Raw genomic sequence first — 115,343 nt, 5'->3', positions numbered from 1 at the left:
TAAAATTCACTGAGCAATGACCAAAATTCCGGGCGGTGGTTTACTGACCACTCATGGAGGTGAGGGTAATCTACTAATGTTGTTGTATAGTGCTGATTAACCCTAGTCATAAAGGCAGTCATATTACTGGCTGCTACGCGGGCTTGGCTCGGTTTCCACAGCAGTTTACTCATAGTCATCCCAATGTCGTACATTTAAATTTTTATTGTTACGCAAGCGGTCCATATCATGGTTTTTTCCGCTGAGGATGAAGTGCACGTGCGACTTTGCTTTGATTGGGGCGATTAAGTTGCTGGCAAATCCAGTGACTGACCACTGTAAGCTGTGAAAGGTCAATTTTGGATTGAATCCCTAATCCATTTAGCAGATACACCACATCCTCAGTAGCGACATTGCCGCTGGCTCCCTGGGCGTAGGGACACCCACCCAGCCCGGCGATAGCAGTGTCTACCGTTGCAATTCCTTCCTCCAGCATGGCATAGATATTTGCCAATGCTTGCCCATAGGTATCATGAAAATGAACGGCAAGCTGAGAAAGAGGAACATAGTGTGCCACTGCCGCTAACATCCGCTTACAGGCTAATGGATTGCCCACCCCAATCGTATCACCCAGTGAGATTTCATCACAGCCCATTTCGTTTAACTGTTGGGCAACCCAGGCTACTTGTTGTGGCGTAATATCACCCGTGTAAGGGCATCCCACTGTACAGGAGATATAGCCTCTAACCCTCAGTTTTTGGCCTTTTGCTTTCTCAATCAATGGATTAAAACGCTCAAGGCTTTCGGTAATGGAGCAGTTAATATTGCGTGCGCTAAATTCTTCACTGGCAGCAGCAAATACAGCGATTTCACTGGGCTGACAGCTCAAGGCTCGTTCAAATCCTTTAAGGTTTGGGGTTAGCACGCTGTAGATAACCCCGGATGAGCGTTGAAGCTGATGCATGACTTGCTCGGTATCAGCCATTTGCGGCACCCATTTGGGTGAAACAAAACTACCGGTTTCAATGTGCCGGATGCCCGTTGAGACTAGCTGTTCTATGAGCTGGCACTTAAGCGCAACTGATAATGAAGCCGGCTCGTTTTGTAAGCCATCTCTGGGACCCACTTCCACAATGCGAACATGACTGGGCAAGCTCATGCGGTTACCTCACATGCGGAAGACTCAGTATCTGCACACTCAAAATCCAATAATTCAAAGCCAGCTGTCACCAGTGCACCTGGTTGGCAATTAAAGCGGGTGACTTTTCCAGCAGCGGGTGCTCTGATGGTGTGCTCCATTTTCATCGCTTCTAAGATCAGCAGGGGGGTGTTTTTGGCTACCGCATCGCCTGGCTTGACCAAGAGTGCAACAACACTGCCAGGCATGGGGGCGGTGAGTTCTGAGCCAGTTTCGTCTTCGGCTGCCTGGTGATGACGTTGTTGTTTAAAGTGAAACCATTCACCCGCACACTGCACAGCAATAGATGCTTCCCCTAATTTACCAAGCTGGTAATGAGTAATCAGAGTGTGTCGATGCTGGTCAGCTGTCTGTACTGTAATGACATTATCTTTTCGCCAAAAGTGACATGTTTGAGACTCGTCGGCTAAGGCTATTTCCAGCGTTTGGGCATCAATTTCACGCATGGCAATTGTGAAAGCCTGTTGTTCATGATGAAGGGTTAACGTCAGCAAGTTTGGCTGGTTTAACCGCCAGGCATGGTTGCTACGCCAAGGTGAATAAGGATCTGTTGTCTGATGGTGAGCTGGGGAGCGGGGAGCATCGAGCCAGGTTAAAGCCGCACCAATAAGCGCGATATTCCGGTGTTGTTCAGACGGTTGTTGGATGCCTGAAACCACCCGCTCAACATATTGGGTATCAGTTTGGCCATGACGTACTTCTGGTTGTTGTAATAAACGGTATAGAAATCCTTGATTCGTGGTAACACCCTGTAATTGCAACTTGCTGAGCGCTTGTTGAAGGCGCTGGATAGCGGCAGGACGTGTAGCGCCCCAGCTAATAATTTTGGCTATCAGGGGATCATAGTGAATGGTAATGTCATCGCCCTGTTGAACACCAGAGTCAATACGAAGATGACTTAACTCTGGCCAACTCAAGCGATTAATCGTGCCTGTTGCTGGTAAGAAACCTTGTTGAGGGCTTTCTGCATAAAGACGTAGCTCTATGGCGTGACCATGTATTGCTAACTGTTGTTGGCGACAGGGGAGGTGTTCACCTTGTGCGATACGTAACTGCCATTCCACCAAGTCTTGGTTGGTAATCAGTTCTGTTACAGGATGCTCTACTTGAAGGCGAGTATTCATTTCCATGAAGTAAAACTGTTCATCTTCACTGAGCAAGAACTCTACGGTTCCTGCGCCCACATAGCCAATCGCTTTGGCGGCGCGAAGTGCGGCTTCTCCCATTCGTTCACGTAGTTTTGCTGATAAGCCAGGTGCTGGTGCTTCTTCAACAATTTTTTGGTGACGGCGTTGCAAGGAACAGTCACGCTCGAACAGTGAAACCCCGTGTCCCTGCTGATCCATAAAGATCTGGATTTCAATATGTCGTGGCTGGGCAAGGTATTTTTCCAGAAGTAAGGTATCGTCACCAAAGCTCTTTTTGGCTTCACGCTGGGCTGCTGCCATTTCTGTAGCAAGCTCACTCACTTGATGAACAATACGCATACCTTTTCCGCCACCACCGGCAGCGGCTTTAAGCAGTACTGGGTAACCAATTTCTTGAGCACTCTGTTGAAAGGCTGCAAGTGACTGGTCTTGACCATGGTAGCCAGGCAGCAAAGGCACATCAGCTTGTTGTAAATGTTGTTTGGCAGCCTGTTTACTGCCCATCATGTGGATGGCTTCAGCTGGTGGTCCGACAAAGGTTATGCCTGCTTGCTGGCAGGTTGCTGCAAAGTCTGCATTTTCGGATAAAAAACCATAACCTGGATGTATCGCATCGGCGCCAGCTTGTTTGGCAATAGTCAGTATTTTTTGACTGTTAAGGTAACTTTCAGCTGCGGGTGCAGGTCCGAGTGCATAAGCTTCATCGGCCAGTTGCACATGCAGTGCATGTTGGTCTACCGACGAGTAAACCGCAACACAACGTATTCCCATAGCCTGTGCTGTACGAATAACTCGGCAGGCTATTTCCCCACGATTGGCAATTAGGAGTGTATGCATCATTCAGACTCCGCTGTGTTGTTATTATGGCTTTTAGGTTGGCCTTTTGTTGCTTGTGCGTGAGTAGGGTGCTGCCACTCAGGAGGGCGCTTAGCCAGGAATGCTTGCATGCCTTCCTGGCCTTCTGCAGACGTGCGAAGGTCTGCGATGAGCTGTTGGGTATAGCGCACCAGCTCTGGTGAAATGGGGTGGAAAGCAACATTAGCAATGAGCTGTTTAGCGGCTTGTAACGCATGAGGACCATTATTCAATAGACGCTGAATAAAGCGTTCAGTCGTAGTGACCAGTTCATCGGCTTCACAGACTAAATGAATAAGTCCTAGTTGCTCTGCAATTTCAGCATTAAAACTTTCTGCTGTCAGGAAGTAGCGTCGTGCAGCTCGGGGACCAATGGCCTGAATGACATAAGGGCTAATGACGGCAGGCACTAACCCTAGCTTCACTTCGCTAAGGCAAAAGGAGGCGTTGGTCGTGGCTAAGGCAATATCGCAACAGGCCACCAAACCGACAGCACCGCCATAGGCTGCACCATGAACCTGACCGATAACCGGGTGTGGGAAGTCATTAATGGTTTGTAGCAAGGTTGCCAGCTGGCCAGCATCGGCCATATTCTCTTGATGGGTGGCTGATGCCATGCGTTGCATCCAGGTAAGGTCGGCACCTGCACTAAAATGTTTGCCCTCGCCATTGATCACCAACAATCTGACCTGGGGTTGAGCCGCTAGCACCTGTAGCTGCGCAATCAGTTCAGCAATCATTTCGTCATCAAACGCATTGTGTACTTGTGGCCGGTTTAAGGTGAGGGTAGCGACGCCATCCGCACGGCAAGCGGTTTGTAAATAAGCAGATGAGTAGAGTGCTTCCATGACAACTCCTTACATACGAAATACGCCAAACTGGCTGTGAGGGATAGGGGCATTAAGACAGGCTGATAAGCTTAGCCCGAGTACGGTGCGGGTTTGTGCAGGATCAATGATGCCATCATCCCAGAGCCGCGCGCTGGCATAATAGGCACTGGCTTGGTGCTCGTACTCAGCGACCAGCCCTGTTCGGTAGCTATCACGCTCTGCTTGAGGCCAGCTTTGCTGACGCTTATTCAGGGCAGCTTCTTTGATTTGTACTAATACATCGGCAGCTTGCTCGCCCCCCATGACCGAAATACGGGCGTTGGGCCATAACCATAAAAACCTGGGATCATAGGCGCGGCCACACATACCGTAGTTGCCTGCCCCATAGCTGCCACCGATAATCACCGTAAGCTTAGGGACATTTGCACAGGCTACTGCATTGACCAGTTTGGCTCCATGTTTAGCTATGCCTTCACTTTCATACTGTCGGCCAACCATAAAGCCCGTGATGTTTTGTAAAAACAGCAGTGGAATACCGCGTTGGCAGCACAGTTGAATAAAGTGAGCACCTTTCTGAGCAGACTCTGAAAACAGCACACCATTATTCGCTAAAATGCCAATGGGGTAGCCCCAGAGCCGAGCAAAGCCACAGACTAATGTAGTGCCAAACAGACGCTTGAATTCATCAAAAACTGAGCCATCGACTAAGCGAGTGATGATTTCACGGACATCAAAGGGTTTGCGAGTGTCATCAGGAATAATGCCGTATAACTCGTCGGCAGGGTACAAAGGTGGCTCAACAGGCATCACGTCCAGTGCCGTTTTTGCAGGCCTGTTCAACTGTGCAATGCATTGCCGCGCCAGTTGGAGTGCATGCTCATCATTTTCAGCATAGTAATCTGTTACACCAGACTCCTTACAGTGTGTATCTGCACCACCCAGTTCTTCAGCACTGACGGTTTCCCCGGTGGCAGCTTTCACCAGAGGTGGTCCGGCTAAAAAAATAGTGCCCTGCTGTTTTACGATAATGCTTTCATCAGCCATCGCAGGCACATAGGCACCACCTGCGGTGCAGGACCCCATCACTACCGCGATTTGCGGGATACCCTGGGCTGACATTCGTGCCTGGTTAAAGAAAATTCGACCAAAATGGTCTCGATCAGGGAAGACTTCCGCTTGGCGTGGCAGGTTGGCACCACCTGAGTCAACGAGGTAAATACAAGGCAGGTGGTTGTGTGCGGCAATCTCCTGAGCACGTAAGTGTTTCTTTACTGTTAAAGGGTAATAACTGCCTCCTTTTACGGTGGCATCGTTGGCAATAATCATACACTCAATACCCGCCACCTGGCCGATACCTGCAATTACCCCTGCTGCAGGAACGGCCTCATCGTAAACTTCCCAGGCCGCAAATTGACCCACCTCTAAAAAGGGGCTGCGACTATCCAGTAAGTGGTTGATGCGTTCGCGGGCTGGGAGTTTGCCTCGAGATTGATGCCGTGCCATAGCCTGCGGGCCGCCTCCTTCAGTGATAGCGGCCAGGCGGGTTTTCAGGGTCAGGGTAAGTTGCTGATGGTAATCACTATAACGTCGAAAGGTATCACTTTGAGTATCAAGTTGACTGGTGATAACAGGCATAACCTTTGATGTCCTTACTGTAGAATCCTGTATTACCTGACCTGGCTGCACATCAACGCATTAGTCAGGTAAATACTGCTTTTTATTATTCCTGTAGGTGTTCACCTAGCATGGCTTACTCTGAGTGCTGAAATAACTCACGGCCAATCAGCATACGCCGAATTTCAGACGTGCCTGCGCCAATCTCATACAGTTTGGCATCTCTAAGCAGCCGTCCAGTAGGGTAATCATTGATATAACCATTGCCTCCCAGGATTTGAATGGCCTCAAGTGCCATCTGGGTTGCTTTTTCCGCACAATACAGGATAACGCCTGCTGCATCGGTTCGGGTTGTTTCTCCTCGATCACAGGCTTGAGCAACGGTATACAGGTAGGCTCGGCAGGCATTCAGTGTGGTATACATATCTGCCACTTTGCCCTGAATCAGCTGAAATTCGCCAATGGGCTGACCAAACTGGTGGCGTTGGTGTATGTAGGGGATAACCACATCCAGACAAGCCTGCATGATGCCTACTGGGCCTGCGGCTAAAACGACACGCTCGTAATCCAGGCCACTCATTAACACTTTAACCCCTTCATTTTCTTTGCCAAGAATATTGGCGGCAGGCACCTTGCAGTCCTGAAAAACCAACTCACAGGTATTTGAACCACGCATACCTAACTTATCCAGCTTTTGCGCTTGGCTAAAGCCAGCAAACTCGCGCTCTATGATGAAAGCGGTAATGCCTCGAGGACCTTTTTCTTTATCGGTTTTTGCATAGACCACATAGGTTTGGGCATCTGGGCCATTGGTAATCCACATTTTGGTACCATTGAGCCGGTAGTAGTCACCTTCTCGGGTAGCACTTAACTTCATACTCACAACATCAGAACCGGCATTAGGTTCGCTCATGGCCAGAGCGCCTACATGCTCACCACTGATCAGCTTGGGGAGATAACGCTGTCGTTGCTCGGGTGAGCCATTACGACGAATTTGGTTAACGCAAAGGTTAGAGTGTGCGCCATAACTTAAGCCTACGGAGGCTGATCCACGACTGATTTCTTCCATGGCAATGGCATGGGCTAAATAGCCCATGCCGCTTCCTCCCAAGTTTTCTTCAACGGTAATGCCCAGTAAGCCAAGATCGCCTAACTTGCGCCATAACGCTTTAGGAAAGGCATTGTCACAGTCAATACTGTCTGCCAAGGGGGTGATTTCTTTTTGGGTAAACTGATAAACCTGAGAGCGAAGCAAGTCCATGGTTTCGCCAAGGGCAAAATTAAGGGTGGGGTAACAGGTATGCATAGTAAGGTCCTTGTTATGAGTTGTTGTTTTTTTAATTATTTTGATGTTTCGGCGGTGGCGAGGCTGTGTCTTGCTGCTTGGCTAAAGCGGCTAGGCAACGGGCTTTAGCGGTAGTCAGTTCTTCCTGCATAGCTTTGATGTCCTCAAGCTGATGAATGAGCTGTGCCTGACGCCGATCTATTGCTGCTAGAAAATGCTGGAGTTGTTTACGATTATCGGTTGCAGGATCGTACATACTAATCAGCTCTAAACACTCATCGAGGGAAAATCCTAAACGTTTGCCTCGTAGGATGAGCTTTAAAGTGACTCGGTCCTTATTGTTGTATATGCGTCGACTTCCTTCACGCTTAGGGTTAAGTAGTCCTTTGTCCTCGTAAAATCGAATAGCACGAGGGGTAACGTTGTAGGCTTTAGCTAACTCAGAAATACTATAAGTTACTGATTCTGAATGATTCATTGTTTTTATTCTGATGGCTTATGAGCTGCTTATATACCCAGCTATGCAGGAACTGTTTATGCGAATATTGGGGTGCTGGGAAAATTATGTCAGCAAGAATGACGTATAACCTTTACGTAAACGTAAATCTTAAGGAAGGAAGCTGGCAAGTTTAGAAAGCTTTATGACATTAGTGCAAAGTGTCAACTATTTGTGACAGTGATTGTTCGTCCTACAGCATAGTGCTATTTGCGCTAAGTGCCTGACAAATATTGATAATACAGTCACGCATCCAGTGACTTGCAGCATCAAGCTCAGTGCTTTCATGCCAGTAAAGGTGAACTTCCATGGTGGGGATATCGTTAAAGGGTAAATTGACACAATGCAGGTCAGGATAAGCCCGAGCGAATCGTTCAGGTACCGTCATGGCTAAATTACTTCGCCTGACGACGAGTGGTGCCATTAAATAATGCTGGGCACTTAAGGCAATGTGACGGTTAATGCCCTGGCGGCCAAGTGCTATGTCGATCTCATCTGTGCGACTATCAAAGCGACTGGATATTTGTACATGCTTTAAAGAAAGATACTCTTCATTAGTGATAGAGGCTTTAGCCAGGGGGTGATCACTCCGCATGACACAGACATAATTATCTTCAAATAAAGACACATGTTTAACCTGAGGATCAGTGTTAAGTGGGGCATCAATCACAAAGTCGAGGCGCCCTGAGGCAAGTTCTTTGGCAGCTTCGCGACGTTGAACAGGCATACTGGTGATATTGATACGTGGTGCTATCTCATCGAGTTTGCCAAATAAGCGGGGAAGGATGACCGCTTCAACCAAGTCACCCATGCTGACACGGTATTGGCGCTCTGAGTCGGATGCTACAAACTGATCAGTCTGTTGAACACTCCTTCGAATAAGTTGCAATGCCTGACGTACAGACCCGATGACATTTTGGGCAACAGGGGTGGGAACCATGCCATGGGCTGTTCTCACAAAAAGCTGGTCGTTAAATATTTCTCGTAATCTGGACAAGGCATTACTGACGGCAGGTTGGGTGATACCAATAATATGCCCTGCACGAGTTAGGTTGGCTTCAGTGTATATCGCATCAAAGACGACAAATAAATTGAGATCGATTTTACTAAGGTTCATGACCGGCCTCTTGCATAACAACTGCATTACTTCTGTGCAAGCCCGATGCTGTAAGACAAACAATGTCATCTAACCGCAACACTCCTTATACCAAAAGTAGATGGTTGCGGTATTTTTGCCAACTTTCGTATAAAACTCCTTGTTTATAAAGGCGCTATTTGTGGGTTATTAAGTGAACCTACTACAACTGTCATCATTAGACAAAATGAAGGCAATTGTTGTTTAAATATCAAAGTCAGCTATCACAGGGCAGTGATCAGAGGGTTTTGCCATGGCGCGTGTGTCATAGTCAATATGGCAGTGAGTCAGCTTGGCAAGTAAAGGCGTGGTTGCCAGAATAAGATCAATGCGTAAGCCTCGTTTTGGTTCTCGCTCAAAACCTTTACTGCGGTAATCAAACCAGCTAAACCGATCGTCAGTTTGGGGGTGAAGCTGGCGGTAACAATCAGCAAGGCCCCAGTCCATTAAATGTTGTAACCATTCACGCTCTTCAGGAAGAAAGCAGCATTTGCCTGTGCGTAACCATCGTTTAGCGTTATCAGGGCCAATCCCAATATCCAGATCCAGTGGTGCAACGTTCATATCTCCGACAACTATGAGTAACTCTTGAGGTTGATGTTGTTGTTGGAGTGTTTGCTGTAAAGCTTGGTAAAAAGCACGTTTGTTGGGAAATTTACTGGGGTGATCACGGCTTTCACCCTGTGGGAAATAGCCATTAATCACGCGTAAAGAAAGCCCTGAGGGGGTGTTGAAAGTGGCAGAAATCAGCCGTCGTTCGTCATTTGGTGCTTCTCCAGGAAGGCGAGCCAGTAGAGAATCCGTGAAACCACATTGAATTTGGTGTGCGGCGGCTTTGCTGATCAGGGCAACACCATAGTGACCTTTTTGCCCATAGAAGGCGACCTGGTAGCCTTGATTTTCAATTTCGGCGGTAGGAAATAGTTCGTCTGCGACTTTTATTTCTTGTAGTGCCAATACATCTGGCTGGTAAGTAGAGAGCAGTGAGCTTATTTGGTGGAGTCGGGCACGGATGCCATTACAGTTAAATGAAATTATTCGCACTTTTAGACCATCCCAACATTGAGTGAGTAATACTATAGATCGACAACTGTTTCATTATACCTAATACGAATGGTTTTTAGGTGCGGCCATCGAGTGACGAAGTCCCATGAGCCTATATTAATAGGTAATTGGGGTGGCAGTTAAATGCTCCTCGGCAATTGCTCCTGCATTGCTCTGCTACATGACATCCATGTCATTATGCATAAACTGCATTTCCACCATCCTTGGTGGTCAAGAGTGAAGATAACAAAACCTGGAAATCATTCGTGAAGGGTATAAAAGGCAGGATTTGTAGGGAATAAGGCACATATCCTACACACTGATCATACAGTTGTAGCTGTTTGGCGAGATGATAATAAGTTAGTGTCTAACCCTCAACCTATACTAAATAGATGAATAACAACAAATAACCCCAGTGCTGGTACTTTAAGATTATGGAAGGCTTATAGCAGTGTAGTGCTGGAAACAATAATAATCAGGGAAGTAGGGTTTGGTGAGGTGAATATGTTAACAGCAAGTCAACATGCTGATCAATTGACCATTTTGGAAGTTGGGGCAGAAGTAGAACGCGAAGCCCGATCTTTATTATTTCACTCATACAGTCAGGAACCCGCTTATCAATATTTGCTCAATGCTGAAAAGACAGGTTATGAGCAGCGGGTGAGGGCGGTAATTCGGGAAACGATCAATTTACACTTTTCTGAGCAGCAACCAGTACTGGCACTATACAAAGAGAATAGGGTGATTGGTTTTGCATTTATCTTAACTCCGTTGGTGACGGCTGACCTATATAATCACTTCCGCTGGCGCTGGCGAATGATCTTAACCGCCGGCTTCTCAGCAACTGAGCGCTTTTTGGATTATCGTAAGCAAGTTGAGTCAATCCTGCCAAAGCAACCACTTCATCGCCTGGCTTTTATTGCTGTTCACCCCCAGCAACAGCATCAAGGTTATGGCCTTCAGTTTATGACGAGTATTCATGACTACTGTGCAAAGGATAAAACCTCTGCGGGTATCGTATTGGATACTGGTAATCCTAGATATGTAACATTTTTCGAAAAAATGGGTTATCAGCGTCTTGGTAATGTTCATGTTGGGGATATCACTGAGCATGTGTTTTTTCGACCAGTTACTCAGCATGAAACAGCCTAGCAGTGAGTTGATATCAACTGCTGGCTGTTTATTGGTTAGGGAATTGAATTAGTGTCGGGCGAGACCGGTAAGTAATCCGTCCAACTGCAGATTAAGCAGTTGATCAACCGGGGACCAGGGGATTTGTTTAATGGTCAACACATTGTTGACGATGCCTTGCACACTGCACATTAACATGTGCCCGACCAATTCATGGTTGTCTTCAGTAAACATATTTTGTTGACAGCATGTTTCTACTGCCCTAAATAGCCGCTGAAAGAACCGTGATTCCAAGACAATCTTGCTGGCGTCTTGGTCTTGGTCTGGTGTGGAATTCAAATCTTCAATTGAAAAAATCACCCGGAACCGGTCTGGATGTTCCAGCCAGTAGCTGACATACGCTTGAAGGGAGGCCTTAATGATCTCCTTGGGAGACAGGTTGGATGGAATATGTTCGTCAGCATAATCTGCAAGCTGTGCGAAAATATCTACCCAAATAAAGTGAAGAAGAGAGCGCTTATTTTCAAAGTAGTAATAAAGCGTTCTTGGTGTGCATCCCACTTTAGCTGCAATTTTTCTGACAGAGACTTGCTCGAATCCGTCATTTAAAAACAATTCCTTTGCTACATCAATAATCCGATTACGTATAGCAGCCTGCTCTTCAGGGGACTTTGGGGGCCGACCCTGTTTTCGCTTTGCGACATTATTTGCATTATCCACTGCTAAAAACACCTCTTATTGATAGCAGTTAAGCCAGAAAGCCGATCGTTATTATCGTTTTGGATTATAAATTGGGGAAGCGAGTAGGAATATAACAGAAAACAGTGTGAGTATGAGCTATTTATTAGTAACAATAAGAACAATAAATTTACGGAATCGTAAAGATTGGTTACTTTTTATAATATGTGATGTATTTATTTGGCAAAAACTTAGTACTAATGTAGGTGATTATATAAGTGCTGATTGTACAAATGCCGTTGGTGAAAGTGTGAGTAAAATCAAAGATTGATCTAGTAATACCTGAAATAGCTTAGTGAGAGAAAACACTTCATATAATAAATAACTTAGAGTTTACTTCAAAATAAATAATTAAGTGCTTGAAATATTAGGCAAATTTCAAGCACTTTTCAATAAAGTATCAGTTGCTAACTACTTTAGTATTTCTTCCAGGTCTGCTTGATGACTCTTGCCGGAACTGACAAGGTATTCTTCCATAGAAGGGAAATGTTTAATAATTCGGTTGAGGCGCAACATTGCCATGAGCCCCATAGGCTGTCCATCAGCCCCAATCAGGATGAGTTTTTTGCCTTTTTCCTTTGATTTTTTGTAGAAATGAACCAGTGTCCCAATACCCGTTGAGTCAAGAAAGAGCACCGCACTTAAATCAACTAGCATATCCCCTTCAGCGCGATCAATTAACTTATCAAAGATAGGGCGGATTTTAGCAGCTGTTTTTGCATCAAAGTCACGATTGAGCGCAATGACAATGCTGTCATGGCATTTATAAAGCTTAAATTCCATACCGATTAATCCCTTTCTCGCGGCACTTTACTTTGAGTTTAGTATAGCTGGTGTCATCATCCCTGTGTGGGGAGCAGCAAAAAAATACGGCAGATAATATGTGTTTATAGGTTGCAGCTGCTAGGATGCGATCATAACGACAATAATAATGATGCACAACATTTCAATTTGATGACATTCCTAGTATGTTGCAGTAGCGTGTTAAAACACGTACAACACATATAACATGTTGAGTGTGATTACCAAACAGCTGAAAAAGCTGGAAAATAGTCATAAGCATTTAATAAAAAGGCTTAGTTAATAAGTAGAAGAGAGTGCTATGAAAATAAAAAGTCCATCTGCTTGGTCTACCATTATTTGCCTGGGTGTATTGAGCGTATTACTTTCTGGGTGTGCTTCCTGGGATAGTAAAGGTCAGTACACACCGGATAAAACCTATAAAATCACTTTACTACATACCAATGATCATCACGGTCGTTTTTGGCCAAACCGTCATGGTGAATATGGTATGGCTGCAAGAAAAACGTTAATTGATCAGATTCGTCAAGAAGTAAAAGCTGAAGGCGGGCATGTCCTTTTGCTTTCTGGTGGTGACATTAATACAGGAGTGCCTGAGTCTGACTTGCAGGATGCAGAGCCTGACTTTAAAGGTATGAACCATATTGGTTACGATGCCATGGCCTTAGGTAACCATGAGTTTGATAACCCAATAACCGTACTTCGTCAGCAAGAGGCGTGGGCTAATTTCCCTTTATTGTCAGCCAATATCTACGACAAAGAAGGTAATCGTTTGTTTGATGCCTACCATATGTTTAATTTCGATGGTGTCAAAATTGCGGTAATGGGGCTGACAACGGAAGATACCGCTAAACTCGGTAACCCTGAATATATTTCGGCTTTTGACTTTCGTAATCCAGTAGAAGAAGCCAGTAAACTTGTTCCTGTTTTAAATAAAAAAGCGGACGTTGTAATTGCTGCAACGCACATGGGACATTACCCCAATGCTAAGCATGGTATTAATGCACCAGGTGATGTAACGCTGGCTCGGAAAGTTGATGGCATTGATATCATTGTCGGTGGTCACTCACAAGATCCATTATTTGAACCTGATGTACAGAATGGAACAGCTATTTTACAGGCTTACGAATGGGGTAAATATGTGGGACGTGCTGACCTGGAGTTTAAAAATGGTCAGTTAAAACTTGTCAGCTATCGTTTGATTCCCGTTAATTTGAAACAGAAAGATGAGCAAGGTAACCGCGTTTTCATTGAGCAGGAAATTAAACCTGATGAGCAGATGAAAGCATTTTTGACACCTTACCAAGATAAAGGTCAAGCTCAGCTAGGTCAGGCAATTGCTGAAACGAACGGTAAGTTGGAAGGGGACCGTCATGTGGTTCGATTTAAGCCAACAAATCTTGGCGTGCTGATTGCCCGCTCACAGAAAGAAAAAACCCAAGCTGATTTAGCGGTAATGAACTCAGGTGGGGTGCGTGACAGTATTGAGGGTGGCACCGTTACCTATAAAGATGTACTGATAGTTCAGCCTTTTGGCAATATGGTGGCTTATGTTGATTTAACTGGCAAAGAGTTAATGGATTATCTGAGGGTTGTTGCCAGCAAGCCAGTTGACTCTGGTGCTTTTGCGCAGTTTGACGGCGTCAAGTTACTGATCAAGAAAGGTAAACTGACTTCAGCAACCATTAAAGGAAAAGCCATTGAACCAGGCAAAACCTATCGTTTAGCAATTAACAGCTACATAGCCGCTGGTGGTGATGGTTATCCAAAGATGGATGGACATCCAAACTATGTTAATACTGGTTTTGTTGATGCTGAAGTGTTGAAGGCTTACCTGGAGAGTCGTTCACCGATCAATGTGGCTGACTTTGCACCAGGTGATGCTGTTGTTCGTCAGTAGTTAATGCCCATTGTTCAACATGTTTATCGTGTTATAAAAAGCACCCATTTGGGTGCTTTTTACTAAGAAATAACATAGACCATCCCATCATTTGATAAAGAAGTTATGCAAAATCAGGGCATTAAAGTGCTAAATAATTGGTTTCCAGGGAAAAGTTTTGATTTTAGGGCAGAAGTGAGTGAAAGGAACCGACTAACCCAAAATAATATCTAATTTAACATAATATACATTATGCGAAGTTGGGTGAATAGCTTGAGAGGAGTTCTAAAACCTCTCAGCACTTGATTATTACTCTAGTTTACAATAATAGCCTTGTGTCACCCGTAAACTATCCCAACTCTCTGAGTTATCGGAGCCAGTTATGCTGGGTGCTGGTGAATACGAAGGTCGCCAGGATCTAAAAAACCCTCACTTGTGAAGGAGCCTGAAACGTAAAGTAATGAGTAATTAAAGCAATAATCGCTGTCACTCCCAAACTTTTCGTATAAATCTTGCTTTAAGCTATTCAAAAGCCTTAAAAGTAAACTTGTACACCCTTTATCTGGAGATAATCCTTCCACGCGCCAAATCGACAGAACTCCGGTCAGTCGTTTGCGTCTAGCCTGTAATTTATTTTCAAAAAACTTTATGTAGTCACTGTAATCGAAAGGATTGGACTCAACTAACACTAAATAACCAGAGTTGCCGATAATATCTTGATAAGATTCAGAACTCATAAACTTCACCCCGTCAAATTACGCTAAGTCTCAACTGAAAGGTTAGCTGAATTAGTGAAAAACACCTTCTAGGGCTGGAGGTTTTAAAGTGTGATTTTCGAAGTGAATATCAAGGTGTTCAGGTTGCTAGGTACTCTTGAGTTATGAATTATATGCTGGCTGTAATAGTTCACCAATGGCTTCCGCTAGTGCACTGTCTTTCGCCATCAACTGCTTGAGTTTTTCTCCAGGTAGCCACAGCATATTCACTAAGCTCATTGCCTGGTAGTCGCCAGGACTGACACCACTGAGTAAGGATAATGTCCCTACCAGCTCACCAGGGCCAAGGGTTTTTCTGAATTTTTTACCTAAGTGGTATTCATACGCTTCAATTGAGCCCTTGGCGATGATGCCTAAACCATAGAATGGTTTCCCTTGATGGATAACCCACTCACCACTGCTGTACAGTGTGTGTTCAATGATTTTGATGAGTTGTTGCTGGGTTTCCACGGCTAAGTTTTTACACCAGTTTAACTGGCTGAGTAGCTCTTCCGGTGAAGTGGGCTTGGCAAAGGTAGCGACCCGCTGTAATCGAGCCATACGTTGCTCAATATTTTGTACTAAGCGTTTGGCTTCTGGCTTATCTAAAACCGCTTGATTGAGTAATTGTTTGACTACTGTTCGCTCTCGATTGAGTAAGGTTCGAATAGCTGAGTGGGTTTCGAGGGTGTGTACCAGGTCTGGAAAGGTATTACGTAATTGCTCAATATATTCTTGTGTTTTTAGTTTATTTTGGGCAATGAGCTGCTTAACTGCTACGGCCTCCTCCTCATTGGGGGCTAATGAGGGTATGTAACTTTCTAAGTGATCCTGAGCCTGAATAAAACCCCGTGCTATTTCATAACCAAGGGTAATTCTTGAAAAGCTCAGCGATACGGCAATTTTTTTGATGCCTCGTATATTGCGTAAGAGGTGTAATAAAGGGGGCGTTTGCCAATAACGATAAAGCGTTTCTCGAGGTGCAATTTTTGGTTCACCATCAAGGGCATGTTCAACGGCTTCCACCAGTTTATTTGTCGACTGCTTACCCAGTGTTCCCTTTTCAAATTGGAGCCAGTAATGCTGACGCTCAGTTTCTAGCAGGCGGCGCCTAAATGCGATCGTGAGTTCTTGTGAGGATACCTGGTTGGGTTCGTGGTCTTTGTCTTTAACCTCAATGGGTCTGAGTAATCCTGTATTATGCTTAACCTCATCCCAGTCAGCTCCTTTTAAAAAGCTATTGCCCATTAACTTTGGCAATAATTTTAATAGGTCTTCAGTAATTAATCGTTGGGCTTTGTCAACGGTGGCTTGCTTAGCGGCAGGCAGCTGGTTGAGATGTAAACGGGCAAGTATCCAGCTCATGGTTGAGCCGTTAATGACAATACTTAAAACCACAATGCCTGCACATAAAAACAGGACTTGATCGCCAATTTCTTTTGGTAATAGATTTTCCTGTGCAACGATTAGCGCTAGAGCCAAAGATACAGCACCGCGTAAGCCTCCCCAGGTCAGCACAATAGCTTTTTCGCGGGTGATACCCCCACTAAAGCGCTTTAAAAGTGGGGTCAGGATAAATACAGAGAAGGTACGAATGATTTGAATGCCTATGTATAAAATACCCAGCGTAACCCATGACTCAGGGTTATCCCAATGAACTCGGCTGGCGATGAGAATACCTACCAGTAAAAAGATCAGGGTATTGGCCATATGGGCCATCATGCCCCAGAAATTATGTAAGAACTCCCCTACTTCAGGTGAAATGCGCGTTCGCCCTATTCCGGCAAACATTAAGGCAAGTGCTACAACCGCCACAATGCCAGAGACATGTAGGCTCTCTGCGATGTAATACACCAAATAGGCAGTGGCAATTGATAAGGTTATCTCGATAAGCGGGTCATTAAAGACTTTACCGATCCAGATCATCACTAAACCACCGGCGACTACGCCGACCAGAAGCCCTGCTGTGACCACCCAGGTGAAATTTGCTGTCAGGCTGACTAAGCTTATTTGCTGGCTAGCTTGACTGCTGATAACCCAGCCAAAAAACAGCGTAAATAAGACAATCGCTGTGCCATCATTTAATAGTGATTCTCCTTCCAGTAAGGTTTCCAGTCGCTTACGGGAACTTACTTCTTTCAAAAGCGCTACCACAGCAACAGGGTCTGTCGCACTAATAAGTGCCCCAAACATCAAACATAATGCCCAACTCCAATCCCAGGGGAACATCCATTTAGCCAGGCTAGCGGTAAGGGTGGTGGCAATAACTAAGCCTGGAACGGCTAACAGGGCAATTTGAGCGAATATACGACGAAATAAGTGAACCTCTAAAGAAAAGGCACTTTCAAATACCAATGTGGGTAAAAATAAAAATAAGATGAGGTGGGGGTCAACGCCTGCAACCAGTGCCAGGGTTTTGTCCAAAAGAGGAGCATATTGCTCAGTAATACCAATACGCTCTAAGTATCCCAGGCATAGCCCAATGGTCAATAAACAAACGGTATACGGCAGTTGGATACTTTTAACCAGGCTTCTGACACCCGCACCTATGATCAGCGCAAGACTGACAAATATTAAAATCAGAACACCAGCTTCACTATGCATGTCTCTGGTCCCTGGATCTATGGCGTCAGTGCGTGAGAAGCAATAATCGTTATCTCAATAGCCCACCTGTAGGCTACTAGGACACTTGTGGTACTTTTTCTAGTCGTCGCCAGCCGTCGGCGGTTAAGCGAACATGAGTGATGATACGGTCCTCTGTCATCACAAGCTCAACCAGGTTGTCGTCCTCAAGTAGAAATAGGTATTTTGATAGCTGCTCACCTTCTGCCAGGCTGTAACGGTCAGAGTTGGCCACTTCACTGCGGAGAAAGTCGTACTCAACAAAGGGAGGGGGCTGATCATGAATGAGCTTGAGCAGGTGGTTGATATAATGAAGATCCATTATGCACCTCATGTTGTTTGCCTATAGTTTAGTAGGCCAAGTCAGTCGGACTGACCTGGCATAGGCGCTTATTGCATTATTTTTTCAAATATAAATTATCATAGCAGTAATTGGTTGCTTCGATATAACCTTCAATGCTACCGCAATCAAATCGTTTGCCCTTAAATTTGTAACCCAACACACAGCCACTTTTGGCCTGAGACAGAAGCGCATCGGTAATTTGCACTTCGCCATTTTTGCCTGGGGGTGTGTCGCGGATAATGTCAAAGATATCAGGTGTTAAGATGTATCGGCCAATGATGGCCAAGTTGCTGGGGGCATTTTCAGGTTTAGGTTTTTCAATCATATCCGTAATTCGGAACAAGTCTTCACGAATAATATCACCTGCAATCACACCATATTTATGCGTTTGGTCCTTGGGGACTTCTTGGATAGCCACGATACTGCAGCGAAACTGGTTATAAAGCCTAACCATTTGGGATAAGACACCATCATCTGGGTGAATGCATAGGTCATCCGCTAGAACCACAGCAAAAGGCTCATCACCAATAATGGCACGGCCTGTTAAAATTGCATGCCCTAACCCTTTCATTTCGCGTTGACGTGTGTAGGAAAAGGTGCAGCTTTCAATAAGGTGACGGATGTCTTTAAGTGTTTCTTCTTTGCTGGTGCCTTTAATTTGATGTTCAAGCTCGTAGTTGGTGTCGAAATGGTCGGCCAGTGCCCGCTTGCCTCGACCCGTCACAATGCAAATTTCATTGAGACCTGCATCAAGAGCTTCTTCAACACCATACTCAATCAGGGGTTTATTGACGATGGGCATCATTTCCTTAGGCATTGACTTGGTTGCGGGCAAAAACCGAGTTCCATACCCTGCTGCCGGAAATAAACATTTTTTAATCATTCGTAAAAAATACCTTAACTTAGTCAGTTAATGAGTGAATGAACACTTGGCTTTGTCGTAAGCGTAGTTTTATTGTTGGTCACTCCGGCCATAAACATCGTCAAACCTGACAATATCATCCTCACCTAAATAACTGCCTGACTGAACTTCGATGAGTTCCAGCGGAATTTTGCCTGGGTTTTCGAGACGATGTTTTTCGCCAAGCGGAATATAAGTCGACTCGTTTTCTGAAACAAGGAACGTTTTTTCGCCGCAAGTGACTTTTGCGGTTCCTTTGACGACAATCCAGTGTTCTGCTCGATGAAAATGCTTTTGTAAAGACAGACTAGCACCTGGCTTGACAGTTATCCGCTTCACTTGAAAACGATCTTCTTCATCAATGCCTTCATAAGATCCCCAAGGACGGTAGACCTGTTTATGAAGCTGGTATTCTGTGCGCTGTTGACTGGAGAGCTGATTAACCAGCTGCTTGACGGACTGAACCTGATCTTTATTCGCCACCAGAACGGCATCTTTAGTTTCAACGATGACCAGGTTGGATACGCCAACGGTGGTGACCAGTCGATGCTCTGCGCGAATGTAGCAATCACTGGTATTTTCAACAAGTACATCACCACGCTGAACATTACCATGAGCATCTGGAGGGGTGAGATCTGCCAGTGCGGTCCAAGATCCTACATCACTCCACCCCAGGTCGGTAGGAATCACAACGCTCGCTTGAGTATGCTCCATGACTGCATAATCGATGGAATCTTCTGGGCTGCCTGCAAAAGCCTTTTGATCTAGACGAACAAAGTCCAAATCTTCAATAGCCTGCTCAAAAGCTTGTTGGGTTGCCTGGTGAATTTGTGGAGCAAATTGTTTGAGCTCTTGTAGGTAGCGATCAGCCCTGAACATGAACATGCCACTATTCCAGAAGTGATGGCCTGACTGACAGTATTGCTTGGCAACTTCTGCACTGGGCTTTTCAACAAACTGAGATATATGACGAACCCCTGTACTGACCTCCTCGCCAGCATCAATATAGCCGTAACCCGTTTCTGGGTAGTCAGGTACGATACCAAATGTCACAAGTTTGCCGGCAAGTGCTTGTGCATTGCCCTGTGCGATGACTTGGTGGAAATGGGGTAAGTTGGCAATGGTGTGATCTGCAGGCAGTACCAACAGGACAGCCTCAGCATTAATAGCCATGGCCTGCCAAGCTGAAATAGCAATAGCCGGTGCTGTATTACGGCCAATCGGTTCGAGTAAAATGCGGGTTGCAGGTTTATTAATCGCATGCAGTTGTTCGGCAACCATAAAACGATGGGCTTCATTACACACCACAATAGGGGCTTGTATGTCAGGAGTGGTGGGTAGCCTGAGCACGGTATCTTGCAGCAGACTGGTATCCTGATTGACTAGGTTTAAAAGTTGCTTTGGATAAAGCTCCCGAGACAGTGGCCAAAGTCTTGATCCTGTTCCGCCAGATAAAATTACGGGAATCAGCATGAATATTCCTTACTCAGTAGTTGCATGCATGTCTATATGATGAATAAAAATTGATCATCATGGATTCAAAAAATTTGAGGCTAGTATACAGGGTGATTTGTGCGTTCTTTTTTAAATAACACTGATTTTGGCATTTTTCTCTCAATTATAAACAGCCGCTTTTTGTTGTAGTCATGTTTGGTTGATTTTTAAGGTACTGGAAAATAACAAATACTGACGTGTATTTTAAGAAATCATGCTGTTATGTTTAATTAATAAAGAAAAATCATGACATGTTTATGACCCAACTCAACGGCTTTAGGTGTTGGGCCATAAATATGTTACCAAGGCTTGGTGTTTTAGGGGTGCTGTTTATTTGCGCTGTTTGATGAGGCTGCTTGAGCCTGATGTTTAGGGTGTGCTTCTTCTGCACGGTGCTTCGGTTGTGCGAGCCACTCGTGTCCCTTTAGTAATACATCCCAGTATAGAAAGGGTAAGCCATGTGTTTTTAACTGCCAATAGCTGCGCCTTGCAATCGTTGGGTTAAGTGGCAGCGTCGGTAACAGTTTTCCATCATAACCGAACTCCGCCAGAATGACTTTGCCTCGTTCCACGGTTAAAGGACAGGCACCATAGCCATCATAGTATGCTGTCAGTGAGTGACCTTTTAAAAATGCCAGCAAGTTTTCTGCGACTACGGGGGCTTGTTTTCGGATAGCGGCAGCTGTTTTTGCGTTACTGGTTGAGGTGACATCTCCCAAACTGAAGATATCATCAAACTGGTTGTGGCGAAGTGTGAGTGGGTCAACATCAACCCAGCCTGTAGCATTACTGAGTGGGCTATTACGGATAAAAGCAGGTGCTTGCTGGGGAGGTACTGCGTGTAGAAAATCAAATGACTTGGCGATGATTTCTGTCTGCTCGCTGTCTGCAGCTTGTTGGCTAAAATAAGCTGTCTTTGTACTGACATCTACTTCAACTAAGTTGGAGTTATACGTCAGGTCAATACCATAGCGTTCAATATAACGTTGTAATGCAGGAACAAAGGCTGCGACGCCAAATAAAGCCGCTCCTGCTATATGGAATTCAACATCAATTTGGTCTAAACACTGTTGCTGTCGCCAGTAATCACAGGATAAATAAACGGCTTTTTGTGGTGCACCTGCACACTTGATGGGCATTGCCGGTTGAGTGAAAATGGCTTTACCTTTGCACAGGCTTTTCACTTGTTGCCAAGTATAAGGTGCAAAATCCAGGTGATAGTTGGAGGTAATACCTTGTTGTCCTAGCGCTTCAGGAAGACCTTTAATTCCTTGCCAGTTTAGACAGAGTCCAGGACAAACGACAAGCGTCTGGTAGACTAGTCGTTCATTATTATTGAGTGTGACAAGATGTTGGTATGGATCAATGGCGGTGGCTTCTGCTTTAATCCAGGTCACCTTTTTAGGTAGAGAGTCTGCCATTTTATGGATGGTTTGTGCCTGAGTAAAAACTCCAGCGCCAACTAATGTCCATCCTGGCTGGTAATAATGATGGTCACTAGGTTCGACAATCGCAATACTCAGCTGCTTTGTCCTTTTTAAGAGGCTGCTGGCACAGGCTGTCCCTGCTGCTCCGCCGCCGATAATAACTACGTCATATCGAGCTGGGCGCGGGTTGTGTTCATGGTCAAAAGCCGCTGCTGCAGAGTTAGTCGAAGAATGTGTTGTATTTTGCATAATTTTTACCTTCCTTAGTGTTATTTGAGGTGAGAAACGCTGTAGCAATGATTCCTTTATTGCCACTTTGATGTTTGCTCGGTGAAGACATAGCCTCCATAAAAAGTATACCGATTATGTTGTATCCTCTTTCAGGTATTAAATGCTGTCCAGTGGGATGTGCTGCTCTTGCAGTCTTTTTCTGTTCATTATCGGCAGTTTTATCAAGTAACTTTATAAGTGTATGACATAAGTCTTGCCAACATAATACTTCTATGTATAATACGCCTCGTCGCTGAGGGGAAACAGCCCAGCAAAGCAGCCGACCTTGTTATTAAGCTTAAGTCTGAAGAAAATGTCTGCAAAGATAAATTATTTAGACAGAAAAGTTTGGTAGCGATAGAACGGTTTGATAGCTTTGTCTAAGCTGATTACAAGATTGACAAAATCAGCCTTTCAGTAGATCATTTCTAAGCGTGAAGCCCGGGTGGCGAAATTGGTAGACGCAAGGGACTTAAAATCCCTCGGAGGTTAACTCCGTGCCGGTTCAAGTCCGGCCCCGGGCACCACTTCTTCTTAAGCTTATATTATATTCATGTTTATTTTTTTATGGTTTGAGTATAAATTTTAAGCGGCTGATATTTTTAATCCTGCGTTGCCCTCCTCTTTTTGGTTTTATTATTCTTTAAAAGAAAATTTATATTCGAACTATTAGTGCGATTTTTATCTTATTTTTAATTGCAACTAGAGCTTGGTTTTAGAGTTGCTATGGCGACTGATGCCAATAATAAATTCCAGCACCGACGACAATCACTGCCAAAATCGCCAATGTAATTTTAACCCAGCTGTAAGGGCGCTCTCCTTGAACTTCTCCAGTGCGAGCATTAACCAAAAAGCGGTAAACTTTTTCATGATAGCGATAAGCGCTGAGCCAAACGGGCAATAAAATATGTTTAAAGGATATATTTTTGTAGTGAGTGTTGACGGAGTGAATACGCTGCTCATCACCGCCGATATCCCTTCTAATAGTTTCTCGAATTTCATCATCCATAATATCTTTAGCGAGCTTAAATCCCTTTTTTAAATTGACTTGGTAGCTCTCTGCTTTGAAACCGCTTAAATACTTATCTTGGTAGGGAGCTAAGTTTTTTAAATCCCAGGGTTCAAGCGCTTCTGTGTATTTTCTGGGTAAGGTACGGCTGGCAAGAACCAAAACATCGTTAAAGTCATTAAATACCCTACCCTCTGTTGAATACCAACGGGTACGTCGCTCTCGTTCAGTATAGGTTTCCTGCTCTCCTTCAGCGTTAGTACGTGTTTTTGTTACGGTAACATAATAATACTGCCCACGTTCTCCCGTGTAGTCGCTAGTAGTGATTGAATCGAATGTCCAATAGGGTACAAAAATGCCATTTAATGATGCTTCTAGTCGAGCTTTCTTTTTTAAAGCGTTAGGCGCAAACCATAGGCTGTGTAGCCATGTTTTATAGCTTTCTCGAGCGGTATTTCGAGTGACCTTGAAAGGGAGTAGGGAGCGTGGTTTGATAAGCTTTTTAGAGTGGGCTGTAGAGACAATTTCACTACCGCAAAAGGCACACTCTTGTGATGTGACATTGGCTTCAGAGGTAGACTCTGCCCCACAGGTATTACACTTTATATAAAGCTTTTCCTCTGTAACATCGCCAGCTTCTGCTTTTTTCAAGTATTCATGGTAATCAAGTTCTTCAATAGGTTCCTCGCTGGCTTTTATGACGTTTTTAAAATTACAGTACTGACAAACTAAGGCCTGACTACCAGGCTTAAATGTGAGTTTGGCACCACATTGCTGGCATTTAAAGTCGCTACTGGCTTTGCGAGCAGGTTGTTCATTGTTTCTATTTTCTTGATCTGGAGGCATTGGGGGTGGGCTGCTGGCCATAAGCGTGACTCACTGTAATAGGTGATTAAAAACAGCTTCCGTGCTGTTTTAACGTACTATTGTGGTGGTAAGGGTGGAGGTGTCGCGGCAAATAAGTCATTGAGTGCATCAACCTCTGCGGCTTTTTCCCAATTACTCATACCTTCACACCATACTAAGCTTTCCCTCGTGACCATGCCATTATTGACTAATGCCTGTAATTGACTGATTGGCATAGGGCCTTGCTGTTGGCCATTGATGGCGACATAAAAGGGTTTTTCTTGAGGTAGAGGGGGCGGTACGGGAGTAGATGGCTGATTCGGTGTTTGAGACTCTTGATTATGTTGCATGCTTTGCCCCATTTGATTTGCCATCACAAAGCCCATGCCCATACCCATGCCTCCACCCGCCATACCACCTTCATTTTCAGCCGCTTTTTCAATGGCTGTAGCGGTTTGAAAATGAGTGTACTGTTGCAAGTTCCCCAAAATTCCCATGCTTGTACGTTTATCCAGTATTTCTTCAACTGCAGTGGGTAAGGATATGTTCTCGACCAGCATTTTGGTGATGTCGATACCATACGCTAAAAAGTCACCATGAATCTTCTTAGTGATAAACTCTCCTAGTTCATCATAGTTGGCGGCCATATCCAGAATGGGGATTTTGGTTTCGCCAAGAATATCGGCAAAACGGGAGACAATAAGGTTTCGCAGTTGGCTGGTAATTTCGTCAGTAGTGAAGTGGCCATCAGTACCGACAATTTCTTTAATAAAATCTACGGCGTTGGTAATACGAATAGCATAGGTGCCAAATGCACGGATGCGCATTGGGCCAAACTCAGGATCACGTAAGGTAATAGGGTTTTTAGTTCCCCACTTTAAATCAGTAAAGCGGCGGGTATTGATAAAATAAACTTCTGCTTTGAATGGGCTGTGAAAGCCATGCTTCCAGCCTTGCAGTGTTGAAAGTATGGGTAAGTTATCAGTTTCTAATGTGTAATCACCGGGTTCAAATAAATCAGCGATCTTACCTTTATTGATAAATACAGCTACCTGAGACTCTCGGACAACGAGTCTAGCACCCATTTTGATTTCGTTATTGTATCGCTCAAAGCGATAAACCATGGTGTCGCGGCTATCATCAGTCCATTCAATGATGTCGATAAATTCGCCACGGATTTTATTAAAGAGGTCCATTGCTACATCCTTCTCTGCTAATCCTACTTCAAAGCAAATAGAGGCACATTACTAATAATAGCATTACATAAGGTGTAGCAAATAGCGCAAAATGGGATGACTCACTGTCGGCAGAGCCAGACTGGATAATGAATATGAAAGTATATGCATGCCGCCCGAAATAAAAATGTCAGCGCAATACTAAGGGGGATTAGAGCCGCCAGTTGAATATTGAAGTGATACAGTAAGGCTAAAATGGCTGAGCCTGCCAATAAAGGGGTGGCATAGAGTTCCTGGCTCATGAGTAAGGTGGGTCTTCCCGTCAGGACATCACGAAGAATACCGCCGAAAATAGCTGTAATGAGGCCCATGATAATAGCAACTATCTCGGGATAACCTGCTTGTAAAGTGTTATGGGTTGCTAAAATGGCAAACAGTGAGGCTCCTAATGCATCCAAATACAGTAATAATGCTTGTTTATTTGAAATAATATTGACTGTAAAAAAAGCGATGATAGATGCAAAAATGGCAACCCATAAAAAGTTTAAATCAGCAATCCAAAAAATAGGATAGTTGGCTAGGAGTAAATCACGAATAGTACCCCCGCCTATCGCGGTTACAACGCCTAATAAGACGACAGAAAAAATATCAAGCCCTTTATTTTGTGAAGCAATAACACCTGTGATTGCAAAGACCCCGCCACATAACAGCCCAATATAATAAAGTGTGTCCATCGTCAGATTAACCTACCTCAAATGACATCGATACGTTTGGAACAGCTGAGTACTGCCCTGCTCTTTTTTCTGCTCAGAAAGCAAAGAGGCAAAAATATTCAAAGTATTTAGTAATGGGATGCTTTATCTTAAACAGGTAGAACGTTCTTAGTGTTATTCAGAAATTTTTAAGAGGATAAGTATAAAGGAGGTGTTTAGCAATAGATTGAAATGTTGGGTGGACTATTGCTAAGAAAATGGAGGCTGGGGTCGGAATCGAACCGGCGTACACGGAGTTGCAGTCCGCTGCATGACCACTCTGCCACCCAGCCATTATCTCAAGAATGGAGCGGGAAACGAGACTCGAACTCGCGACCCCAACCTTGGCAAGGTTGTGCTCTACCAACTGAGCTATTCCCGCCTGAGACACGCTGCGTATTTTAGGCATCTCAGCTTTTCTGTCAAGCAGTTATTAATAAAAACCGTCATTATAACTAAAAGCATCTACTACAAATGATCAACCTTCACTCTTTTAAGGGGATCAGGTCTGCCCAGGCTGTCCGTAAATAAACTACCATAGACCAAAGCGTGAGTATTGCTGCAAGATAGAGACAGCTTATACCAATATAAAAGATTGTACTGGGGTATCCAGCAGGTGATGCCAATAGTAAAAATATCGCTAGCATTTGTACGGCAGTTTTTAACTTACCTACAAAGCTAACAGCAACACTGGTTCTTTTACCTATTTCGGCCATCCACTCTCTTAAAGCAGATATCACGATTTCTCGGCCAATAATAATGATGGCAGGAATTGTCAGCCATAGATGAGAGTATTCTTCGACCAGCAATGCCAAGGCAATAGCTACCATGAGTTTATCGGCAACAGGGTCCAGAAAAGCACCAAAAGGCGTTGCCTGATTCAGTCTGCGGGCTAAATAGCCATCGAACCAGTCCGTAATACCTGCCAGGGCAAAAATACAGGCACTGGCCTGATAACTCCACGGTATAGGTAAATAGTAAATAAGCACAATAACAGGAATGAGGACAATGCGGAGTAACGTTAAATAATTCGGAATGTTCATGCGACTTCTGGGCTATTCCTTGGTTGGCATTCTTCTTAGTTCGGCCGCTAGTGTAGAGGCTTCATTCGTGATGTAAAGTATCATATATCTGTTGCGCCAAAGATTTACTAATACCTTTTACTTTTTGCAGCTCACTGACTGTTGCAGCGCTAATACCCTGTATACCACCAAAATATTTCAGTAATGCCTGACGGCGCTTATGTCCAATTCCCGGGACATGCTCAAGAACCGACTGTTGCCGTGCTTTACTGCGTTTATTGCGGTGACCAGCAATGGCAAAGCGATGTGCCTCATCCCTCACTTGTTGTATAAGTAAAAAGCCACCATGGTCAGGTGCTGGATCAACTTGATTATACGACGTGCGTTGCTCGTTTGAGACAAGGAGTGTTTCTAGTCCTGGCTTTCTGGAGGGGCCTTTAGCCACGCCCACCAATGTGATGGATGATAATGAGTAATTAGCTAACACTTGCTGAGCAATAGTCAACTGTCCTTTTCCCCCATCGATAAGTAATACATCAGGTATGTTGCCGCCCTCCGCTGAACCGGCAAAACGTCGCTGGAGTGCTTGCTCCATCGCCGCGTAATCATCACCCGGGGTAATATTTTGGATGTTATAACGACGATAATCCTTTTTTAATGCGCCTTCTTGGCCAAATACCACACACGATGCTACCGTCGCTTCACCTTGAGTGTGGCTGATATCAAAGCACTCAATGCGTTCAGGTAAAAACGTCAGTTGCAGTAAAGCTTGTAGTTGCTGACAGCGTTGCAGCATATGATGTTTATTTGCTAAACGGCCAGCGAGTTGCTGTTTGGCATTTTTTTCTGCCAGCTGAAGCCAACTGAGGCGTTCAGCTCGAACATTATGTTTTAATGTTATGCATTGCCCACAAGTCTGCTGTAGTGCAGTAATAAAAATAGAGGGTTCTGGTATCGCTTGGCAAATAATGACTTCTTTGGGAAAGTCTCGCTGCTTGGCATTGGAAATATAAAACTGCGCCAGAAACTCCTGTAGCTGCTCTTCCTGGCTTAATTCAAGGGCTATATCATGAAAAAAAGTACGCTGGCCTAGTAAGCGCCCTCCCCTAATCATTAACACGACAAAGCAGATTACCCCTTGTTGCTCTATAAAAGAGACACAGTCATGATCACCTTGTCCTGAGCCAACAATGGCCTGTTGCTCCTGAATTTGACGTAAATGATTAATGCGATCTCTAAGGGTGGCGGCATGCTCAAATTCTAACTTATTTGCTGCATTTTCCATTTCTTCAATCAAGTCATACATCAGTTGTTGACTTTTACCCTGTAAAAATAGTCGGGATTGAGCTACATCTTTGGCATACTCCTCCTGATTTACAAGGTCTACACATGGGGCTTTACAGCGTTTAATCTGGTATTGCAGGCAAGGCCGGCTTCGGTTACTAAAAAAGCTGTTTTCACACTGGCGAACCTGAAATATTTTTTGTAACCAGTTTAGGCTTTCTTTTACTGCATAGGCAGAAGGAAAAGGCCCAAAGTATTCTCCAGGTGCACTTCGCAGTCCTCGGTGTAAGCTGAGGCGTGGAAATGTGTCATTGGAAAGATAAATAAAGGGGTAGGATTTATCGTCGCGCAGGAGAATATTATAGGGTGGTTTTAGGGCCTTAATTAAGTTTTGCTCTAGCAGGAGAGCCTCAGTTTCTGAGTTGGTCACCGTGGTTTCTATTCGGGCAATCTTTTTCACCAAGGCACTGGTTTTTGGTGCTAAAGGCTGGCGGCTAAAATAGCTGGCTAGGCGTTGACGTAAACTTTTCGCTTTTCCTACATATAAAATTTTGTCTTGCTGATCATACATTTGATAAACCCCGGGCTGTTTGGGGGTGAGCTGTAAAAAGTGCTTGGCATCAAATGTTTTGGCAGCCGGTTGAGTCATATGTGTAATTGAAAAAGAGTCTGTGATTTAGGGACCAGTCAAAGCGCACTGGGATTTGTTTTATTTACGTGGATTCAAATTATTATTGTAACGCTATCTTGGAGGGGATAAAAATATGGCAAAGGATGGTTAGTCATTAATTGGTAGCAAAATACAGAAACAAGCTATATAAGGCGCACTTATCTGAAAAAGTGCACCCTATCCAGCTCAGGGGGTAACCATTACATAATAGGCTAGTGCCTAGCGAATGGTTTCAGCATCCAGCATACCATGCTTCACGGCTAATAGGGTGAGCTCCACATCACTGGAGATATTCAGTTTGTCGAAGATTCGATAGCGATAGCTGTTAACGGTTTTGGGGCTAAGACATAGCTTGTCAGATATAGCCTGAACCTTATGACAATTAACGATCATCATTGCGATTTGGATTTCCCGCTCAGACAAACTATCAAAAGGAGATTGTTTGCCTTCCTGGTCAAACTGTTTCAAAGCCAGCTGTTGGGCTATGTCTGGGCTAATGTAGCGCTTACCCTGGTGAGCCATGCGAATGGCGGTAACCATCTCATCCAGTATGGCACCTTTGGTGACATAGCCAGAGGCCCCTGCTTGTAATAAGCGGGAAGGAAAAGGTTCATCATCACAGACGGTAACGGCAATAATTTTGACATTAGGATTAGATCGAGTGATTTTACGTGTGGCTTCCAATCCACCAATACCTGGCATTTTGACATCCATCAGCACTACATCGGGTGCTAATCGACGCGCCATATCTACAGCTTCTTCTCCGGATCGCGCTTCACCGACGACTTCCAACTCATTGACATCTTGTAACATACGGGTGATGCCAGTGCGGACGAGGTCATGATCATCGGCAACAAGGATTTTAATCAAATGGAACACTCCTCGGCATAAATCTTACTAGATCAACATTAGCGCCACTGAATAGGGTAGATATTGAATAAAATAGCAAAACCCTGTAGGTAAGAACAGTAACACCAACCGATGAGCGAATCAGCTCGCTACAGTCTACTTCCATAGCAGGCTATTAAACGCTAAAGCCTGTTGCTGCTATGAATATATTCTGGACTTAATTGGTTATTTCGTCCAAGTTAATCCAGTCAGTTTATCCTTAATACTAATGCTTTCACAAGTCATGTTATTAAACTCAGCAAGTAACATAAAAAAGAATGTACGTGTTACCTTTTTGCTGGGCCTTACCGCAAATGTTGTTTAATGGTGCGGTATCATGCTTATTTTGTGCTGCATTGACTGCAAATTATGAGCACATTGATTATCAGAAGATGCCTATAGTTATGTGTATTAAGCTATCAGCATCTTCTGATTTAACCAGCCATTTTAGCTAATGCCTGTATCTCTTTTGAGAATACTGACCAGTTACACAAGGTTTTCCAGCTGGGGAACGACTTCAAAAAGATCAGCTACCAGGCCATAGTCTGCAACCTGAAATATAGGCGCTTCTTCATCTTTATTGATAGCGACAATAACCTTACTGTCTTTCATGCCCGCTAAGTGCTGAATAGCACCCGATATACCAACAGCAATATATAAGTTAGGTGCCACAATTTTACCGGTTTGCCCTACTTGCATATCATTAGGGACAAAACCTGCATCAACTGCAGCACGAGAGGCACCTACTGCTGCATTCAGTTTATCTGCTAACGTATACAGCATTTCAAAGTTTTCGCCGCTTGCCATGCCGCGGCCTCCTGAAATGACAACATCCGCTGCAGTGAGCTCAGGGCGGTCAGACTCTGCAATCTCTTCCTTAATGAAGGTTGCATTTGATGTGCTAAAGGTATCGTCCAATGTTTCGATAGGCGCGTTGCCATTGGTTGCTACCGCATCAAAGTTGGTAGCGCGGATAGTCATGACTTTAATTGCTGCACTGGACTGGACCGTGGCAATAGCATTGCCTGCGTAAATAGGTCTGGCAAAGGTATCTGGGCTATCAATACGGATTACGTCGGATAGCTGGTCCACATCCAGTAATGCGGCAACACGGGGTAATGTATTTTTACCCTGAGTGCCTGCTGGCGCCAAAATATGGGAATAGCTTTTTCCTACTGTAGCGATTAATTTTGCAACGTTTTCAGCTAACTGATGTTCATAGGTCGCATGGTCAGCCAATAATACTTTACGGATTTTAGCGATTTGGGCGGCTTGCTCAGCTACTTTGCCACAATTAGCACCTGCCACCAGGATATCAACGTCATCACCCAGTGCGAGGGCTGCTGTCACGGTATTCAGTGTAGGCTTATGCAGGTCGAGGTTATTATGCTCAGCAATAACTAAAATACTCATCAGATCACCTTCGCCTCATTTTTTAGTTTATCAACTAATTCTTCCACACTGGCGACTTTGATCCCTGCCTGGCGCTCAGCGGGTGGCTCGACTTTTACTGTTTTTAGCGTATTGCTGAGTGTTACTCCTAAGTCTGCTGGTGTTTTGGTGTCCAGAGGCTTTCGCTTCGCTTTCATAATATTAGGTAGTGAAGCGTAACGAGGCTCGTTAAGGCGGAGATCAGCGGTGATGACTGCTGGTAAAGACAGTTTTAGTGTTTGCAAGCCACCATCAATTTCACGGGCTACATTGATATGGTCGCCTTCAACCTCAACACTGGAGGCAAAAGCCCCTTGTGGGTAATCTGTTAAAGCCGCAAGCATTTGGCCCGTTTGGTTGTTATCGGTATCAATGGACTGTTTACCAAGAATGATAAGCTGGGGTTGCTCTTCATCTACAACAGCCTTCAGTAGTTTAGCCACGCCCAGGGATGAAGGCATTTCTTCCGTTTGAATGAGTAGGCCACGGTCAGCACCAAGGGCAAGTGCAGTACGAATTTGCTCCTGAGCTTCTTTAGGGCCAATGGAGACCACGATAATTTCACTAGCGACGCCCTTTTCTTTCAGGCGAACAGCCTCTTCCACGGCAATTTCACAGAAAGGGTTAATTGCCATTTTTACGTTATTCAGGTCGACATCACTGTGGTCAGGTTTGACGCGGACCTTGACGTTATAGTCAATAACTCGCTTAACCGCTACAAGAACTTTCATAGCGTCCTCATTATGATGTTTATTAATGCCACCACCAGTATCCCTGGCGGAATTCTTTCTTTTAAAATACGACAGTAGTACATGTAATCTGCTGTATCTTGAACGTTAACCTACAACAGGTCAAGTCAACACTAACATGGTTTTCATGTCATTTTGATCTGGCTATTTCTCATTATCATTCCATGGCCTTATGCCGTGATGTCAATAACCATGAGAAAGTAGCCTATGCACAGATGAGCTGTACGTTGATCCAAGGTCGTATGCTGATTGCCATAAACTACGCGCTTATTAGACAAAAATCAAACAAGTGTTTAAAATGCGAAAAAAATATACTTTTTCACATCACTGGATTAATTAGCCTTAGATGTTTGGGTAAATGATCGTTTTATGTCAGTTTATACGACACATAAACCTATTCACTAAGACTAAAAACAACAAATTTATAAGTAAAAACGTACTTATAAAAAAGTACTAATAAACATATAAATACAGCGAGTTACTTATAATCGCCTACCTAGAGGAGATAAGCCGTGCAACGAGAATCGATGGAATTCGATGTTGTTATTGTAGGTGCTGGTCCAGCAGGATTATCTTCCGCTTGTCGACTAATGCAATTAGCTCAGCAACAAGAGCGGGAAATCACGGTATGTGTAGTAGAAAAAGGTTCTGAAGTGGGGGCGCATATTCTATCTGGGGCTGTTATTGAAAGCACGGCACTGGATGAGCTGTTTCCTGACTGGGCTCAGCGTGGTGCGCCTCTCAATACAAAAGTCTTGCGGGATGATATTTATGTCCTGCCAAATGAAGAAAAGAGTATAAAAATACCCAACCTGTTAGTACCTCGTCCAATGCACAATGAAGGTAATTACATTGTGAGTCTGGGTAATCTTTGTCGCTGGCTGGCTGAGCAGGCGGAAAACCTGGGTGTAGAAATATTCCCTGGTTTTGCTGCCGCTGAAGTGCTTTATGATGAGCAAGGTAATGTGCAGGGTGTGATTACCGGAGATATGGGAGTTGGCAGTGATGGACAGCCCAAAGATAGTTATATGCCGGGGATGGAGCTAAAGGCAAAATATACGCTGTTTGCTGAAGGCTGCCGGGGGCATTTAGGTAAAGCGTTGATTGCTAAGTATAACCTTGATGCAGATAAAACGCCCCAGCATTATGGTATAGGTATCAAAGAGTTATGGGATATTCCTGCAGAAAAACATGAACCAGGATTAGTAGTACATACGACAGGTTGGCCATTGCGTGAGTCAGGTAGTTTAGGTGGGACTTTTTTATATCATTTAGAAAATAACCAGGTAGCGTTAGGTTTGATTACTGACCTCTGCTACAGCAACCCCTATGTCAGTCCCTTTGATGAATTTCAACGTCATAAATTACATCCAGTCATTCGGCATTATTTAGAAGGTGGCAAGCGCGTCTCTTATGGTGCTCGGGCCATAACCAAGGGCGGTCCCCAAGCGCTGCCTAAAATGGTATTTCCTGGCGGAGTGTTGATTGGATGTGATGCAGGAACACTGAATTATGCGAAGATCAAAGGCACTCATACTGCGATGAAGTCTGGTATGTTGGCAGCAGAAGCAGTATTTACGGCAATTGACCAAGGTCGACAAGGTGATACTCTGGATGACTATGAACGTGCCTTTGCAGCTTCATGGTTACATGATGAGTTGCATGAGCAACGTAACTTTGGGCCAGCAATGCATAAGTTTGGCAATATTGTAGGTGCTGCATTTGCTTTTTTTGATTTAAATATTATGCGTGGCAAATTGCCTTTTACCTTGAAAGATGCCAAGCCGGATCATGCGACCCTTAAGCTTGCCGCTGATGCTAAACCGTTAAACTATCCTAAGCCGGACAATACACTGACGTTTGATAAGCTCAGCTCGGTTTACTTATCTTTTACCAACCATGAAGAGAACCAGCCAAGCCATCTTCAGCTGGCAGATATGACTATTCCAATCAGTGAAAACTTACCGAAATATGCAGAACCTGCGCAGCGTTATTGTCCTGCAGGTGTTTATGAAGTGATAGAAAATGATCAGGGCCAGCCAGAGTTTCAGATCAGTGCACAAAACTGCGTACATTGTAAAACCTGTGATATTAAGGACCCTGCCCAAAATATCAATTGGGTAACGCCAGAAGCCGGTGGTGGCCCTAATTACCCCAATATGTAATATATTTTAAATTGTTAATCATCCCCTCCCCTGAATTAGGCTGCTTTCAGCTGTTTAAGGGAGGGTATATTTAATTGGCAACCTTTAGCATCCAATGTCCACTGGTTTTGCTGCCGCTGGCGGCTTGCAAATAAAACGACTTTGGTCGTGTTAACTGATCAAAGCCAGTTCTAGATAACGACGAACCTATGCCTGACTGCTTACAGCCTCGCCAACTTAATGCTGGGTCAACCAGGTCACAGCGGTTCATATAAATCGTACCTGTATTGAGGCGCTCTCCTATCAGTTCAACTGACTCAATATCTTCAGTAAAAATACCCGCAGAGCAGCCAAACTGACAGTCATTCATCAAGGCGATGGCTTCGGCATCGTAATTTACGGGGGTGATAGTGACCAGTGGTCCTTGGGTAGGTTGTTGCATGATAGCCATACTTTGCTGCACGTTTGTAAGCACTTGAGGGGCAACATAGGGTGAGTGAGGTGCTGCATTTTGAAAGTGGTTAGGATCAATTAAGGGCGTTGCTCCTTGTTTTAGTGCGAGTTTGAGCTGATTGCGGACATGATTGGCGGCAGTTTGATTAACGAGTGGCCCCAGGGTGGTTTCGGGTAAGTCGGGACGGTCTAGAACCAGCTGTTTTACCCAGCGGCTGACTTTTTCTTGCACGGCTTTATACAAAGTATGATGGACATAAATACGTTCTACGGCACAGTTTGACTGACCTGCGTTATAAAAAGCCCCATCCATGACCTGAGGTACGGTGTAGTTAAGGTCGGCATCATGGCGAATGTAAGCAGGATCTTTGCCGCTGAGCTCTAGGTAACAGGGTTTGGCTGACGCTACCAGCTGCTGGCTTATGGCAGGATTGGCCCCGTACTGGTCGGTATAACAGACATAGTCAATTTGGTTAGAAGCAATCAGCTCACAAGTTTGGTCTGTTGTGATATGCAAATACTCCAGCACACCATCAGGTATCCCCTCCTCTTTAAAAGCAGCAACCAGTCGCTCAGCGCACAAAGGCGCTTGGTGAGAGTGGCATAGCAATACTGTATTACCCGCAAGTAAGGCAGGAATGAGGGTATTGGCTAAATTCAAATAAGGGTAATGACAGCCGCTAATGATAAGTACTGTTCCCAGGGGAACGCGCTTAATATAGCGAATGAGTGCGGTATCACCAGAAATTGGCAAGGGGGCCAGTGACTCCTCAGCAATTTGTAGTAAATAGCTACAGCGTTCGGTAAAGGTTCTTATTTCCTCTCCGGCATGGGTAATTGGACGCCCTATTTGCCAGCAGATTTCTTCTGCTATTTCATGCTGCTGACTTTGTAACCGGGTCAATGCAGCAATACACAGCTGTATTTTTTCAGGTAAAGCCAGTGATCGCCAACCCTGCTGAGCATTATGCAGGCGGTCGACAATGGCGGTTATTTGGCGAGGCTCTGCAAATGGGCGTTCAACATAAAGGCTATTGTCGATAGGGCTGTATGTTGTTAAGTGGATATCCTGATCCATTCGGTGTTATTCCTTGTCATGCTAGCCATCAAAAAAAAGTACCATCAAAAAAACGTACTATGGCTATAAATACATAATCTATTGCCTATTAATAGTATATCCTTCGAGAAATGGGTATATCCCATCATACTTTTTTCCTACTTATAATCGCATATTATTTGTTATAGCTTTTTTTTAAAACAGGTTGTGTTGCCAAAATTTTCTTCGAGCCTTGCAATAATTACCTGCAACTAAGTTATAAAAATTAGGTTATGTTAATAAGTGACGTATATCCTTATATACGTAGGGGCAGGTGCTTGCGAGGGTTGTGGTTATTGGGTTATGGTAGCGTTGAGCACTGACGACAACAATAATGATCGAGGGTTTGCACGTGGATATTAATGAGGAAGTTGACTTGCTAAGTCACGTGCCAATGTTTGCCAAGCTGGATAAGAACAAGCTCAGGCTATTGGCATTCACCAGTGAAGCATTGTGCTATAGGGATAAGGAAATTATTTTTCACCAAAGTGAGTCGCCTGATGGTGCTTATGTCGTCATGTCAGGTGAAGTGGAAGTAGTTTCAAATACAAGCGCAGGAGAAGTGGTTAATGCGGTCCGCGGTAAAAATGCATTGATTGGTGAAATGGCGGTGATTACTAATCAGCCCCGTTCAGCAACAATTCGTGCAAAGGGACCTGTGCAAATGCTGAAAATAAGCTCCGATCTGTTTTTAAAACTGTTGACTGAGAACCCTGATGTGGCACTGGATGTCATGCGTCAACTGAGTCGTAAAATTGCTGAAGCTCAGCATCAATATGAAGTCCTACAGGTACAGCTACTACAATAGTAATGTAGGCTATTCTTGAGGGAGTGTGCATGAATCGAGAGCGGTTTGTTGATTTATGGCGCCGGGTGGTTGATTCCGATTATGAGGAAGCTGAGGCGATTTTTAATCGACTCTATTCTTATTATGACTCTATCGAGCGGCACTACCACTCCGCAGAGCATATCACTTTTTGCTTAGCGCAATTTGATAAGGTCAAAGCTGAGCTGGATGATCCCGATGCGGTAGAGCTTGCATTATGGTTTCATGACGTGATTTATGAGTGTGGTGCGCAGGATAATGAGCTGCAAAGCTCTGAGTATTTTAGTGAGTGTAGCTGTAAGCGCTTGAGTGAGCTCTATAACGGTAAAGTCCGTCAGCTGATTATGGATACTACCCATAAGGCTCCCCCCAAAACCCATGATGGTCGTTTTATTGTGGATATTGATTTATCCAGTATTGCCCTGCCCTGGCCAGAGTTTTTGCGTGATACCATGAATGTTCGTGCAGAGAGCCCTCTCTGTGATAACGAGTACTATCAGCGCCAAATTGCCTTTTTCACGGCTTTATTAAAAAGGCCACGGTTTTTTTATACGGATTATTTTGAAAAATGCTATGGCAAACAGGCTAAGCAAAATCTTGAACGTTTTATTCTCGAAGTAAAGCAAGGCCGGCTGAGCTCTCAAGAGCAAGCAGCCCCTTAAACATTTTCTTTAATAGTGTTTCGATCGCTTATGGGGTTTGCTTCAGTCTAACAGTATAAATTTCAGTGCTATGTGTTAATCCGCGGGCTTTAATTTTATCTACTTGCTGATACACAAATGCTTCTTCACCAGCCGATAGCCTTGTTGACTCAGTGATGAGCAGTCTGGTGCCATAATCTTTGTTAAGAGCTTCAAGCCGGGCAGCAAGATTGACAGCTTCACCATGGACGGTATATGTCAGTCGGTCGCTAGTACCTATCAATCCACCCACTACCCTCCCAGTATTAATACCTATGCGCGTTCGTAAGGTAATATCACCAATAGTGAGTGCCTCAGGAATGGCCAGGGCCGCTTGAATGGCATTAGCCGCGTGGGTTGCTGCAGAAATTGGAATATTGAATGAAGCTAAAATAGCATCCCCTTGGAACTGGTTAATAGTGCCACCATAGCGCTTTAAGGGTTCAGCAATAATACTGAAATAGTCATTTAACACTTGTATGAGCTGCTCGGGAGGTAAGTTTTCACTGAGGCTAGTGAATCCCTCGATATCTGTGAATAGTAGGGTTGCCTCTTTCACTTCTCCATTACCTGCCTGTAAACGTTCCTCACTGGTTGACAGGTTTTCTACGACAGTTTCTGGCACAAAACGAGATAAATCTTGCACCGTGCTGCTTTCAAAGACGGCTTCAATTAATAAGTGGCGACCACGCCCTATGGCTATTGCCAGAATCAAAGTGACACAGACGATAGTGATAATTTTGTCTAGCTCTGCACCGACTAAAATAGTATTAGACGTCAGGTATTCCACATAATTACGCGTCATAAGGTTCTGGGTTGAATCGTGGTATAGCGCATAAAGCATGAGCAAAAGCCAGCCGGTTGCAGCACATAGCCCAGAAAACAGCACAAAACGTCGCTCGAAGCGCAAGGCTCGAATGGCAATAAAAATGAAAACATACAACATTGTGGGGGCTTTTAAATAAAAAGCAGCAGGTTGCATATACTGAATATGAAAGCTCCAAATTAGACAGTAAAGCAGAGCGAAGTCCATAAAAATGGCGAGATAGGCATGCCAGTTATGGCTAGGATGACGATAAACTAATGCTAGGCGAAGGGCTGAAAAAATAAGATAAATGCCTAGCGCCCAAGGAACAGGCTCTGACTGAATGAGTTCCCATAGTGTACAGCAGTCACTCTGCCATTCTGTAAAGTTAAAAATACTATGTTGGCGGGTAAATGTTTTGGGGGAGCTGCTATAAAGCAGGATAAACAGTAACACAATAACAAGTTCTACCCATGCAATCACTCGCTCACTTTCAGCCTGCTGTTGGCTAACAGCGTACAGAATGCGTTTAGGAAGTTGTCGAATCCGGGGTATATACAATGAATGTTCCTCAGGTTTGGCGACACCACTGTTGCCTTTTTAGCAAGCAATGACTTGCCAATAGAAAAAAGTGTAGCCCCTGACTGGATTATGGTGCATGAGGGGACTAAGACTTAATAGGGTTAAAGTAGAGACACGTCATTCAACAAAAAATGAGTCAACGCCTGTGGCATCCAATAAACATGAGATATGGCAAGAGGTTTTGTGGGGTGGGTTTGATGGCTGGTGTATTTCAGAAACAGTGAGCTGGCTGTTGACTTCAGGTCGTGCGGTTACTGACCCTGCCCTTTTCTTAAAGTGTTTAGCCGCCCATTTGCTAAGAGCTGGAGCGGATGTTGCGCGTATCCGCATTACGCTTAATACCATTGACCCAGAGATTACTGGGCGTGCCTATACCTGGTGGCGTGATCAAGATGAAATTGAAGTATTTGCCCCTGCACATGGCATTGATAGCACCCCTTCCTATCGAGGAAGCCCTATTGAAGAGGTGCGAGAACAAGGACGAATGGTACGCTATTCACTTATAAGTGACTTGCCTCGAAAGGCGCATTCTGTGCTCAAAGAACTCAAGGTACAGGGGATTACAGACTACGTCGCTTTCCCACTACAGTTTTCCGATCAATCGGTGAATGCATTTATTATTGCCAGTGACCATCCCGAAGGCTTTTCCTCCGAAGATTTAAAAAAGTGGCGAGCTTTATTGCTGTACTTGCTGCCAGTACTCGAAGTCTTTTCTGCCCGAAGTATTATTCGCTCGCTATTAAATACTTATGTTGGACCTAGAACAGGCCAGAAAATATTAAAAGGCCGGGTTAAGCGTGGTGATTCTGAACTTATTGAGTGTGCACTGTGGTACAGCGATTTGCGCAATTTTACCGAGCTGACAGAGTCTCTATCCACAGAGCCTATGCTGCAGCTGGTCAACACTTATTTTGAAGTGGTAACGAATGCGGTCACTCGGCGTGGTGGTGAGGTTTTACGCTTTATTGGTGATGCCATGCTGATTGTCTTTACCACTGAAGCGCTGGGGTCAGTAACCAAGGCTTGTTCTGCTGTACTAAAGGCGGCAATTGATGCGAACAATCAGTTACAACAGCTGAATAAAGACTTAGTCGCCAAGGGATTACCCGTCTTGGAGTTTGGGGTGGGACTCCATATGGGGGAAGTGGTGTATGGCAATGTGGGTTCACTTTCACGTTTGGATTTTACTGTGATGGGGCCCGCCGTTAACCGGACAGCTCGACTTGAAGAACTGACAAAAACATTAGGTATTGATCTACTTTTGACCGCCGAATTTGCAGAGAAAGTAACAGAGCCCACTGTTTTTCTGGGTAGCTACAGTGTACGAGGCGTGGCAGAACCTTTACAAATTCATACGCTTCAGCAGTTTCTTCAAGGCCAACAGTCTACCAATACGCCGGGTGTTGCATTATAGTTTGCCATTTTTCCGTGAGAAACTAGTAGCTTTATTGCACCACTAGGTGTTGCAAGGGCATTATATTAGTCCCAAAAACCGTGATTATACCGCGCTTGATGTCTAATTTGCGGTATACGCATAATCACTGAGAGGACCCATGGCTCAGGTTAGACTGAACAATGCACGTCTGTTGATTTATAGTCATGATACATATGGTTTAGGGCATTTACGCCGCTGTAGAACGATTGCTCATGCGTTGGTGAAGCGGTTTAAAGGTCTGTCAGTTTTAATAGTTTCAGGCTCGCCCATTATTGGTCGCTTTGAGTTTAGAGCCAGGGTTGACTATGTACGAATCCCCGGCGTGATTAAACTCTACAATGGTGAATACACATCACTTGGTTTGCATATTGATATACAGCAGACATTGGATATTCGTAAAGCGATCATTCAGCATACTGCTTTGAGCTTTCAACCTGATGTATTTCTGGTGGATAAGGAGCCACTGGGACTTAAAGGTGAGGTTGAACCAACACTACGTGTACTTCGAGAGATTGGTGTGAAAACGGTTCTAGGGCTGCGCGATGTGATGGATGATCCTCAGTGGCTAGCAGATGAGTGGCAGCAAAAAGGCATTCCTCCCAAACTGCTTGATTTGTATGATGATATTTGGGTCTATGGCCCAGCATCAATGGGGAGTCCATTGACTGGTATTGAGTTTCCTGAGCCAGTTGACCCGCGCTTGTATTTTACCGGTTATCTGGCACGTCATGTGCCGAAAACAGCTGAACTTGATTTAAGCGCCCTTCCAGATCGTTACCTCTTAGTCACTCCAGGTGGTGGCGGTGATGGCGTTGAAATGGTGGATTGGGTTTTGCGCGCCTATGAGTCATCCAGCAATCTTCCTGCTGCAGCTGTCATTATTCTTGGTCCCTTTATGGGGGCGGCAGAGCGTGAGCAGTTTGAACGGCGTGCGGTAAGCTTACCCCAGGTCATTATCCACACGTTTGATCGACATATTGAAGCGCTTATGGCGAATGCCGCCGCTGTCGTAGCAATGGGAGGTTATAACACTTTTTGTGAAATTCTATCCCTGCGCAAACCAGCGTTACTTGTACCACGAAAAAAACCCCGCCTGGAGCAGTTTATTCGTGCGACACAAGCTGAAGCGTTGGGGCTAGTCAAGGTACTGGATCTTGAAGAGGATGACTCTACTGAGTGTATGGTTCAGGCATTACAGCAACTGTTTTGTCAGCCTCCACTTAAAGAAAATCAAGTCAATGGGCTACTGACTGGACAGGAACGGATAGCCAAGCGTTTCCTTACATTACTGGGTCAGCACCAAGTGGAGCAACTCAATAAGGTGGAGGGGTAATGCGTCACCATATTTTGATGTATTGCCAGCACCTGCTGGGAGTGGGTCACTTGTATCGTTTTGCTCGGCTAGCGGCAGCTTGTGTGCAGTCAGGGTTTAAGGTCACTGTTGTAGCCGGTGGCGAGTCAGTAGGCCAATCTTTGTTTGAAGGGTGTCACTGGGTTCAGCTACCGCCGATTAAAGTGCCAGATGCCTCATTCAGTGAGCTAGTAACGGCTGATGGACAGTCAGTTTCGGCAGATTACTGGCAACAACGACAACACGTATTGAGAGAGACGATTAAGCAAACATTGCCAGATGTTTTTTTGGTTGAAATGTATCCTTTTGGTCGTCGGGCATTTCGGCATGAGCTTACCCCTATTCTGGCAGAGCTTAAAGCGGGTGATGCATGCAAGGTTATGTGTTCGTTGCGAGACATCTTGGTAGACAAGTTTGTACGGGATCCTCAGCGTCAAGATTGGGTTGTTGATCAGTTACAACAGTATTTTGATGCAGTACTCGTACATGGTGATGAAAATTTCATTGCTTTACAGGAGACCTTTCCAGCCGCGGAACGGGTCTCATCGCAGCTATACTACACAGGCTATGTTGGACCAGAACATGATAGCCAGGTGAGTGTGGCACCTCAGCGACAGGTGGTTGTATCTGCTGGCAGTGGTGCTGTGGCTGAGCAGATGATGATGGACTTACTGGCGGCTCGTCCCTACTCATCAGTTGCCAGCTGGTCTTGGCGCTTTTTACTTGGGCCTCGGAGTAGCCATCGGCTCCAGCAAGCACTTGCTGAGGCGGATAAGGAAGCTGGACTTGGTGACATTCAGGTTGAAGGGCTGCGAGATGATTTTGTATCCTTACTCGCCGCGTCAGGCCTGTCAATCTCTCAGGCTGGCTATAATACCGTGATGGATGTTTTAGTCGCCCAGTGTCCCGCATTACTTTTACCCTTTTCCAATGCGGATGAAACGGAACAACTGCTTCGCGCTCAACGATTAGCGGCTGCTGGGTACTGTCACTATGCACAACCTGAACAGTTGTCTCCCCAGGGACTGGCCCAATGTATAGATAACGCCGTCAGTCTAAACCCCAAGTCACTTCCTTCTCCCATTAAGTTAGGTGGACAATGGCAAACAGTGAACTTTATCAAACGGTGGTTGAATGAGTAGTTTGCTTGATGAGGCTCCCGCGTTGTGGCGGGCATTAACCATTGAGCTGGAACACTGGCAGCAACAGTTTGGTGGGGTTCCTCTTTGGTGGCGAGATGATGATGCACAAACCTACACGCCAGCTCTTGACCGTTTACTTAAGATCAATCGCCAGCAGTACAGTAGCACACTGGCTTTGGCGGTTATCCCGGCAGGTGCAACCAACACGCTTGCCCGGCGCTTACAGTCAGAAGCTAACTGCTGGGTTTTACAGCATGGTTATCGTCATAAGAACTTTGCACCGTCTACCCGGAAGAAGTGTGAGCTTGATGAGGATCGACCATTAGCGGTGATTGCCAAGGAGCTGCAAAGTGGCGCTACATACTTGGCGGGGCTATTGGGTGACCAGTTTTTACCTGTTTTGGTACCACCTTGGAACCGAATGCGGAGTGACTTGGTTGTTCACCTACCGGCCTGGGGCTACTGGGGGTGGTCAGGGCTGGGACCGGCAAGTGCTGTACCAGGACTTAAAGTGGCCAATGTACATATCGACATTATTAACTGGAGAACCCGACAGTTTGCGGGGACAGGACAGGTTCTTGGGCAGTGGCTGCGGGTTTTGCAGCAGCAGCGCGCAGCAACAACCCCGGATGAGTTGCCAACACCTATCGGTTTAATGACCCACCACTTGGCTCATGATGATAAATGCTGGCTGTTTTTAAATACTTTTTTGCCCTGGATTGAAGAACAAGTAACCGTCCGATGGCAGTCACCTATGGCGTTATTTTCACCCAATCGCCGCTTGTAAAGTCACTGACTTGCCGAACCTTTTGCGATACCCTCAGACCTCTAATGGCGGCTGAGTAAGCGGAATGTTCAGTGACTTCAACTGCCAGCCTTGAGCAGGACTCCAGGTAAAGCCATGAGCACGCTGCCAATTTAGCCGCGTTGGATATTTGTCCAACATGAGCCAACCTGTAGCGGCCGCGAGCAAGGGACGAATGACGCCTTTATGGGTCACTATGACTTTTGGAGAATGCGTTAATTGTTGGGTATTTTCCTGGGCTGCCCATTGTGTAATTCGCTGTAGTACCTGATAGGGACTTTCGCCTTGAGCAGGGTGTAAATGAATGCCTCGTTGCTCTTGATATATCAGTTCCTCTGGATGTTGTTGTCGTAGGTTAGCTAAGGTCTGCCCTTCCCAACATCCCCAGTCCATTTCCTGCCAGGGTTCTAGTGTTTGATAGTTCATACCGAGTGCTTGGACCGTTTGCTGGGCCCGCATCAGTGGACTGCTATACCAGTCAAGTTGCTTCCAGGCGAGCGCCAGCTCCAAGTGTTGTAGTCGGGATACTTCTTCTGGCAGTAGAACGGTATCTTGCCGGCCTTGAATCCGGCGCTGTTGATTCCACTCTGTTGTACCGTGGCGTAAACAATAAATCGTGAGCATTAATCTGCTTTTCCTATCAGAGGTGTTAACCACTGGTTCAATTTGTTTGCTGCCGCGAGCAGACTATGGTGTTGATGACTCCACTGTTGGGCATGATGACTTAATTGCTGCCGCAGGCTAGGTTGGGTGAGTAATTTAAATAACCCTTGCTTGAAGGTATCTGGCTGTTGTTGAGGAATAATGAAGCCACCGCGCTTATTGGGTGAATCAGCAAAGAGGCTGCAAACACCAGGGGTTGCACCTGTGATGACCGGTAGGCCGTGCATTTGCGCCTCTAAAATAGCCATGCCTAAGGCTTCATTGATCGCCGGCCAAGCCATCAGGTCACAGGCTCTAAGCCAGGGTGTAATCTGCTCGGTCGTAAGTTTACCCAACCAGTGCACTCGGTGGCTCAAATCGCTAGTCTCCTTTTGCAGCTGAGTAAGGGCTTGGCCTTCACCAATAACAATCCACTGCCAGGGTAAATCGGTTAACGTCTGAAGGCAGTGCAAGAGATAGCGATATGACGCGAGCTTGTCGCCTGGTCGGACCATAGCGACCGATAACAACCAAGGCTGATGCTCAGGGATAGGGTATTGCTGGGCTAGTTGCTGGCGAAGGATCGATCTGGCGATATTGTCTTGTGGGGGGATAGCCATAAAGGGTGGCAGGTAGTGACTCACATCAACGGCATGGCAGTATGGCTGAATTCCCGGCAGGTCTTTCGGATTCAGGCTGATAACCGCATCGGCTTGGTGCAGTGCTGCCAGTGTTGCTCTAAAGTTATGGCGCCAAGGTCCATAACGCTGTTTTTCAGCAACAGAAGCTTCAGCAATAACATAAGGAATGCTGAGGGTACGGCTGACACGAGGGCCTAGCCAGTCAGGGGCTTTATGGTAAAGGTGATAGGTAAACCAGCACTTTGGGCGTTGAGCTTCGGGTAGGCGAAGATAGCGCCTGATAAGTTTGTTGGCTTGCCACTTACCCAGTCGAGCCAGGCGCTTTTGGTGTTGCAGGTCACCTTCCCGACTAAAGCTACGGAGCTGGCTGGCTAACTCAGGCATCCAACCACAGAGTTGTAGACATTGCCAGAAGTGCTGAGCAATCTTTTGATCACCTGATGGCGTTGGGTAGTTGGGTGCTTTAAGGGGAGCATAAAACGCAACAGAACGGTTTGCTGTTGACGAGGTCATGACTTACAAGAGCCTGCAAAGCATGAGGCTAGTGTAGCAATCCCCTGTTGCAGGCTGAAATGGCTTGTAACACGCTTATAGCCTGCTTCTGCCAGAGTTTGCCGCCATTCTGGTTGGGTGATTAGCTGCTGCAATGCTTGGCTTGTGGCATTGATATCTTCTGGTGGCACTAACAGCCCCGTTTGCTGATCGATGATGAGTTCTGGAATGCCAGAAATAGCAGTAGCAATGCATGCTACATGCTGACTTTGCGCTTCCATTAGCACGTTAGGCAACCCATCGCGATCGCCATCCTCAGTGATGCGACTGCCTAAGATAAAGATATCTGCTTGGCGGTATTGGCTGAGTACCCTTTGCTGTGACTGAGCGCCTAGCCAAGTGACTTTATCGGCTATACCTAACTGTTCTGCTAGATTTTGTAGCTTGGCTAATTCTGGCCCCTGACCAATATGGGTAAAGTGCCAAGATAACTCAGAAGGCAGCTTTGCCAGTGCTTCTAAAATTACATCATAGCCTTTTTTAGGTACGGCACGACCTACTGACAGAATCTGGACCTGATCAGAGGGTGCTGTTTCACGAGGCTCGGCTACAATGGGAAAGCGGTTAAAGTCCAAACCGTGATAAACCAGCATCACTTTTTCGGGGTCTGGGGTGAGGCTCTGTAAATAGTGCTGGTTGCTTTCGGTGCAGGTTGTCAGCCAGGCTAAGTCTGCCAGTTTGTCAGTTAGGTCCCAGCGAGGTGTGGTCCAGATATCTTTAGCATGCGCCGAAGCTGACCAGGGAATCCCAGTCAGGTGGCTGGTATAGCGTGTTACTGATCCTGGGGTGTGGATAAAGTGGGCATACAGCTGTTGTGTATCTGGGGGTAGCTCTGTGGCAAGTACCCATGACTGTCCTAGTCGGCGGATTCGATTACGGGTTGGATCACGGCGATAATCCTGCCACCAAAGGCGTAGTACTGACCAAAAGTGTGGCCGAAACAGTTGCGCCCAAAAACTACGAATGACGCGTCTCGGCTCGTGGTGCAAGTACTCTGGAAGATAGACAACAGGTGCTTTTATTTCACGATGAATTGGGTGTACTGTGTGATCAGTGGGGTGGCGTAATGAAATCAGGGTAATGGCAAATCCTTGCTGTTCTAAAGCATGGATTTCTTGCGCAATAAATGTTTCTGATAAACGTGGATACCCTTTCAAAACCAATGCAATTGATTTTGTCAAACGATTACCTCAATAACAGATGAATACAACATTAATTTCACTATTTGGACTGTGTTTACATGAACTTGGATAATGCTAGCAACACTAGCTGTGTTTTTTTACAAGCAAGCAATAAATATCACTGTGGTGCAATTTGCTCATATAACTAATGATTAGACTATGTAAACATATCCAGTGGTTGCACACTATACCATGTCCTCTTGGCTGATTTCGATGGTGGTGATCAGCCATAGACACTTTGCTTAGGGTGGTTTATAAGTCAAGTGTTGGCCATTAGCATTGGCGTAAGCATTTTTTAAATATAGTGCGCTAGCCTGCTATAGGTGTAGTTATACCCTTCATGAAGGGTATACCATAACAAGCTCTCTTTTTTTCCTTGAGTGGGTATCGCATGGAGCCATCAATTTATCGCTACATTCTCAAGCACACCCTAAAGGATCAAGTTCTCATATTGTTGTTAACGTTGGTTTCTTTTCCTATTGTTTATGCCTCATTGGAAGTCCCTAAACATATTATTAATAGTGCGATTAATGGCAAAGATATTCCTGATGCTGTCATGGGGTACCCAGTTGATCAGCTAGGCTATTTGTTTTTTCTTAGTGGATTATTTTTGCTGCTGGTGGTTATCAATGGTGCCATTAAGTATGTACTGAACGTTTATCGTGGTGTTGTCGGTGAACGAATGTTACGGGACCTGCGCCTGGAACTCTTTAGTCGTATTTTACGCTTTCCTATTCCTCATTTTAAAAAAGTCTCTCAGGGAGAAATCATTCCTATTGTGACAGCTGAGACTGAGCCTCTGGGTGGTTTTATTGGCGAAGCTTTTGCCCTCCCCGCCTTTCAGGGAGGATTATTGATAACCTATTTGTTCTTTATCTTTAATCAGGATGCGCTGTTAGGGGTGGCGGCTGTCGCCTTGTACCCTTTGCAGATGTGGGTGATTCCAAAACTACAAGCTAAAGTAAATCAACTGGGCAAGCAACGTGTACTGGCAGCACGCCGCCTAGGTGATCGTATCGGTGACAGTATTGCGGGTATTCAGGAGATCCATGCGTTTGGGGCTGCGGGACGAGAACGGTCTAATGTACTGGAGCGTGTGCAACATATCTTTATGATTCGTTTGCGCATCTACAAACTGAAGTTTTTTATTAAATTCCTTAATAACTTCTTATCAAAAGTCACACCCTTTTTCTTTTACTCCATTGGTGGTTACTACGTTATAAAAGGTGAGTTATCGCTAGGTGCGTTAATTGCTGTACTTGCTGCCTATCAAGATCTGGATGCACCCTGGAAGGAGCTGCTGAAGTTTTATCAAACCAAAGAGGATGTGCGGATAAAATACGAACAAATTATTGAACAGTTTGACCCTGAAGGTTTGCTACCAGAAGCTTTGCAATCAGGTAAAGCTGAATTACTTCCGGTTGAACAGCTTTCTTTGATGGCCCGTAATGTCAGCTATGCCGAGTACAGTAATGTCAATATTGTGAATAATCTCAGTGTTGAATTATTGCCTCAGCAGCATACCGCTATTGTTGGGCCTGAAGGCAGTGGTAAAACAGAGTTTGCTAAATTGCTATCTCGCTTGTTACAACCGAAAACAGGACGTATTGAATTAGCGGGTCAAAATATTCAACTGCTTAATGAGCAGACATTAAGTAAGCATGTAGCGTATGTTGGTGCTCATGCACATTTTTTTGCAGGCACGATTAGGGAAAACCTTTATTATGGTGTTGATCCAGAGTCTGCCTCAGAGAATGCAAGTTGTTATTGTCAGCAGCAGGTTGACAAGGTTGATAGCGAGGTTATGGACCTGCTTGCAGAAGTTCAACTGCAGGATGATGTCTATCACTATGGTTTACAGAGTTATATTGATCCTGAACAAGACCCGGACTTAGCTGCAGCAGTGCTTGAGCTTCGTCATGCACTGCGAGCTTCACTACACGCGGCGGAGATGGATGATTTAGTCGAGTTTTTCGATTGGGATAAATACAACGAGAATTTATCTGTTGCGGAAAACCTCTTATTTGGTTCATCGCGCACCATTTCATTAGATTACAACAAGCTGGCTCGTCACCCGTTGATTCACCAGTCTTTAAAAGAAGTTGATTTAATGGGTGAAGCCCTTCGTGTAGGTTATGAACTGGCAAAAATCATGGTGGAATTGTTTGCCGATGTAGAGCCTGGCAGTGACCTCTTTGAGCGTTTTAGTTTCATTAAATCTGAAGAGTTACCAGAGTATAAACAGTTGCTCACAAAAACCAGTGTCGACTCGCTGTTGAAGTTGCCAGTAACACAACAGGAGATGCTATTGGTCCTGTTATTCCAGTTAGTGCCAGCCCGTCACCGTTTAGGGCTGCTAACGGAAAGCCGAAAAACCAAATTATTGCTGGTTCGTAAAAAATTATTTCTTGCCCTGCAAAAGGAAGCACATGACTTACAGTTGTATGATGCGAATGAATATAATGCCGCATTAACCCTGCAAGAAAACATTTTATTTGGCAAAATCGTATATGGTCAGGCGCGTGCTCAAACTGAAATCAGTCAGCGCATTGATGAGCTAGTGCAGGAGTATCAATTACGTGCGCAAATTATGTGTTACGGATTGGATTTTTCGGTGGGGACTTCGGGTTCTCGTTTATCAGTAGCCACACGACAGAAATTGGCGATTGTGCGCGCACTGTTGAAAAAACCAAATTTTCTTATTGTTAATCAAGCCACCAGTGTGTTGGACCTCGGAGCTGAACGGCATATTATTCACTGTGTTTTGAAGCGAATGAAAGACCAAGGTGTATGCTGGATATTGGGACGCATAGAACAAACATCTGCTTTCGATTATGTGCTGGTTATGGAAAAAGGTCATATCGTCGACCAAGGAGAATATGCCAGCTTGAAAGACAATAGTCCGGCTTTTCAAGCATTATTGACTGGTAGTGCAGGTTAATGAGTGATCGTTATCAAACTACAATAGATACACATTTAAAAAGTGTCCCTTGCGCTGGTGTGCTTGACTCTCAGTAGCCCATGCTGGATCTCATCTAACTACTTGTTATGGATGGCTTGTATTATTAGGCTTCGTGTTGTTTTTGGGTGAGATAGACTTGGAAAAGGCTAGTAAATACAGTGATTATGGTTTAAATAATTTGCTTTATGCGTTATAAACCTCTATAAGTATTGCTGAATTCACAAGGCGCGAGAATAGAATGAGCACAGGTACAGTTAAGTTTTTTAGTGAAACAAAAGGTTTTGGCTTTATCACCCCTAGCGAAGGTAAAGACCTGTTTTTTCATGTGTCACAAATCCAAGGCCACGAGCCTCGCGATGGTGACAAAGTAGAGTTTGAGGTAGGCGAAAGCCAGAAAGGACCTTGTGCTATCAACGTTCAGGTTGTCGACTAAAAACGATTAGGTACCTATTGGACCGGTGGAGCATCTTCACAAACTTCCATTAGGTACTTCAATTCCTCCATTATCAGCATATCCCCTACTTGGCCTAGCCTTCAATGCTTCCAGCGTACCCTGTTGTTGCTTATACAGCGGTATCATTGGACCTACGGACGGAAACTTAAACCGATCCTCATGTATTCCTTATACACTGTGATCCACTGTCCAGTGCTTCCTTGCTCTTACAAAAAAGTCACTATTTTTAGAGTGTGCCCGTAATACTGTTTCTAGGTTTAGTTTCAAAGTCGTAAAAATGTTACTCCTACAGTTGCGTTATACTTTTATGCTTCACAATCACCTCACTTGCAGTTGGCTATTTGATGCAATAATTAAGATAAGGAGTATGAAGTAAAGCCTGGGAAATAAAGCATCAAATGGAGAGGATGCCATGAATAGCTATATAAAATTAATTACTAATTTATTTGTAGTTTTATTCACTCTGAGTGGAAAAATAAGTGCTAATCAATTCGATTGCTCAACATTGCCAAATGGTTCTTACCCCGCATGCCCTTGCTGCCAAGACTTTTATGTTTGTGTAAGTGGTATGACAATATTACAACGCTGTCCAGGAAATTTAGTTTATCAGCCCGAATTAGACCAGTGTTTACCACGGTCAGCAAATCCTGCGTGCGGTGCTTCTAAAGATGCATCTAGTTGTATTGAAAACTGTATTGGACAACAAAATGGAATCTATCATTACTGCCAGAGTTGTAATGAGGCCATAGCTTGCTTTAGTGGTGCGTACTTTATTTTTAAATGTCCTGATCCTGATAAACCAGAATATGATAGTAATTTACGCAACTGTGTAGAGAAGTCTAACACTTGCCCGTAAAGTGACAGTCAGCTAGCTTTTATAGTTTTTTGCATCATTTTATTAATTGGACATCAACAACAGGTTTATTTTACTTCGATCTGGATTATACAATTCTGCGCATCGAAATAACCATTCATACCTTTTAAATTTGAATGTAAAGGTTAGTGAAATATTTTATGATGAAATTTTTAACTGGTTTGTTATTCTAAAAAATACTACTTTATGGGTAGTAGATACCAGTGAGGCGCAGTTATGACAGGGAAACAAGCTTTGAAAGAGTCGTTTAAAGAACTCTTGACCAGTAAAGCATTCTGGGGTTTTGGTCTCTTATGGTGCTCTTTAATGGTTTTAACTCATGAGCTGTTGCATGCTATCTCCCCTTAAGTGAGTTAAAACGTATTACATTGATGAGCGCCCCCTTTTTTCAAACCCGAGTATTATTTGCAATAAATATTTAACTTGATCGTCATATAAATAATACCTCTTTTGGGGTATATTATTTTACGCAAAAGTGAATGCGCAATAAACATTTGTATATGTTGGTATCTGAATATAACTAGAAATTAGCCGCAAGGTCTCCTATGAAATAGTGCTCTTTAACAGTCTTAGCTCATGAAATATTACTTCCCTGATATGAATTGAGTCTTGATTGGGCCATATTAAAGAGCACACTCTTTTTCCCTTCACTACATCAAAATCAGGGTAAGTATTATGCAGTCTAAACTTTTACCTCATGATTAAAAACGAGGTGGTCATACTAGGGCCTGTTAACACTATTTGAATCATCACTGCCGTAGACTATTTTTTCGCCTAGCAAAGCACAAGGAATGCGGTGTAGTTATTCTGCATAAATGACTACACCGCTAGGTGGAAAAATAATCACGGCCCGACGGGTTATGATGGTAAAAGCACTACTCGTTGTTGCTCATTGTTCATTTAGAACAACTAAACTTCGCGCCTAGATTAGTGCATTATGGACGTTATTGTTCCATGTTCACTATATTGATTCAATAATCAATTATCTAAATATACATAGCATTTATCATCCTCATAAAAATCTGTAGCCGGATTCAAATACTCTATTTCACAGTAATTTTTATACCGATATCTTTCCGCTTTTATTTTTTCTGAACCAATCTCTATCTCAATAATATCGCTCACATAGTATTTTCCCTTTTTGTTGTTACCATGAACTTTTACCTTTTTAGTGCCTAACTCCGTTACTGTATAATTATAACCAGCTTCTGTTGTTTCAAGCTTCTTAGGTTTTTCAAGATTGTTAATAGTATTGATATCGAGGATGATTGGATTTGTAATAATAAACTTCTTATCCAGTCCGTTCGTAGACTTACCATCATAAATAAGCAATTCCTTCAAATTAATTGTAAATTCCTGTTTATAAGGTATAAGTTTGCAATCTTTATCAGGATTACGAGATAAGTATACCAGATTTGGACTGGAAGCTTTTTCTAGCACATTCACTTCAAGCGCACTAGTACAGCTTAAATTAGCATAACTTGTAAAACTTCCATTTCTATCTAATGTAAATCCACCGTATAAATTAATTGGTTCAGGAGTTAGGTCTTGTACAGCGAATACGTTAATAGATACTGACAGGCCAACCGCCAGGCCAGAGAGTAATTTAGTATAACTCATAGATACTCCAAATGTGATAACAGCTTGATCAATGAATACTAAATTAACTATTTTTGATCGCAATATTTTTTATTATTTATTAACAAAGTTTAATGATGGGAAGTTAAAAATAATTAATAAAAAGCATGTTCGAAACATGCTTAACGTGTTTCAACTTCTTTATTGAGTGCTGCCGCCGTATTCTGATATACCTGTTTCTACCACTTACATGACATGATCATTACCAACATCCGATATCGTGTACATCCCCATGGATCTGACTATGGATGTTCACATGCCCATGCACCGGAAGAGAATGAGTCAATTTGGCAAACGTTAACCGTCATTCTATCTTGTTATACCTTGTCAAATCATGGCCCAGGAAATATCGTTAGAACCTGATCAAAGCTTGTTTGATATACGATGCTTGATTTGTTTGTTGCAGCGCACGCATTATTGCCTAGATATCCTAAGTCATCTATCAAAGTGCTAGTACCCATGATCCTACCGCCTCGTAAAGGTACCTCGTTACAGTTATCTGCGGCTACTATTGAATTACAAAGCTCGGTTATTTTTTCTAATGAAAGGCAATGAGTACTATTAAAAGCACTACTACCACCGTCTACACATGGGTTATTACAATAGCTATTTTGTATATGAGTCCATGTGGATGCACTTATGTTTGAACAATTTATATTAGGACAGGCTGCTTGCGCATTTGATGAAAGTACTGGTAATTGAAAAACTAACGAAAATAATATAATTAACTCTTTAGTTGATACGAGTTTGGTTTTATTCATTATTTTTCCACTCTTAATTGGATTGATAATTAACACTTTAGAGCATAAGCTTAATTATTATTCAGGTGGGCTAATAAAAAAATTACACGCTATTACCAGGACAATCGCATATAAAAAGAGTTTGTGATAATCAGAGATTATACCCTTCACGAATGATTTTTAGGTTTTGTTATCTTCACTCCTTACCCCAATCAACTATTAATATAAGCTCATGGGGCTTCGTCACTCGATGGCCGCACCTAAAAACCATTCGTATTGGGTATATACTCATGCAATATTTGAATTTATTTTTTAATCCCGCAGAAGAAGATCATCCTTGGTCTCTACTGCTCACGGTGCTCCTGGCACCTGCTTTACGAACAAATACAAGTATTGCTAACCCGCTAGGGAAGGATTCACGGCGTGTTCGAAGGGTATTATGTAGATTTTGGGGGCAGGTGCTTTAAAGGAAAATTAATAGAGGTGTCCTTGTAACAAAATTAGCGTTAATAGGCCCTAGGCTGCATTTTTTATCGTCTTGTTAGCATTCATTTTCTTATGATTGTTTCTTAAAAAAACAAATTTAAAGTCTCGATAAAATGAATCGATCTTATCGCTAAGCTCAAGCATTAAAAAAACAGAGAATGAATCAACCTTATCTGGGTAAAGCATGGCTTTATAATTAAGTGGCTCAACTTCGGTCATCCACTTTCCAAAGCAAGAGTCCTCCCCCTACAAGCAAGATAATTAACGAGAGCATGGAGTAGCGCACATCACCGAACCAGGTACCAAACAGGCCGAACAATGGTGGACCGATTAAAGCGGCGAACTTTCCGAGCAGGTTATAGAATCCAAAGAATTCACCTGCTGAACTGGCTGGAATCAGGCGAGCGTAGAACGAGCGGCTGAGTGCCTGCACTCCACCTTGTACTAGCCCTACCATTACCGCTATGACATAAAACTCCCACGGTTGGCGAATGAATGCTCCCCAGATGCAGATAGCTATGTACACTAACAGGCCCAGGTAGATACCGCGCTTTGGTCCAAGGCGTTCACCCAGATACCCAAACGCGATTGCAGCTGGAAAGCCCACGAACTGGACAATGAGTAAGGCTATTATGAGGTCTTGGCGTTCAAATCCGAGTGAGCGACCATAGGCTACTGCCATCCGAATCACAGTATCCACTGCATCAATGTACAGCCAGTAAGCGAATAGAAACATCCATACTGGTTTGAGTTGGCGAATGTGCTGGATTGTTCGTGCTACTTGTCGGAACCCATACGTCCAGGTACTTCCTTCATTTTTATACTTGGCAGCGGGTTCATCTACAAACAGGAACAAAGGTATTGCGAATACCGTCCACCAAATGGCAGTCACCAGGAAAGCTGTCGTTGCAGCTTCTGTAGATGTTTTCAAACCGACCAGTTCTGGGTTGAGTGCAGCGATAACACAGCCTAGGTATAACAGACCACCGCCTAAATAACCAAGCCCAAAACCCAGGCCAGAGACTATGTGCCAGCGGCTCGCAGGTGCCACCGACACGAGTAATGCGTCATAGAAAACATTAGCACCCATAAAGCCAACACTGGCACAAATAAACATAAACAAGGCGGGCATCCAGTTTCCAGCCTCAATACCTGATAGTAGAGCTGTGCCAATAACGCCAAGCAGTAGTGAGCCGAAAAGGAAGCGTTTCTTTGTACCAGAACGATCAGCCACCGCGCCAAGAATGGGGGCACTCATTGCAATGATCACGCTGGCGATGCTGTTGCCCCAACCTAGACGCAGATTAGACTCTGCAGGTCCAGTGTCACTGCTCCAGAAATCCTGAAATAATAGCGGAAAGAAGCCAGCGAGCACGACAGTCGCAAATCCAGAGTTAGCCCAGTCATAAAAAGCCCAACTCCATACAGCCCGTTTTGAGTGCCCTTCACTTTTTGTTGGGATGTTATTTGCGTCCATGCAAAACCTTTTTCGTCGCTGCAGTTAACGTATCTAGATATACCTTTTCCACTACATTTTTATAATAGATAGGAGACAAGTGCTAAAAAATTTTTTATTTGTCTGTGTTTATAGCCTGAGATAAAAACTGGCTAAGTAGCTTATTGACCTGTATGGGTTGCTCTAAATTACATATGTGTCCCGCATGACTAATGACTTCTAATTGGGCTTGGGAAATGATCTCTGCCATTTGCTTTGCTTCATGGGGAGGCCTGGCATTATCTTCTGCACCTACAACGATGAGTGTTGGCATACGTATCTGGTTTAGCTGGCTCAACAAAGAGCTGCGAGAAAATATTCCACGACCAATGCCTACTACTCCTGGAATCCGTTCTGCAGGAAGAGCCGTTAAGTCCTTTTTAAACTGACTTACGAGCGCTGAATTTTTTTGAATTGTATTGATGGCAAAAAATAAGGGGATAATTGATTCTTGCATAGGTGGTGGAATTGCGCCTATTTGCTCAACGATATCGAGCATTCCAAAATAGCGGGTATGCGTTTCTTCCGGCTCTTCTCCTACAAATGTATCCATCATCACTAAAGCGACAACAGCCTCAGGATGACTAAGAGCCAATTGGCAACCCCACATGCCTCCAACAGATAGGCCCACAATCGCAAAGTGCTCTAGGCCCAGGGCTTTAGTGAGTAACCAATAATCTTCAGCCATTTGAGCAATGGTGTAAGGTGAGTTTGCTGGTGAGTCTGACAAACCATGACTCCATAGATCAGGGACTATGCAGCGGTAGCTTTTTGACAGCTCTTCAATTTGTGGTTTCCACATGTTTGAATCCCACAAAAAGCTGTGTCCAAATAATATGGGAAATCCTGTACCATGATCTTGGTAGTGTATTTGTCGGCTTTTAATCGTGACGTATGGCAAAACTCAGCTCCTTACATCAGTTGTTGAATAGTTAAAAAGGCTTCTAATAAACCAGGTTGACAAATGCTTTGAATAGCTAAATATAAATGATGAGCAGGCATTGGTCTGTATAACATGTAAAGCAAATAATGACTAATCTTTTTTTAATATCACACTCATTTTAGTATTTGCAGTCAATAAAATATTCAGACATCAGTTATGGGTGGTATCAAATAGAAATCTGTAACGTTTTGCCTACATCTGGATTTGTAGGCTAACTCAGAGTATAAGTAAAACATAGAAAGTAATAATAATTTAATTAAAGATTGTTAATAAAGGAAAAATTGGCTCTATATGCAGTGGTCATGGCTCAATACCCTTACTACCACGCTGTTACTGTACGACATGTACTAATATATTAAAGAATAATGCTGTGACCGTTTATATTTTATCTATAGCTTGTTGACTGATTTTAACAATAAAATCAATTACTGCACGAATAGCAGGCAAGTGACGGTTATCTTTATGGCTTGCGATCCAGAGTGTTGCCTCTCGGTGGGGGGGTAACATGATCATTTGTAGGTCAGGAATCTGTCGGCCAAATATCTCTTGTATGCTGAGTATACCCAAGCCATTGCAGCAAGCATCGATCAGCATATCAATATGATTGCTTCGTAAAACTACATTATTATTTTTTAGATCACGTTGTTGTTGTGGGGTATAGAGATATGTTTTGTGCTCAAATTTCAGTAACTGGTGTCCGTTCAGTTGCTGCTGCTCGTTGACTGGATACTGTTGCAGATAGCTGGAGCTTGCAAAATAGCGGTATTTAAAGGTGAGTAATCGGCGTTGGACAAGATCCTGTTGCTTAGAGTTTACATAGCGCAGTGCTATATCTGCTTCCATATGGGAGAGACTCACAACTCTATCGTCAGCAAGTAGCTCTAGTTCAATATGAGGAAAACATTGTCGAAACTCAGTTAACTTGGGGGCAATCATATACCTCAGCACCATTTCCGTTGAGCTAACAATAACCTTTCCACTGAGTTCATTGCGCTGGCTATTGGCCTGGGCACGGGCAATTTCTAAGGCGTGATACTCCATTTTCCTGGCTTGCTCGATCAAAAGTTCAGCCTCATGGGTGAAACTGTAACCGTAGCGCTGACGATGGAGTAATGGTTTGCCATACTGCTGCTCTAGTTGGCGCAGACGGCGGGATATGGTGGTCTGATTGATAGCTAAACGTGTAGCTGCAGCAGATTGGCTACCAGTATCCGCGACCGCGAGTAATATCCGAAGATCATCCCAGTTTAAGTTATGCATATTTGCAGTTTGAACCTGCTTTAATTCGTCTAGTAATGCGTTACTGCATACAATAAACTGCTGACAGCCATTGAGCAAGCGCGCCTGTTTCTGAGTACATAAGCATTTTTTCAATCAGGAGAAGTTCCATGCTTAAACGTTTGTGGAAATGGTTGACTCGTCCGCGTATGCAGGAATGGGATAAACTAGATGATCGGACGCAACAAGACTGCTGGCATGATGAATGAAAGCTATAAAAGAAAGGTGTAGTTTTTTATATTCAGCTTAGTGCTAAAAAAACTCACCTATTGAATTTGACGAGTTATTTTATAAATCACAAAGAAAATATAAGGCTTTCATTGTATAAAGCCATATATGTTATTAAGCATAATCATGCTTTAAACGAAAAAATGTGAGCCTTGGAGTATAGTTGATGTGCATAAGAAAAATCATTGAGAGTGATTGGGACTCAATTGAACAGATTCAAGCGCAGTCTTATTATGAAGTCGAACCTGAAGATATTAGTGTTTTAAAAAGTAAGTGGGTCGTATCACCATGTACCTGTAAAGTTTTTGCATATGATGGTTGTGTTCTTGGCTATTTGTTAGCCCATCCTTGGGCAAAAAAAGCTCCGCCGAAGCTCCATGAAAAAATTACTGTCTCAGAAAAAGCATGTTCACGACTTTACCTACACGACTTAGCGGTTGATCAGCATTCAAGAGGTAATGGTGTTGCGCATAGGTTAGTAGAGGATTTATTAGAAACTGCATTAGCTGCAAATGTTCAGGAAATAATGTTAGTTTCGGTGCAACTTACTACGCCATTTTGGTCAAGGTATGGATTTAAAAAAGATAATAATGTAGCTATTTGCCAAAGCTATGGTCCCAGTGGATGTTTAATGAGAAAAGAAATGTAATCGATAAGGAATTAAAAAATGTTCTTTTCATAGTGCTGCATTATTGTTTTAAGCGCTCAAATTGTCCATCAGCCAAAAATATTATTAAAGGATTACTAAACAAAGTAGCGTTTCCCCTACCCCGCTTCCTCTATCGCTTTCCTTATCTACTTCAGCTATCCTTTTTAAAACTTTACTGTGAAAGTACATCAGAAAATGGTATGAGTTTAAGCCTTCGAAAAAGTATTAAAAGTTTATTTCTAATTTCTTGGATGCTGGTATCTTTTCCAGTTGAGTCGATTCAACCAGTAGAAATTTATACTTACGATATTCTGCCTCCTTATGCTTATCGTAACGATAAAGGAGAGTTAACGGGTATTTATATTGAAATCACAAGAACGGCTATCTCAAGGATGAAAGATTATAGTTTAGTTTTTCGAGTGGTTCCCTGGAGTCGAGCAAAATCCCTGGTCAAACAAGGAAAAGCATTTGCTATACTGCCTCCCTATTTTCATGCTCATGACTGGCTTACAGATACTGAACCAAAACGACCATATATTTGGCCTTACTCTCAGCCGCTTTATACCCAACTTGATGTCGTTATCTGTAATAAGCGTGTACTTAATAAAGACAGACGTGTGTGGCCAGACGATTTTCAGGGTTTAGGTTTTGTTATGTTTAGAGGCGATGGTCGAGCAGGAGAACGCTTCCTCGAACAAGCTGAAGAGAATAAAATCAGTTTGAATTGGGTAAATTCGATTGAGGATACAGTTAAAGCCTTATTACTTGAACGAACAGATTGTACTGTTACCTCTAGGCTTCCATTTGCTTGGTATATGGCTAAAACCATGGAGCAGGCTGATTTTCAAAAGCATAAAAATAATCGTTTAAAGCTAAAAGAGGTACTGCAAATATCTAAAAATACTGGACACTTAGGTTATACCGATATTGATGATGAGAAAAATTTTCCCTATAAAAAAGATTTTGCAATTAAATTTGATATAGAGCTTTACAAGATGAAAAAAAGTGGAGAACTAGATGATATTGTGGCTCAATTTATTGATACTGACTTTATAAAACAACTAATGAAACACAGCCAATAAAATCTACTATCCAGGGCAATCGCATATTACTTCACGTTTAAAAAGCCCTGCTCAGAAAAAGCTTTGCCTATAGTCTGCATATGTTTGGTGCCTATTGGCATACATCAACGTCTAAGAATTGCTCATTTTTAAGGACAGCCCTAATTTTTCTTGAGTGTTCATACAGTAGCTATGAGTTATTAAACTATTATCATTGAGTCACCAAAATGCTACAGATCGATGGTAGTCATTTCACTAAAAATAGATTATGTGTTTTTGAAGAATTATATCAGTAAAACACTGATACACTTAGGGAAAAGCGTCTTGACAATGTGCGGGTGAGGTGTAGTCATGGCCCTAAGTCTGGGTAAAAAAATTGGCTTATTAGTAGCGTTTTTGTTGGTATTACTAGTCATTAAAGATATTGTTGCAGGCTACCAAGAGCGCGACAAACTTTTTTCGCAGCGCCAACATGAGGCGGCAGCACTCACTGAAGTGATTCATTCTACTTTACAGTACTATCATTCCCAGCAAGGTAGTCTAGGGGCGGAAAAAGCTCAATCGATGGCATTGGAAACAATCAATGAGATTCGTTTTAATGACGGTAATTATTTTTGGATCAATGATTTAAATAATAAATTTTTAGCGCACCCCATGTTGCCAGATAAAGTGGGGAAAGACATGACTAACCTCAAGGGACCTGACGGTGTATACCCTATCCGAGAGGCAACGAAGGTTGCAAAAGCAGGTGGAGGGTCATTCTTTTACTATTGGCAAAAGCCTGGTTTTTCAAAAGATGAAGTCTTTCCCAAAATGTCTTATGCACGGCTTTATAAACCCTGGGGATGGGTCATTGGTACAGGTAGCTATGTGGATGATGTTGAAAATGAGTTTTTTGCTTCAACAATGCAACGGCTCTCAGTTAGTTTGGTGCTAATCATTATTGGTATTATAGTAAGCTGGCGTTTAACCAGGCACATCACCAGCCGTATTAAAGCGGTTGAACAAAGTTTAGAACAGGCTGTTGAAGGCAACCTACAGCAAAACTTGCAGGCTGAAGGAAATGATGAAGTTGCGAGCATGACTCGCTCTTTCCAGGCAATGATAGGCGCGGTTCGAAGTTTAGTCGATTCTTTAAAAAAAACCACCTCTACCTTACAAGAGGAAGCGCAATCTATTTTACATACTGCTGAACGGTCAGATATTGCATTTAACCAGCAGAATTCAGAACTTGACCAGTTAGCGGCAGCTATGAATGAAATGGTTGCCTCTTCGCAAGAGGTGGCCCGTAACGCGCATAGTACTTCTGAATCATCTAATCAAGCACGTCAAGTTGCTGAAGAAGGTGGGCAGGCTGTGCAAAGTAATATGACGGCTATTAGTACCCTTGCCACTGATGTGCAAAAAGCTGTAGACGCTGTAGCAGAAGTTGACAGTGATATGGCTAAAATAGAGGGGTTTGTGGGGCAAATACAAGACATTTCAGAGCAAACTAACCTGTTAGCGTTAAATGCGGCTATTGAAGCGGCGCGAGCAGGTGAACAAGGTCGGGGGTTTGCAGTGGTTGCGGATGAAGTTCGTACATTGGCTCAGCGAACTCAAACCTCGACAAAAGAAATTCAGGATATGATCGCCAGCTTAAAAAGTAGTGTGACTGATGTGGTTAATTTAATGAGTGCTAATAAGACAAGTGCAGACCAAAGTGTAGAACGTGCCGAGGTTGCTGCGAGTACACTAACCAGCATCATAGAGCGCATTCAGGAAATAGATGATATGAACTCTCAAATTGCAGCAGCGGCAGAAGAGCAAACCGCAGTCTTTGATGAAATGAATCGAAGTATAAATAGTATTGCTAAATTAAGTAGTGAAGTCTCTGATAATGTTCAACAATCACTGAAGCAAAGCGATATGATGAAAGATATTTCTGATAATTTTGCAAATATGCTAGTCCATTACAAGTGAAAGAAGTCAGTCTTGCTTTAATTATCCTGATTATTTGCGTTTTTTCTGAAAGAGGAACTGCGGGGGACGCAAAAAAACTCTGTGAGGTTCCATTAATCGTGGGCTGGGAGCATTGGGAGCCCTTTCAGTTTCAGAATGAGCAAGGAACTTATACCGGTTTAGATCTGGATATTTTACAAGCTATATTCGCTTGGACACAGTGTGAGCTGTCGTTTGCGGAGCGTCCTTGGCAACGGTTATTGATTGATATACAAACAGGTTCTGTTGATATTCTACTCGGTGCATCAAAAACAGCTGAACGAATGGATTCCAGCTATTTTTCACAACCCTATCGTAAAGAAAAGATGGCACTGTATATTCGTGCCGAAGAGAAAAATAATTATACGTTTAAAACTTTGGGCGAAATAGTTTACCTACCCTTTACACTTGGTGTCACGCGGGGATATTACTATGGAGAGGAATACGAACAGCTTTTAAAATCAAGAGCTTTTAGAGAACAGCTGGTGATTGTTGCTCGAGACAAACAACTTTATCCTTTGTTACTGCAAGGACGTATCAATGGATTTTTAGCGGAGACCTATTTTGTTGGGTATAATTTTTTAAATAAGGATAATAGTAAAAGAGCAATACGTTATCCCCTGCCCCTTTATGAAAGTGATATTCATGTTATGTTTTCTCGTAAAACAGTGCCTGCTGAACTGGTTACATTGTTTAATCGTCATTTACAAGAGCTTTCAGCTAAGGGGTATTTACAAAAAATAAAATCGAAATATTGTACCGATTGTTAATTTAGTCTTCACTCCTATATTTATCACGAACTATTACGTCCCTCCATATCATAGCTGTACACCCCACCACACACCTCAAGCTATTGTACACTGAACTTGAATATAATTAATTGGTCCTAGGGTTAGACAAAATTGATAATGGGAAACATTATTATGGGTTTAAAGTACAAAATAAATATCGGACTACTGTTTGGTTTGTTTATATTCAGTTTTGCGTCATTTTCTAGCCAAAACCCTGTTAGCCAGCAGCAGCTTGATGCCCAACGAGATGCTAATGCCTACAAAGTGGTTGATGCTATTAATCTAAATAATCCTCAGCTACTATCTGAACTGTTTCCTGCTGCTCATGTGCCAAGTCAAGAAAAACTCGGGAAATTTTTAAATAAAGTCAGAGAACATGTTGGTATGATACAGACAGTCAGGGCTGGCAGAGAAAAGAATTTTAATAAAGCCTCTTTTTGGGCTTTTATTGACAATGGCTTGAGAACTCAAATTGGTCGTCAGTACACAATAGTCAATGCAAATGGACAAAAAACTACAATACAAATGTCTTACCCAAAAGGCAGTGTGCATGTAGGTTTAATTGGGGTTGAGCCACTTTAACAATACTATACTCACAGCGAAGGGTATATTGTAGGTACAGCAAGTGTATTGTTAAAGTGTTGGTGTTCAATGTTTAAGTGTTAAGGTTAATAATATAAGCCTAATTGATGTTTTAGCTGATCATTGTCTTTTTTTAACTCTTTAACTGCCTCAATAAGAACACCAATCAGCCCAGCATAGTTAACTTGTTTAAACTGTGTTTTTTTATCGGTAGTCACCAGCTCGGGAAATACTGTTTCAACTTCCTGAGCGATGACGCCGATGTCCTTACGACTATCATATTTCCACTCAAAGTATTTGCCATTAAGTAGCGTTACTTTACGTATGGCATCGTCAATAGCAGTCTCATTTTGTTTTAGCCTACGGTCGCTAAACCTTAAAAAGTTGGGTTTAATAAGACACTCTGTGTATGCTTCTCCTGTGAGATGGCTGCACATTAGAGGAGAGCCTGCAACTGCTACTGATGAAATCATTAAAAATGCAGTTGTTAAAATGGTTTTTCTCATTGGTGATGTCTTCTTTTGTTTAACCAAGTAATTGTGGCGCTTTAATAGCTCAGGCCAAGTTGTTGTTTTAAGGTCTCATTCTCTTTTTTAAGCTCTTTAACCGCTTCAATGAGAACGCCTATCAGGCCTGCATAGTTAACTTGTTTAAACTGTGTTTTGTTATCAGTAGTCACGAGTTCTGGGAAAACCGTTTCAACTTCTTGAGCGATAACACCAATATCTTTGCGGTTATCTGATTTCCACTCAAAATATTTACCATTTAATTGAGTTATTTTGCTCAAAGCATCTTTGACAACGACTTCGTTTTGCTTTAAGGCACGATCGCTAAAGCGAGGGCGTGGTAAAGAATCCAGATAATCAGCAAGACATTGCATTTGCTTATCTAGATCAACGATATGATTACATTTTTCATCTGCAGAGTCTGTTGCATAAACAGGTAATACAAATAATGAGAGAACTAAACTGCCAACGAGCTTTTTCACTGTTGTTATCCTTATTTGATTTTGGTTAACATGCTCCTATTATTATCCTGATCTGCATCAGTGTTTGTATATTGCTGTTATGCTACGCATTGTGTGTATTTATATAATGCTTTGTTTCAATGGGTAATAGAATCTAACTGTCGTATAAAATTTATTTAAAAGCCAGGCAAATTGCCTGGCTGAACGGTCATATAAATGATTAGCGCGTTTGGTTCAACTGGGCAGCATGGTGCATGACATGAAAAATATAGTTTTGCTCATGTGTACCATGAATCAGGTGGGCCCAGGGGCCTCCGGCATAAATGGCAACATCCTCACCACTGTGGGTTTCAGAAGAGGTTGGAATAAGCGCTTGTTGTTGAAAGTGGTTATGTGTTGTGTCAACGGATGTTAAATCATCACGACTACGATCACCGGCTGCGCCAGGTCCATTCATATAACCGAGTGTAGTGTAAGGCAAGTCGTCATCGGCCAGGGTGTTTTTATTTTTAGGTTGGCCTTTGCTGTCATTACCACGAACTTTCCCTAAAATTGGATTACCACGTGTTGGATAGCCCGCCATGGTGAACACATGACTGTGATCTGCAGTGACGATAACTAAGGTATCTTTTAAGTCCACCATTGACAATGTAGCTTGAATGGCGTCAGCAAAAGCTTGGGTTTCATGTAAGGCACGATATGCATTACCCGCATGATGCCCGTGATCAATACGGCCATTTTCTACCATAAGGAAAAAGCCTTGTGGCCGTTTACGTAAAATCGTTAATGCTTTTTGTGTCATCATTTTCAAGGTTGGCTCACCTTGTGGATCACTGCCCTCTTGATCAATATGAAATGACATATGGCTACGATTAAATAAACCTAACACATGCTGTTTAGTATCATCGAGTTGTGAGAGTTGGTCTTTATTCCAGACAAAAGCACCTTTTCGTGGGTAGCGTTCTAGCCATTCAGTAATCAGGTTACGACCATCTTCACGTTGTCCACGGAGGTTGTGATTGAGCAAATCACGTTCGCCTTCTGGAATAAAGTGTCGCCAACCACCACCAAACGCAACCTCTAAACCATCACCATAGGGAAACGCCAACAGTTGTTGGGCAATGTCTTTACAGCCCTGACGACGTGCTTTTGAAGGCATTTCATCATCACTTTCCCAGCCACGCTCTGTAACATGGGCATATGTTGCGGCTGGGGTCGCATGGGTTAAGCGTGCTGTTGTGACGACACCTGTAGCCATACCTACTTGCTCTGCGTGCTCTAACAATGTTTTTAAGTGATGGCCTTGAGCAGGAGTGCAATCACCTCGGTCAGGAATCTGGTCAACGGATATGTAACCAGCACGGGTTTTTACACCGGTCATCATTGCCGTCATTGTTCCAGCAGAATCAGGGGTTTGCTGGTTGGTATTATAGGTTTTTGCAAGACCAACGTAAGGGAGCTTTTCAAAGCTCAACTGATTTTCTTCACCTGGTTGACCTTTACTTTGTCCATCAAAAATACGGCCGGCAGTTACTGTGCTGACCCCCATCCCATCACCCACAAATAAAATAATATTTTTTGCGCGACGGGTATTAGGCTTGAGCTTAATAGCTTCACGCAGACTTTGTTGGCCTTGAAGATACCACATATCTGGCGACTCAAGCGGTTTGGCGTGGGCTGTGGTGACAAGGGTACTGATGAGTGTACCGGCTAATGCGGCACACCATAGTGAAGTTAGACGGTCAGACATTTTTTTTCCTTCTTTTTGGCTAAAAACGCAGCCAGCATAAGAAGAGAATGTAACAATTAAACGACAGTTACTTGACGGTATTAATTAAAAGAGTTTTGTGTTGAATGAGCCATGTATAAAATAAAAGAATAACGTTGATAAGTTTATATATAACGGCTAGATAACCGATGCATTAAAACCATTTTACATCGTGACATTACATAAAATTGTTGGTGTTATCGTTTTCATTCACTAACTTATAAAAGTAATGGATTATTTTTTAGGGTGCAATCAGACCTTTGCTAAGGATGTCAAACGATGCGTTTTAGCGTTTGGGTTAATAGTATTTTGCTAACCTGGCTGCCACTACTGGTATACGCTGCCCCAAAAACGATTCCTGTTTTTATTACTAACGTCAAACTTGAACCTTTTGCTGAGCAGATTGAAGCATTGGGTACGTTACGGGCCAATGAAGCACTGGTCCTTTCATCTGCCGTAACAGAAACCATTACCGTTATTCACTTTAATGATGGCCAGCGAGTGAAAGCCGGTGACATTTTAGTGGAAATGACCAGTGCAGAAGAACACGCATTATTAGAAGAAGCGCGTTTTACACTTGATGAGGCTGAGCGTCAATTTAAGCGTGTACAGGCTCTGGTGAAGTCAAACCTAGTATCGAAATCGTTGTTAGATCAACGACGTGTGGTTTATGAAACAGCTCAAGCAAAGTTGCAAGCTACCCAGTCTCGTCTGGCCGATCGGCTTATCATTGCACCTTTTTCTGGGGTTGTTGGTTTACGCAATATCAGTGTGGGTTCGCTTGTTGAACCGGGTGACCCCATAACGACTCTCGATGATGACCGGGTGATGAAGCTTGATATTGCTGTACCTGCTTTATTTTTAGATATTTTGCAGCCGGGGTTGCAGATTCAGGCTAGGTCAAGAAGTCTGCTTGAAAAAAATTACAATGGAAAAATAGTCAGTGTTGACTCACGAATTAATCCAGTCACTCGTTCAATTATTGTTCGTGCTTTGCTACCAAATGATACACGACAGTTAAAGCCTGGAATGTTAATGACGGTGCGTTTAAGTGCCCCTGTGCAGCAACAATTAATGTTACCTGAAGAGGCTTTAGTGCAGGAAGGGTTTAACCGGTATGCATTTGTTGTTAAGGCTTTGGAAGAACCTTCTGTGGTAGAGAAACGCAAGCTGGTGACTGGTGCGCGTACACCCGGTGCTATTGTCGTGGAGTCAGGATTGGCTCCAGGGGAATGGGTGGTGACCCATGGAGTAATGCGCCTGAATGATGGCAGTGCCATTTCAATTATTAAACGAGAGTAAAGCTGCCATGCTCCTTTCTGATATCAGTATCAAGCGACCGGTCTTTGCATCAGTGATTTCTTTACTGCTAGTGGCATTTGGTATTATTGCCTTTGAGCGCTTGCCACTTCGAGAATATCCAGATATTGACCCACCTATCGTGTCCGTTGATACCCGTTATCCTGGCGCGGCTGCAGATATTGTAGAAACCCGTATTACTCAGTTAATAGAAGACAGAATTGCAGGATTAGAAGGGATTAATTTCATTGAATCAAATAGCAGTGATGGTCGATCACAAATAAATATCGAATTTAACTTAAACAGAAATATTGATGCTGCTGCGAATGATGTCCGGGACCGAGTATCCCGTATTTTGGATGACCTCCCGCCGGAGGCCGAACTGCCAGATATTGAAAAAGTGGATTCCAATGAAGATGTCATTATGTGGCTTAATCTAACCAGTGACCGTCTTTCTGTGCCTGCACTGACGGATTATGCTGAACGTTATTTAATTGACCGGTTTTCTATTATAAAAGGCGTTGGACGTGTACGTGTGGGAGGAGGACAAAGTGTTGCCATGCGGGTTTGGCTTGATAGAACTCAGCTTGCAGCTCACGACTTAACGGTAAGTGATGTAGAGCAGGCATTACGCGCAGAAAATGTTGAATTACCTGCTGGTAATATCGAGTCAATAAATCAAGAGTTTACAGTACGTTTAAAGCGTGCTTTTTTGACTCCTGATGATTTTAAGCAGTTGGTTGTGGCCCGAGGACCTGATGGCTATTTGGTGCGTTTGGGAGATGTGGCTACTGTCGAAAAAGGTACCATTGATTATCGCACGTCATTTCGTGGCAACGGTGAAAATATGGTCGGTATTGGCATCACTAAACAATCTACCGCGAATACGATTGATGTTGCCCGAGCCGCTACCCAAAAAGCAACACAGCTTAATAAAAGGTTGCCAGAGGGGATGTATATTCACAACAGTTATGATTCATCTGTTTTTATCGAGGCGGCTATTTTAGAAGTATACAAGACGCTGGTGATTGCAATGGGGTTGGTTGTTTTAACCATGTATTTATTTTTAGGCAGCATACGCGCCACACTTATTCCCGCAGTTACGGTACCCATTTCATTAATTGCTACATTTATTATTCTGATGGCCATGGGATTTACCGTTAATTTACTGACGTTACTCGCCCTTGTATTGGCAATAGGGTTAGTGGTGGATGATGCTATTGTGGTACTGGAAAATATTCAGCGACGAATGGATTCACATAATGAAACTGCATTGGTTGCTGCGTTTAAAGGCACACGACAGGTAGGGTTTGCAGTGATTGCGACAACCCTTGTATTATTAGCGGTATTTGCTCCAATTTCTGTTTTAAAAGGTGATATTGGGCGATTATTTTCTGAATTTGCATTAACGATTAGTGCGGCAGTGGTTTTTTCCAGTTTGGTTGCACTTACGCTTTCTCCTGTATTAGCGTCAAAAATATTAAAACCAGTAAACAATACCGGTAGATTGGTTAAATCAGTTGATCACTTTTTTAGTCGGGTTAAGCATCATTATCAGCGTGGATTGGTAATCTGTATTAATAAGCCATACATTGTGATGATGTTTTTTTTAAGTATTGTGGGCATGTCGTTTTTTTTAACAAAGCACATACCCACAGAATATATACCGAAAGAAGATAGAGGTGCTTTTTTTCTATTAGTGAATGGCCCTGAAGGTGCTACTTATGCGTATATGAAAGAATATATGGATGAAATTGAACGTCGTTTGTTACCCTTAGTTGAAAATGGAGAAGTACAACGACTACTGGTTCGTACACCTAGAGACAGCTTTAACTCAGGGTTTGTGATTATTGTGTTAGCTGATTGGGCACAGCGCCGTTCAGCTTGGCAGATTATGGCGGAGGTACGGAAAACAACAACTGATCTTGCGGGGGTGACGATTTATCCGATTATGCGTCAAGGTATTCGAAGTCGAACCGGTAAACCCATTCAGTTTGTTCTGGGAGGGGCTACCTATGATGAACTGGTCAAATGGAGAAATATTTTATTTGAGGAAATTGCGAAGGAAAACCCCGGGCTTATTGGTATTGACAGTGACTTTAAAGAAACCAGCCCTCAGGTTTTTGTGCGAATTGATTATCAGCGAGCTGCGGAGTTAGGTGTTTCTATTCAAAACATTGGGCGCACGTTGGAAACGATGCTGGCTTCGCGAAAAGTGACAAGTTATATTGAAGAAGGTGAAGAATATGATGTGCTGGTTGAGGGTAAACGTGATCAACAAAATACGCCAAATGATTTAACGAATATCTATGTTAGGTCAGAACGTTCCAATGAACTGATTCCATTGTCGAATTTAGTACTTTTAGAAGAATATGCGGGTTCTAAAAAGCTTAATCGCTTTAATCGAACTAGAGCCATTACCATTGATGCTAATTTAGAGGATCATTTGTTATTAGGCGATGCCCTCTTCTACCTCGAACGTTTAGTGCGCGAACATTTACCAGACACAGTAATCATTGACTATAAGGGCCAATCTCAGGATTACCAAAAATCGAGTGGTGCTAGCTACTTTACCTTTGGACTAGGTATTTTGGTGATGTTTTTAGTGCTTGCCGCGCAGTTTGAAAGCTATATTGACCCATTTATTATTACACTGACTGTGCCTTTAGCCATTGCCGGAGGTCTGCTTGGGTTATGGATTACAGGTAATACCCTTAATCTGTACAGCCAGGTAGCACTGGTTATGTTAATTGGACTGGCGGCTAAAAATGGCATTCTTATGGTGGAGTTTGCTAATCAGTTACGAGACAAAGGCGCTTCGGTGAAAGAGGCTATCATTCATGCAGCCCAAGTACGGCTTCGCCCTATCATGATGACCAGTATTACCACAACGGCGGGGGCTATTCCACTAATTATTTCCTTTGGTGCGGGTGCTGAAACACGCCAGGTTATAGGTATTACCTTGTTTTTTGGTATTATGGTAGCGACTTTTTTCACGTTGTTTATAGTGCCTGTGGCGTATAATTTGCTGGCAAGATACACTGGTTCACCTGAGGAAGTCGCTCACCGCTTAGAAAAAGAGCTTAAACTGTCGGAAAATGACAGAATTTAGGTTTTAGCTTCTGTGCCATTCTCCTCAAGTGTGCTTTGTTCTGGTAGATTTTGATTTGCTTTTAAATGTGCTATTTCAGCATACCAGTAACTCATAAAATCTTCGGTTAACTTTTGCTCAATGGTTGCTGCTTCTTTGGTTGCACAAAAAATGCTAACGGTAAATTGATTCTTACCCAAGCTTGTGGTGGTAACTCGAACACTGGCTTCAGGACCAGGTAGCTCAACCCCAAGACGCTTTTCAAGCAGCTTTTCATATTTTTTAGCTAACTCTTCGTGGGGTTCGCAGTATACTTTCGCTTTCGCTAAAATAAACTCTTTTGCGTGATAGACATTGACAGGCTCAGCATCACGAATAATTGAGAAGGAATGAATGACATAGTGACGCATAAAATTGAGGTTATAAACGGGCGATGAAATCAGTTGATTATTAGGAATAACGATGGTTTTTCCTGTGTAAGCATAGCTCATTGATTCAAGGTCAATTTCTAGTAACTTAGTGGTTAACCAGTCACTGCTCACAACTTTTCCGCAATGACTACCCACTTTTATCCAATCGCCGATCGCAAAAGCCCGAGTACTGGTGAGGTAAATTGTGCCTATAAAACATTGAATAAACTCCCGTGTTGCGATAATTAGCGCTACGGTAAATGTAGCAATGGAGAGTGCTACAAACTTTAACTCTGATAGCCAGATGATGATTAATCCAACGGCAACAAGTGTCGTTAAGCCATTTCTAATACCATTAATCCAGCGCCTTGGTAGTTCATCCTCGCCGGACGGCATATTACGAAGATGTTTTACAGCAATCCACCGTATAGCAATAGCCATTATGATCAGCAGGATTGAAACGATAAGCTTATTTTCGGTAATGATTTCATTCATAGTATTATTACATTTGATATTACTGGATAGGTGTATTTTAAACTTACTGCTTACGTTTGTAACTTAAAGACAAAAACTAATTATGATAGGTTGTTTATTGATCACGTAGCTGCTATCGCTAGTTTTAACATATTAAACTTGCCCTACTAAAAACTCTTCGCTATGGGTATATACCCTTCACGAATGATTTCTAGGTTTTGTTATCTTCACTCCTCACCCCAATCACCTATTAATATAGGCTCATGGGGCTTCGTCACTCGATGGCCGCACCTAAAAACCATTCGTATTGGGTATACCTTTAGTGTTTTAATGGTGATGTCTGAAGTAGTGTTATATAAGGAGTAAGAAATGCAGTTATTACTTGAAACCAAGAAACGTGTTATTTCTGTCTTATTATTCTTTGCTTTATTTATTTTGGTGCCAACTATATCCAAGGCAGAAAACTATCAACATTTAGTTGTATTTGGTGATAGCCTTTCTGATAACGGTATTGATGATGGGAACGGTTTTTTACGAAACTCTAATGGTAAGGTATGGCCAGAATATCTTGCTGGGCTAATGGCAGTAAAAACCCTTGATGTTAGAGCTTGGAGTGGTGCTACCTCTGGCAGGGGAAACTATAATACAAATGCCAGTGACTGGTCTGGGCTATTGTGGCAAGTTAAAAACTATCGTCCAACAACACCTTTAAATAAAACACTCGCTATAGTTCAAATTGGTACTAATGATCTACACGACCCAGATAAGAAAATTACTCCAGAACAAGTATCAGCTAATGTTGAAAACGCTTTAAAGCAATTATCAGCAAAGGGGATCAAAAACATAATCGTGTGGAACTTGAACACTACAGTGGTTTCACCGGGTTATACCGATAAGCAGTATGAATGGTATGAATATTATAAAGATAAAAAAGATACAGCCACTGAACAGTATATTAAATTTAATCATCTCATTAAAAACACCGTTAACCAACTTAATAGTCATCAACAATCGACAAATATTTTACTGTTTGACGCCAACGTTGCTTTAACAGAAATCGCTAAAAAGTTCGAGAATACGACGACTCCATGGCGAGATACAAAATACTATCCAAAAGAAAATGGATGGTTTTGGTTTGATCACTGGCATTATATGACTGAAACCCATAAATACATTGCTGATTATTTATTTCAGTTGATATGACGTTACCTCTTTAAAGCATAAATACTAATGATATTTTGATGTGTGGCCTGTAAGAAGAAAAAGATGGGTAACATATGTCGAACTGTTTGCCGCAAGGAAGCGGCAAACAAGCCTTGAGGATAGGATTTCCGAGGGGTGTTATCTAAATTTTGGGCAAAAGCGAATTATATGCAATTGCCCTGCGAAGATAACGCCTTGTTTATAATAACGATGACAGTATGGTGGCAATGCCAAGGAATGACATAAAGCCTGCAATATCAGTAATTGTGGTTAGAATAATGGAAGAGGATTGAGCTGGATCTAGGCCTAGCTTGGTGAGTACTATGGGTACAATAGCGCCTGACATACCAGCCATTACCATTGAAATAACCATTGCGATAGCGATCACTAATGATAGTCCCATGCTACTGCTCCAAAAGTACACACCGATTGCTGTTGTTAAGGCAATGACAATACCGTTTACCACGCCAATATTAATTTCTTTAAATAAAACCCTTGACCAATTTCTAACGGTGATTTCCTTCAAAGCCAGGCCTCGAATGGTTACTGCTTGAGCCTGAGCGCCGGCATTGCCTGATTGGCCTGCGACGACAGGGAGCAGCACGGCAAGTGCTGTAAATTTTGCAATAGTGTCTTCAAAAATAGCGACAACAGCCGCGGCTACAAAGGCAGTAACAAGGTTGATTTCCATCCATGGTAGTCTTTTTTTGATGGCAAAAAAAGCTTTTGATAATGCACGTTCATCTCTACTGACCCCAACCATTGCTTGTATATCTGTTAAGGAGTTATCTTGCAAGGTTCGTAATAATGAGGGATGTTGAATGGCACCTAAAAGTTTGCCATTGATATCAACCACAGGCAGAGTTTCTAATTTAAATTGAGTCAGCTGCTCAGCAACCTCATCAAGAGAATCAAAGGGTGAAATAAGGGCTTTAGGAGGCAAAGCTAATTGTTGAACGGATTCACTCCCCTCACTTAACGCTAATGCGGTAATATCCACTATACCTAATAACTGTTGTGTATTATCAACAACAAAAACCTTTCTGATCGGTTTATGCTTTTGTTGCCGTAATAGCTTAAGCGCATCGTCAGCAGTGCTTTCTGGAAGTAAGCGGATGACACGTGGATCCATCATTTGTCCTGCAGTTCTCTCTGGATAAGCTAATAAGTTTTTTAAGTCGTTAGCATAATCTTCAGGTAAGTTATCAAGACAGCGTTTTTTATCTTCATGAGATAGTCGATTAAGTGTTTGTGCGCAGTCAGGAGAGTCCATTGCTAGCAGCAGGTTTTTTTGGGCACTGTCATTAAGTAAAGGCAGCATTTGATCAGCATAGTGAGGTGGAAAGAAGCTCCATATGCGAATAAGGGAGGAAGCAGGTAATTCACTGAGCAGGTGTGCAGCTTCTTCTGGCGTATAGGATTCTAATACATTAGCAGCTTCTCTGGGGTAATCCTGTAGAAAGCGTTGGCTTAGACGGGTTATAGCGATATTGTCAACTGGTGTATCTGAAGTCTGGCTAACGTCGACCATTTTTCTCTTCCCTATTGCTAAGGTTCCAGGCATCACGAAGTGCTTGCCACACGCCGGTGACACTATCACTGATCAATAACCCTAAACTATTATCCACTTGGGATACTTTGATGGTTTTGTCAGGCATATTTTTCAATTGTTCTATCGCTGCATTTAACGTGCTGTAATTGAGCACACCAATAAATTCACTGTGCCTATTGACGACAGGCATTACGATAGAATGCCCCCAGTCAGCATGTTGTTGGGCCAGGGTGAGCTGCAATCGAGATTGTAATGCTGCTGGTTTGGTAGCCATACAATCACTTAATAACCTGCTCTCTGGAAAACCCATGATATCTGTTGCTGAAATAACCCCCACTAAGCGTCGTCTACGGTCAAGGATAAATAACCGGTGAGGTATATTGCCTTGAAAGGACTTTAACTGTTGTAGAGCATCTGCCACAGTATGGGTGTTTCGTAAAGTCAAAACTTCTGGATTCATCCAAGCACCCACGACGTTTGCAGGGTAAGCCAGCAGGATCTGGATTGCCTGAGCTTTTAATGTTGGAATCTGGTGTAAGATTGTTTTCCTTTTTGATTGTGGTACCCCTTTAAGTAGGGTTGCTGCATTCATGGCGGATAACTGTGTCAGGAGGTGTGCGGCAGTTTGCTGATCCATGGCGTCTAGGCAAGCGATCCCTTTGCCTGTGCTCAGTTGCTCAAAGACCTGGGCTGCTGTAGATATAGGTGCGATAGAAAGTAGTTCAGCCACAGCCGCTTCGGTTACGGATTCTAAGATTTTAGCGGCGGCAGAAGGCTCTTGTTCAAGATAGGTTAATGCCAGCTGCTGTTTACTTTGCATTAGCTGGTTCCTCACTATCACTTTCAGGTACTTGGTCGGCCCCCACACATTTTAGGCAAGGTTCTTCAGTAAAAAACTTTGCAGGTATATGTAGCTCTCCTGAAGTGGTTTCGAGCACGACAGCATGAGGTGTAATTTCTAGAATTTTTCCTTCATGTGAACCAATTTGAATGACTTCACCTGTCTGGTAATGTCGGTGGACATATCGGGCACTAATAAAATTACTGACATGTTTAGGGGTGGCCAAGCCAAACCCTAATGCAAAAGCACCTAAGATGGCCGCTAGTACAACAGTGGCTATATTGACCACAAAAGAAACATCAATACCTACTTGGCTTGCACCAATTAAAATAGCACTACCGGCTAACATTACTTGGGCTATGCGCCCCAATAAGTCACTGTGCCTGAGGCTGGCAGCAAGTGCTGCACTGGTGGCGAGCTCTCTAGCCATTTCTCCAAAAATAAACCCACCAATAATAATGATAATGCCTGCCAGCAATGTGGGCAGGTACACTAAAAAGCCGTCTATCCATTTAGTAAAAATGGCTATACCTAAGACATTGGTAGCCAGCCCAATAAAAATTATGATAGTGATCCAGTACATTAATAAAGGGAAAAAACGACTACTCACAGGTTGTAACTGTTGGATATAAGTGGACCCTGATCCTGAAAGGCGATGTAATAAACGATTTGCATTGTCAATTAAACGGCCACAAACGTCCTTTAAAAATCGCGCAATAAACCAGCCAAAAATCAGCAATAGTAATGCACTAAAAAAACGTACAATAGATTGACTCACTTGAGTGAGAAACTCAGGTGTAATAAATAGCGAAGAAAGCCAAGGTGACGATTCCATTCTAAGTCCTTGCCCATTATGCTTAAAAGAAAATGGTGTTTAAAAAAAGCTGCTACGTAGAAAATATTACCAGTATTAATTAACAAGGTTAAGCATATACCCTTCACGAATCATTTTTAGGGTTTGTTGTCAGCGCTCTTCACCCCAGTCACTTATTAATATAAGCTCCGGGGGCTTCATCGCTTGACGGCCGCCCCTAAAAACCCTTCGTTTTGGGTATAGAGCCTGGTTTCTTGTTAAGTAAAGCAGGTAAAACGTAAATGTTAAAAAAAGGAAATTTAGTTTTAGAGATAAACATAAGCTATTCTTGTAGTATAAATTCCCACAGCGAAGGGTCTATATGCTTTGTAAGGAGATAATTAGATGGCCATCTACTACATTGCTTATGAGTTACATGACGGAGAGCTAGATGACTACTGTTCTATGGATGAAGTTTTACAAAAACTAGGTGCAAAAAAAATAATGCCATTTATGTGGTTTGTTCAGCTTCCTGGTTCACAAGTTAAAATATTTGAAATGATCAAGAAATACTTACCTGATCCAGAGTATGATAAACTACTTGTTATTAAGCCTAGAGAAGTCTGTAAAACTAAAACGCTCAGTTTTATTCCTGGTACAAAAGCCTTAGCTATAGAGACACCCGTGACTTAAAAAAACTGTAAAAGTCATTGTTAGATAGTATACGCCGAATAAGCATATACAGGCTTTCTACTTTTGGCTATTTTTTCAATAGCCCGAGGTTAGCTAAATGCTTCGACAAAATCCTCCAACTGGATTTCTAACTCTGCTAAATAAACATCTTTGATACCGAGTAGCCTTACTTCTGGCAGTGCTGCTAAAACTAACTTGGGTTGGTTGTTTACTCCGACACCTGCTTTAGCGCAGGCATAATCAACCAGCCTGGTGATAATGAGTAAAATATTTTTTGGGTCAAAGTGTTCCTGGTGATGGACACGACTTATTTGACAAAATAGAGGGGGTAATTCCCAAGACTCCATTACTTGTGAGCCGTATTGAGTGTGTAAGGTATTAATGAGTTCAATAATAACAGACTCAGTCAATTCAAAAGTATCATCTTCTTGAAAAATTTCGTCGAGCACTTTAAGTATCACCAAGCTGCCAAGGTCATGGAGTAAACCAATCAGAAATGCCTGGTCTTTTATTTTTTTATAACCTGATTTTATAGCTACCCATTGACACCCGCCTGCAGAAGCGGATGCATGTTGCCATAACTTCAGCATGATTTTATTTAAGACGGGATGCTTAGCTTTAAATATTTGTTTTTGAGAGGTAACCATAACAATATTTAAAACTTGTTCAGTACCAAGTCGGACTAAAGCTTGTTGTATGCTTTCTAACTTGGTTAAACCAGAAAACATTGCTGAATTAGCAACACGTAACACTTCACTGGCCAGCGCGGGGTCCTTTAAAATGAGCTTTTCTACCTGTGCCATGTTGCTATTACTGGCGATGGTTTTTTGTAGTTTAATGGCAACTCGATTAAAAACAGGCAGTTTGAAATGTTGATCTCTTGCGCGTTTTTCAATTTCTTCAGGTATAGATTGAAAGCCCGCCATGTTAAACTAATATCCTTATAAAAAAACTTTCACAAAAAAAGCTATTCACAATAGGTAGCTTCGTCCTAGCCGTTTTATTTCCTGTAAAGGACGAGGCTTTTCTACATGAGGCAACATTCTTTGAACCTCTAATAGTGTAGTCAAACCAAGCGAGGCTTTGTCAATACCATCTTCTTGTAATGTAATTAATCCCGATGTCTCAATACTAATTCGTCGTATTTCAAATGAAGGGCGATTGGAGAGTATGGCATCTTTTACTCGCTCATTGAGTACCAGTAATTCATAAACGCCAATTCGACCGTGATAACCTGTATAAGCACATTGTTCACAGCCTTTACCTATTTGAAAATTTTCATTTTGAAGATCACTGGACTGTAGGTTAAATCGTAACAGTTCGAGGGGTTTTGGTTGATAGGGTTGCGCACACTGCAAACAAACTCGCCTTAATAAACGTTGTGCTAATACAGAAATAACGGTTGAGCTAATAAGAAAAGACTCTATATTCATGTTCATGAGTCTTAATAAACCACCGATGGTATCTTCTGTATGAAATGTGGTGAGAACCTTATGACCTGTTAGTGCCGCTTGAATAGCCGCTTCTGCAGAGAGATTGTCTCTGATTTCACCTAACACAATGACATCAGGATCTTGCCGCACCATGTGTCTCAGTGTTTCTTCGAAAGTTAAACCAATCTTGGGGTTGAGAGAGCACTGTGTAATACCATCAATCACATATTCTACCGGCTCTTCGGCAGTAATGATACTGACTTCATTATTATTTAAATAATCTACACAACTGTATAACGTCGTCGTTTTCCCTGACCCAGTTGGGCCTGTTATTAAGACGACACCTGTTGGTATATCGAGCGCATCCTGCTTGAATCTTTCTAAAACGGCAGGTGCCATCGTTGTTTCGTTGATATTTAGAAAAAGCGCCTTTCGTTTAAGTATTCTTAAACAAACCTTTTCACCATAAATTGAAATATAAAACGAACAACGGATATCGATCACTGCACCACTGGAAGGATCGGTAAACTCAAATTTACCATCTTGGTGACGCCGGCGTTCAGCAATATCTGCTTGGCTAAGCACTTTAAGGCGCCCTATCAGGCTTGGGCCTTTTGCTTTCTCAAATTGCTTGAAGGGAAATAATACACCATCTCGCCGAAATCTAACCCTGACCTTATCGTTTAATGTTTCGATATGAATATCACTGGCATCCAGCTGTATGGCAGAATACAATATTTCTTCTACTTGATTAACACTAATTTTTTCATCTGAGAGTTCTTTGTAATCAGTATTTCTCTTCTTGTAATAGCTAAGCTTATTGATTGCTTCTGTTAATGCTTCCTGGCAACAAATGAGGGGTATTATCTTGCAATGAAAACTATTTTTTACAACGCGCAGCATCTTTTTATCACGAGGGTCTAAGCAGGCAATAAATACAATGTTTTTGTCTGATTTTATAGGTATGAATTTATATTCTTCACAGAGTTTAGGGGGAATATCATTAAGCAGTGATTTATCAATTTTATTAAAATCTGGATCAAGGTAATGAAATCCAAGTTGAGAGGAAAGTACTTGAATGAGCCGTTTTTCTTTTATGTAATGCTGTTCAATCAGAATTTCGCCAAGTTTTTTGCGAACGCTCAGGCTTTTCTGAATACGTAAGGCATTTTCCAGTTGTATTGACGTTATATCACCCAGTTCAACTAATAAATCGCCGAGTCGAACTTCTAGGTTCATTTGGCGTAATACGTTATTAAGCTGTTCTTCAGTAAAGTACTCTAAAGACAGCATGGTATTTAATAGCGTTTTATGCTCTGCAAGTTTACTGCGAACACGATTTGCATGCAGAAACTGTTTTTCATTAATCAGTCCCGCTTTAATAAGTAGCTGGCTAATGGCTGTGCCCGTGTCCAGATTCATTCCATTGACTCTTATTCGCCACTTTTAATAGGCCCTAGTGTTAAGCGGTTTTATTTAGTGGACAATTTTTATGTGTCAGGTTGTTATTTATATGCTGTAAAAAACGTTTTAGTGTCTATCGATATTTTTTAATCGGTTTGAGTCTAATTTTTGTAAGGGTCCGCAGCATCACGCAAGCCATCACCAAAAAAGTTAAAGGCCAAGATAACGATAATAACAGGTAAAACCGGCATCAATAGCCAAGGATAAATCGCTACCACATTAATATTTTGAGCTTCACTTAATAAAACGCCCCAGCTGGTAATCGGCGGTCGCAAGCCCAACCCTAAAAATGACAGTGCGGTTTCACCTAAAATCATCGCGGGTATGGATAAAGTAGCTGAGGCAATTAAATGACTGGTAAAAGAAGGCAGTAAATGCCAACGAATAATACGACGTGTGCTGGCACCCATCAGTTGTGCAGCCATGGTGTAATCTTCTTCTCGTAAAGACAAAAATTTAGAGCGTACCGCTCGGGCTAGTCCTGTCCAGTCCATCAAAGCCAAAATAATGGTGATGCCAAAAAACACCCAAATAGGACTCCATGTGACAGGGATAATCGCGGAAAGGGACATCCAAAGCGGCAGCTCTGGAAAAGACCGAATCATTTCGATAACCCGTTGTACGACATTATCGACCCAGCCGCCGTAATAACCCGCTAAACTGCCAAAAATAATGCCGAGTACAATACTGATCGTAATACCCACTAATCCTATAGTGGTGGATATTCGTGCACCATAGATTATGCGAGAGAGCATATCTCGTCCCAGCCGGTCTGTGCCAAGTAAGAATAAGGTGCTATCTGGCGCGGGACACACAAGATGTACATTGCTGGTAAACAGCCCCCAAAATTCATATTCATCCCCTCGGCAGAAAAAGCGCAGTGGGTAAACCTGGCTTGTGTCTTCATGGTAAATACGCTGAAGCACTTCCATATCTAACGTGTTGTACCAGCGGTAGACAAAGGGACCAATAAACTCTCCTTCATGAAACCAGTGCACAGGTTGTGGCGGTGAGTATATGTGGTCAGTATTCCGGGTATGCAGGTTATAGGGGGCTAAAAACTCGCAAATTAAGATAGAAATGTACAATAAAACGATAAACACCCCACTCCAGTACGCCAGTTTATGCTGCTTGAATTTCCACCAGATCAGTTGCCACTGTGATGCCAGCAAAAACTTTTCCTGGGCTTTGGTTACTTGTTCCAGAGCGTTAGGGTCGTAGGGCTCAATAGAGATATAGTGGGGGTTTGCAGGATTACGATTCATCGTGTAGCCCCCTCCCCTAACCGAATCCGTGGATCGAGTACTGCTAATAGTAAATCAGAGATCAGTACACCAATGACGGTTAGCAGCGCTAAAAACATCAGGAATGACCCTGCTAAATACATATCCTGGCTTTGTAGCGCACTTAATAACATGGGACCGGTGGTCGGCAGCGATAAAACCAGTGCGACAACTTCTGCACCTGAAATAATACTGGGTAACATATTACCGATATCGGCAATAAAAAAGTTGAGTGATACACGAAACGGGTATTTTAATAGCAGTCTGGTTTCTCCAAGCCCTTTGGCACGTCCAGTCACAACATACGGTTTGTTTAACTCGTCAAGAAGGTTAGCGCGTATCCGGCGAATCATACCCGCGGTTCCTGAGGTACCGATGACAATAACCGGGATCCAAAGGTGCTCTAATACAGAAACAAACTTATCCCAACTCCAAGGCTGATTAATGTATTGGGCATCCATTAACCCACCAATGGACGTACCGAAATAGACATTGGCCAGATAAAGTAATACCAGCGCTAACAGGAAGTTAGGTGTAGCCAGACCAATAAAGCCAATCAGGGTTAAACCGTAGTCTCCCCAGCTATACTGGTGGGTTGCCGAGTATAAGCCAATTGGAAAAGCAATTATCCAGGTGAAGATGATGGTCACCGTTGACACCAGAATGGTTAGATACATTCGGTCTCCAACCACCTCTGTTACAGGCATGTTGTACTCAAAGGAATAACCAAGGTCACCCTTGAGAAAGCCTGTAATCCAAGTGAAGTATTGCTCAGGCATGGACTTATCAAGCCCATATTCCTCGCGCAGAAAGGCAATTTTCTGCTTATCAACAGACTCCCCCTGACTTTGCAGTTCGGCAATATAGCTCTCCAGGTAGTCACCTGGGGGTAGCTGTATGATAGTAAACACGACAATACTGATAATTATTAACGTTGGAATCATCAATATCAGTCGGCGAATAACATATGCCCACACGGTTTTGGCCTCTTTGTTAAATTAACCTACCGTTGCTTTCAATTTGATAAGCATTTATTCCTGCTCATCATTAATCCAAAACGTATCCGGACGAAATACACCAAAGTAGGCGCCTGGCTCCCAGCTATACCAAGCTTCCTTTGGTACATTGACTAAGCGGTTGCTGACCACAACGGGTTGTAATACGCCCGTTACGGTGCCTATGGTGTAGACCTGATCAGCGTATGTCTTCAAGATGGTCTGCCAGATGGAGGTACGTTGTTTGCGACCATCAGCATTAACCCATGCTTTATGTAATTCGGCGAGCTCCAGTAATTTTGGTAAGTCGGGTGGATTACCTTGACCCGTTTCGTAATATTTACCCCACTGCGACCACTGATACTGTTCCTGCATACTTGGACAAAGCTCGCGAGGTGTCATCTGAGGGGTGGGGAGTGCATTATCAAGCCCTTCCCACACGGACATTAGTGCTTCACCAGAAAATATCCGATTACGAAATACTTCCCGCTGTGACGGTCGAGAGTGTAATTTAATACCAATGGCCTGCCAGTGATCATTGATCAGTTCAAGCACATCGGTCTGCTCCGTTGACTCCCCTGCCGTGTGCACCACAATTTCCATTGGGCGCCCGTCAGGCAGTAGCCGAATACCATTGTCATTCCGTGCGGTAAGTGCCATGTCATTTAATAGCTGATTGGCGAGTTTGGGGTCGTACTGGGTCCAGGCCGAACTTAGTTCTGGGCTATATAAGGGGCTGCTAGGCAAGATGGTATTACCACTCTCTAAAGCAAGTCCGTAATATACTACCTGGTTAATTTCATGGCGGTTAATGCCCACTGAAAGTGCGCGTCGAAAGCGAACATCCTGCATGATTTTCCGCCAGACGGGGTCATTGGCATTTAGGTTGGGATAGATAGCAACCTGTGAACCACGGGCATTTTTCCAAAAGCGAACCTGATACTTACCTTGCTTTTCGCCTGCCTTTAAAAAAGTGTAATTATCCAGGCGTAAATAACGCCCTTGTATGTCACTGTCCCCCGCCCTGGTTTTGGCAGGGATTAAGCCACTGCTGACAATGTTAATGATGACTTTATCAATATAGGGTAGCTGCTGACCTTTCTCATCAATACGATGATAGTAAGGATTACGCTCAAATATAAAACGGTCAGACGGCCCCTTGGTTTTGATCACCCAAGGCTGTAAAGAGGGTAATTTGGGGTTTTGCTGTTTATACAGGTTACTTCGTTTATGGTGCAATCCTTGCCAGTTTCGTTTACCTGCTTTTTCAACGAGCAAGTCCAGTGTTTCTTTTTGGGTATAACGGGGGTGGAACTGTTTGAGATAGTGGGCTGGCATATAGATAAATAAGGGGCTGGGAGCTGCCAAGGCGGTTAGAAACTTGGGGTTAGGATCTTCCCATTCATAGCGTACGGTGTACTTATCAATCACAGTAAACTTAGGGGGCTTATCATTGACCATCAGCTGAATGGGCGGGCCAAAAGGTGATAGCTCTTTATTGGTGGCGACATCTTCCCAATAGTAGCGAAAATCCTCACTGGTAAACGGCTTGCCATCAGACCAGCGATGTCCTGGGCGGAGGTAAAGCGTGAAAATACGGTCTTCTTTAATATTAATACCCTGCAGAATATCAGGTACAAGCTCAAAGTCCTGGTTATACGCTACTAGCCGAGCGTAACCGTAGACAGTCATCATGCGAATATCTTTACTTTTGGCCATTAAGGTTCGCAGGGTGCCTCCAGGCTTACCTTGTTTATAGGGGGCTTTAAAGGTGACGACGGCGGGAATATCAGGCAAGCGGTCATTGGCGAGCAGGCAAACACTGAACACTAAAGTGATTAAACCGCATATAAAGCTGAGCTTGCCAGCCCAGTGCGGATAGAGCTTATTAAGACTGATGTATGGAGACCAGTGATAGCTACTCATATCAGTCGTTCACCGTACACATCCGGACAAAGTGTTGATCGCTGATCTCCACCAGATCATTGGGGATATGGGGCGATAAAGTATAGGGTGCTGGCCAATATTCAGGCTGGGATAATGGCGTTACCATATGTTCAAAATCAAGTCGTGCATTGAGGTCTGGCACAGGTACTGCTTCCATTAAGGCCTGTGTGTAGGGGTGTTGGGGGTTATAAAACAAGTCTTTGGTTGGGGCTATTTCGACCAGTTGACCACGACACATTACGGCAATTCGATCGGCAATATAGTCCACCACTGCCAGGTTGTGACTAATGAACAGGTAAGTAAGCTGTAGTTGAGCCTGTAAGTCTTTTAGTAAGTTTAGGATCTGGGCTTGTACGGAAACATCCAAGGCTGAGACAGGCTCATCCAGAATTAAAAAGTCTGGTGCTAACGCCAGTGCCCGGGCAATACTGATACGCTGACGCTGTCCTCCCGAAAAACTGTGGGGATAGCGGTTGAGTAAAGCAGGATCAAGTCCTACCAGCGTCATGAGATCTTTGACGCGATGCTCCCGGTAACTGGCATCCCCCTGCTGGTGAATGCAGAACGGTTCACTGAGAATCTCGCGAATGGTCATTCGTGGGCTGAGTGCACTGTATGGATCTTGAAAGACCAGCTGCATTTTGGTGCGGAACTGTTGAAGTTGATTGCCTTGCAGCGTATCAAGGTCAGTCATTTTTCCCCGGTCATTGTATTGGATCTGGCCAGAGGTTGGCGAAATTGCTTGCATGACGAGCTTTGAAACGGTGGATTTACCGCAACCACTTTCGCCTACCAGGCCAACACATTCACCCACACCGATGTCCAGCGAAAAATCCAGCACGGCTTTAATTTCTTGTTTAGGTCCACGGCGCAACCAGCCCTGTTTACGAGTGATATAAATTTTACTGAGATCTTTAATGCTAAGGTGAGGACCTGCTTGTTTTGCTTCTTCTGGCCAGGGTTCAAAAGCGCCAGCGACTTGCTCCACTGAGTTTTCAATTGAGCGAATGGGAATGAGGCGTTCATCGGGTTGCATGCCAAACCGGGGAATGGCCGTAAACAGTGAGCGCAGGTATTTATGTTGAGGACTCAGAAAAATATTACTGACAGGTCCTCGCTCAACCACTTGGCCATGGTACATAACCACCACTTCATCTGCCATGTTGGCCACTACCCCCAGGTCATGGGTTATTAAAAGAATGGCCATATTTAATTCTTGCTGTAACCGCTTCATTAGCTTCAGAATTTGCATTTGTACGGTGACATCTAAGGCGGTGGTTGGCTCATCCGCAATTAAGATTACTGGGTGGCAGATCAAAGCCATGGCAATCATGGCGCGTTGCCGTAACCCACCAGAAAGCTCAAAGGGGTAAAGGTCCATCGCCTGCTCAGAGTTGCGAAAACCCACCAGAGATAACATTTCCCGTGTCAGTCTAAGTCCTTCTTTATGGTTTATGTTGCGATGAAGCATTAAGGCTTCGCTGACCTGGTTACCAATGGTGTGCATCGCAGACATTGACACCATAGGCTCTTGAAAAATCATGGAAATTTTCCCGCCTCGGATAGAGCGAATCTCAGGCCCGCGGCGAGAAAGTTGGGCAATATCGATGGCTGGGGATGAAGGCTGTTCCTGAAGTAAAATGTGTCCACTGCTGATAGCACCATTGCTTGGTAAAATACCAAGAATGGCTTGGGCGGTGACTGATTTTCCTGAGCCTGACTCACCAACCAGTGCCATGGTGGAACCATGACGCAGGTTAAAGGAAATGCCTTTGACAGCATTAAACACGCCACCTGGCAGTTGAAAATCAACACAGAGATCTTGCACAGATAACAGAAAGGTTTCTTCCTCGGTACTTTGTGCTTCATGTGCTGTTTCAGCTATTGCCTCGCTCAATCAGCTCCCCCTTTATAATGTTGTTTCTCATTCATTAAATAATGAAAAGAATTGTTATACCAAAGCATATCCCGAAAAATAAACGATTCAGAGAATAGATTAGGCGATTACTGTGGTATTTGTGAAGCTATCTAGTATTTATTCCTAGTCTTTATTCAAATTCCGTTTTGATAAGACAGCCATTAACGTAGCTATTAAATAGGTAAGATAACGTTAATATATCCTTCATTTGAGGTATATATTTTCTTACTAATAGTTGTGCCGCCAGTGGGTATAACATGATTAATTAATCATTTATAGGCTGCTTGGTTAAAGGAAAAAAATAGTGGTCACTCCAAAAACCAAATAGACGTTGTTTGTCAACGATATGCTCTTCCCCAAGGGCAACCAGCTGATAAAAAACATTGCGATGAACTCGTGCCCATAAATTATCCCTTACTTCAAAATAAGGTATTTCTTCTCCATTTTGTGTTTCACGAGTTTCCCATCGTGTTGATGGTGATAAAGGGCAGCTATCACCACTTTGTGTGGTCAATTTAATATGTTGAGTAATACCGTGTAATTGATTATCCATAATCACTGCGATAAATGGTACATCTTCCACTTGAATGGTGAGTTTTTCAACGGGAGTGACTAAAACATACTCCTCTGCTTCGCGCCGTAACACCCGAGAAAACAGCCGAACCAGTGCGGGACGTTGAATAGGACTATCTCGATAGTACCAAGTGCCATGCCAATCAATGCGCATATCACTGCTACCACAAAGTGCTGGTTGCCACTGATTCACTGGTAATGGTTTTGATTGTTTTAAGCCTTGCTGAATATTGGCGGCAATGGCTTCTGGATTTAAACGGTTAAACTCGGTCATTCAAATTTGCTTCCTGTCCATGTGTACCTTTTTCTGAAGCTTAATAACTTCGAGCAGGTATTGGTGCAGCTAAGCTACGCACCAGTGATACCAGAGGGGCTTCAAATAACTCATCAGGCTTATCATTAATAAAGGTCAGTCGACCACTTTTTCCCAGTACCTCAATGGTATCGACAATTTGTCCTGAGCCTAGCTCAACAATACTGACTTGCCCTCGCACCTGATCTCGTCCTACCCGACGGATGTCTTCTGTTTCTTCCCACTCAATCCAGTTACCCACCTGGTCATCTACCAAAAGGAGTTGGGTAAAGACCAAGTAGTTAGCGTGTTGACGTCGAGCTTCCTGTTGTGCTTTCACAAAACTGAGTGTTTTGTCGGCATGATCGGTGTAAGGAAAATAACGCTTAAAGGCGGCTGTGGTTGCTAGTGCAAAGCGCTTAGCGTAATCAGGCTGGCGATGGTCAACAGGCGGCGACTGGTCGGCAATAACCAGTATTCTGGCATTATTCGGCAGTACCCAGTTTGATGTTCGTTGCTGCTGGTGGTTATCGATGATGCCAATATCTTTTAAGTAGCGCTGAGTTTCTGAGGCAATGTCACTGGGCATACAGCCACTGAGTAATAACATGATAAGCCCGAGTGTTGACGCTCTATGAAAAATAACCAGCGGCATACTCTGTTGTGCTTTTTGATGCTTCATCTGCACTCCCCTTATGTCTGGGTCTTAGCGCTACTTGCTAACTACCAATATGATGCGCCACGGCAACACTTAGCCGGTACGGACAGTATTTACTGCTTCACTTGTCTTATCACAAAATAGGCAAATGCTATGCCAACGCAAATGATAATACCAAAGCAGTAGAGGGGCTCAGGTTGTAAGTGGTTTGCAAGCGGATGAAAACGTCTAGCGAAATAATAAGCGACACCTGGTTTCAACCTGATTCGCCAAAACGGGTTTCAGGTTGTACTACAGGTGTCGGTTATCATAACGTTTTTTTATTGCAGCCAACGGGCTTATTAAGTCACTGGCTCTTCGGCCTCCTGTGTTAAAGGGTTAGTTGCATCTGCAGGCTCTGGTTGTGGTGTGATATCCAGGGCCTCCTCCGTTTTTTGCACACGAGGCTTGGCTTGCCCGCGGTTACCCATACGTACACCAATATCCATCATGAAGCGGAAGAAGTCTTCTTTATCATGAATGACATTTTGCCAAAATGTGGAGTGATGTATGGCGACCATACCGTGGACCAAGGCCCAGGCCGCGCAGTAGTGATAGTACGGAGGCACATCTTCTAAAGCACCATCTGCTATCCTTTGCTGAATAATTTCACTGAGCCGTGAGAAGTTAGAAGCACGGATTTTGTGTAGCTGTTGAAATAATTCAGGGTGAGGATTTCGACGGCTTAGTTTTTGTTCTAAGCGATCAAACAGATAGTACTTTTCAGGATGACGCATGCGGTATTCAAAATAGGCACGAGGCAGAGCATCTTTATCCTTGGTTACGGCATCCGATTGAATCAGGTCTGCTAACTCCTGTTCATAGTCCAACATCAGTCGTAAATAGATTTCTGCTTTGGAACGAAAATGTTTATAGATCGTTCCTTTGCCGATACCAACGGCATCAGCAATCATTTCGACAGTGACGTTATCTTCGCCTTTCTCCAGGAAAAGAGTCAAAGCTGTAGTTAGAATTTCCTCTTCGCGTTGCCTAAAGTCGCGCTGTTTTCTTGATGTTATAGTCATAAGCTGCACCGTAGTTGAGCAACACCATTGTTATTATTGCTGTTTACTTATGGCATTTAATACTTACTATTGTGAGGTCGACCGGCAAGAATTATGCCGTATAAAGGTTTTTATTTGCCACATCCTTTGTGAAAATACATCAGTTTAGGCCTGTTTTCTATACCAAATGGAATAACTGATATTATTTAATTAGATTTTAGCAACCGAAGTAAAGGTAAAATTATGTCGCAATGGAGCCACGAATTTCCACTTGATGAGTCCCTGTGTTATCTCAATCATGCCGCGGTAGCCCCATGGCCCATGCGTGCTACACGGGCAGTTGAGCACTTTGCACAGGAAAACAGCCGGCTGGGTGCGACTCACTATTCTAGCTGGGTAAAAACGGAAACTCGGCTGAGAAAATTGTTAGCAGAATTAATTAACGCACCTTCTGTGCAAGATATAGCATTGCTTAAAAATACATCAGAAGCATTATCTGTGGTTGCCTATGGACTCTCTTGGCAAGCGGGTGACAATGTGGTGATCACTGATCAAGAATTTCCTTCTAACCGCATTGTGTGGGAGTCATTACAGGATCAGGGTGTTGAAGTTCGTGCTGTGGCGTTAACAGGAGAGAATCCCGAGGCAGATTTGCAAGCGGCCTGCGATGAACGAACACGAATTATGTCTGTGAGTTCTGTGCAGTATGCAACGGGCTTTAAGCTTGTTCTAGCAACATTAGGTGCATTTTGTCAGCAGCAGGATATTTTATTCTGTGTCGATGCGATACAAAGCCTGGGCGCTTTGGAGTTTGATGTTCAAGAGGTTCAGGCTGATTTTGTAATGGCGGACGGCCACAAGTGGCTGCTAGGTCCTGAGGGATTAGCGGTTTTTTATAGCTCACCTAAGGGGCGAGATCAGTTAAAAGTGCTGCAATATGGTTGGCATATGGTCGAGCATATGGGCGATTATACTCGCGATGATTGGACTATTGCTAAAGGTGCACGGCGCTTTGAGTGTGGGAGTCCAAATATGCTAGCCACTCATGCCCTTAATGCCAGTGTTGACCTGTTGCTAGAGGTGGAAATGCATCGTGTCGAAGCGCAATTGCTTCATAATATCAACTACTTGCAGCAGGCTTTGCGTGCGTTACCTGGTGTTAAGTTGATCAGTGAAACTCGAGAAGGTCGGCATGGAGGAATTGTTACCTTTGATGTGCCGGGTAAGGATACTGAAGCGATGTACGCTAAGCTTAATGAACAGGGTGTTATTTGTGCTCATCGTGGTGGGGGTATTCGTTTGTCGCCACATTTTTATACTCCGCAGGGTATATTAGACAAAGCCCTATCTTACATTGAGGGCTTGTTGTAACGCCTGACAACCTTACAGAATGTTGGCGGCTTATGGGGAAAATACAACACTGGTTAACACGGTGGTTAATGAGTAAGCGTTCAGATAAAGGGTTGCTGTTATGCGACTTTGAACGAATACGCTATGAGTTAAAGCCCTGTGATGTCATTTTAGTGGAAGGCCGCTCACGCATTGCTGAAGTGATTCGACGCATTACGCAAAGCCCTTGGTCACATGCAGCAATGTATATTGGCCGACTGCATGACATTGAAGATGCCTGTGTCAGGGAACAGGTTGCATTGAATTGTAATTGTACCCCTGACACGCAACTGATTATCGAAAGTGAGTTAGGTTTAGGAACTGTGGTTCGTCCTATAACGGTCTATGAGGACGATCACTTACGAGTGTGTCGACCACGAGGACTCAAGTATAAAGATGCCCAGCAAGTTATTGCCTATGCGGTGAATAAGCTGGGACATCATTATGATGTCAGGCAGATTGTGGATTTGGCACGTTTTTTCTTGCCGTGGGGAATTATTCCTCGTCGCTGGCGCTCTAGCTTATTTGCTAAGGCTCCAGGTCCTACTACCAAAACGGTATGCTCAACAATGATTGCTGAGGCTTTTGGGCGGGTTCAGTTTCCTATTCTGCCGTTAGTGAAAGCCAATGATGACAGTGGACGGGTACGCTTGTTTATGCGTAATCCTAAACTATGTACTCCCAGTGACTTTGATTATTCCCCTTACTTTAAAATATTGAAATACCCTTTTCTTGACTACAGCTACCACGCCAGTTATCGCCTACTGCCCTGGCATGGTGAAGTGTTGCTGGATGATGAAGAGGCAGATCACTATATACAGGAGCAAACTGTTGTGGCTCAAGCTAAGGAGTCTGCTCAAAGTGATGCCTCACAGCCGGCAAGCGCAAAGCCTACAGGCAAGCTTGTGTCATCCCGCCCGAAGACGCCCAATAGTCGAACACCAATTAACACTTCAGATAAGCCAACTGGCACCTCGCATAAAACTAGTACTTCACATAACAGCGTAGCGCCCTCCGCTGAAGCGCAGGCAAAGGTTGAGGCATCAAGCACTGATGAACCACCGCCGCAAAAGCTGACACGCCATCCAGGTGATATTTATCGCGACGAGTAGCTGAACGTCTGAAGTGTTCAACTTAAGTGGCAGGTTTGTTGCGGTATTTGGATAGTCATGATGACTGAGTGCTTAAGCCGAAGTCTGGTCGCTGACCCGTAAGCTATAACTCATGGACAAAGGGATATACCTTCTTATGCGAAAAGAGTTTAAGAAATAGTGGAGGATTTTTCGATGTACATAATACTTAGAGTACTGATGTGATTTATTCCCCCTAACAAATCGCATCAGTCTAGGTCATTCGTGACCTTGGTACGTAGGATTGTGTACCTTTGTTTCACTCCTAATGGTCTTTTCAAACCCGACTTCTTCCCCCAGGATTCGGGTTTTTTTTTGTCTCACTAATTTATCAATCTAAGTGATTTAGTTTGAGTATAGATATAACTCGTAATAATTCTATTTTATTTCTGCAATTTATTAAGGCTGGGACGTTGTGGCTGTTGTCCAAGGCAGTATAGGCACTGCAGAGATACTGTTTTTGGGTGAGCCTTCAATCAGCTTGTCACTGTAGGTCAAGTAAATAATCACATGACGTTTAGGGTCATAAAATCTCACTACCTGCATTGTTTTAAAAAGTACTGATGTGCGCTTTTTAAATACTTGTTCACCATCATTTTTGCCACTTTTAATGGCAGGAGGAACTATGACTGGGCCAACTTGCCGACAGGCAATGGAGGCATCAGAGGTATCCTCTGCCAGCCCTAATGAACCTTTGATTCCTCCTCTTTTGGCTCGACTTAGGTAACAGGTAATGTTAGCAACATCGGGGTCATCGAAAGCCTCGACGACGATTTTGTCATTGGCTCCCACGAGTTTAAATACGGTGCTCACTTCACCAATGGTTTCGGCCTTACTGATGGTGGTGAGCAGCAAGCCGCTGAGGCCTAGGCCCAATATAAGTCGCCATCGAGGGGTTAGCATTGTAATTCTCCTTGACGTTTAAGTTGATCGATAAGGTGGTTAATCTCTTTTACAGCTTGTTCAGTGCACTGTAACTTTTGCTCACAGTTGGGCTTCACCTGTTGTGTGTCATCCAGATGCTGGCAGGCTTGACGAACTTGCTCTAATTCAGGGTCATGTTGAATAGGTAAACCGATAAAGATATGCCACTCACTTATATCCAGCTGCTGGCCAATGGCACGCTGTAAAATACTCATGACGTGTTGTTTAGTGACTTGATAGTGAGGCGTGCGTAATCGTGCCAATAAATAAAATAAGCTGCCTAGTAACAGCACACAAATCAGTAAGGTTATGAGAAATAAATAACCCATCAGGCGGTCTTTGATGATAAGTGCTTAAGCAAAATATCCCGTGCCTGATTGAGCTTGCTGGCTAGATAGCTACTCCCGCCTTTATCAGGGTGAATATTGTGCATTAGGTGACGATGCGCATTCATAATTTCAGTTCGGCTGGCAGAGACTGATACACCAAGGATTTGTGCTGCTTCGTCAATACTCATTTCTGCCTGGAAGCCTTGTTTTTGTTCTTCTTGCTGCTGATAAGCTTGCCATTCATCATGACGCATTTTTCGCAAGTAGGTTTCCAGCAGTTGGCAGCTATCCTTATCACTTTCCGGGCAGGTATTATAAAGCTCAGCAATGGCTTCTATTGATAGCTTAGACAGCAGTTGTTGTGCATAACGACCAGTCAGGACAGTGCCATCAATGGTGCCTGATGTATGGTCAAGAATCATTCGCAGTCGTTCAGTAGTTACTTCAGACTGGGATGATGATACTCCTGGCTGTTGGCGCCGTTTAAGCCAGTCAACCACTTGCTTCATTTGTTGCCATGAGCCTAACAGTGCGCCAAGCCTGCGAGCAAAGGGAAGTAAAGCTGCCAAGATGGCAAACAGTCCATGAATTCGGCCGGTGATGACAAGTCCTAGAAGGATAGTCACCGCTAAGGCTATAAGCCCTTTCTTAAGCCATTGCTGCTTAAGGTGGGGTGGTAAACGACGGTATTTCCACCCGATCCACAGTAATGCTAACAGCCCTAAAATCAGCAAAATTCGCACAGCAAAGTCCTTGATTGATATGTTTTTTCAATAGGCTGGTTAACACTAGTATGTTTTGTAATAGTAATTCAATACCTAACGTAGCTGGCGCTCTAATAATGCTATTGTTTCAGGGTGCTTGGCACGTAATTTGGCTAAAGCATCAATACCACCGACAGCATAAACGGCAACGGCTGTCAGGAGGGCCTGTAGCTGGCTAGCACTGTTTTGGTCAAACTGGCAGTGAGCACCATCTGATAGCTTAGCTAAGTGGGCAAAACCTTGACGGGCATGGGCGTCACACCCTTCTTGAAAAATAAAGAGTGGCACATTTTTGAGCTTGAGCTGGCCAGCAAGCTCGGCCAATGCATCAACAGGTTCTTCCAGGCAGTCACCCACCAAGACAATGGCGTGCAATGTCCCCTGCTGCGCTAACTTCAGTCCATGCTTTAGGACTCTTTCAATTTGGGTTTGCCCCCCTAAACACTGAACTTTCAGCATCTCTGCTAATAACGCCTGAGTATTGGTAAACCAGCTAGAAGTATGAAAAGCATGATAGCCATGGTAATAGCACAGCTGAATGGCCAGCTTGCCAAGCTCAGCGGTTTCTAAAAACATTTGTCCTTGTAGTTGGCAGGCTATGTCCCAGGTAGGCTGTCGGCTGGCGGTTGCATCAATAGCGAACAGTAACCGGCCTTGTGTTGAGGCATTACTATGAGCTGGCAGTTGTTCAGCTTGCGCTATAAAGTCTGCAACTGAGGTGGTCTTAGTTTGGCTGGGCAGTTTTTTGTTATCTGTCATGACTGTCTTTTATAAGTTTCCCTGTCTATAGGTGATCTTTGTTAAGTTTAGCGAATCCACTCACTACGGACTACACATCACTTACAGACAGGGATAATCAGTTGCTGTAACTAACAAATAACTACATTGACGGCTAAGCCACCCAAAGCGGTTTCCTTGTATTTGCTTTGCATATCTTTACCAGTTTCATACATGGTTTTTATGACATCATCCAGTGACACACGGTGTGTACCATCGCCACGAATGGCTAAGCGAGCGGCATTAATGGCTTTGATAGCACCCATGGTATTGCGTTCAATACAAGGGATTTGCACCAGCCCTCCGATTGGATCACAGGTCATGCCCAGGCTATGTTCCATGCCAATTTCCGCGGCATTTTCAACTTGTCTGACCGTGCCGCCCAGTACTGCAGCTAAAGCGCCAGCAGCCATTGAGCTGGCGACGCCAATTTCACCCTGACACCCTACTTCGGCAGCAGAAATAGAGGCATTTTGTTTGTAGAGAATGCCGATAGCCGCAGCTGTTAATAGAAAATCGTACATCCCCTTAAGGTCGGCACCATGGACAAACCGCATATAGTAAGCCAGAACCGCAGGAATAACCCCTGCAGCACCATTAGTAGGGGCTGTAACCACTCGACCACCGGCGGCATTTTCCTCATTAACGGCCAAGGCAAACAGGCTTACCCAATCCATTAGTGTGAGTGGGTCTCGGAGGCCAGCCTCTGGCTTAGTCAGCAAGTTTTGGTAGATATCTGCAGCACGCCGAGGAACGCCTAAACCGCCTGGTAATACACCTTTGGTTCGACAGCCTCGCTCGATACATTCAGTCATCACCGTCCAAATATCTTGCAGGCGCTCTTCTACTAAGCGTTCACTTTCATGGAGCGCAATTTCGTTCGCCATCATTAATTCAGCAATGGTTAAGTTATTCGCCTCACATTGCTTGAGTAACTCTTGAGCAGAGTTAAATGGATATGGAATTGTTTGACTGTCAACCTCTGAATGCTCTGCACTGAGTTCATTTTCACTGAGTACAAAGCCACCGCCTACCGAAAAGTAAGTTCCCTGTTTTAGGGTGTCACCTGCAGCAGAGATCGCTATGAGTGTCATACCATTGGGGTGAGCAGATAAAAACTCGTCATGATGAAATTGCAGATGCTGTTGTGGGTTGAAGGTAATTAAGTGAGTGCCACCCAATAGCAGCTTATGTTGTTGATGTATTTCTTCTACTTGCTGGGCCGCCAGTTGTGGGTCAACCCGTTCAGGTCGGTGGCCTATTAAGCCCATTAATACAGCTGTATCTGTCGCATGTCCTTTGCCTGTCAGCGCTAATGAACCATATAGGTGAGCCTTTATGGTATGCACTTGATAAAGGTCTTCACCCAATGACGCTAGAAAACGGTTTACAGCAACCATTGGCCCCACGGTGTGTGAGCTTGAAGGACCCACACCTATTTTAAACAGGTCAAATACACTTAATGCCATAGTCGATATCGTCTTAATGTTAGTGTTCTTACTACAATGTTGGCAGGAAAAACGCTCGTTTTACAACTGCTGAATAAACACAATATGCAAAGTTGGTGATGGAGTTAAAGAGTAAAAGAACAGAAAGTGCAGTAATTAACTGCACTTTCATGGAGGTATGAAGGGTTATTGTTCAGTGGCAATGGCTTTTAAGGTGGCAACTAATAAGTCCCAAAAACGCTGAACACTATGAATATTCACTTTTTCATCGGGAGAATGGGGATAACGAATGGTTGGTCCAAATGAAATCATGTCCCAATGTGGATAGGCGGCTGCCAGCAAGCCACACTCTAGACCAGCATGAATGACTTTGATTTCAGGTTTCACCTCAAATAAACGCTGATGAACGCCGATCATGGTTTGCAAAACAGAAGACTGCATGTTTGGCTGCCAGCCCGGATAGGCCCCCTCAAAGCGGATGGTGGCGTTGGCCAGACGGAAGGTGTTAGCAACAGCATTGGCGAGCGCCTGCCCTGCACTATCAATCAAGCTTCGAGCTAGACTGGCTACATGGATTCGGCCGTCTTCAACAGTGATAACACCCAGGTTGGTTGAGCTTTCAACAATACCTTGTACAGTGTCACTCATACGCATAACGCCATTTGGACAGGCACTAAGGGTATGGCTCAATGTCTTTTGACTTGCCGCAGGCATTAGCTGTGCTAAGGGTGCTATTTCCGATAATGTAAGCTGTAAGTCTGGCTCTGCGTGCTGTAATTCATTGTTTAATATAGCTTGCTGGTCAGCCAGCCACGTTTTTAGCTGCATAACGGCAGCATTTGGGCAGGCTAATTTAATAAAGGCTTCTCTTGGAATGGCGTTACGTAATGAACCACCTTGAATGTGACTGACACGAATAGGCAGTTCCGCTTGATCAGCCTCGCATAGTAAGCGTGCCATCAGCTTATTAGCGTTAGCTCGACCAAGATGGATATCGACCCCTGAGTGACCGCCTTTAAGACCGGTTATGGCTAGTTCAAAGCTTTGATAATCAGCCGGGATTGGCTCAGGGCTATATGTCCAATCTGCACAGATATCAACACCACCAGCACAACCTAGATACAGCTCACCTTCATCTTCAGAATCGAGATTCAATAAGATGCTGCCTTGCAGCTGTCCAGGCTGGAGACCCATGGCACCGGTCATACCGCTTTCTTCATCAATAGTGAACAGTGCTTCAATAGGTCCATGTTGTAAGTGCGTTGACTCTAACACGGCGAGAATGGCAGAAACGCCAATACCGTTATCTGCACCTAGTGTTGTGTTTTCTGCTGTTACCCAGTCCCCTTCTATATAGGCATTGATTGGGTCTTTAGTGAAATCATGTTGGGTTGTACTGTTTTTTTGGGGCACCATGTCCAGGTGGGCCTGTAATACAACACCTGGTGCATGCTCTAAGCCTGATGTTGCTGGTTTGCGGATAATCAGGTTGCCGACGTGATCTTGTGTTACAGATAACCCCAGATCGGTTGCCCAGTGCTGAATATGTTCAGCCAGTTGCGCCTCATAACCTGAAGGATGAGGAATGGAGCAAATCTTAGCAAAGTGTTGCCAGAGGGATGATGGTTGAAGTTCTGTTAAATGTGGTGCATTCATATACTGCCTTTCAACAAGTTCTTAGCTAATGACTAGCTACTCAATAAATTGCTTTTATGTATCCAATGGCGGTGAACATATGAAGCAAAAACAAGGGGATGTGGTTCTGGATCCCGAAATGATACGACATGCGAAGTACAACATCCTAGCCATGGAGAGAAGTATTTTATACGAATACGCTGGTTAAAAGGAGTATTTCTTAGGTATTCAACTGAAACCGCAAGAGGCTGGTTTTCCTTAAGTGCTGGGCCAGCTGTTGCTTGTGCTGTTATGGGGGTTGTTACGATAGGAGATAGAAGTACGCCACAGCTAGCGATGTGGGTTAGAAATTGACGACGTAGCATAGTCACTCCTGTAAATCACAATAAAACTAAACACCTTACTTTGGCTATCACTGGTTAAAGGGATATACTTCCCGATGCTATGCAATAGCGTGTGAATGTTGTTGATAGTTTATACTGCTTTATACATTTAGATAATTCTGAATTACGCAAAGCTTAAGTTCTGGTTTTTTATGTCGATGACGTCGAGAAATATAATGCGTTTGGATTATTGAACGCTTTGTGTCATAGCCAAGGGAAGTAAAACAATTGTTAGTATGAGTTTGAGGCGATTTATTCGTACCGTGTGTTATGTTTTATTGGTGTCGTCAGGTCTCCTACAGGCGGCTCATGCGCCGTTTACAGTGACCGTTGCAACACCTAAATATGTGGCGAGAACATTTTTACTCTGGCAGCAGAAAACACCTTGTCAGCAGGTAAAGCAGTATTCGTCGCCCTATGCCAGTCGTGGTACAGTCGAACTGGTTATTATATGCCGAGCGCTTTATGAAGCTGGACTCAACTTCAGTTTGGACTTGTTAGAAGCACCTAATTACTCTCGTGCATTGTTAGATGTGAAATCAGGGCGTGCGATCATTTCAGCAGAAACGGTATGGGATCAGGAAATTACTGAAGAATTTCATGTGTCTAAATTGATTATTCCATCAAATAAATTTGTAAAAGGCGTTTATGTTCGTTCCGGCGATAACCGTCTCAATAATGTACGAAACATAGATGATTTACGAAAGTTTCGCGGTGTTATGGTAAAGAATTGGATAATTGACTGGTACACAATGGAAAACATGAACTTAACGATGTTTCCCGTTAATTCCATTGAATCACTTTACTATATGATTGAGACAGAACGCGCAGATTATACGTTGCTTGAATTTAATCAAGCGGCACATCAAGCTCGGCGTGTTAAACATATACAATTACAAATTGTACCTGGGATAAAAATTAGGCTGGAAGGTGAACGTTTTTTTGTAGTGAGCAAAAAGGCAAAATATCACGATTTGGTTTTTTCTTTCCTGCAGCAAGGTTTAGATGTTTTACAAAAAAATGGAGAAATACACAGGGCTTATCAAGAGTCTGGTTTTTTTAACCCGGTGATGAAAGATTGGATTTTGTTAAACCCATAATGTTGTTTTTGGATACGTTTCCCTTCCTTTGTTAATTGCGAACAATTTTTATATAAAGTTGCCTTGATGCGGTGCATTGGTTATAGACAACACTTTCAGTGCGTTGTACTTCCTTATTGATTTCGCGTTATATCAAATAATGAGTAAGTAAATTCTTCATTAAAATAAACTGTGATGTTGTTAAACGTTATTTATCCTCAGTGTGGAACTATATGACCACATAAAAAATTTCCAATAAATTTTAATAAAAAAATAAAGAGCTAGGAAGTCTAGGAAATATTGAAAGGTGGTTGGTGTATTGACCCCTGAAAATCATTCGTATTGGATGTGTTAAAAGGTATAGGTATACCACCTGTTATTAAATATATAATAATAAGTAAGTGGATAATTATAAAAATTAAAACAAGCTGATTTGTTGGTTGCGGCTATTTGTTTGCTATCAATGATTGTTTTTGCTTTCGATTGATGGTGCTCTCTAAGTATTAAGGAGTAAGCATAAAGGCTATCTATTGTTAATAGATACGTTGTTATTAATTAAATGCTTTTTATGTGAATGCAGCAATAAATGTTAAGTAATGTATTTGCACAACTAAAGTATTTATGCAGGGGAATATGATGAAGTATAGAAGTAGCACACTTATTTTAGTGGGTGCTGCTGTGTCCAGTACACTTTTTTCACTGCCCTCGTGGTCAGCTGAAAAAATTAACCTGGAATATAGTCCGTTAACACAGGCTATTCGCAGTGCAGCACCAGTCCATGAAATTTTACAACTAAGTTCAGAAAAAGATGTTATGGTTATCCGTTCGATTTCTACCAGTGATAACCAACAAAAACATCGATATCAACAATACTATGAAGGCGTACCTATTTATGGCTTTAGTTTTGTTGCCCGCGAAAATCATGCTGGTCAGTTTAGTGAATTTTCCGGAGATTTATTAGTTGCCCTGGATGAGCATAACTTAGAAGTTTCGCCCAGTTTAACGGCAGAGCAAGCACTGCAAATTGCCGTTGAGCAATCAGGTCACACAGGATTTGTGCAAGATAAAATTGAGCATAATAATAAGAAGCTATGGATTTATGCTGAAGACGAGGCTGATCCTCGACTAGCGTATGAAGTGAGCTACTTTACTCACAACGCATCAGGAAAACCTACTCGTCCCTTCTTTATAATTGATGCGCATACGGGCGAAGTACTTGATCACTGGGAAGGTCTTAATCACCAACAAGCAACAGGGCCTGGCGGTAATAAGAAGTCAGGAAAATACCAGTATGGCTCAGATCACGGACCGTTGGAGGTTGATGCTCAGTGTCGTATGAGTACTGCCAATGTTGAAACCATTGATATGAAACACAGGGAAAGTGGTGGTCAGGTTTTTCAGTTTAATTGTCCTGAAAATAATTATAAAGAAGTGAATGGTGGGTACTCACCGTTAAATGATGCCCATTATTTTGGTGGTGTTGTCTTTAAACTTTATAAAGAATGGTTTAATACTCAGCCCTTGAGTCATAAATTAAGAATGCGGGCACACTATAAACAAAATTATGACAATGCTATTTGGGATGGACGGCAGATGTCATTTGGTGATGGTGGGAGTATGTTCTATCCCCTCACTTCCTTAGATGTAGCTGCTCATGAAGTAAGTCATGGCTTCACCCAGCAAAATTCAAATCTAGTTTATCGTGGTCAGTCAGGTGGTATTAATGAAGCCTTTTCTGATATGGCTGGAGAAGCTGCTGAATTTTACATGTTTAAGAAAAACGACTGGTTAGTGGGTGGCACGATTACCAAAAGTCGCGAAGCGCTTCGCTTTTTTAAGCAGCCGAGTAAAGATGGTGTATCAATTGATCATGCCAGCCAATACCGTGAAGGCATGGATGTTCATAACTCAAGTGGTGTCTTTAATCGTGCTTTTTACACATTAGCAACGACCAATGGCTGGGATATTAAAAAAGCATTTGAAGTGATGGTGGTTGCTAACCAAATGTACTGGAAGCAAAACACGAACTTTGAGCAAGGTGCTTGTGGTGTTGTTAAAGCGGCTAAGGATAAAGGCTACCCCGAGGCAGATGTGATTGCTGCATTTGGCGTTGTGGGTTTAGGTAAAAGCTGTGGCGGAAACCCTGGTGAGCCACCAGGACCAGGCCCTCAGCCACCGAACCCTGATCCTAATCCGCGACCTCCAGGCCCTAACCCTCAGCCACCAGGACCTGATCCAGAACCTCCATGTATTCCCCCAGGTGGACCCAATATGCCCCCAGGAGGACCATGGCCACCGATGCCACCCGGAGGACCCAATATACCGCCAGGTGGACCCAATATGCCCCCAGGAGGACCCAATATGCCCCCAGGAGGACCATGGCCGCCGATGCCACCTGGAGGACCCAATATACCACCAGGTGGACCGAATATGCCCCCAGGAGGACCATGGCCACCGATGCCGCCCGGAGGACCCAATATGCCCCCAGGTGGACCGAACATGCCTCCAGGTGGATGGCCTCCAGGTTGGCCGCAAGCAGATGTTGAGGGTTCACGCGCAGATGAACAAGTTATGTGGCCAGGCCGTCCGGGTCGCCCAGGGCGACCTGGAAGACCAGGACGACCCGGTAAGCCCGGTGGTCCAGGTAATCCATGTATTCCACCTGGAGGACCCAATATACCGCCAGGTGGGCCGAATATGCCCCCAGGAGGTCCATGGCCACCAATGCCTCCAGGCGGACCTGGTGGCCCAGGTAAACCACCCGGAGGACCAAATATGCCGCCAGGTGGCCCTTGGCCGCCAGCACCTCCTGGCGGACCTAATATCCCTCCTGGAGGTCCCAACATGCCTCCGCCAACAGGACCTTGGCCTCCAGGTCCACCTGGAAGTGATTGGCCAGTGAATGAACAAGTGGAGGAAGGTTCTTCGCAACAAAGCGATGTTGAGTCGAACGTCGAATAATTAACTCATAATGTAACCATGGCAAGGGAGTGCCATGATTACAAATAACTTAGCTATGATTTAACCCCTGCCACTCATGGTCAAGTAGACCATAAAGCTCTGTGTCAGAGATTTCCCCATTAACAATCCAACGTTCCCGTAAAAAATCTTCTTTGTGATAGATACTGCGTTAAAGCAGGTCCTAGTTTGAGTAGTCTTTTCCTAAAGATTGATTATTAAATAGGTCTTTACTGATATTTGTTATTGTGATTAAAATTTTTCTTTAGAATACAGTTGACGTTTAAGGATGTATACGTGCAGATATCAGTTTATATAGCAACCAGCGTGGATGGCTTTATTGCGCGAAAAAACGGTGATATTGACTGGCTGGAACAGGCGGGAGATGGGAACAATACGACAGATTTTGGCTATGAGGATTTTATGTCCTCTGTTACCTGCCTGGTGATGGGGCGTAAAACCTTCGAAAAAGTATTGTCATTTCCAGAGTGGCCTTATGAAAAAAAACGGGTGATCTTGCTGAGTCGCACATGTTCGTCTATCCCTCCTGAATTGGAAGGTAAGGTAGAACTTTATTCGGGTGAGATTTCTGCTTTAGTTGATCGTTTAAAATATGAAGGAGAACAGCGGGTTTATATTGACGGAGGGGTAACCATTCAATCTTTTTTAAAAGCTGGACTGGTGGATGATATTACCATCACACGCATTCCGGTTATTATTGGTGAGGGATTACCATTGTTTGCGCAAACTGGTCATGATATTTCGCTGACTCACATAGCGACTAAGGCCTATGATAATGGTTTTGTACAGTCGACTTATCAGTGTTAATGGTGTTATATACCCTTCACGAATGATTTCTAGGTTTTGTTATCTTTACTCCTCACCCCAATCACCATATTTATATGGCAGATTGAATAATTTGTTTGCCGCTTCCTTGCGGCAAACAAATCGGCGGGCATTATCCAGCCTTTGTAGGGTCCTTTATTTATTGAGCTAATACTGTTACTGACTTAAGCGAAATTAGGGTACAGCACAAAAAGGGTTGGCAATACTTGAATTTGCTTGTGAAGCAGGTGCTGGGAGCACCTATTTTTTATGTTGAGCTAGGAGTTTATCCAGGTTATTCGCGAACTGTTGGCGGTCACTTTGGCTCAGTGCAGGAGTGCCTCCGGTATCAATACCACTGCTGCGTAAGGTATCCATAAAATCACGCATATTGAGACGTGCTTTGATATTGTCTTTGGTATACAGCTCACCCCGAGGGTTAAGGGCAATACAACCTTTATCAATCACTTCAGCCGCTAAAGGAATATCCGCGGTGATCACTAAGTCGCCTGCGGCTGTCCGCTTAACAATTTCATTATCAGCAACATCAAAACCCGGTGTTACTTGCAGGAATTTAATAAAGGGTGACTTTGGTACACGCAGTGGTTGGTTGGCAACCAGCGTGACTGTTGTTGCAGTCCGTTCTGCAGCTCTAAATAATATTTCTTTAATCACAACAGGACAGGCGTCTGCGTCTACCCATATGTTCATAATCTTTATTGACCTTATAGAATTAAGCGTTGGCGGTTTATGAGCTGCATATACCCATAATACAGATAGAATGTAAAGGTTTTTAGCCTTGTAAGGTTAAGTCGATGAATAAAATCGCAAGTCCCGCAGCACAAAGCATGATGACCCGAATGCTTAAATTATAGAGGATGGGTTGCCCAGGAATCATATAAAGTATAAAAGGTACACTGTAACCAATCATGGCGTTGGTTAGTGCAGCCGCATTATTAGGTTGACCAAAGGCATAGACGAGATAGCAAACAATTAATAGATGGCCAAGAATAATAACGAGAAGCTGATCTGTTTGACCTAGTGTGATTAAAACTAATACGCCTACCAGCACACAACCAGATAGTTGACCGATCATGCGTTGATTGTATTTGGCAACATCACCTTTTTTCAGTGCCATTACTGCCCCAATTATAGTGATAAAGACAAAAACACTGTCTTTTATGTTAAAAATTAAATAGGCACCAAGAGCCAGGGATAAAATAATACCAATGCAAATCATATTGCCTGTTAAAGGCGGGGAGCTATTATTTTCAGGTGGTTGCGGGGCTAGTCCGGGTGACGGTAGTAGAAAAAAGATAGGGTACATTAATAGTACCGTAATAATAAATGACCAGTAGTAGTCTGCTAATAAGGCACGTGTAGAGATACCCGAAAACCCTAGAATTAAAAACAGTGACCAGCTAATTAATCCAAAAAACCAAGATGTTTGATTATTGTGTTTGGCCGTGTCATGAATAGCATAAAAACATAACCAGCTTGAAATAAGCCAGACAATAAAGGGATGGGTTGCCAGTATATCGGTTAATACACTGGCAATGAATGCTAAAAACAAACTTTTCCCTGTTAATTTCCACACTAATTGAAAAGATGCTTGGGGTAAATTGATAAAAATAATGGTCGGAAACAGTAACCAATACATGGGTAGTTTCCAGTTACCCGCTAAGCCAATGACAGCACCCACAGTCATGCCGATGATAATCCGTATGGGCCTATGGAGTGTTGGATTAATATATTTCCCCATTACAGCACCATACGCGCCAGGGACACGCCGCGCATCCATATATGGCTGAGTACAGACCAGATGTCCGACTGTTGAGGAATAATCATCGCAGATGCCCTAGACCCTACAATCAGGCTCTTAGGCGCATGATTAAACTGAATACGGACCCGTATACGTTGTTTAGGTCTGACCCAGTGCGTGTCATTTTGAACATCTGCAGCTGAGCCTAGTATTGCTTTCGCTGATGAAACAGCTGTATCAACACTACTGATATAGCCTTTTACTAAGGTAGTCGGGTTTGCATCAAATACAACCAGTGCCTGGCTTCCTGGTTTTAACTGGTCGCCCCCTTTTTCAAGAAAATCTACCGCGAGCCACTGGTTTTGTTGGGCCACTAAGGTGAGCGCTGTTTGCCCAGTATGCAAGTAAGTACCCTTTGTTAAAGCCTGATTGGTAATCGTGCCAGCACTGGTGGCGACAACCCTGGTTCGGCTTACATTGTACTGGGCTTGTTGGAGCTGATTCATTGCCAGCTTAAGTGCAGCATTTTCACCATCACGCTGAATTTTTGCGCGAGCATTTATGACGGCATTATGGTGAATAATGACTTGCTGTTGGATATGAACAAGTTCAGTTTCAGCTTGTTCTAATGCCTCTTTATTTATCAGCCCTTTGCTAAATAGTTGTCTAACGCGCATGGTGTGAGCTTGCACTTGTTTTAAATCTGACTGTGCCTGCTTTTCCCGTGCTAAGGCTTGTGTGATGGCAACCTTTAATCCTTGGTTTTGTTCAAGAACCTGGGCAAGTTGGGCTTGAGCCTTTTCCAGAGCAAGTTGATAGCGTTCAACATCAAGATCAAATAAACGGTCACCAGGCATGACATGGTCACCATTACGCACATAAATTGTCGTAACCTTACCAGGTACCTCTGGTGCTATATCAATAAAGCCAGCCTGAATAACGCCTTGGGAAGAAAAAGGGGCATAAAAGTCAGCGGCTAACAGAAAACCACTGAGCAGTACCACGATAGTAAATAAACCAAACGAAAGGCGGGTGAGCGCCCGATTAGCCATAGTAACCTCATTAAAGTAGTAAGAAGAGAAAAGGAAATATGTGAGTATTCCGATTGTTGCACATGCAACATTATAGTGATTTATGTTGCATGTGCAACGTTTTTTGCTAAGCTAGCGTCATGCTGTAAATTTTCATATAAAATACGTGGTTTTTCGGGGGCGACATTGTGCGGTTTAGTGAGATTGATGTGTTGGATGAATCAATATTTTTTGCTGTAAGCAGCTTGCATTATGTAATGCGGCAAAAAATCACATTGGCTTTAGAGCCATTAAATATTACCTCAGAAATGCTAGGGTCCATGTTGATTATTGCGGATAAAGGGCCGTTAACCACTAATCAGTTTTGCTGTTATCAAGGCCGTGGGCGTTCAACCTCGAAACGCATTATAGATCGACTTCAGCAGCGTAAACTGATTGCGCTTGATGATAATGATTGTGATAAACGTGTTAAAAGCATTCGTTTACTGCCTGAAGGTGAAAGATTAATGAAGCAAGGATTGCAAGCCATTAAGCAGGCACGTCAGGAATTAGAAAAAAAAGTTGGAACCAAGCAGATAGTGCAATTTATGAGTAGTGTTCGAGAAATGTATGCGCTATTGCAGGATGACAATGGATAAATTTTTGCATTAATGCGTCTTGTGTTGATATGGTTTTTAGAGGAAGCACATGATTGACAACGTTAGACGTGTTAACAGGCCCTAGTAATGTACTTCCTCTATCGCGCTTATTTTTTTAGGTTAGTGTTTAGGACTCGTAGCTTTCATGTTTGGGAATCCAGCTATTGCCAAATCGATGCCAAGGCCAAAACCCAGGTTTAGGGACTTCTGCTTTGTCTAAAATGGCCTCCCCTTTTTCTTTTTCACCCAAGGTGAAATAGTATCGGTAAATCAGTTTAGCAAGCTGTGTTTTTTCATCAGCAAAAGGCGGTTCATGAAAAAGCTCATTAAACCGATGTAATGCCATGGGTAACCAGTTAGTTGGTAATGGTTGTTTGACTTCGACAGCACAACGGGCAGCGTTGACTAAAAAATACTGTGTTTCATGGCCAATTTGATGGTCAATTGTACGATAAAAATAAGGGTAAAGCTGGGTAGGCTCATAATGAAGAATAAACAGGTTGTTCAGGGCTAAATCATGCAGTGGGTCTTTTTCTAAAACATTTTTATAGGTATCAATGGCAAGTCGAGTATTGCCCTCACTATGATGAGCTCGGCCTATATGTACCAATGCATCAACCCAACCGGTCATGTCATAGGCGCGATTTAAATGTTGAAATGCAACAGAGACATTTCCTTGATCAGTGTAAATGCGCCCTAATAATAAGTGGTTTTCTGGCTCGTCAGGTTGTTGGGCTAATAATGTTTTGGTTATTTGCACGGCTTCATCATATTTATTCTGATTAATTAACCAATACACAAGTGTGCGTTTAAAGTAGTCGTAGTGGGTAAAGTAACGACTGCCAAAATACAACAAGTCAAGTCTTTTTTGTAATTCGTTGTGGTCAATAAAAACATGTTCTAAATATCGGGCACAACGGTAAGCAGCATCTTCTGGTTGTTGTTGCAACCAGTCAAACAGTGTTTCACTATTATCATGCTTATGGTATTCGTACCAACTGGAAAGGATGTTATTAGTTATCACTTGCTGTTTGATACAGTGTTCTATAAACGTATAACGTTGGGTGCTATTGGTTTTTTCTAACACCTGCAGTTTCGTATTGATAAACCATTCATCTTCAGGCTCATACTCTAAGGCGTTATGAATAGTGTTCAGTGCTTGCTCATACTTTTCCAAGCCAATATAACAGCGTACTTCTGAAACCATGACATGGCGGGTGAGTCCCTGTCGCTGGTTAATAGTCGCTAGCTGATCAGCTGCTTGCTGAAAGTTGTCTTCTATCAAATAAAGGCGTGCAGCAATAGCTGCTTTGGCTGACGGAGAAAGATAAACTTCATAGTCCTCTAATTGCTGTAGTGCAACTTTAACGCTGTCATTATAGGCTAGATAGCGCAGAACCTGTTCGATATAGTTAAAACTATAAGGATGTAAGTCTAACAGCTTTTGGGCACAGAGAGCCGCTTTTTCATACAGCTGATTATCATGATAAACATCGAGCATACGACTGATAGCGCCTGGTGATAAAGGTGCTATTTCGATACTTTTGGTATACCAATGCATTGCTAGTTGTAACTCACCCTTTTTATCCAGTATTTGGGCTAAGCGGTAATAGGCACCAGCATAACCAGGCATTTGCTGGATAATGGTCTGGTACATTTGCTCCGCATCATTTAAATAACCTGCACACTCTTTAAAAAAGGCAATATCAAAAGCAATATCATACCGCCATTGGCCGTTTTTCATGGCTGCGCTTTGCCATTCATACAATAAATAATTTGCTTGCCGGCTCAGATCACCCCGCTCTAAGGCCTGGTTAAAACATAACAAAGAAAAGGGTTTGTGGCCGGGTAAGTCTGCCGGTAAACATTTTTTTAAGGCGGCTGTTTGCTCACTGGCTGAGCGCTGTCGGAGCCGTTGGTCGGTTACGCCAAAATACACTGCATAGCAATAACAAGCATCAAACCACGATAACTGATTTATGAAGTCATTGTTTTCAATGAGAGTCGCTAACCGCTGGTAATCTGAGTCAGTAAAATGGGCTTGCTGATACCAAGTCCATTTTAACATTTGCCACTGGTCAGTAAGAGAGACTTCAGGTGTTGCCTGTTGATCGTGATCTTCAGATTTTGGGTGGGGAGTATCCTCTTTGTCTTGTTCAAATGAGCGTAGTTGAATTTCTGTAGGTAGCAGACTACGACCTTGATTTAAGATTGTTTTAGCCAGATCATTACGATCCTGTTGTAAATACCAGTCAGCCAGTTTGTCATAGTTCCAGGGCAATAAAGGCCGCGCATCAATACAGCGCTTAAGGGCTTTTTCATACTCTAAGCCACTGCTTCCCTCCCCTAATAAATACGCATACTCCTCCTGAAGTTCAAAAATACTGGGGCTGGCTTTAATTTGCGCCTGCAGCTGCTGGCAACGTGCTTGATAGGATTCAGCATAAGGACGGATCAACCGCAATTTACGTTTAATGCTGGTGGACTTGGGGGATAAGTCAATTGCCATGTTGGCACTGCTCAAGGCGTCATCCATCAAGCCTAACTCATATTCAGCTTCTGCTTTATATATCCATAAATGCTCTGCGGAGGGTGACTTTGCCAAAAGTTGATTAGCGCGGGTAAGGACTTCTGACCAATGTTGTTTGGCTTTGGCAACAATCAGCTCCAGGTAATGTGCAAATCCTGTTGGAATATCGTCGTGTTGTTGACGATAACTATCCACCCATTGTTCAAGGAATTCAGTGTCACCGCAATTTAAGATAGCTTTTAGACGAGTAACGTTGTGTTGCTGTTGATCATTCGCATAATGCTTCATCCGGTCAGCAAACTGCTGAGGTGACAAACAAATACCATAGGCATAGATGTCTCTGAGATAGGCACAAGGACTATCATGGCTAATTTTTTGATACGCGAGTTTAGCCAGGTTGATGTTGTTTTCAGCAACATGTTTGCTGAGGGCAATAAGCTGTTGAGCATCTTTATGACATGGATAACCTGTCAGGGCTGATTGACTTTGATGGGTTACCGCAATGAGGTAGTTGCCTGAAGCTTGGTAGGCCTCCGTCACATACCCTTCATCAACAAATTTAGGGCTGAGAGACTCAGGGTCACGAATATAAAACCCCTGTAGTGCATCGTCAAAACCAATGATGACTTCAACATGAGCCATGAATAAGGTGAGTAAATGGCCGATTAAAGGAATGCCCTGTTTCAACAGGGTTTTGATAGCTGCTGAGGTATTTTGGATGTGGTGAACGGTGAATCCATTGTTTTCCAGATATGATTGCATACGCCATAATTCGGTCCCTTCATGGCCTTGCATTTGCTGATAAAGCTGTCGTGGATCAAGCGTTACGCCTTGAGAGTGCGCACACATCGTAATTGAGGTTGGCACACACATCGAGGGCTCTTGACACATAACGGGTACGGAAATGAGGACTTTTTCAGCATTTGGTGGCGCCTCTTTCAGTTGTTGATAGAAAGAGGGATACACTGTTTGCGCTAATTTAAGCGCTTTGTCTTTTTGATCGTTTAACCATAATAAATTGACATGTGTATGCTCTATCTGACGTAAATCCATATTGGACCAACGATGTTTTAGCTCAGTCAGGCACTGGATTGACTGGGTTAAGTCACCAATAAAATAATAAAACTGGGCCTTGTAGTGTAAAAACATTAAGTCATTAAAGCCCTTGGTGATGGCTTGCTGTAAAACTTTTTTGGCTTGGGCAAGCTGGCTTCGTGCCAGCAGGTTGGAAATCAGTAGACAATAGCCGTCTGCTCGTTGAGGGTAGCTTTTAATAGCTTGCTGGCTGCAGGTAATGGCAGCATCCCAATCCCGTAAATAACCATAAGCAATTGCCAGATGACGCCAGGCTAAGTAATGTTTAGTGGGCAGCTGTGTTTTTAAGTGTGCGATTCGCTCATAGGTTGATTTTATGAGTCCCATTCTCGCGGAAATACGAATAACAATAGCTTGTTGTAATGTGTGTTCATAGGTATTTGAGCACAAGCTGCTCATAGCTTCAGCATGAGCCAGGCTATCACGAAGGTTTTCCCGCTGAGTTCGAATACCCAGCCAGCGTAATTGAATGCCTGGGTGTTTTGGAAAATATCTAGAGGCAATTTTAATAAGCGCATTGCCTGTATTGGTTTTTCCTGCAGCAGTTAAAACATCATCCCAAAATAAGGCATCTGCAGGCTGGCTAAGTAAGTGAACAACCTGTTGACGGCACTGAACAAATGCTTGGTATGCTTGATAACCGTCACCTTTGGCAAAAATTAGATAAGCTTTTCTTGCATGATGAGAAAGAGGGCCATAAAGTGGATGATGGCGACGAAATAACATCAGTGAGACTACCTGCCAGGGAAATACGTTAATTAATGCTTGTTAATACCAGTTTAACAAATCCATCCCTGATTATCACAAGTTGCAGCACTGTTATGCGTTAAGTGTAGTTTAGAGTTGGGGCTTTAAGGGTATATTATCAAAGGGGTCATGAATACCCATTTGGACATGGGTATTCTGGTGATAAACAGCTGCTTTTCAGTACACTTTTGGCTAGGGCCTGTTAACAAGCCCTAAGCTCTTTAAATAGCATCACTATTATTACGTTCTGTGTTCATTGTGCACTCGCGAAATTGAATACCGTACTGATGTGATAACTTACCGTCAATGGTATCGGTTGTAATTAAGCCGCGGGCTTCAGAATTACCACCATCATTGACCCTTAGTTCAGTATTAATGACTACAGGCTCTTTTGCCCCGCAGCTTGACCAAACAATGGAATGTATATCAAGACGATCGCTAATGAGGTAGTTATCGTCGTAAGGGCCATTAAAATCTGTTTTCAAACGTGCTTCTTGAGGATAGCCGGCAAAGAAATAGCGGGATTGTTGTACGGCACTTACACCATCTTCCAGCGAAGCATATCCCCGATAATTAACATCAACAATGGTAAACGCATAACCATTAGGGATATTCAGTTGTGCGGTTAAAGAGCAGTTTTTGCGGCTTTCGCGGTAAGGGATATTAGGCCCAACTTCTGCAATATATGCATCAAAACCTAAAACAAAAGATTTACCATCAGGTGCCACTGTTGTTGAAACGGTGCCTGAAGGACAACCTGTGCCGGAGTTCTTTACCAAGTCAATTGTCACTGGAATTGAGTTGCTGGCGCTGACACTTGAGGCAAGTGAAAATCCAGCAATAAAAATAAAGGCTTTAGGTAAAGTAAGAGTGTTTGTCATCATAATCAATCCTTGAAGAGACAGGTTTTTAATCGGTATACCCCTCTATGGGTATAGCGTGAGTTTGAGAATGGTTGATAAAAAACAGCTAAATTATAAACCTCTCAAAAAACGTTTTTTATAGATGCCTATATGCTCAGACCCATGTCAGTTATGCATGTAAAATATGTCAGCCGTACAATGATTTAATGAATAATATATTGGGATTTAGGGGGGAATAAAAAGTGCAGGTAAATTAACTAAACGTAGAGTAATGACTAAGGCCAATGTATAGAAAGCAGACCCTAAGGGCCTGCTTGAAAAAAATTAATTAAAAGATAACTCACTGTTGTCAGCTTCACTATTCATAGTACAGCGTCTAAATTGAATACCGTATTGATGTGAAAGTTTGCCATCAATGGTATCTGTTGTGATAATACCTCTCTCTCTTCGGTAGTTACCATTAGTGACGCGGAGTTCAGTGTTGATCACTACAGGTTCTTTTGCACCACAGCTTGACCACACAACAGAGTGCAATCCTAAGCGGTCACTAATTAAATAATTATCATCATAAGGACCTTGGAAATTAGTCCTTAAACGTGCTTCCTGGGCAAAACCTGCAAAGAAATAACGAGACTGTTGCATTGCCTTCACATGACGATCAAGGGAAGCATAGCCACGATAATTAACATCAACAATGGTAAACGCATAACCATTAGGAATATTCAGTTGTGCTGTGATGGTACAGTTTTTCCGGCTTTCCCGATAAGGAACGCCTGGGCCAACTTCGGCAATGTAGGTATCGAAGCCCAGCACAAATGATTTGCCATCGGGTGCAACCGTTGTTGACACGGTACCAGAGGGACAGCCCGTTCCGGAGTTTCTCACTAAGTCAATGGTGACAGGAACGGAGTTGTTTGCGGTGGACAAACCAGCGATGGATAAGCTGGAAATTGCAAGTAGTGTGGCGCTAAGTTTACGTAATGTAAATTGCATGATTCATTCCTTGATAATGTTATTATTTTACCTGCCTACATGTGTAGCTTATGTAGTGAATAAAACATCCTAATTAAGCACACTCAATTATAAATATACTGCCTTTTATTAAATGAATAATGGTTACTTTATTATAATTGGCGCTTGTGCTACGGATGTATACCCATTGCTATGGGTATTCTTATAAATTTCAAATACCGCTATAAATTACTTCTGTGCTTCTCTCATTGCTGAGCAATAAATAGCGTAAATAAGTAGCAAGTTTATTGCAAATTTACTGTTTTCTTTTCAGTCGTTAACAGTTGTTGCTGGTTATAATGAGCGAGCCTGAGACTGCTGATTTCTCATTTTCTGAGTTGTTTTTAGTGAAATTAGCCTTTACTGATCAGGCCAGCTTCGCTAAAAACACTTCGTTTGGGGTGCAAAATTGCATAAATTATTATTTATTTTATTTGTTTTTTCTAAATTAAATTGTGCTCTTATAATAGATGAATTAGATATTTAGTATTGTTATTTTTATATGAGTGGTCTTTATAGTATTTATTATTGCCTCAATCCTGTGAGCTACTTATAGACGTTAACTGTATTATAATTGTCAAGTTTTTTGCTTGATCTGTAGCAACTGTTTTAGCTTAATTTTATGGCTAAAAGTTTGTATTCCTTATACGTTTATTTTGTGACAAAAATAAGTCAGTTGCGTTTATTTGAGTGGGGGTTTTATATTTTGTGATGCTGATCAACTTTATAGATTCGGTTAACTAATGGTGAGCATTTTTGACCACACTGTGTTTCTTTAGACTATGCTTAGGTGGCTGTAATGGGATCATAATAGTTTTAGCTCAAAGTATTGTTTGGGACCTACCTGGAAAAACCATTTGTTTTTTGAGCTTTTATAAAGGGGTTGGCTAAACTTTCGTAAGGAAGGCCCATTTTTTGCGGATAAAAATGCTTTGTGTTATAAATACTTTTGATGTTAATGAAAGGCTGAGGTTAGTACTGACGGGTTTATAAAGTAAATAGGTGACAGGTACGTTACCAAATTAATACAGCGATTAACCCGCTTACCAATTAAAAAGAGTGGATTTATACTACATATGTGTGGAATTGCAGGTGAATTTCGTTTTGATCAACAGGTGCCTGATTTAAATTTTGCTAGTGTGGCAAACAGTTTGCAGGCATCACGAGGCCCTGATGCTTCAGGTATTTTTGCTCAAAATAATCAGTTATTTGCTCATCGTCGTTTAAAAATCATGGACTTATCCAGTGAAGCGCAGCAACCCATGGTTGATATGTCGCTTGGGCTAGGTATTGTTTTTAATGGAGCAATCTATAATTATCGAGAAATTAGAAAACGACTCATTGATCAGGGCTATCATTTTTTTTCTGATGTTGATACTGAGGTGGTGTTAAAAGCCTATCATGCCTGGGGGAAAAAGTGCCTGGATCGGTTTAATGGTATGTTTGCTTTTGCCATTTGGCGCATTGATGGCAGCCAGCTCTTTTTAGCCCGTGACCGTTTGGGTATAAAGCCCTGTTACTATGTACAGAATCATCAATTTTTCCGTTTTGCCTCCTTTTTGCCTACATTATTACATAGCGCACAAGTATCCCATGAGTTGGATCCGATAGCGCTTCAGTTTTATTTAAATTTTCATGCAGTGGTGCCAGCCCCATCTACCCTTTTTAAAGATATTCGTAAACTGCCCCCTGGTCATTGGTTAGAGGTGGATGATAACGGGGGTGTTCAACAGGGCTGTTGGTGGCAAGTTAATTATGAGAGAACCCAGGATCATGAAGTGCAGTCAGTGGATGATTGGCAAATGATGCTGCAGGAAACACTACTGCAATCTGTGCGCCGTCGTAATGTCGCTGCTGTTGATGTGGGTGTTTTGCTTTCTGGTGGTGTTGATTCAAGTTTGTTGGTGGCGCTGTTAGCAGAAGTTAAAGGCAGTGATATTCAGACGTTTTCTGTCGGGTTTGATAGTGTAGGTAATGAGGCTGGTGATGAATTCCAATATTCAGATATTGTTGCCAGGCAGTTTGGTACTACTCATCATCGCTGGCGAGTAAGCGAGCAAGAACTGCTGAATACGTTGCCTCAGGCGATCAAGGCGATGGCTGAACCCATGGTAAGCCATGACTGTATTGGGTTTTATTTGCTTGCTCAGGAAGTAGTAAAACACTGTCATGCTGTTCAAAGTGGCCAGGGTGCAGACGAAATATTTGCAGGTTATCATTGGTATCCCCCCTTATTGGATGCTAAAGAAGCCTATCCTCATTACCGACAGGCATTTTTTGATCGAGACTTTAGTGAATATAAAGAAACCGTTAGTGCTGCCTGGTTTGTTGATAATGATGATGCGGGCGACTGGGTTAAAGCGCATTTTGCTGAAGCTGGTGCTCCTCAGCCACTGGATAAGGCATTGCGTTTAGATACTACAGTGATGCTGGTAGAGGACCCAGTCAAGCGTGTAGATAACATGACCATGGCTCATGGATTGGAGGCTCGAGTGCCTTTCTTAGATCATGAGCTGGTTGAGTTGGTGGCCAAAATGCCCTCCGCCATGAAAATTCAGCAGGGTGACGGCAAGTGGCTATTAAAGCGTTTAGCGAGGCAGTGGCTTCCATCAGAAGTGATTGATCGACCCAAAGGTTATTTCCCTGTCCCAGCGTTGAAATATCTAAAAGGTACAGTACTCAATCAAATCATTGAGGCACTTCAACAGCCTCAAGCAAAACAGCGAGCGTTATTTAATCCTTCTTACTTAAACAGGTTATATCAGGATCCTGGAGCACATATTACGCCGTTACGCGGCTCTAAACTGTGGCAGCTGGGATTGCTGGAACTTTGGTTGCAGGCACAAGGTATTTAACATGACTACCCGTTTACGTAACCGGTCACGGATTGTGCGGAAACAACAGCCTTCTTTTGAGCAGCTTCAGGCCGCCTGTTTACGGGAGGAAAATGACCGGAGCCAGCCGCAAAATGTGACTGTAGATTGCGGTTGGGGAACGTTGATTATGGGGCATACATTTTCATCTGCCAGTTTGATCGCTAAGCCCTTGCTGGAAGAGCCTGCTGGACAACGACATATCGCTTTCTATGTTGATCAGCCCCATGTATTACTGGCAAAAGCACCACAGTCACTGTTTTTGGACCCTTCGGACACCTATCGTTTATGGATGACCAACTACCGACCTCGACAAAGAGTTATCAGTAGTATTTCGGTTCGTCGTGCAACATCAAGTCACGATGCTGAAGCTTTGAATACCATTTTATTAAAGCGAGGTATGGTGCCTATTCCTGTTAAGCATATTTTGCAGCACCGTCGCTCAAAGAAACTGTTGTATCTCGTGGCGGTAGATCGCAAGTCAGGCGAAGTGGTAGGAACGGTTATGGGACTTAATCATGAAAAGCTGTTTGATGATCCAGATAAAGGCAGCAGCTTATGGTCTTTAGCCGTGGCACCTGAGTGTAAACACGGTGCAGTGGGAGAAGCCCTGGCTCGTTATCTCGTAGAGTACTTTCAGGTTCGAGGTTGCCAGTTTTTGGACTTATCTGTTTTGCACGATAATTCAAGTGCTAAGGCGCTTTATAAAAAGTTAGGGTTTGAGCGTTTGAATACCTTTGCGGTTAAAAAGAAAAATGCCATAAATGAAAAATTATTTGTTGGGCCTCAAGCATGTTTAACACTAAATCCTTATGCTCAAATTATTATTGATGAAGCGCTTGCGCGTGGCATTGAAGTTGTCGTTGATGATGCGGCAGCTAACCTATTCACCTTAAGGCATGGTGGGCGGGTGATTCGTTGTAATGAGTCACTCACCGACCTGACTTCCGCTTATGCGTGTAAGCTTTGTCAAAACAAATGGTTGACCCATAAAACTTTAATGCGTGCTGGTCTCAAAGTGCCTGAAGTTTTATTGGTTGAAGATGATAGTACAGCACAGGTTGAGTCATTTTTAGACAAAGTAGGATCAGTCGTAGTTAAGCCGCTGGATGCTGAACAGGGGCAAGGAATCTCAGTGGACCTTGCTACTCTCGATGAGGTGAAAACAGCGATTCAGTATGCTAAAGGCGTCTCATCTCAGGTCCTACTGGAAAGTTTCCACTATGGACAGGATTTACGTGTGCTGGTGATTGATGATCAGGTTGTCGCTGCGGCAATAAGGAAGCCTGCTGAAATTGTGGGCGATGGGGTCAGCACCATTAAGCAGCTGATCCATAAACAAAGCCGGCGCCGCCAAGCGGCCACTGGAGGCGAAAGTACCATTCCCATTGACCAGGAAACCAGTCGCTGCATCAAGCACGCGGGTTGGACCATGGATGATGTGTTACCGCAAGGTGAAGTGCTTCAGGTACGAAAAACCGCTAACTTGCATACGGGAGGCACCTTGCATGATGTTACTGAAGGCTTACATCCGGTGATTGCTCAAGCAGCACTTGAGGCAACCAAAGCTTTAGGCGTACCTGTGGCGGGTATTGATTTTATCGTGCCTGATCCTGAGCAGCCCATGTATGTCATTATCGAGGCGAATGAGCGTCCTGGTTTAGCAAATCACGAACCGCATCCAACGGCACAACGGTTTGTTGATATGTTATTTCCCATGACTAAACAGCATTAAACGTATCGAGTGGTAAGGATGAACCCTGTGATGAATAAAGGTACTGATATCCCAATTGATATGGCGTATTTGCAACAGGTCATGTTAGAGCTGTTTGCAATCCCCTGCCCTACAGGATTTACCGACCGTGTTGTGTATTACGTGTGTAATAAGCTGCAAGAGCTGGGTATTAGTTATGATTTGACGCGACGCGGTACGATTAGAGCGCATTTAAAAGGTGCAGAACAACGTCCTGACCGGGCCATAGTGACGCACCTTGATACCATTGGTGCAATGCTACGAGAAGTCAAAGCAAATGGGCGCTTAAGTATTACGCCGATAGGTCACTGGTCAAGTCGCTTTGCTGAAGGTGCTCGTGTCACTATTTTCTCTGATAACCATAGCTACCGAGGCACAGTACTCCCACTGTTAGCCGCGGGACATGCTTTTAATGAGGCCATTGATAGTCAGCCT

Annotated in this window: 94 protein-coding genes and 3 tRNA genes (2 of these 97 running past the window's edge); 31 read left to right on the top strand and 66 right to left on the bottom strand. The window is 43.3% G+C overall.

Annotated elements, in window-relative coordinates; translation table 11 throughout:
- The 9 genes from KHS79_RS07265 to xthA form a co-directional block, all read right to left on the bottom strand.
- Positions 1-173, bottom strand: partial view of an acetoacetate--CoA ligase gene (locus KHS79_RS07265; RefSeq protein WP_212717924.1) — the start only. The gene continues 1,786 nt to the left of window position 1, outside the view; 173 of the gene's 1,959 nt are visible here — the first part of the coding sequence; it begins with the start codon at positions 171-173; its stop codon lies beyond the left edge, outside the window.
- Positions 174-226: 53 nt separating this feature from the next.
- Positions 227-1,138 carry a hydroxymethylglutaryl-CoA lyase gene (locus KHS79_RS07260; RefSeq protein WP_212717922.1) on the bottom strand — a complete coding sequence of 304 codons (912 nt, stop codon included), beginning with the start codon at positions 1,136-1,138 and terminating at the stop codon, positions 227-229.
- A complete protein-coding gene (locus tag KHS79_RS07255; protein ID WP_212717920.1) occupies positions 1,135-3,165 on the bottom strand; it encodes an acetyl/propionyl/methylcrotonyl-CoA carboxylase subunit alpha in 2,031 nt (676 codons plus the stop codon). The genes KHS79_RS07260 and KHS79_RS07255 overlap by 4 nt, the downstream gene beginning before the upstream one ends.
- On the bottom strand, positions 3,162-4,028 hold the full coding sequence (locus KHS79_RS07250) for an enoyl-CoA hydratase/isomerase family protein (RefSeq protein ID WP_212717918.1): 867 nt from the start codon (positions 4,026-4,028) through the stop codon (positions 3,162-3,164). The genes KHS79_RS07255 and KHS79_RS07250 overlap by 4 nt, the downstream gene beginning before the upstream one ends.
- Before the next feature lie 9 nt (positions 4,029-4,037).
- Complete coding sequence (locus tag KHS79_RS07245) at positions 4,038-5,645, bottom strand: carboxyl transferase domain-containing protein (RefSeq protein WP_212717916.1); 1,608 nt, start codon at positions 5,643-5,645, stop codon at positions 4,038-4,040.
- 115 nt (positions 5,646-5,760) lie between these two features.
- The gene (locus KHS79_RS07240; RefSeq protein ID WP_212717914.1) at positions 5,761-6,930 is read right to left on the bottom strand and encodes an isovaleryl-CoA dehydrogenase; all 1,170 of its coding nucleotides are present in this window, start codon (positions 6,928-6,930) and stop codon (positions 5,761-5,763) included.
- Between the two features lie 31 nt (positions 6,931-6,961).
- The gene (locus KHS79_RS07235; protein ID WP_212717912.1) at positions 6,962-7,387 is read right to left on the bottom strand and encodes a MerR family transcriptional regulator; all 426 of its coding nucleotides are present in this window, start codon (positions 7,385-7,387) and stop codon (positions 6,962-6,964) included.
- A 211-nt stretch (positions 7,388-7,598) separates the two neighbouring features.
- Complete coding sequence (locus tag KHS79_RS07230; RefSeq protein WP_027708663.1) at positions 7,599-8,522, bottom strand: LysR family transcriptional regulator; 924 nt, start codon at positions 8,520-8,522, stop codon at positions 7,599-7,601.
- A 222-nt stretch (positions 8,523-8,744) separates the two neighbouring features.
- The gene (xthA, locus tag KHS79_RS07225) at positions 8,745-9,584 is read right to left on the bottom strand and encodes an exodeoxyribonuclease III (protein ID WP_212717910.1); all 840 of its coding nucleotides are present in this window, start codon (positions 9,582-9,584) and stop codon (positions 8,745-8,747) included.
- A gap of 504 nt (positions 9,585-10,088) precedes the next feature.
- Here xthA and KHS79_RS07220 point away from each other — a divergent pair.
- Entirely contained in the window at positions 10,089-10,736 is a 648-nt protein-coding gene (locus KHS79_RS07220) for a GNAT family N-acetyltransferase (protein ID WP_094787494.1), read from the top strand.
- Positions 10,737-10,784: 48 nt separating this feature from the next.
- On the opposite strand, the gene KHS79_RS26250 is transcribed toward KHS79_RS07220, so the two are convergent.
- The gene (locus KHS79_RS26250) at positions 10,785-11,435 is read right to left on the bottom strand and encodes a TetR/AcrR family transcriptional regulator (RefSeq protein ID WP_051311504.1); all 651 of its coding nucleotides are present in this window, start codon (positions 11,433-11,435) and stop codon (positions 10,785-10,787) included.
- 429 nt (positions 11,436-11,864) lie between these two features.
- A complete protein-coding gene (locus KHS79_RS07210; RefSeq protein ID WP_051311503.1) occupies positions 11,865-12,236 on the bottom strand; it encodes an STAS domain-containing protein in 372 nt (123 codons plus the stop codon).
- A gap of 319 nt (positions 12,237-12,555) precedes the next feature.
- Here KHS79_RS07210 and ushA point away from each other — a divergent pair, with 319 nt between their 5' ends.
- Entirely contained in the window at positions 12,556-14,154 is a 1,599-nt protein-coding gene (ushA, locus tag KHS79_RS07205) for a bifunctional UDP-sugar hydrolase/5'-nucleotidase UshA (RefSeq protein WP_212717908.1), read from the top strand.
- A 359-nt stretch (positions 14,155-14,513) separates the two neighbouring features.
- Here the strand turns inward: ushA and KHS79_RS07200 are convergent, their stop codons facing one another.
- The 6 genes from KHS79_RS07200 to KHS79_RS07175 all read right to left on the bottom strand — a co-directional run bounded on the left by KHS79_RS07200 (position 14,514) and on the right by KHS79_RS07175 (position 21,924).
- Positions 14,514-14,870, bottom strand: a complete 357-nt coding sequence (locus tag KHS79_RS07200) for a hypothetical protein (protein ID WP_027708053.1) — start codon at positions 14,868-14,870, stop codon at positions 14,514-14,516.
- Positions 14,871-15,011: 141 nt separating this feature from the next.
- Positions 15,012-17,492, bottom strand: a complete 2,481-nt coding sequence (locus tag KHS79_RS07195) for a cation:proton antiporter (protein WP_212717906.1) — start codon at positions 17,490-17,492, stop codon at positions 15,012-15,014.
- 76 nt (positions 17,493-17,568) lie between these two features.
- Complete coding sequence (locus KHS79_RS07190) at positions 17,569-17,832, bottom strand: hypothetical protein (protein WP_027708055.1); 264 nt, start codon at positions 17,830-17,832, stop codon at positions 17,569-17,571.
- A 76-nt stretch (positions 17,833-17,908) separates the two neighbouring features.
- Complete coding sequence (galU, locus tag KHS79_RS07185) at positions 17,909-18,736, bottom strand: UTP--glucose-1-phosphate uridylyltransferase GalU (RefSeq protein ID WP_038290958.1); 828 nt, start codon at positions 18,734-18,736, stop codon at positions 17,909-17,911.
- A gap of 69 nt (positions 18,737-18,805) precedes the next feature.
- A complete protein-coding gene (locus KHS79_RS07180) occupies positions 18,806-20,227 on the bottom strand; it encodes a mannose-1-phosphate guanylyltransferase/mannose-6-phosphate isomerase (protein WP_212717896.1) in 1,422 nt (473 codons plus the stop codon).
- A gap of 338 nt (positions 20,228-20,565) precedes the next feature.
- Entirely contained in the window at positions 20,566-21,924 is a 1,359-nt protein-coding gene (locus tag KHS79_RS07175) for an NAD(P)/FAD-dependent oxidoreductase (protein ID WP_212717894.1), read from the bottom strand.
- Between the two features lie 460 nt (positions 21,925-22,384).
- On the opposite strand from KHS79_RS07175, the gene KHS79_RS07170 reads away from it, so the two are divergent.
- Positions 22,385-22,472, top strand: a tRNA-Leu gene (locus tag KHS79_RS07170).
- A gap of 197 nt (positions 22,473-22,669) precedes the next feature.
- Here KHS79_RS07170 and KHS79_RS07165 read toward each other — a convergent pair.
- From KHS79_RS07165 to KHS79_RS07120, 10 genes are all read right to left on the bottom strand, one after another.
- The gene (locus tag KHS79_RS07165) at positions 22,670-23,821 is read right to left on the bottom strand and encodes a hypothetical protein (RefSeq protein WP_212717892.1); all 1,152 of its coding nucleotides are present in this window, start codon (positions 23,819-23,821) and stop codon (positions 22,670-22,672) included.
- Between the two features lie 56 nt (positions 23,822-23,877).
- Positions 23,878-24,996, bottom strand: a complete 1,119-nt coding sequence (locus KHS79_RS07160; RefSeq protein WP_212717890.1) for an SPFH domain-containing protein — start codon at positions 24,994-24,996, stop codon at positions 23,878-23,880.
- A 101-nt stretch (positions 24,997-25,097) separates the two neighbouring features.
- Positions 25,098-25,709, bottom strand: a complete 612-nt coding sequence (locus KHS79_RS07155; RefSeq protein ID WP_212717888.1) for a trimeric intracellular cation channel family protein — start codon at positions 25,707-25,709, stop codon at positions 25,098-25,100.
- Positions 25,710-25,946: 237 nt separating this feature from the next.
- Positions 25,947-26,020: transfer RNA gene (locus tag KHS79_RS07150), tRNA-Cys, on the bottom strand.
- Positions 26,021-26,033: 13 nt separating this feature from the next.
- Positions 26,034-26,109: transfer RNA gene (locus KHS79_RS07145), tRNA-Gly, on the bottom strand.
- 103 nt (positions 26,110-26,212) lie between these two features.
- Complete coding sequence (gene pgsA / locus KHS79_RS07140; protein ID WP_027708060.1) at positions 26,213-26,770, bottom strand: CDP-diacylglycerol--glycerol-3-phosphate 3-phosphatidyltransferase; 558 nt, start codon at positions 26,768-26,770, stop codon at positions 26,213-26,215.
- A gap of 61 nt (positions 26,771-26,831) precedes the next feature.
- Positions 26,832-28,682 (bottom strand): excinuclease ABC subunit UvrC, encoded by a 1,851-nt coding sequence (gene uvrC / locus KHS79_RS07135; RefSeq protein WP_212717886.1) that lies wholly within the window; start codon positions 28,680-28,682, stop codon positions 26,832-26,834.
- Positions 28,683-28,922: 240 nt separating this feature from the next.
- On the bottom strand, positions 28,923-29,573 hold the full coding sequence (gene uvrY / locus KHS79_RS07130; RefSeq protein WP_027708062.1) for a UvrY/SirA/GacA family response regulator transcription factor: 651 nt from the start codon (positions 29,571-29,573) through the stop codon (positions 28,923-28,925).
- 504 nt (positions 29,574-30,077) lie between these two features.
- Positions 30,078-31,004, bottom strand: coding sequence for an electron transfer flavoprotein subunit alpha/FixB family protein (locus KHS79_RS07125; RefSeq protein WP_212717884.1), 927 nt, complete (start codon positions 31,002-31,004; stop codon positions 30,078-30,080).
- A complete protein-coding gene (locus KHS79_RS07120) occupies positions 31,004-31,753 on the bottom strand; it encodes an electron transfer flavoprotein subunit beta/FixA family protein (protein ID WP_094787484.1) in 750 nt (249 codons plus the stop codon). Before KHS79_RS07120 ends, KHS79_RS07125 begins: the two co-directional genes overlap by 1 nt.
- A 530-nt stretch (positions 31,754-32,283) precedes the next feature.
- Here KHS79_RS07120 and KHS79_RS07115 point away from each other — a divergent pair.
- On the top strand, positions 32,284-33,936 hold the full coding sequence (locus KHS79_RS07115; RefSeq protein WP_212717881.1) for an electron transfer flavoprotein-ubiquinone oxidoreductase: 1,653 nt from the start codon (positions 32,284-32,286) through the stop codon (positions 33,934-33,936).
- A gap of 70 nt (positions 33,937-34,006) precedes the next feature.
- On the opposite strand, the gene KHS79_RS07110 is transcribed toward KHS79_RS07115, so the two are convergent.
- Positions 34,007-35,446, bottom strand: a complete 1,440-nt coding sequence (locus KHS79_RS07110) for an aldehyde dehydrogenase family protein (protein WP_212717879.1) — start codon at positions 35,444-35,446, stop codon at positions 34,007-34,009.
- A 370-nt stretch (positions 35,447-35,816) separates the two neighbouring features.
- Between KHS79_RS07110 and KHS79_RS25820 the strand changes: the two genes are divergently transcribed.
- Together KHS79_RS25820 and KHS79_RS07100 are read left to right on the top strand one after the other, a co-directional pair.
- Positions 35,817-36,272 carry a cyclic nucleotide-binding domain-containing protein gene (locus KHS79_RS25820; protein ID WP_051311285.1) on the top strand — a complete coding sequence of 152 codons (456 nt, stop codon included), beginning with the start codon at positions 35,817-35,819 and terminating at the stop codon, positions 36,270-36,272.
- A 29-nt stretch (positions 36,273-36,301) separates the two neighbouring features.
- Positions 36,302-36,952, top strand: coding sequence for an HD domain-containing protein (locus KHS79_RS07100; RefSeq protein WP_212717877.1), 651 nt, complete (start codon positions 36,302-36,304; stop codon positions 36,950-36,952).
- Between the two features lie 28 nt (positions 36,953-36,980).
- Here the strand turns inward: KHS79_RS07100 and KHS79_RS07095 are convergent, their stop codons facing one another.
- Positions 36,981-38,336, bottom strand: coding sequence for an adenylate/guanylate cyclase domain-containing protein (locus KHS79_RS07095; protein ID WP_212717872.1), 1,356 nt, complete (start codon positions 38,334-38,336; stop codon positions 36,981-36,983).
- Positions 38,337-38,502: 166 nt separating this feature from the next.
- Between KHS79_RS07095 and KHS79_RS07090 the strand changes: the two genes are divergently transcribed.
- The 4 genes from KHS79_RS07090 (at position 38,503) to KHS79_RS07075 (ending at position 43,072) form a co-directional block, all read left to right on the top strand.
- Positions 38,503-39,771 carry an adenylate/guanylate cyclase domain-containing protein gene (locus tag KHS79_RS07090; RefSeq protein WP_212717871.1) on the top strand — a complete coding sequence of 423 codons (1,269 nt, stop codon included), beginning with the start codon at positions 38,503-38,505 and terminating at the stop codon, positions 39,769-39,771.
- Between the two features lie 139 nt (positions 39,772-39,910).
- Positions 39,911-41,125, top strand: a complete 1,215-nt coding sequence (locus KHS79_RS07085; RefSeq protein WP_212717870.1) for a glycosyltransferase family protein — start codon at positions 39,911-39,913, stop codon at positions 41,123-41,125.
- Positions 41,125-42,285: a glycosyltransferase family protein gene (locus tag KHS79_RS07080; protein ID WP_212717869.1), complete on the top strand. Its 1,161-nt coding sequence runs from the start codon at positions 41,125-41,127 to the stop codon at positions 42,283-42,285. Before KHS79_RS07085 ends, KHS79_RS07080 begins: the two co-directional genes overlap by 1 nt.
- The gene (locus KHS79_RS07075) at positions 42,278-43,072 is read left to right on the top strand and encodes a polysaccharide deacetylase family protein (protein WP_212717867.1); all 795 of its coding nucleotides are present in this window, start codon (positions 42,278-42,280) and stop codon (positions 43,070-43,072) included. Before KHS79_RS07080 ends, KHS79_RS07075 begins: the two co-directional genes overlap by 8 nt.
- A 33-nt stretch (positions 43,073-43,105) precedes the next feature.
- Here the strand turns inward: KHS79_RS07075 and KHS79_RS07070 are convergent, their stop codons facing one another.
- The 3 genes from KHS79_RS07070 to KHS79_RS07060 are packed head-to-tail and all read right to left on the bottom strand — an operon-like array spanning position 43,106 to position 46,106.
- A complete protein-coding gene (locus tag KHS79_RS07070) occupies positions 43,106-43,714 on the bottom strand; it encodes a histidine phosphatase family protein (RefSeq protein ID WP_212717865.1) in 609 nt (202 codons plus the stop codon).
- Positions 43,714-44,886 carry a glycosyltransferase family 4 protein gene (locus KHS79_RS07065; RefSeq protein WP_212717863.1) on the bottom strand — a complete coding sequence of 391 codons (1,173 nt, stop codon included), beginning with the start codon at positions 44,884-44,886 and terminating at the stop codon, positions 43,714-43,716. The genes KHS79_RS07070 and KHS79_RS07065 overlap by 1 nt, the downstream gene beginning before the upstream one ends.
- Entirely contained in the window at positions 44,883-46,106 is a 1,224-nt protein-coding gene (locus KHS79_RS07060) for a glycosyltransferase family 4 protein (RefSeq protein WP_212717855.1), read from the bottom strand. The genes KHS79_RS07065 and KHS79_RS07060 overlap by 4 nt, the downstream gene beginning before the upstream one ends.
- A 391-nt stretch (positions 46,107-46,497) precedes the next feature.
- Between KHS79_RS07060 and KHS79_RS07055 the strand changes: the two genes are divergently transcribed.
- The 3 genes from KHS79_RS07055 (at position 46,498) to KHS79_RS07045 (ending at position 50,378) form a co-directional block, all read left to right on the top strand.
- Positions 46,498-49,047 (top strand): ABC transporter ATP-binding protein, encoded by a 2,550-nt coding sequence (locus KHS79_RS07055; RefSeq protein ID WP_094787472.1) that lies wholly within the window; start codon positions 46,498-46,500, stop codon positions 49,045-49,047.
- A gap of 259 nt (positions 49,048-49,306) precedes the next feature.
- Positions 49,307-49,501, top strand: coding sequence for a cold-shock protein (locus tag KHS79_RS07050; RefSeq protein ID WP_027708070.1), 195 nt, complete (start codon positions 49,307-49,309; stop codon positions 49,499-49,501).
- Positions 49,502-49,934: 433 nt separating this feature from the next.
- On the top strand, positions 49,935-50,378 hold the full coding sequence (locus tag KHS79_RS07045; RefSeq protein ID WP_212717853.1) for a chitin binding peritrophin-A domain-containing protein: 444 nt from the start codon (positions 49,935-49,937) through the stop codon (positions 50,376-50,378).
- A 996-nt stretch (positions 50,379-51,374) separates the two neighbouring features.
- Here the strand turns inward: KHS79_RS07045 and KHS79_RS07040 are convergent.
- The 5 genes from KHS79_RS07040 to KHS79_RS07020 form a co-directional block, all read right to left on the bottom strand.
- Complete coding sequence (locus KHS79_RS07040; RefSeq protein ID WP_212717851.1) at positions 51,375-52,016, bottom strand: hypothetical protein; 642 nt, start codon at positions 52,014-52,016, stop codon at positions 51,375-51,377.
- A 1,274-nt stretch (positions 52,017-53,290) separates the two neighbouring features.
- Positions 53,291-53,479, bottom strand: a complete 189-nt coding sequence (locus KHS79_RS07035; RefSeq protein ID WP_212717850.1) for a hypothetical protein — start codon at positions 53,477-53,479, stop codon at positions 53,291-53,293.
- The gene (locus tag KHS79_RS07030; protein ID WP_212717849.1) at positions 53,466-54,737 is read right to left on the bottom strand and encodes an MFS transporter; all 1,272 of its coding nucleotides are present in this window, start codon (positions 54,735-54,737) and stop codon (positions 53,466-53,468) included. The genes KHS79_RS07035 and KHS79_RS07030 overlap by 14 nt, the downstream gene beginning before the upstream one ends.
- Positions 54,738-54,831: 94 nt before the next feature.
- Positions 54,832-55,656 carry an alpha/beta fold hydrolase gene (locus KHS79_RS07025; protein ID WP_212717848.1) on the bottom strand — a complete coding sequence of 275 codons (825 nt, stop codon included), beginning with the start codon at positions 55,654-55,656 and terminating at the stop codon, positions 54,832-54,834.
- Between the two features lie 420 nt (positions 55,657-56,076).
- On the bottom strand, positions 56,077-57,072 hold the full coding sequence (locus KHS79_RS07020) for a LysR family transcriptional regulator (protein ID WP_212717847.1): 996 nt from the start codon (positions 57,070-57,072) through the stop codon (positions 56,077-56,079).
- Positions 57,073-57,370: 298 nt separating this feature from the next.
- Here KHS79_RS07020 and KHS79_RS07015 point away from each other — a divergent pair, with 298 nt between their 5' ends.
- From KHS79_RS07015 to KHS79_RS06995, 5 genes are all read left to right on the top strand, one after another.
- Positions 57,371-57,853 carry a GNAT family N-acetyltransferase gene (locus tag KHS79_RS07015; protein ID WP_212717846.1) on the top strand — a complete coding sequence of 161 codons (483 nt, stop codon included), beginning with the start codon at positions 57,371-57,373 and terminating at the stop codon, positions 57,851-57,853.
- Complete coding sequence (locus tag KHS79_RS07010; protein WP_212717845.1) at positions 57,829-58,935, top strand: substrate-binding periplasmic protein; 1,107 nt, start codon at positions 57,829-57,831, stop codon at positions 58,933-58,935. The genes KHS79_RS07015 and KHS79_RS07010 overlap by 25 nt, the downstream gene beginning before the upstream one ends.
- Positions 58,936-59,265: 330 nt before the next feature.
- Positions 59,266-60,876, top strand: a complete 1,611-nt coding sequence (locus KHS79_RS07005) for a methyl-accepting chemotaxis protein (RefSeq protein WP_212717844.1) — start codon at positions 59,266-59,268, stop codon at positions 60,874-60,876.
- Complete coding sequence (locus KHS79_RS07000; RefSeq protein ID WP_212717843.1) at positions 60,873-61,664, top strand: substrate-binding periplasmic protein; 792 nt, start codon at positions 60,873-60,875, stop codon at positions 61,662-61,664. Before KHS79_RS07005 ends, KHS79_RS07000 begins: the two co-directional genes overlap by 4 nt.
- Positions 61,665-61,817: 153 nt before the next feature.
- The gene (locus KHS79_RS06995; protein ID WP_212717841.1) at positions 61,818-62,267 is read left to right on the top strand and encodes a hypothetical protein; all 450 of its coding nucleotides are present in this window, start codon (positions 61,818-61,820) and stop codon (positions 62,265-62,267) included.
- 86 nt (positions 62,268-62,353) lie between these two features.
- On the opposite strand, the gene KHS79_RS06990 is transcribed toward KHS79_RS06995, so the two are convergent.
- The 3 genes from KHS79_RS06990 to KHS79_RS06980 all read right to left on the bottom strand — a co-directional run bounded on the left by KHS79_RS06990 (position 62,354) and on the right by KHS79_RS06980 (position 64,984).
- Complete coding sequence (locus tag KHS79_RS06990; RefSeq protein WP_212717839.1) at positions 62,354-62,773, bottom strand: tail fiber domain-containing protein; 420 nt, start codon at positions 62,771-62,773, stop codon at positions 62,354-62,356.
- Between the two features lie 41 nt (positions 62,774-62,814).
- Entirely contained in the window at positions 62,815-63,255 is a 441-nt protein-coding gene (locus KHS79_RS06985) for a tail fiber domain-containing protein (protein WP_212717838.1), read from the bottom strand.
- A 199-nt stretch (positions 63,256-63,454) separates the two neighbouring features.
- On the bottom strand, positions 63,455-64,984 hold the full coding sequence (locus tag KHS79_RS06980) for an alkaline phosphatase (protein WP_212717836.1): 1,530 nt from the start codon (positions 64,982-64,984) through the stop codon (positions 63,455-63,457).
- A 297-nt stretch (positions 64,985-65,281) separates the two neighbouring features.
- On the opposite strand from KHS79_RS06980, the gene KHS79_RS06975 reads away from it, so the two are divergent.
- Positions 65,282-66,304 (top strand): efflux RND transporter periplasmic adaptor subunit, encoded by a 1,023-nt coding sequence (locus KHS79_RS06975; RefSeq protein ID WP_212717834.1) that lies wholly within the window; start codon positions 65,282-65,284, stop codon positions 66,302-66,304.
- A gap of 7 nt (positions 66,305-66,311) precedes the next feature.
- The gene (locus tag KHS79_RS06970; RefSeq protein WP_212718120.1) at positions 66,312-69,413 is read left to right on the top strand and encodes an efflux RND transporter permease subunit; all 3,102 of its coding nucleotides are present in this window, start codon (positions 66,312-66,314) and stop codon (positions 69,411-69,413) included.
- On the opposite strand, the gene KHS79_RS06965 is transcribed toward KHS79_RS06970, so the two are convergent.
- Positions 69,410-70,297, bottom strand: coding sequence for a mechanosensitive ion channel family protein (locus KHS79_RS06965; RefSeq protein WP_212717832.1), 888 nt, complete (start codon positions 70,295-70,297; stop codon positions 69,410-69,412). The two genes, KHS79_RS06970 and KHS79_RS06965, sit on opposite strands and share 4 nt — an antisense overlap.
- Before the next feature lie 348 nt (positions 70,298-70,645).
- Here KHS79_RS06965 and KHS79_RS06960 point away from each other — a divergent pair, with 348 nt between their 5' ends.
- Positions 70,646-71,479 (top strand): SGNH/GDSL hydrolase family protein, encoded by an 834-nt coding sequence (locus tag KHS79_RS06960; protein WP_212717830.1) that lies wholly within the window; start codon positions 70,646-70,648, stop codon positions 71,477-71,479.
- A gap of 199 nt (positions 71,480-71,678) precedes the next feature.
- On the opposite strand, the gene mgtE is transcribed toward KHS79_RS06960, so the two are convergent.
- Genes mgtE through KHS79_RS06945 form a run of 3 tightly spaced genes read right to left on the bottom strand, consistent with a single transcriptional unit; the run spans position 71,679 to position 74,707 of the window.
- Positions 71,679-73,010 carry a magnesium transporter gene (gene mgtE, locus KHS79_RS06955; RefSeq protein WP_212717828.1) on the bottom strand — a complete coding sequence of 444 codons (1,332 nt, stop codon included), beginning with the start codon at positions 73,008-73,010 and terminating at the stop codon, positions 71,679-71,681.
- Complete coding sequence (locus KHS79_RS06950; RefSeq protein ID WP_212717826.1) at positions 72,997-73,851, bottom strand: magnesium transporter MgtE N-terminal domain-containing protein; 855 nt, start codon at positions 73,849-73,851, stop codon at positions 72,997-72,999. The genes mgtE and KHS79_RS06950 overlap by 14 nt, the downstream gene beginning before the upstream one ends.
- Positions 73,841-74,707 (bottom strand): mechanosensitive ion channel family protein, encoded by an 867-nt coding sequence (locus KHS79_RS06945; protein ID WP_212717824.1) that lies wholly within the window; start codon positions 74,705-74,707, stop codon positions 73,841-73,843. The genes KHS79_RS06950 and KHS79_RS06945 overlap by 11 nt, the downstream gene beginning before the upstream one ends.
- 363 nt (positions 74,708-75,070) lie before the next feature.
- On the opposite strand from KHS79_RS06945, the gene KHS79_RS06940 reads away from it, so the two are divergent.
- Entirely contained in the window at positions 75,071-75,358 is a 288-nt protein-coding gene (locus KHS79_RS06940; RefSeq protein ID WP_212717823.1) for a hypothetical protein, read from the top strand.
- Between the two features lie 89 nt (positions 75,359-75,447).
- Here the strand turns inward: KHS79_RS06940 and KHS79_RS06935 are convergent, their stop codons facing one another.
- The 9 genes from KHS79_RS06935 to KHS79_RS06895 all read right to left on the bottom strand — a co-directional run bounded on the left by KHS79_RS06935 (position 75,448) and on the right by KHS79_RS06895 (position 86,985).
- Positions 75,448-76,284 carry an HDOD domain-containing protein gene (locus KHS79_RS06935; protein ID WP_212717821.1) on the bottom strand — a complete coding sequence of 279 codons (837 nt, stop codon included), beginning with the start codon at positions 76,282-76,284 and terminating at the stop codon, positions 75,448-75,450.
- 45 nt (positions 76,285-76,329) lie between these two features.
- Positions 76,330-78,213, bottom strand: coding sequence for a GspE/PulE family protein (locus KHS79_RS06930; RefSeq protein ID WP_212717819.1), 1,884 nt, complete (start codon positions 78,211-78,213; stop codon positions 76,330-76,332).
- A gap of 143 nt (positions 78,214-78,356) precedes the next feature.
- Positions 78,357-79,520 carry an ABC transporter permease gene (locus tag KHS79_RS06925; RefSeq protein WP_212717816.1) on the bottom strand — a complete coding sequence of 388 codons (1,164 nt, stop codon included), beginning with the start codon at positions 79,518-79,520 and terminating at the stop codon, positions 78,357-78,359.
- Positions 79,517-80,515, bottom strand: coding sequence for an ABC transporter permease (locus tag KHS79_RS06920; RefSeq protein WP_027708040.1), 999 nt, complete (start codon positions 80,513-80,515; stop codon positions 79,517-79,519). Before KHS79_RS06920 ends, KHS79_RS06925 begins: the two co-directional genes overlap by 4 nt.
- 54 nt (positions 80,516-80,569) lie before the next feature.
- On the bottom strand, positions 80,570-82,459 hold the full coding sequence (locus KHS79_RS06915) for an ABC transporter substrate-binding protein (protein WP_212717813.1): 1,890 nt from the start codon (positions 82,457-82,459) through the stop codon (positions 80,570-80,572).
- Position 82,460: 1 nt separating this feature from the next.
- The gene (locus KHS79_RS06910) at positions 82,461-84,377 is read right to left on the bottom strand and encodes an ABC transporter ATP-binding protein (protein ID WP_233468294.1); all 1,917 of its coding nucleotides are present in this window, start codon (positions 84,375-84,377) and stop codon (positions 82,461-82,463) included.
- Between the two features lie 286 nt (positions 84,378-84,663).
- Positions 84,664-85,245, bottom strand: a complete 582-nt coding sequence (locus KHS79_RS06905; RefSeq protein WP_094787444.1) for a DUF1285 domain-containing protein — start codon at positions 85,243-85,245, stop codon at positions 84,664-84,666.
- Positions 85,246-85,285: 40 nt separating this feature from the next.
- A complete protein-coding gene (locus tag KHS79_RS06900) occupies positions 85,286-85,945 on the bottom strand; it encodes a DUF4823 domain-containing protein (RefSeq protein WP_212717811.1) in 660 nt (219 codons plus the stop codon).
- A gap of 317 nt (positions 85,946-86,262) precedes the next feature.
- Positions 86,263-86,985: a TetR/AcrR family transcriptional regulator gene (locus tag KHS79_RS06895; RefSeq protein WP_051311281.1), complete on the bottom strand. Its 723-nt coding sequence runs from the start codon at positions 86,983-86,985 to the stop codon at positions 86,263-86,265.
- A gap of 222 nt (positions 86,986-87,207) precedes the next feature.
- Between KHS79_RS06895 and KHS79_RS06890 the strand changes: the two genes are divergently transcribed.
- Together KHS79_RS06890 and KHS79_RS06885 are read left to right on the top strand one after the other, a co-directional pair.
- Positions 87,208-88,335: an aminotransferase class V-fold PLP-dependent enzyme gene (locus tag KHS79_RS06890; protein WP_212717809.1), complete on the top strand. Its 1,128-nt coding sequence runs from the start codon at positions 87,208-87,210 to the stop codon at positions 88,333-88,335.
- Positions 88,336-88,403: 68 nt separating this feature from the next.
- Complete coding sequence (locus KHS79_RS06885; protein WP_233468293.1) at positions 88,404-89,465, top strand: hypothetical protein; 1,062 nt, start codon at positions 88,404-88,406, stop codon at positions 89,463-89,465.
- Between the two features lie 417 nt (positions 89,466-89,882).
- On the opposite strand, the gene creA is transcribed toward KHS79_RS06885, so the two are convergent.
- The 7 genes from creA to KHS79_RS06850 all read right to left on the bottom strand — a co-directional run bounded on the left by creA (position 89,883) and on the right by KHS79_RS06850 (position 95,725).
- Positions 89,883-90,386, bottom strand: coding sequence for a protein CreA (creA, locus tag KHS79_RS06880; RefSeq protein WP_212717805.1), 504 nt, complete (start codon positions 90,384-90,386; stop codon positions 89,883-89,885).
- Positions 90,380-90,736 carry a hypothetical protein gene (locus KHS79_RS06875; protein ID WP_212717803.1) on the bottom strand — a complete coding sequence of 119 codons (357 nt, stop codon included), beginning with the start codon at positions 90,734-90,736 and terminating at the stop codon, positions 90,380-90,382. The genes creA and KHS79_RS06875 overlap by 7 nt, the downstream gene beginning before the upstream one ends.
- On the bottom strand, positions 90,736-91,479 hold the full coding sequence (locus KHS79_RS06870) for a J domain-containing protein (protein WP_212717801.1): 744 nt from the start codon (positions 91,477-91,479) through the stop codon (positions 90,736-90,738). The genes KHS79_RS06875 and KHS79_RS06870 overlap by 1 nt, the downstream gene beginning before the upstream one ends.
- A gap of 75 nt (positions 91,480-91,554) precedes the next feature.
- The gene (locus KHS79_RS06865) at positions 91,555-92,259 is read right to left on the bottom strand and encodes a hypothetical protein (protein WP_027708048.1); all 705 of its coding nucleotides are present in this window, start codon (positions 92,257-92,259) and stop codon (positions 91,555-91,557) included.
- Between the two features lie 110 nt (positions 92,260-92,369).
- Positions 92,370-93,746: an L-serine ammonia-lyase gene (locus KHS79_RS06860; RefSeq protein WP_212717799.1), complete on the bottom strand. Its 1,377-nt coding sequence runs from the start codon at positions 93,744-93,746 to the stop codon at positions 92,370-92,372.
- Between the two features lie 165 nt (positions 93,747-93,911).
- Complete coding sequence (locus KHS79_RS06855; RefSeq protein WP_212717796.1) at positions 93,912-95,381, bottom strand: aminoacyl-histidine dipeptidase; 1,470 nt, start codon at positions 95,379-95,381, stop codon at positions 93,912-93,914.
- 32 nt (positions 95,382-95,413) lie between these two features.
- Complete coding sequence (locus KHS79_RS06850; RefSeq protein ID WP_157365421.1) at positions 95,414-95,725, bottom strand: hypothetical protein; 312 nt, start codon at positions 95,723-95,725, stop codon at positions 95,414-95,416.
- A gap of 254 nt (positions 95,726-95,979) precedes the next feature.
- Here KHS79_RS06850 and KHS79_RS06845 point away from each other — a divergent pair, with 254 nt between their 5' ends.
- The 3 genes from KHS79_RS06845 (at position 95,980) to KHS79_RS06835 (ending at position 100,608) form a co-directional block, all read left to right on the top strand.
- Complete coding sequence (locus tag KHS79_RS06845) at positions 95,980-96,843, top strand: type 2 periplasmic-binding domain-containing protein (protein WP_212717788.1); 864 nt, start codon at positions 95,980-95,982, stop codon at positions 96,841-96,843.
- A gap of 612 nt (positions 96,844-97,455) precedes the next feature.
- Positions 97,456-99,783 (top strand): M4 family metallopeptidase, encoded by a 2,328-nt coding sequence (locus KHS79_RS06840; RefSeq protein ID WP_233468291.1) that lies wholly within the window; start codon positions 97,456-97,458, stop codon positions 99,781-99,783.
- A 294-nt stretch (positions 99,784-100,077) separates the two neighbouring features.
- Positions 100,078-100,608: a dihydrofolate reductase family protein gene (locus tag KHS79_RS06835; RefSeq protein WP_094787433.1), complete on the top strand. Its 531-nt coding sequence runs from the start codon at positions 100,078-100,080 to the stop codon at positions 100,606-100,608.
- A 258-nt stretch (positions 100,609-100,866) separates the two neighbouring features.
- Here the strand turns inward: KHS79_RS06835 and KHS79_RS06830 are convergent, their stop codons facing one another.
- From KHS79_RS06830 to KHS79_RS06820, 3 genes are all read right to left on the bottom strand, one after another.
- Complete coding sequence (locus tag KHS79_RS06830) at positions 100,867-101,316, bottom strand: YaiI/YqxD family protein (protein WP_212717786.1); 450 nt, start codon at positions 101,314-101,316, stop codon at positions 100,867-100,869.
- A gap of 82 nt (positions 101,317-101,398) precedes the next feature.
- The gene (locus KHS79_RS06825; protein WP_212717784.1) at positions 101,399-102,367 is read right to left on the bottom strand and encodes a DUF2955 domain-containing protein; all 969 of its coding nucleotides are present in this window, start codon (positions 102,365-102,367) and stop codon (positions 101,399-101,401) included.
- Positions 102,367-103,419 (bottom strand): HlyD family secretion protein, encoded by a 1,053-nt coding sequence (locus tag KHS79_RS06820; RefSeq protein ID WP_212717783.1) that lies wholly within the window; start codon positions 103,417-103,419, stop codon positions 102,367-102,369. Before KHS79_RS06820 ends, KHS79_RS06825 begins: the two co-directional genes overlap by 1 nt.
- A 167-nt stretch (positions 103,420-103,586) precedes the next feature.
- On the opposite strand from KHS79_RS06820, the gene KHS79_RS06815 reads away from it, so the two are divergent.
- On the top strand, positions 103,587-104,036 hold the full coding sequence (locus tag KHS79_RS06815) for a MarR family winged helix-turn-helix transcriptional regulator (protein ID WP_094787429.1): 450 nt from the start codon (positions 103,587-103,589) through the stop codon (positions 104,034-104,036).
- Between the two features lie 127 nt (positions 104,037-104,163).
- Here KHS79_RS06815 and KHS79_RS06810 read toward each other — a convergent pair whose 3' ends face one another.
- The 3 genes from KHS79_RS06810 to KHS79_RS06800 form a co-directional block, all read right to left on the bottom strand.
- Positions 104,164-108,387, bottom strand: a complete 4,224-nt coding sequence (locus tag KHS79_RS06810) for a tetratricopeptide repeat protein (protein WP_212717782.1) — start codon at positions 108,385-108,387, stop codon at positions 104,164-104,166.
- Between the two features lie 242 nt (positions 108,388-108,629).
- Positions 108,630-109,292, bottom strand: a complete 663-nt coding sequence (locus KHS79_RS06805; RefSeq protein ID WP_212717781.1) for a DUF4360 domain-containing protein — start codon at positions 109,290-109,292, stop codon at positions 108,630-108,632.
- A 303-nt stretch (positions 109,293-109,595) separates the two neighbouring features.
- On the bottom strand, positions 109,596-110,264 hold the full coding sequence (locus KHS79_RS06800) for a DUF4360 domain-containing protein (RefSeq protein WP_027706802.1): 669 nt from the start codon (positions 110,262-110,264) through the stop codon (positions 109,596-109,598).
- Between the two features lie 1,094 nt (positions 110,265-111,358).
- On the opposite strand from KHS79_RS06800, the gene KHS79_RS06795 reads away from it, so the two are divergent.
- The 3 genes in view from KHS79_RS06795 to KHS79_RS06785 are tightly spaced (at most 30 nt apart) and all read left to right on the top strand, a layout consistent with a single transcriptional unit that may run on beyond the window.
- Complete coding sequence (locus KHS79_RS06795; RefSeq protein ID WP_027706803.1) at positions 111,359-113,137, top strand: N-acetylglutaminylglutamine amidotransferase; 1,779 nt, start codon at positions 111,359-111,361, stop codon at positions 113,135-113,137.
- 1 nt (position 113,138) lies between these two features.
- The gene (gene ngg, locus KHS79_RS06790) at positions 113,139-114,890 is read left to right on the top strand and encodes an N-acetylglutaminylglutamine synthetase (protein WP_212717780.1); all 1,752 of its coding nucleotides are present in this window, start codon (positions 113,139-113,141) and stop codon (positions 114,888-114,890) included.
- A 30-nt stretch (positions 114,891-114,920) separates the two neighbouring features.
- Positions 114,921-115,343 carry the 5' portion of an osmoprotectant NAGGN system M42 family peptidase gene (locus tag KHS79_RS06785; protein ID WP_027706805.1) on the top strand. 747 nt of this gene lie beyond the right edge of the window, so only the first 423 of its 1,170 coding nucleotides appear in the window; its start codon is at positions 114,921-114,923; its stop codon lies off the right edge, out of view.

It is taken from the genome of Zooshikella ganghwensis, assembly GCF_018263875.1.
In the GTDB taxonomy this organism is placed as follows: domain Bacteria; phylum Pseudomonadota; class Gammaproteobacteria; order Pseudomonadales; family Zooshikellaceae; genus Zooshikella; species Zooshikella ganghwensis.
Note: the sequence above shows the minus strand (reverse complement) of the source record. Positions and strands in the feature narration are given on the sequence as shown.

What these genes read in the sequence shown, in the direction of transcription:
- KHS79_RS07165 (WP_212717892.1), bottom strand. Translation starts at nt 23,821, where the DNA reads ATGGCCAGCAGCCCACCCCCAATGCCTCCAGATCAAGAAAATAGAAAC.
- KHS79_RS07245 (WP_212717916.1), bottom strand. Translation starts at nt 5,645, where the DNA reads ATGCCTGTTATCACCAGTCAACTTGATACTCAAAGTGATACCTTTCGA.
- KHS79_RS07045 (WP_212717853.1), top strand. Translation starts at nt 49,935, where the DNA reads ATGAATAGCTATATAAAATTAATTACTAATTTATTTGTAGTTTTATTC.
- mgtE (WP_212717828.1), bottom strand. Translation starts at nt 73,010, where the DNA reads ATGGTCGACGTTAGCCAGACTTCAGATACACCAGTTGACAATATCGCT.
- KHS79_RS07070 (WP_212717865.1), bottom strand. Translation starts at nt 43,714, where the DNA reads ATGCTCACGATTTATTGTTTACGCCACGGTACAACAGAGTGGAATCAA.
- KHS79_RS06995 (WP_212717841.1), top strand. Translation starts at nt 61,818, where the DNA reads ATGGGTTTAAAGTACAAAATAAATATCGGACTACTGTTTGGTTTGTTT.
- KHS79_RS07260 (WP_212717922.1), bottom strand. Translation starts at nt 1,138, where the DNA reads ATGAGCTTGCCCAGTCATGTTCGCATTGTGGAAGTGGGTCCCAGAGAT.
- KHS79_RS07230 (WP_027708663.1), bottom strand. Translation starts at nt 8,522, where the DNA reads ATGAACCTTAGTAAAATCGATCTCAATTTATTTGTCGTCTTTGATGCG.
- KHS79_RS07080 (WP_212717869.1), top strand. Translation starts at nt 41,125, where the DNA reads ATGCGTCACCATATTTTGATGTATTGCCAGCACCTGCTGGGAGTGGGT.
- KHS79_RS07010 (WP_212717845.1), top strand. Translation starts at nt 57,829, where the DNA reads ATGTTTAATGAGAAAAGAAATGTAATCGATAAGGAATTAAAAAATGTT.
- KHS79_RS07100 (WP_212717877.1), top strand. Translation starts at nt 36,302, where the DNA reads ATGAATCGAGAGCGGTTTGTTGATTTATGGCGCCGGGTGGTTGATTCC.
- creA (WP_212717805.1), bottom strand. Translation starts at nt 90,386, where the DNA reads ATGCTAACCCCTCGATGGCGACTTATATTGGGCCTAGGCCTCAGCGGC.
- KHS79_RS06885 (WP_233468293.1), top strand. Translation starts at nt 88,404, where the DNA reads ATGAGTAAGCGTTCAGATAAAGGGTTGCTGTTATGCGACTTTGAACGA.
- KHS79_RS07175 (WP_212717894.1), bottom strand. Translation starts at nt 21,924, where the DNA reads ATGCAAAATACAACACATTCTTCGACTAACTCTGCAGCAGCGGCTTTT.
- KHS79_RS06970 (WP_212718120.1), top strand. Translation starts at nt 66,312, where the DNA reads ATGCTCCTTTCTGATATCAGTATCAAGCGACCGGTCTTTGCATCAGTG.
- KHS79_RS07120 (WP_094787484.1), bottom strand. Translation starts at nt 31,753, where the DNA reads ATGAAAGTTCTTGTAGCGGTTAAGCGAGTTATTGACTATAACGTCAAG.
- ushA (WP_212717908.1), top strand. Translation starts at nt 12,556, where the DNA reads ATGAAAATAAAAAGTCCATCTGCTTGGTCTACCATTATTTGCCTGGGT.
- KHS79_RS06795 (WP_027706803.1), top strand. Translation starts at nt 111,359, where the DNA reads ATGTGTGGAATTGCAGGTGAATTTCGTTTTGATCAACAGGTGCCTGAT.
- KHS79_RS06865 (WP_027708048.1), bottom strand. Translation starts at nt 92,259, where the DNA reads ATGACAGATAACAAAAAACTGCCCAGCCAAACTAAGACCACCTCAGTT.
- KHS79_RS06945 (WP_212717824.1), bottom strand. Translation starts at nt 74,707, where the DNA reads ATGGAATCGTCACCTTGGCTTTCTTCGCTATTTATTACACCTGAGTTT.
- KHS79_RS06860 (WP_212717799.1), bottom strand. Translation starts at nt 93,746, where the DNA reads ATGGCATTAAGTGTATTTGACCTGTTTAAAATAGGTGTGGGTCCTTCA.
- KHS79_RS06980 (WP_212717836.1), bottom strand. Translation starts at nt 64,984, where the DNA reads ATGTCTGACCGTCTAACTTCACTATGGTGTGCCGCATTAGCCGGTACA.
- KHS79_RS07065 (WP_212717863.1), bottom strand. Translation starts at nt 44,886, where the DNA reads ATGACCTCGTCAACAGCAAACCGTTCTGTTGCGTTTTATGCTCCCCTT.
- KHS79_RS06845 (WP_212717788.1), top strand. Translation starts at nt 95,980, where the DNA reads ATGAGTTTGAGGCGATTTATTCGTACCGTGTGTTATGTTTTATTGGTG.
- KHS79_RS06935 (WP_212717821.1), bottom strand. Translation starts at nt 76,284, where the DNA reads ATGGCGGGCTTTCAATCTATACCTGAAGAAATTGAAAAACGCGCAAGA.
- KHS79_RS07235 (WP_212717912.1), bottom strand. Translation starts at nt 7,387, where the DNA reads ATGAATCATTCAGAATCAGTAACTTATAGTATTTCTGAGTTAGCTAAA.
- KHS79_RS06850 (WP_157365421.1), bottom strand. Translation starts at nt 95,725, where the DNA reads ATGCTACGTCGTCAATTTCTAACCCACATCGCTAGCTGTGGCGTACTT.
- KHS79_RS07200 (WP_027708053.1), bottom strand. Translation starts at nt 14,870, where the DNA reads ATGAGTTCTGAATCTTATCAAGATATTATCGGCAACTCTGGTTATTTA.
- KHS79_RS06905 (WP_094787444.1), bottom strand. Translation starts at nt 85,245, where the DNA reads ATGACCGAGTTTAACCGTTTAAATCCAGAAGCCATTGCCGCCAATATT.
- KHS79_RS06940 (WP_212717823.1), top strand. Translation starts at nt 75,071, where the DNA reads ATGGCCATCTACTACATTGCTTATGAGTTACATGACGGAGAGCTAGAT.
- KHS79_RS07035 (WP_212717850.1), bottom strand. Translation starts at nt 53,479, where the DNA reads ATGACCGAAGTTGAGCCACTTAATTATAAAGCCATGCTTTACCCAGAT.
- KHS79_RS06895 (WP_051311281.1), bottom strand. Translation starts at nt 86,985, where the DNA reads ATGACTATAACATCAAGAAAACAGCGCGACTTTAGGCAACGCGAAGAG.
- KHS79_RS07085 (WP_212717870.1), top strand. Translation starts at nt 39,911, where the DNA reads ATGGCTCAGGTTAGACTGAACAATGCACGTCTGTTGATTTATAGTCAT.
- KHS79_RS07195 (WP_212717906.1), bottom strand. Translation starts at nt 17,492, where the DNA reads ATGCATAGTGAAGCTGGTGTTCTGATTTTAATATTTGTCAGTCTTGCG.
- KHS79_RS06875 (WP_212717803.1), bottom strand. Translation starts at nt 90,736, where the DNA reads ATGGGTTATTTATTTCTCATAACCTTACTGATTTGTGTGCTGTTACTA.
- KHS79_RS06960 (WP_212717830.1), top strand. Translation starts at nt 70,646, where the DNA reads ATGCAGTTATTACTTGAAACCAAGAAACGTGTTATTTCTGTCTTATTA.
- KHS79_RS07255 (WP_212717920.1), bottom strand. Translation starts at nt 3,165, where the DNA reads ATGATGCATACACTCCTAATTGCCAATCGTGGGGAAATAGCCTGCCGA.
- KHS79_RS07055 (WP_094787472.1), top strand. Translation starts at nt 46,498, where the DNA reads ATGGAGCCATCAATTTATCGCTACATTCTCAAGCACACCCTAAAGGAT.
- KHS79_RS07180 (WP_212717896.1), bottom strand. Translation starts at nt 20,227, where the DNA reads ATGCTGATTCCCGTAATTTTATCTGGCGGAACAGGATCAAGACTTTGG.
- KHS79_RS07250 (WP_212717918.1), bottom strand. Translation starts at nt 4,028, where the DNA reads ATGGAAGCACTCTACTCATCTGCTTATTTACAAACCGCTTGCCGTGCG.
- KHS79_RS07075 (WP_212717867.1), top strand. Translation starts at nt 42,278, where the DNA reads ATGAGTAGTTTGCTTGATGAGGCTCCCGCGTTGTGGCGGGCATTAACC.
- KHS79_RS06840 (WP_233468291.1), top strand. Translation starts at nt 97,456, where the DNA reads ATGATGAAGTATAGAAGTAGCACACTTATTTTAGTGGGTGCTGCTGTG.
- KHS79_RS07005 (WP_212717844.1), top strand. Translation starts at nt 59,266, where the DNA reads ATGGCCCTAAGTCTGGGTAAAAAAATTGGCTTATTAGTAGCGTTTTTG.
- KHS79_RS07160 (WP_212717890.1), bottom strand. Translation starts at nt 24,996, where the DNA reads ATGGACCTCTTTAATAAAATCCGTGGCGAATTTATCGACATCATTGAA.
- KHS79_RS07030 (WP_212717849.1), bottom strand. Translation starts at nt 54,737, where the DNA reads ATGGACGCAAATAACATCCCAACAAAAAGTGAAGGGCACTCAAAACGG.
- KHS79_RS06820 (WP_212717783.1), bottom strand. Translation starts at nt 103,419, where the DNA reads ATGGCTAATCGGGCGCTCACCCGCCTTTCGTTTGGTTTATTTACTATC.
- KHS79_RS06925 (WP_212717816.1), bottom strand. Translation starts at nt 79,520, where the DNA reads ATGAATCGTAATCCTGCAAACCCCCACTATATCTCTATTGAGCCCTAC.
- KHS79_RS06975 (WP_212717834.1), top strand. Translation starts at nt 65,282, where the DNA reads ATGCGTTTTAGCGTTTGGGTTAATAGTATTTTGCTAACCTGGCTGCCA.
- KHS79_RS06915 (WP_212717813.1), bottom strand. Translation starts at nt 82,459, where the DNA reads ATGAGTAGCTATCACTGGTCTCCATACATCAGTCTTAATAAGCTCTAT.
- KHS79_RS07190 (WP_027708055.1), bottom strand. Translation starts at nt 17,832, where the DNA reads ATGGATCTTCATTATATCAACCACCTGCTCAAGCTCATTCATGATCAG.
- KHS79_RS07015 (WP_212717846.1), top strand. Translation starts at nt 57,371, where the DNA reads ATGTGCATAAGAAAAATCATTGAGAGTGATTGGGACTCAATTGAACAG.
- pgsA (WP_027708060.1), bottom strand. Translation starts at nt 26,770, where the DNA reads ATGAACATTCCGAATTATTTAACGTTACTCCGCATTGTCCTCATTCCT.
- KHS79_RS07240 (WP_212717914.1), bottom strand. Translation starts at nt 6,930, where the DNA reads ATGCATACCTGTTACCCCACCCTTAATTTTGCCCTTGGCGAAACCATG.
- KHS79_RS06950 (WP_212717826.1), bottom strand. Translation starts at nt 73,851, where the DNA reads ATGCAAAGTAAACAGCAGCTGGCATTAACCTATCTTGAACAAGAGCCT.
- KHS79_RS06890 (WP_212717809.1), top strand. Translation starts at nt 87,208, where the DNA reads ATGTCGCAATGGAGCCACGAATTTCCACTTGATGAGTCCCTGTGTTAT.
- KHS79_RS06810 (WP_212717782.1), bottom strand. Translation starts at nt 108,387, where the DNA reads ATGTTATTTCGTCGCCATCATCCACTTTATGGCCCTCTTTCTCATCAT.
- KHS79_RS07210 (WP_051311503.1), bottom strand. Translation starts at nt 12,236, where the DNA reads ATGGAATTTAAGCTTTATAAATGCCATGACAGCATTGTCATTGCGCTC.
- KHS79_RS07110 (WP_212717879.1), bottom strand. Translation starts at nt 35,446, where the DNA reads ATGGATCAGGATATCCACTTAACAACATACAGCCCTATCGACAATAGC.
- KHS79_RS06830 (WP_212717786.1), bottom strand. Translation starts at nt 101,316, where the DNA reads ATGAACATATGGGTAGACGCAGACGCCTGTCCTGTTGTGATTAAAGAA.
- KHS79_RS07040 (WP_212717851.1), bottom strand. Translation starts at nt 52,016, where the DNA reads ATGAGTTATACTAAATTACTCTCTGGCCTGGCGGTTGGCCTGTCAGTA.
- KHS79_RS06805 (WP_212717781.1), bottom strand. Translation starts at nt 109,292, where the DNA reads ATGATGACAAACACTCTTACTTTACCTAAAGCCTTTATTTTTATTGCT.
- KHS79_RS07125 (WP_212717884.1), bottom strand. Translation starts at nt 31,004, where the DNA reads ATGAGTATTTTAGTTATTGCTGAGCATAATAACCTCGACCTGCATAAG.
- KHS79_RS07155 (WP_212717888.1), bottom strand. Translation starts at nt 25,709, where the DNA reads ATGGACACACTTTATTATATTGGGCTGTTATGTGGCGGGGTCTTTGCA.
- KHS79_RS07220 (WP_094787494.1), top strand. Translation starts at nt 10,089, where the DNA reads ATGTTAACAGCAAGTCAACATGCTGATCAATTGACCATTTTGGAAGTT.
- KHS79_RS06965 (WP_212717832.1), bottom strand. Translation starts at nt 70,297, where the DNA reads ATGAATGAAATCATTACCGAAAATAAGCTTATCGTTTCAATCCTGCTG.
- KHS79_RS06855 (WP_212717796.1), bottom strand. Translation starts at nt 95,381, where the DNA reads ATGAATGCACCACATTTAACAGAACTTCAACCATCATCCCTCTGGCAA.
- KHS79_RS06800 (WP_027706802.1), bottom strand. Translation starts at nt 110,264, where the DNA reads ATGCAATTTACATTACGTAAACTTAGCGCCACACTACTTGCAATTTCC.
- ngg (WP_212717780.1), top strand. Translation starts at nt 113,139, where the DNA reads ATGACTACCCGTTTACGTAACCGGTCACGGATTGTGCGGAAACAACAG.
- KHS79_RS06825 (WP_212717784.1), bottom strand. Translation starts at nt 102,367, where the DNA reads ATGGGGAAATATATTAATCCAACACTCCATAGGCCCATACGGATTATC.
- KHS79_RS07050 (WP_027708070.1), top strand. Translation starts at nt 49,307, where the DNA reads ATGAGCACAGGTACAGTTAAGTTTTTTAGTGAAACAAAAGGTTTTGGC.
- galU (WP_038290958.1), bottom strand. Translation starts at nt 18,736, where the DNA reads ATGATTAAAAAATGTTTATTTCCGGCAGCAGGGTATGGAACTCGGTTT.
- uvrC (WP_212717886.1), bottom strand. Translation starts at nt 28,682, where the DNA reads ATGACTCAACCGGCTGCCAAAACATTTGATGCCAAGCACTTTTTACAG.
- KHS79_RS06990 (WP_212717839.1), bottom strand. Translation starts at nt 62,773, where the DNA reads ATGAGAAAAACCATTTTAACAACTGCATTTTTAATGATTTCATCAGTA.
- KHS79_RS06900 (WP_212717811.1), bottom strand. Translation starts at nt 85,945, where the DNA reads ATGAAGCATCAAAAAGCACAACAGAGTATGCCGCTGGTTATTTTTCAT.
- KHS79_RS06930 (WP_212717819.1), bottom strand. Translation starts at nt 78,213, where the DNA reads ATGAATCTGGACACGGGCACAGCCATTAGCCAGCTACTTATTAAAGCG.